Raw genomic sequence first — 98,507 nt, 5'->3', positions numbered from 1 at the left:
AGTCCAAATATTTACTGTCACTATCTTTAACTGATTGTTTGCTTTTAAGACTATAATTTCTTTTCTTTTTTCAATTTCCTATATCTCTTCTCAAAAACAAATACTGTTTTGTCTAAAGAAAGAATTAAAGTAATGAGTAACAAAACTTATTTGCTTATATACTCATTAGACTTATTGCATATACTCCTTTTAAAGGTAGTTTGTCCACAGAATCTAGTAATGCTTGACATATTTTATAGTAACAATATCTTTTTATTAAAATTTTGGAGATATTTAGATTAACTTATGAAAATTGCTAAATTACAGGCAAAGATACTTTTTTCAGCATTAAATAAATGGAATAACGCCGGTTTACTTGGATAATACAACTATATTACTTAAACACGATATAGAAATATTAAATTTTGATTGGAAGAAATTAGCTAGATATTCTTTTTGGGTTTCTTGAATATGTATAGTTAATGCTATTTTGTCTGATCGTTATATCTACACGAATTATTAGAATATATTTTTAATGCCCCGTATCTGCCGAAATTTATTACCTTATCAACTTTATCGAGAATAATTTATTTTGTTGGTTTTAAAAGACAGCAACAAAAACCAGAGAAAATTTTTAGCAATGGGGCAGTATTATTTTGAGGGGTCTTAACCACTGTTTGTGCTATTTATCAACTAGGAAAAGCATTTGATTCAGGGAGTGGACATTTTTCCATTTTATTGCTTTTATCTTTTATTGTTTATGCCATATTAGGATATTTCTCTAAATCAAATTTAATTTGGTGTGTTGCTTTAATTGCACTAGGTAGTTGGATGGGAGCAGAAACCGGGTATATGTCAGGATGGGGAGCATATTACTTAGGTATGAATTATCCATTACGTTTTATATTATTTGGAGGAATATTAGCATTCGCTGCTCTTGCACTAGAAGAAAATAAAACATTCAATCATTTTACTCAAGTAACTCTTGTAGTTGGTTTATTATACTCATTTATTGCCATGTGGTTATTATCAATATTTGGAAATTATGATCCTGAAGATTATTACTTAAAGCCGGTAAAGCCGATAGAATTATTTTATTGGTCTTTATTATGTGTCTTAATGTCTGGAGTAGCTATTTATCACGGTTCAAAACAAGATAATTCGGTAACTAAAGGATTCGAGGTTACTTTTTTATTTATTAATTTATATACAAGATTTTTTGAATACAACTCATAAAGCAGTATTTTTACAATTCTAGGAATAAGCTTTTGGTAGCTTGGAAGTAAAGCAGAGAAAATTTGGAATCTTACTGCCAAGAAATAATTAATATATAAAGTTCTGCTTTTGTAAGGCACGTATATATTCAGATAGAACTTAAAAAATGGGCAGTAATGTCTTTGTAAACCCTCGAATGCCGAACATTTCATAACTGCTGTTGTTTCTTGTCTGTGGCTTCTCTGCTCTTTTTAGCTATAAATTATAAGTTTTTTTTGAAATAGGATATATCCTCTCAAAAATATTATTAATTTTCGCTAAAAAATTTCTTTAATTATCACAATTAAAGTTATTTTGTTAACAGTCCCATAAAGTAGTTTTTAAGCAATAATATATAAATTAATTATTTTTAATTCATAAAGTATCTTAATAAAATATAATAAATATCCTACAATAATATTAAAAAATATTAAGGATAAAATATATGAATTACTTAGGATATGGTGGTATTGCTCTTGGAACAATACTTGCATAGTAATATCATTTAATGTGAATAAATCAATATTAGGGGCTATCATTCATGGATTTTTTGGATGGTTTTATATTGTATATTATTTGTTATTTAGAAAATAGACTTCTTGCATAACCTCCTTCTAAAGGCGATTTGTACGTCAATCCGGTACTCGCATCCTCACGTTACTTGCATGTACGCTGCGGTGGCAAGTGCTTCCGTCTTTCTTTCAAGTCTCTCTTTCTAGATAGGTTATGCAAGAAGTCTAATAATAGGCATCATCTACGAGAATAAAAGCTTTAAGTTGCTTTAAAGAGTGAAGTTTGTTAATCTCTATAAAAACATATTTGAGATTATATGATAACTACATATTTAAAGGAAAATAGTTCTATAGTAAAAAATGAAGAATATATTATTAATGAATCCACATTATGGATTGATTTATTCAATATAACAGATGAAGAAAAAGTAATAGTAAAAAATACATTAAATATAGAAATACCGACTTTAAAGGACATATCGCAAATTGAGATTTCTGAGAGGTTATATGTTGAAAATGAGGCGTTATATCTAACTATTACGGAACTCGTTAATAAAGAGCAAGAATTTCCTGAAACACATTCTATAGTATTTATTTTGCATAAATGTTGTCTTATAACAGTTCATTACGTAGAATTAATACCCTTTAATGACTGTATAAATAAATTTGCTAAGCAGCTTAATAACAAACATAATGCAGAAAATATTTTATTTATGTTACTTCGTAATATGGTAACAAGATTATCGAATATTGTACAGTCGATTAGTATGGATATTGATGATTATGGACGTTTAATACTTGATAATAAAATTAATGATTTGCGTATAGATCATACCAATGTATTAAAGAAAATAGGTCGAAAAGGTGATTTACTTTCTAAAAGCCGTGAGTGTTTATTTTCTTTAACTATGGCTATTCAATATATTTTAAAATTTCCACAAATAACTCACAATAAAGCATCTAAGGATCTATTAGATACATTGCTTCGAGACGTAGGCTCAATAATTAATTTTTCACAATTTATATCTAGCGAGATTGCAAGAACCCTAGACGCAGCACTCGGTATGATTGCAATTGAACAAAATAATATTATTAAAATTTTCTCGTTGGTTACTATATTTTTTCTCCCACCCACTTTAATAGCTAGTATTTACGGCATGAATTTTACCGTAATGCCTGAGCTTAAATCACCATATGGTTATCCTATAGCCTTATTCTTAATGCTATTATCTACAATTATTACCTATAAATATTTTAAGAAACGGAAGTGGTGGTAAGTTTTTATTGAGAATAGTTCGATAGAATTTTGCATAAAAATCAATGACCGTATTTTATAGTCAATTGATTTGGACTCACCTACATCATTACTCGTTGCTTTCCTATTAGTTATAGGCTTCGTGCCTTGCGCCTTTTATGCAAATCTCATTGAATGACTATATTACCAACAGTTAAAATTTCTTAAATTTCAATTTAATAATAATTAGGATTTAAATATGAGCGAATTAGATTTTGCAGTAGAAAAGACAAGTTTTATAGTAAGTGTTATTGATGCTATTGAAGAGTATATAAAAGCAGAATTTTTATTTGACTATGAAAAGCAAAAAGAAAATTTTCAATATATCCAAGGTGATTTAAATAATTTTGAATTGCCTGAGATTATTAAAAATTCTGGAGTCATGCAAGAATTCTTTAGATTAAAATCAGAATTTAGGAAATATATTAAAGATAAAAATTATACAATAGAGGATGAATTTTTTGCAGAAATATATAAAAAATCAAGTATATCTATAGAAGAGAAAATTGTAGAAATAGATACAAAAATAGAGCGTATTAAAAACGATCAACCTGAAAATGAAGAAAAAAAGGCTTGGGAGTGGAATAAGAGTAATGAATTAGAGCGAAAAGCAATAGAAGAGGTGTATAAGAAAAAACAAGATAAGGAAAGTATAGATAGTTATAAACAATTAGGGGCAAGGGTACAAGCGGTAAGAGCTAAATCATCAATAGAAAAGATGGAAGATCATTTTTTAGTGAAAGAGAAAATATTAAGTGCAGAAGAAATGAAAGCTATTATTTCAAATCGTGAATTATTAAATACATTAGCTAGTTATAATTATATGGCTAGTGCAAATGCAGTAACAAAATTATTTGAAATTGCTCGTAATTATTATTAAGATGATAAGCACAAAGGCATAAATGAACTTGGAGCAATAAACGATACAAACAAAAACAACTTATCTTCTTAATGAAAATATTTAAAAATTACTTAAACAAAAGCAACTTAGTTTTAAAGATATTGATTACGTAGTTGGTCATGAGTTAGATAAGTTATGTGAGTTAATAGCAGGAAATAGTACAATCCTTACTTTTAATAATGATCAAATACATAACAGTAATGATTTTTTTGATTTAGCAATATTAGATAGGTTAGAAGAAACGCTCAAAAAGTGAGCTGATGATTTTACGGTAAATGATGAGCGGATAAAATTCTATAGAACACTAACAGAAGAAAATGATAAAAAATTCTTTTTTGAAAATTGGAAGTTAATAAAATGGTGTTCCGATACCATAACTTATAAGGAACTATTGCAGTTGTTACCTAGTAAAAATTTTATTAGATCTCTTAAAAGATAGAAATTTATATAAATTAACAGAAAAAATGACTATTTCTAAAAATGAGTTACTTGAGATGTCACAAGAGGCATAAGAAAATTATTTAAAAGAAATAAAGGTTGAAGATTGTTTAGATATTCATTTAGACTCTATGAACATGAATACTCTTAAACTTATTATAGCATCAAATGTGATTCTTAGTAATATCTAATTCAATTCTGATACTACCGTAATTATAGAAGCAGGAAGGTCTTTGAATATCGTTGGTACAATAAATCTAGTATCAGGCAGTACTTTAAATATATCTAGTGAGGGTACATTAGGGTCAAATATTGTTTCAAAAGGTATAATAGAAAATATAAATAATGGTCAATCAGTAATTAAGGATCACTTCTGAAATTCTTTTAAATAATACTATTGCACTCAATTTAAATTTTATGGAAGAAAATACGGATAGTAATTCAGATACAACAATATTGGGAAATACTGATCCGGAGATTTAATAAATAATATTGTAAGTTCTTTCTAAACTCTATTTTTATTCGCAACTAGGGATAAGATTTTTTTTAATCTTATCCCTTTTTTGCCGGTTACTTTATAGCCTTATTTTCAATGCTATTATCTATAATTATCAACTCTAAATTTTTATAAATACTATATAGCTTTATATGATTTTTTCTTGTTAAAAACTTAACAGCTATGAATAAAATACCAACTATATCTTGACTTTTATAAAAAATTACCATATTATATGGTAATTCCTATAGGAGATGATAATTAAGTTAATTATATAATATATAAGGATATAAATATGCAAAAAATATTGTTTAAAGGTCCGGATATAAGTGTGAGAAATGCAAATTCTGATATCAAGGAAATAAAAACCTTAGCTGAATTACCTTCAGGTACAGGTAGTGAATATTTTATAAGTGCACATGGATTAGAGTTTTTCTATAAACCTACTAATTTAGGTTTAGTGGGAAGAATTAAATCATACTTTATGCCTGAGCCTTCTTACTTATCAATGCGTATATTTTCTGATGAAGGTACAACTTCTGTGTTAGATATTACACTGCTTAATAAAATACAAAATAATACCACTGCAAATCAATGTAATATTGTTCATATATTTTCTTGTCATTCAGGAGCCGCTCAACATCATTTAGATTGGATACAGGGCAATATGGTGTTATGCACTTATAATAAGGCCAGCGATGCAAATATTGTACTATTAGCTCAAAATAATTACGATGCTAGAACAAAAAATGACTCTTTATTTGAATATGTAAGCGATCATTTTCATCTATTAGTAGCATCAGATTTTAGTATAAGCTATAAATTAGACGATCAAATTTATAGTTTTTCTTTAAGTGCTAATAAAATTAAACAGATGAAAAGCATAAAGGAGTTGCCGGCTTTTCTCCATAAAGAATATAAAGCTTTTGTAAAATTTTATAAAAATATTCATGCGAAATATCATGAATCATATCCTGAAATATTTAACTTAAATATAGAAACAAAGCCGAAAGAATTAACATACGATGACTTAATCAGGGTATTTAGTAGCGCTTTAACCTTAGAAGTATATAATTTTAATAAATTTTCTCTAAGCAAGATAGAGACTATGTTAAATCAGAAAGGATTATGCACTGATTCTAGTATAGCGAACGCTATAGAGAACGGGAATTCTAAACTATTAATTTGTTTACTTAATTATGGTGATACTAAAGTAAGTACCTATAATCTTGATAAGGCTATAGAGAAAGGTGATTTAGCTATTCTAAAAGCTGTACTTGAGCATAGTACTACAAACATAGAATCATATAATCTTGATAAGGCTATAGAGAAAGGTGATTTAGCTATTCTAAAAGCTGTACTTGAGCATAGTACTACAAACATAGAATCATATAATCTTAATAAGGCTATAGAGAAAGGTGATTTAGCTATTCTAAAAGCTGTACTTGAGCATCCTACTATAGAGGTAGGTAGCTATAATATTTATAAGGCAGAAGAGGCACATAATTTAGACGTTATCGAATTAGTAAAAAAATATTATAATTCTACTATAAATACTATTACGTCTGAAGAAAATACTATATATACAACACTTACTGTAGTAGAAGAAGTACCGGCATTAGGAGAGGGGACAGAGGGAGTATAAGTAATAAAATTCAATATTATTCCCGTGGAAGGCTTGCTTGCATGGTTTGAAAAACCTACTCGATGTCATTCCCGCTTTCTCGGGAATGACATAAAACAAGCCATGCCACAACGCAGCGACTGCAAGGAGCGTGGTAATCTATAAAAAATAGTAAAAATTTGTAGATCAGAATTTTTTACTGGATTGCTTCGTCAAAATTTTCAATTTTTCCTCGCAATGACGGCAAAACCAAGCCACGTGAGTAATGCCAAGTCATTTCAAAGACCTCTTCGTACACTCTACTTCTAGAGGTAATTTGTACGTCGATCCGGTACTCGAATCCTCACGTACTCTTTTGTATGCTGCGGTTCTGTGTTCCGTGTCTCCTTCAAATTCCTCTCTATAAGCGAGTTCCCGAAGAGGTCTATTAAAATCTAAATATTTCTTAGAATTACTTTACTTAATTCATAATTCAAGTGTGAGAAGTTTATCTCTTCAAATCCTTTTCTCGGAATAATAATCATTGCAAATTTTATAGCCTTAAAGCTAGAATCACTAACAATAATTCTAATTAGATGTCGTATACGCCTTTTAATTTTGTTGCGAACTACAGCTTTTTTATTTAGCTTTCTGCTAACTTTGATTCCTAAAAAGGTATTATATTTTGATTCAAGGAAGCTTTTTGGAAGTTTTGTGGCGATTACCAAAATAAAATATCTCTCATGGAGCTTCTTTCCAAGCTTATTTATAAGCTCAAATTCTTTTTGATTTTTTAAAGAGGTAATAGACAATTTGGTAAGTCAGATTATTTTAAGCAGATAATTTATGTCTACCTTTAGCACGACGCTTTCTTAAGATTGCTCTTCCGGTTGGAGTCGCCATTCTAGATCTAAAACCATGTCTTCTTTTTCTAACTAAATTACTAGGTTGAAATGTACGTTTCATAATATTTATACCGAACGAAAATAAAAATTAATTATTATAAATATGTCATCCCGTGGTCAAGCCACGGGATGACATTAAATACTTAAATATGTGCTTTTGCTTTTTCTACGATACTTACGAATCCGTCACTGTTATTGACGGCAAGTTCTGCAAGTACTTTGCGATCTATATCGATTTCTGCTTTTTTAAGAGCTCCCATAAATTGAGAGTAAACAAGCCCATGTTCTCTTACTGCTGCATTTATTCTTTGAATCCATAAGCCTCTAAAATCACGTTTATGGTTTCTACGATCTCTATAAGCATATTGGAGGGCTTTTTCTACTTTTTCAATAGCTACTCTAAAACAGCTATTTGCTCTACCTCTATAGCCTTTGGCTAATTTAAGGATTTTCTTATGTCGACTTTTGGAAATTTTTCCTGATTTTGCACGTGTCATTGCTTTAGCTCCTAGTTAATTAATTTATACCGTACGGTAAAAAATATTTTTTAATATTATATCCGTCTTGAGGACAAAGTATTGTAGTTCCTCTAAGGTTACGAATTTGAGCTTTAGTACGACGACGCATAAAATGTTTTTTACCTGCTTGAGATGCAATAACCTTGCCGCTAGCAGTAAGTTTAAAACGTTTTTTTACAGCAGATTTTGTTTTTAATTTAGGCATATTGTTCCTTATAATTGGTATTTCTAGGTTGAGACGGTAAAACATTAGGCATACCAAAGCCATATTACCGATGAAACCTAGATAATAGTTTTTTTATTAGTTATTGCAAGATTTTTTTATAAAAATGTACTATAATGTTTTTAATCAATCTATAATAATTTAAAAATGTTTGGACAAAATCCTAAAAGAAGCATATTAAACGGTGACGGTACTCAGTTAGAGGTACAGTCTATTTTTAAGACTATACAAGGGGAGGGCATTTTTGTAGGTTGTCCTGCGATCTTTATTAGGCTTGGAGGATGTAATCTTGCTTGTAATTTTTGTGATACGGAGTTTGAAGATTTTGATTTAGTAGATATAGATAAGATTTTGAATAAAGTAGAAAGCCTGGCATTAAATTCTAAAAATGAAAAATCGATTAATTTAGTAGTAATAACCGGCGGTGAGCCGATGCGTCAACCTATAGAGTTATTATGTCAGAAGTTATTAGACCGAGATGTTAAAGTTCAAATAGAGACTAACGGTACGTTATATCGTTCTTTGCCGAAAGAAGTGTCTATAATTTGTTCGCCGAAGGTAGGTAAAACCGGTTATAGTAAAATAAGAGAAGATTTATTGCCCAAAATTAGTGCGGTGAAATTTATCGTTGCTAAAAATATTTTAGAATATAGTCTCATACCGGAAGTAGGGCAAACCTCTTATAATATACCGGTTTTTATTCAACCTATGGATCAAAACAACCAAAGACTTAATGGCGAAAATAATGAGTTAGCAGTAAAATTAGCATTAGAGAGCGGTGCTAGATTATCTCTGCAAACTCATAAATTTTTAAATATCCCATAGATTTAGGTCGCCGTATGACCCCTTTTCATCACCTAATAATATTACTATTCCAACGTTACCATTGTCAGAATTAGAAGGGTAAAGCTCTTTAAAAATTTTAATTATAACGATATAATTTCCCTCATTGTCTTTGTTGTTCTACAGAAGGGAAAGGTAAGATAATTTTGTCAGAATCTATGTTACTTTTTGATGTTGATGTTATCATAGATTCAATTGAAAACTTTCGGTACAGAATTGTTGGAGTTGTGCTACATGTAATTACCTGCTTTTCATTGTCTAAATTAGAACCTCCGCATTGTCTGCTTGTTCTCTAACATTTGTTTGGTAGCACATATGTAATATACTAAACTAAATCTAAGTGAATTTTGCATTCCGGTTCTTTAATTTTTAACAAGAGTATTGATGCATAAGAATCGTCATCTTCACTATCTTCACTCTCGCTGTCACTCCCAAATATAGTCAGCGTCAGAAGAGTACATAATAGATTCAAGGAGAAAATCCTTATTATATCCTTGGCAGCAATTTCTTCTCCACAGTTTGAGGGATTTGCAATACGCTTAGGTTGTATCTGTTTCATAATTTCCTTACAAAATAATTTCGGTTAGAACTAAATTTCTTTTCAATATCCAGTAAATTAAAGAATTTTAACTAAGGAATATATTACTACTATATTCTAGTCAAAAATTAATTTACTTGAATTTTTAATTGTACTTAAGTATGATAATGAAGATTTATAATAAGTTAATATGGGGTAATAATGAGTGAAATATTAGAACTTGAAGCGGAATCCCGCACGGAATTCGGTACGGGAGCAGCAAGAGCATTAAGAAGAGCAGGGCGTGTTCCGGCTATTATTTATGGAGCGGGTAAAACACCTGTTAGTATTTCTTTGGAAGAAAAAGAAATAACTAAATATTATAGAAAGCCGGCTTTTATCTCTCAGTTAATTAATTTAACAATTGATAAGAAAAAATATAAAGTATTGCCGAAGGCTGTAGACTTACATCCTGTTACGGATATAGTACGCCATGTTGATTTTGTCTTTTTAGAAGAGAAAACCCAAAAAATGGAAGTACCTGTAGTATATGAAGGAAAGAAAGAGCTTTAGGCGTTAAAAGAGGTGGATACTTTAATATAGTAAAAAGAAGAATTACTTTATTATGTGATGTTAATAATATCCCAAGAAACGTAACTATAGATGTTACTAATATGCCTATGGCTACTTCGCTAAAATCGTCAAAAATAGAATTACCAAAAGGATGTAGTTTTGTTACAAAAAAAGAATTTGTCCTTGCAACTATTATAGGACGTAGAGGAGCAAAAACTGAAGCTGAAGGGGAACAACAAGCCGCTGAAGCAGGGAAGTAAGATAATTTTCACGATAAGGACTTGCTTAGATACTTAAATCGTTATTGCAAGGATTCGTAGGCGTTGTTGTTTGGCTCGTTTTATGCCATTCCTAGCTAGAAGTGGGAATCCGGTAATCTTTAATTGTTATACTGCGAGCTTATAGCGGTATCCAGTCTTTGTTAATTTTTTTCTGGATACCGTGGTCAAGCCACGGTATGACATCGGGTAGGTTTTTCGATCCACGCAATAATGCTGAGCTAAGAATGACATTATTCTGTACTTCTTGCAAATCAATACTTCTTTAAAAATTTTCCATTACTATTTACTTAGGTAAATTATTATGATTCTTGTTATTGGTCTTGGTAATCCAGGAAAAGAGTATCAATATACGAGGCATAATGTCGGCTTTATTGCTATAGAGAAAATAGCAAACCAATATAATTCATCATTTAGTACAAAGAAAAAATTCAATTGTGAAATTGCTGAAACTATTAGTGATGGACAAAAGATAATTTTTATAAAGCCTATCACCTATATGAACTTGTCCGGTAAGTCAGTGATATCGGTGAAAACATATTATAATATCCACCCCGCAAAAATCTTTGTTATTCATGATGATATTGATTTAGAAACAGGTAGAATAAAATTTAAAACCGGTGGCGGTAATGGCGGGCATAATGGTTTAAAGTCGATTGATGGGGTTATAGGTAATAATTATAACCGGATTAGGATTGGAGTCGGTAGACCGCAAAATAATCAGGATGTAGCAGATTACGTACTTAATAATTTCTCTAAACCGGAGTATGAAGCAGTAATGCAAGATATAGATAGAATCACTAGTAGCTTTGGTTTAATATTGGAGAATAAGTTAGAAGAATTTAAGAATAAGATAGCTTGATATATTCAATGTTATTCCTACGACTTGATCGACGTTGCTGAGTGGATACCAACTCGTCATTGCGAGGAAAAACTGTAAGTTTTGACGAAGCAATCTCAGGAATTCTATACTACTGCACGAGATTGCCACATTGATGCTACGCATCTCCTCGCAATGACGGGAAAACGATATTGAAACTAAACAGCAAAGAAGCAACGATTTATGACACAAAATTTTGAAATTGTTTATGCTGATGCAATGGATAGAACTCATAGAACTATAATTATTGAGGCTTTGAACAAAGATGCTAGAGAACACAAGGGGTTAGTAGGATATATTGAATCTTTTTCATTTTCCTGTTTAGATCAGGATAAAAATTTTGTTGTAGGAATTAGCGGTATGAGTTCTTGGGGGGATTTTACATTGATTCACTCTTTGTTAATGAAAATATAAGAAACTAAAATTATTATGGTACTGTACTAATGCAAAAGGCTGAGGATTTAGCACGTGAACGAGGCTGTAATTTTATTCATCTTGTTACTATGGATTTCCAAGCAAAATCGTTTTATGAGACACTGGGGTATAAAATTGAATTTGCTATGCACGGTTACGAAAAAGATTCTATAATGTATTATTTACGGAAAAATTTATGACACTAAAACTCGGAATTGTTGGGTTGCCAAATGTCGGTAAGTCGACGTTATTTAATGCCTTAACGGCAAGTCAGACTGCAGATGCCGCTAATTATCCGTTTTGTACTATTGAGCCTAATAGCAGCAAAGTTTTAGTGCCTGATGCGCGTTTGCATAAACTAGCAAGCTTAGCCGGAAGCGGTAAAATTATTCCGTCTTATATTGAGTTTGTCGATATTGCAGGGCTTGTTCAAGGAGCAAGCAAAGGGGAGGGGCTAGGTAATAAGTTCTTATCTCATATCAGGGAAGTCGATGCAATACTGCACGTACTGCGTTGTTTTGAAGATGAGGATATAACGCACGTACATAACAAAGTCGATCCGCTGCATGACCTCGAGATTATTGAAACGGAATTAATACTTGCCGATATAGAATCGGTTGAAAAGCGTTTAGCTACAAGTGCAAAACGCTTGAAGTCAGGCGATAAAGCAATGGCAGAGCAGATAGAGCTGTTAAAAGAGGTTTATAAGGTATTAGGTGAGGATAAACCTGCAAGAGTGCTAAATGAAGCTTTAAGAGTTGATAATTTAAAACAATTGCAGTTAATTACCTCTAAGCCCGTTTTATATATATGTAACGTACTTGAAAAAGATGCAGCTATAGGTAATGAATTTACAAAATTAGTAGCGGAAAGAGCAAAGAAAGAAAATGCTAAAAGTGTCGTAATTTCTTCAAAAATAGAAGCTGAAATTGCTTTACTTGAAAGCATGGAAGAAAAGGAAGAGTTTTTAAAATTTATAGGTTTAGACGAAACAGGGCTTAGTAAAGTCATTAAAGAGGGGTATAATCTTTTAAACCTTAAAAGCTTTTTTACTATAGGACCAAAGGAAGCCCATAGCTGGACTTTTAAAGACGGCACACTTGCACCGGCTGCTGCCGGTATTATTCATACCGATTTTGAAAAAGGTTTTATCAGAGCAGAAGTTATCGGCTATAAAGATTACATAAATCTCGGTAGTGAAGCAAAAGCCAAGGAAGTAGGTAAAATGCGTTTAGAGGGTAAAGAATATAAAATGCAGGATGGGGATATAGTACATTTTAGATTTAACGTTTAAATAACGATCAGCTATGAAAACAATTTGACCAAAATTGTCTCTTGAAGTTCAAGATAGGCTTGATTATATAGTGCAGCAAATTTTGGCTGTTGCCAAGGATAAAATTGCCCTGATTATCTTGTATGGCTCGTATGCTAGGTGATTGGGTTAAAGATATGTATACGGAAGATCATATTACTTATAGTTATACAAGTGATTTTGACTTTTTAGTAGAAAAAAAGATAAATTTAAGGAGCATGTTACTTTAAGGGTAGAATCTAAGATAGAAAAAAGGTTAGAACAAACAAGCTTAAGAAAAGCCGAGGTTTTTTCGCTAGAACCTTGGATAGACAAGCTTGAAAAAGGGCATTATTTTTATACCGACATTAAGAATGAAGGTATTTTTTTTATATGATAGTGGCGAGCAGCTTTCTCGAGCTAAAAATTTGCCTTGGAGTGAAGTAAAAGAAATGGCTAAAGAAGATTATGAATACTGGTTTGGTAGAGGCAAGAGTTTTTTTATTGATTGTAAATACCCATTAGAAAGAGGTGATTTTAGTAAAAGTGCTTTTGAGCTGCATCAAGCCACTGAAAGTGTTTACAGTAGCATTTTATTAGTTTTTGCCTGTTACAAACCAAAGTTACACGATATAAGAAAGCTAGGTGTATATTGTGTAAATTATAATGTTGAACTACTTAAAGTATTTCTGCAATCGTCTCCCGAACAAAAAGAATGTTTTGAATTACTAGAAAAAGCTTACGTTGATGCAATATATGATAAAAATTATAGAATTAGCAGAGAGCAGTTACTTTACTTGATTGAGAGAATAGAAAGATTAAAAATGATAATGGAAAAAATTTGTTTGGAGCGGATTAATCAATAAAACTCGATGAACCGAAATAAAAAAAATCATTTATGAAAATTATTGCGAAGATTCCGGCATGGATGCTTCTATGCTTATTTATTTTATCACCGACTACGGAAACAATTTATACTTCAGGATTACCGAGTTTAACCAAATATTTCAGCATTGACGGTGGTCTCACTCAAATTACATCTACATTATATTTTCTAGGGTTTGCTCTTGGTATATTATCACTCGGCAGATTATCGGATATTTACGGCAGGAGACCTATAGCTTTATTAGGGCTTTTTATTTATGTTGTATCTTCAATTATTAGCATTTTTGCAGTTAATATAGAAATGCTGATGATAGCTCGTTTTGTGCAAGCTTTCGGTGTAAGTGTAGGTTCTGTTATTGGGCAGGCTATGGCTAGAGACTCCTATCAAGGCTTAGAGTTATCATATGTCTATGCTAGCTTATCTCCGTGGCTGTTATTTATCCCTTCTCTAGGTTCATCTATAGGGGGCTATATTATAGAATATTCAAGCTGGCATTATGTTTTTGTATTTTTTAGCCTTACCGGTACTATATTGTTAGCTTTATATTATAAAGTTTTACCTGAAACAAATTCTTATATAGATTTTTCCCAAAGCAGTAAATATTTTGAGGTTTTGCAGGTAATTATTAAAGATAAAATTCTTTGGTTATATGCTTTTATCATCGGTGCATTTAACGGCATATATTACGGTTTTTTCATAGAAGCTCCTTTTATTTTGATTGATAAAATGAAAGTTTCGCCATCTTTTTACGGTAAATTAGCGTTTTTGTTATCTTTTGCCGCTATCTTTGGAGGCTTTTTAGGAGGGTATTTAATAAAAAAATGCCATGTACACGATAAAAAAGTTATGGGTTTAGGATTTATTTTTAGTTTGTGCGGTTGTATATTATTTGCGGTAAATGCTTTTATATTAGAAGTTATTTCAACGAGTCATAATCTTGCAATCGCTATGATATTTGCACCGATGATGATTCATATGGTTGGGCATAATCTACTTATCCCTATGACGCTTCGTTATGCACTGAAGGATTATGCTAAAGTAACAGGTACAGCAGGATCTATATTTGGTGCAATATACTACGTAGTTATCGCTGCTGTAACTTATTTGGTTTCTAAAATACACGGCACAACGATAAGCAATTTTGCTTTATTATGCTTCGTTTTAAGTATTAGCTCTGCTATTTTGTTTTACTGTATTTGGATTTTATATAATAAAAAGTCAAATATTCCTAACTAAACACAGATGTCGTCATTGTGAGCAGCTGTGGTGTTGTTGTATGGCCCGAAGAAAGCATTCGATGTCATTCCTACGAAAACAGGAATCCAAGGTAAAGCGAGATAAATTGAACTTTTAGTTTTAAAAATCTAGCATATTTATACTTTTTTGACTGGATTCCCGCCTACGCGGGAATGACATTAAGAAAGTTAGAAATAACCTGGTATATCATCTGTATGCTCTTCACCCTCAAGAGTCATATCCTCTTTTAAGGCTTCCATACTACAGCTACTAAATACATCAAGGTTATTCTGCTCGGCTTGCCATTTTAAGCTAGCTTCTTTAAAACTAACAATACCTTTTTCAATTTCTGCTAATGTCAAATTTTTTATTTCGTGTAAAAAATTCTCTATATCTGCTTTTGCTTCTGGATTTTTTTCGATGAATGGATTAAAAAACTCCTTGATACCTGCTAATAATTCTTTTTTCCCAGGTTCTATATCTTTAGAATCTAGAGCTTGAGCTATCGGTGTATTAACTGTATCCTCGTTGTTTGCTATATCCTCTTCCTTTTCAAAACTTTTATCAAGTGCGTTATTAGAAGTATTAATATGGAATAACTCTTTATAAAAATTATTCATGACAATTTGGTCGTTAGGGTTATTTGCATTATAATGATTTATTATTTTATCAATAGCTTCTTTAAACTTTTCATTATAAGGTGCATTTCTAAAGGTGGAGCTTCCATATATAGACTTTTTAGCAAATTCTTTTAGTGCTTGCAGATTTTCAGTACTAGAATTACTCATCTCAGCATGTTTTTCCGGAATATAAGTAGCTATTTCTATTAATTTATTACCAAAAATGCTTTGAGCGGTTTTTTCATCAGCTTGTTGTGTTGCTTCTAATATTTTACCGGGCATATTATTTTTCACTAGTTCTAGCATGCCTCCGCCGCAACAAACAGTTTGGTAATCATCATTATTTTCTTCTTTTAATGATAAATACAAAGCGTTGTCTATGTGATAGTTATTTTCCTTTAATAATTTCCATGTTTGTAAGGTTGGGTCATTAGCATATATTCCACCATCAATAATTTTATGTGATTTAGTATTGGTTATATTACGGAAATTGTGGCTGGGGAAATATCCAGGTGCTGCAGTGATGCCTTGTATTATATCTGAAATGTAATAATTATTCTCTTCACTTTGTCTAGCATCTATAGTAGAGAAGGTTATAAGAGGATTTTGTTTATTATTTAGATCATAACCTGTAACTACAACATCACCGATTAAATCCTTGAGGGTATAATCCTTACAATATTCTTTCAATAATTTTACTAATGGTTCAGGAGAAAATTTATGGCTGAATAAGCCATTAAAACTCCAAAGTTTTCTAAAAGTTAATCCTACCGGAAAAATATCGTGTGCCATTTCTTCAAACAGTTCTTGAGCTTGCTCTGCACTGAATAAAGGTTTCCCGGGATTATTAGGACTCGGTAAATTAAGCAAAATAGAAATAAGTCCTCCAACACTGGTCCCTCCAGTAAAATCGAATATCTCACAAATAGGCTTACCGGTTATTTGCTCCATTATTTTTAATTTTTCTAAATGGATATTTCCTTTTACTCCACCGCCTTCAAATAGTGCTAAGCTAATCTTATTATTGTTTATATCTACCATAACTACCTTTCAAAAATACTAAGCAAGCAAAATACAATAAAAATTAACTTTTGTCAATAAAAACTTATCTGTCTAAAGTCTAAACTGAAATTAACTTATAAAATAAATTGTCACTATTAGTAAAGAAAACTTAATTAATGATTAATATTTTAGTATATAGCTAATATTATAACTATAATGGTATGAGATATGCTAAGTCATCCTAGTAATATAGATCCTCAGTTATTAGCTCAAGAAGTAAATACAATGATGCCCTTAGTAGAGAAAGATTTAGCTGATGTTGAAGATACAATAGCTTATGGAAAAGAACGATTATTTAAATTTGTTAAAGATAAGAAAATTATGGAAGCTTTGGCATTTATGTATTGTTTTGAGGGAAATACTGGACAAACTTTAGATATTAAAGAATTATGTACTACAAATGATTTATTGTATAGAGATGATTTCAGTGCCCTTACGGAGACACTAGATACTCTCGCCCCCCTTATAGGGATATTTTTTTCTAAATAATTTAACACTAATTCTACTATGAATAATAATGCTAAAATACGAAAACTTTGATAGCTCCTCTGATGAAGAGTTAAAAGAAAATTATACTTTACCTAAGTATCTTAATTTTTTACTTAAAAATATACTAGATATTAATTATATATATAACTCTGAAGATTTTAAACTTAAGATAGGTTTAGTATTACATAATTTAGCTGATAGATTTTTTAAATATTCTACTATTAGAAATATTTATAAAAAAATTAAATCTGAAATATTAGTTGTAGATAATGAGTATTACGAAGAAAATTTTAATATTATCAAAACTGCTTTTAATAAACATAATTATTTAAAGATTATAACAAAGAAAATATAAGTGATAAGGATTATCAAAAGCTATTGCACTGTGTATTTAATCCAAATCACTCTATTCCTAAGATATTTGCTTTAGCAGACGGTATTAATGCTCAGCATGTAAAGAAAGTATTATTACAAGAATTGCAAAACAGTAATATCAACTTAAAAAAATATAAGTAATAACCCATACATAATTCTAAATGACTTTTAGCTTTTGCTGAAATGATTGGCAGGAATAATAAAATCATAAATTACTTTGCAGAAAAGTTAACACATTGGTTATTTATGCTTGCAACGCATAGAAATAATGCAACCTTATTTACGGCTCCTATGTTTTTAGCACTTATTGATAAAAATAGTATATTTATTATATCATATAAGGAGTTTTTTCCTATGTCTGCTGAGCATGCCGTTGCTCAAACAAGAGGTATACTGAAAAACTATAAATATGTGTTACCAAATTCCTGTCCAATAGATTTATGACACTACAAATGTACAAAATGGTAATCTATTACTTATTAAAGAAGGTAATATATTAATAGAATGGCTTAGTAAAAAATTAAATAATTATAAACTAGCAAATATAGCACGAATATTTGAAATCTTAGCTTCAATGTAATTTTACAAAAATATGGATAATGTAAAAAGCAATGATATAAAATCTTTTTTAGCAAAAGTGTATAAATTAGAGAATTGTCCTATAAATTTGTTAAATGCATTAGACCAAAATTTAACTGCTTTAATTCTTAAAGTAAACAATATAGGAGAACGCAATTTAAAGCTTACAAAAACTAAATTGCTTGAAAAAAAGGATTTTTCTCAAGATTTAAAGGATTTAATTGAAATAACCTACTTGGAATTTACTGAAAGCTTAAAAAATATTGAAGGGTTTTTAGCTCAAAAACACGCATCTCTCAAGAAAGAAATTAAAAAAATCCTACCTGAAATTCTACAAATTTTATGTGCTAAAATAAAAGAATGGTATGATATTGATGCACCTGAATATGCTAAGAATGTATTACAAGATATTACCCCCAAATTTAATCAAACTATTTCTCCTACCTCGTCTCAAAAGAGATTAAAACTTTCCTTTTCTAAAAGAAAAGATATATATGATTCAAATGATGATAATAATCAAACTTTGGAAACAACTGATATAGACAATAGTATGAAAGAATATTTTAAACTAATTGGAGAACATACTAATACTATATACGATTAAAAACAGTATTAATATTATGGTCTTTTTGAGGTCCTAGAACTTGGTAGCTAAGAGTAAATGAATCAGTATTTAAAAATACATAGGTAGTATTATATTGATCTTTACCACATAGATGATTGCCTGTAGCTTGTATACTCAAATGATTTGAAGAATTGTTTCTGCAAAACTTCGGAGGACTCGCATGCTCACCTATTAATTATGGCTGTGCGTACTCGCTCCTCGTTTTACATTCCAATTCTCCAAATCATTTGAGTATACCCTGTCTGCATAAACAAATTTTAATTGATAAAATAAGCTCTTTTCAGGAGCAATAAAATATTTTGTAATATTACTATTCTTAAAAATATACCTATATTCTTGATTAGAGTGGATTTGATAATCGTAGTCGTGATAGTGAATTTGTAATTCCTCTTTCTAGATTAATTCATTTAAACTTTTAAGTAAGAAATATGCTACCCCCTCACCGTAACCATAATTATCTATAATTCTGTTAATTTGGTATTTTCCGGAGAATCTTGAAAAAATTTCTTTTACTGAATCGTTTTTTGAGAGCATTTGATATATATCTATGTCATTCCTGCGACGTTTTGGCTTTATTGTATGGTTGTTTATGTCATGACCACGAAAGCGGAAATCCAGTAATTTAAAGGTTATACGCAATAAGTTTGTACAATTAAAAGCTCGATTTATTTTGCTTTACCCGGGATTCCAGCTTTCGCGGGAATGACATCGAGTTGGTTTTTCGGACCATGCAACAAAGTCGGCTTGACCACGGCATGACATTTAGTTCTGCAATATTTTCATTAGCAAATTAATCTCTTCGCGTAATTCTATATCGTTTTCCAGTAATTCTTCTACTTTCTTAATAGCATGCATAACCGTCGTATGGTCTTTTTTACCGAATTTTTTACCGATATCTGCAAGACTTTTCGGCGTTAATGCTTTACTAAGATACATGGCTATTTGACGTGGTCTTGCAACTTCTCGTAATCTCCGTGATGAAGACATATCGGATAACTTAATATTATAACGGCTAGCTACCTTTTTCTGAATATCTTCAACGGTAATTATTCTTTCATTAGAACGCAGTAAATCCCGCAAAATATTTTGTGTGTTTTCGAGTGTAATTTCTTTTAAAGTAAAATTAGAATGAGCGATCACCTTATTTAAAGCTCCTTCAAGTTCTCTAACGTTTGAAACGATTTTAGATGCTAAAAAATCAATTACGTCTTTTGGTATGTTAACGTTCATCTGCTCAATCTTAGATTCTAAAATACCAAGTCGTAGCTCATAAGTAGTACTATGAACGTCGGCAACTAAGCCCCATCCAAGACGAGATTTTATCCGATCTTCAATATTATCTAAATCTGAAGGCGATCTATCACAAGAAATAACCATTTGACGGTTATTATCAATCAATGTATTAAAAGTATGGAAAAATTCTTCCTGCGTACTATCTTTACCGCAAATAAATTGAATATCATCAATCATTAACACGTCAACCGAACGAAATTTCTCTTTAAACGAGATTACTTCTTTATTACGCAGAGCTTTAACAAACTGATACATAAATTTTTCTGCCGACATGTATATCACTTTGCGGCTTGGATTATTCTGCTTGATGTACCAACCGATTGCATGCATTAAATGAGTTTTACCAAGCCCTACGCCGCCATATAGAAAAAGCGGATTAGACTCAGAAACCGCACCTGATGATTCCGCAACCGCTCTTGCGGCTGCATAAGCTAGCTCATTTGGGGCTCCAACCACAAAATTATCGAAAGTAAAACGTACGTCAAGGGTTGAAAAGATATTTTCCGAATTAAGCTCACTGCTGCCGATATCGGCAAAAGTCTTAGTAGGTAATTCTATAACTGTTTGGGTTGTTCCAGGTAACTCTTTAGTAATTATTTCAATTGACTTAATGGTATTATTATAATGTTGAAATAGTTGCAATATGACCATAGAGTACTTGGATTTTATCCAATCTCTAACAAAGTTAGTAGGAACACAAAGAATAACGGTATTTAATGAAGACTCTATAAAATTGACTTTACTAAACCAGCTATTATATAGAGTTTCACCGTAATGATTGTAAAGATCTTGAGCCACGTGACTCCAGACATTTACATAATTATCACCTTGATCCGTTAAAATTATTTGGTTAGTACTCACTTAAAACTGCCACGGTAAGTTATTTTGTTTCCAGCCTTTATCTTGATTATTTCCTTCAAAGCCGTCACTAATATTATAACAATTTTTATAACCTATACTAGTTATAAAATTTGCTGCGATAAATGACCTATATCCTGAACGGCACAGAAAAAATATTATTGCATGAATTTTATCGTTAACGATAGATAAAAAATTATCTTCAAAATCTTTATTCAATTGCCAACTTAGAAAGATCACCTTATTTTTATTATCTAAATGAGGTATCCCCACTTGCTGCCACTCTTCTCTAGTTCTAACATCTACAAGAAAAGCATTATCATTTGAAATTAGCATATCATAAGCTTTTGTAGAACAGATATTTTGAACCGACATATTTATGCTTTTTTGCTGTTATTGATAATAAAAGTTAATAGAATTTTACCCATGTAGAATGGATTTATTAGAGTGCTGAATTATTAAAGCATTTTAAAATGATCTTGGTATCTGATTATTTTAATAATATTATTATAAAAAAATTTTGCAAGATGTTATAGATGAATAAATTAAATAAAAACTCTTTACAAAAGAAACTTTTTTACCGTAGTAAAAATCGCGGTTGCAGAGAAATGGATTATATACTCGGTAGCTTTGCCGAAAAGTACCTATCCTTAATGGATGAAAAAAAACTTGGAAGCTATTCTTTAATACTTGATCAAAATGATAATGATCTTTATAATTGGATTAATAATAAATCTTCTGCTCCTTCTTATCTAGATGCCGGAATAATTGATAAATTACGCAAAATAGCAAAAATATAAACTCCTGTAGAATGTTACAACAAAAATTTCCGGCGGCTGCCAAATCTTTCTTTGCAATTGATAATTTTACTAAGAATCTTAAGCAAGATTTCATCTTGAGTGCGAGTAATGAAGAGGAGGCGTTGCAATTATACAAGCAAGCTTTATTTTTTTCTTCTAGTGAAAAGATTTATTACTTTCCAAGCTATAATACCATCCCTTATGACCATACGTCACCAAATGCAAATATCTTATCTAGACGTGCAGAAACATTAACCAAGCTAACAACAAATAATAGTAATAGCAGATTACTCATCACTCATACAGCGAACTTATTAAACAAATTACCGCCGAAAGATTTTTTTTCTAAATATTTTTTGAAATTATCCCCTAAAATGAAATTTACTACGGATGAGCTTGCTATGTTTCTAGTAGAAAATAGTTTTACAAGAAATGCGATTAGCATCGATGTCGGGGAATTTGCGGTTAGAGGCGAAATCATTGATATAATATTGCCCGGTCCTAAAGCTTATAGAATTCATTTTAGCTGGGGTTATATTGAATCAATAAAAGAATTTGATATTGATACGCAAATTTCGACTAAATCCTGCAGGGAGCTTATTATTAGTCCTGCAAATGAGATAGTTTTAAATAGTGAAACTATAGGTAATTTTAAGAATAATTACTTACGAAATTTTGGAGTTAATCATACTGATAATGCTTTATATGAGGCGGTAATATCTGGAAGAAAATTCACAGGATATGAACAATTACTCCCGTTATTTTACGATTCCTGCTCTAACTTAATAGATTATTTAAACGATCCTATTTTCATATTCGATAATTTGTCAAAACAAGCCATTTTAGAATTTGAACATAGTTATAACGATTTTTATTCGGTAAGGTCAGAGGCAAATAAACTTAAATTTAATAGTTTCTATCCCACCCTTGCACCGACTAGCTTATATTTTACCGCTTCTGAAATAACGGAATTACTAGAACAAAAAAATAATATACTACTTACTTTTGAAAACTCAGAGCAAGCTAGCTTAATTGAAAATATAGCTGCTACAAGTTTTATAGAAAAGAAAACGGTTTTCGATAAATTATTTGAGGTTATTAAAGCAAATTCTCATAAGAAAATTATTATAGGCTCAAGCGTTTTAAGTAGTTTTGAGCGAATCAAAAGCATAATTCAAAATTATGAATATAAATATAATGAGATAAATAAATTAGATGAGGCTAAGGCTTCAATGATAAATGTCGGGATAATTCCTTTAAATCAAGGCTTTTATACGAAAGAATATTTATTTATTACCGCTAGCGAATTATTAGAAGAAAAACCTCGCGCTACAAACACTAACAAAAAACTTAAAAATATCTTGCTGGAGCTTGATAATTTAGCTGAAGGCGAATTGGTTGTTCACAAAGATCATGGAATAGGGCAGTTTTTAAAGCTAGAAGCTTTAGAAATTAAAGGCAAACCACATGATTTTTTAAAGATTTTATATGCCGGTAATGATAAATTATATATACCAGTTGAAAGTATAGAGGTAATAAAAAAATACGGCAATGATAATGCGGAGCTTGATAAGCTTGGTAGCGTTTCATGGCAAAGAAGTAAGGCAAAGCTTAAAAATCGTATAAAAGAGATAGCACTGCATTTAATACAAATAGCAGCTAAAAGGAAACTTAATAGTAGTGCTTCCGTTGAATTTGACCTTGAAGAATATGATAAATTTTGTGCTAAGTTTCCTTTCAGCGAAACGGAAGACCAATTAATCGCTATAAACGATATTAAAGAAGATCTAAGAAACGGTATGTTAATGGATAGGTTAATATGCGGTGATGTCGGGTTTGGTAAAACAGAGGTAGCAATGCGTGCCGTCTTTATGGTAGCAAAATCTCTAAATGAACATTTACCTCAAGTAGCCGTAGTTGTACCGACAACTATTTTATGTAGTCAACATTTTTCAAGGTTCATAGAAAGGTTCAAAGGTTTTGGTTTAAATATCAAGCAATTATCTAGCGTTATTAGTTCTAAAGAAGCAAAAATTATAAGATCGGAGCTTGAAAGCGGTAAAATAAATATAATAATAGGCACTCATTCTTTATTACATAAAAATATAAAATTCTTTAATTTGAAATTGTTAATAATCGATGAAGAACAACATTTCGGTGTCGGTCAAAAAGAATTTCTTAAATCGCTAAAATCCTTTTCCCATGTACTTGCAATGTCGGCAACACCGATTCCTCGAACGCTGCAAATGTCAATGACCGGTTTAAAAGAACTTAGCATTATTGCAACGCCGCCTCTAAACAGGCTGGAAGTTCGTACCTTGGTGATGCCGTTTGATCCTGTTATTATCAGAGATGCATTATTACGCGAACATTTTAGAGGCGGAAGAAGCTTTTATGTAGTTCCAAGAATTAAAGATATAGAGGATATCACAAAACAATTAAAACAAATCGTGCCGGAATTAAGCTATAAAATAGCTTACGGGAAAATGACTCCGAGTAAAATTGATGAGGTTATGAGCGAGTTTTATGCCGGCAAATTCGATATACTAGTCTCAACTACTATTATAGAATCAGGAATTGATATAGCTGAGGCAAATACCATGATCATACATAATGCTGATATGCTGGGTCTTAGTCAGCTATATCAATTGCGTGGTCGCATAGGTCGAGGTAAAATGCAGGGTTATGCCTATCTAACGGTAGCAAGTCATAAAAAGATGACATCGCACTCCTTAAGACGCTTAGAGATAATACAAAATAGTTGTGCTTTGGGCTCAGGTTTTACTATTGCAAGCCGTGATATGGATTTACGAGGTGTCGGTAATTTGATAGGTGAAGAACAATCAGGACAAATTAAAGAAGTAGGTACAGAACTCTATCAAGAAATGCTGGAAGAACAAATAGCTATTTTAAAAGATGAACCGATTGTTTCAGAACAACCCTTTATCCCGACTATTAATTTGGGATTATCCGTTTTTATTCCAGATAATTATGTAGCCGATGCGGCTCTTAAACTTGGACTATATAGAAGAATAGGTAATTTAAGTAATGAGATAGAAGTAGAGACATTTAAAGATGAGATGATTGATAGATTCGGTTTACTACCGATTGAATTTAGTAATTTACTTGATATTGTAAAAATAAAACTATTATGCTTTAAGTTAAATATTGAAAATCTAGATTCAGGAGATAACGGATTTGTGATTAAATTTTATAAAAATGCCGATATGACTGATAAAATTTTAAAATTCGTTAGTACTTGCTCTAATCAGGCAAAAATCAAACCAGATAATAAATTAGTGTATATCAAGAAATTAGTAGATAAAAATATAATTGTTGAGGCAAATCAGCTACTTTGGAATTTATCGGAGGTGTAGACTCGATGTCATTCCTGCTCCGTCATTGCGAGCAGCCTAAGGCTGCTCGCAATGACGGTAACACGTTTTTAACATAATAAATATGTCCCATAACCTAAAGCAATTATTTCAACAACATAACGTAAAAGGTTTGTCGATTAATTCTAAAACCGTTAAGGATAAAGACGTCTTTTTTGCGATTAAAGGGCGGAATACTGATGGAAATGATTTTATTAAGGATGCTTTAAGCAAAGGGGCAGTATTAGTAATTACGGACAATAAAAAAAATATTGTTATAGATAAAGTAATTTACGTAAAAGATGTGCAGGCAGCTTTATATGAAGCCATAGAAATATTCTATCCTAAAAAACCAAAGGATCTAATAGCCGTAACCGGTACTAACGGTAAAAGCTCGGTAGTATCCTATATAGCTCAAACATATTCATTACTTGGGAAAAAAGCAGCATCTATAGGTACGATAGGGGTAGAAATATTTGGCTGCGTTAATCTTATAAATGATGTACCGGAATTAACAACTTTAGACTATTTAAGCTTTAGAAAAATTGCTCATAATTTAGCTGAAAATGGTATAGAATATTTAGTTTTTGAAGCTTCTAGTCATGGTCTTGATCAAGCAAGACTTAGGGACATAAAAGTAAATATTGCATGTTTTACTAGCTTTAGTCAGGATCATCTAGATTACCACCATACAAAAGAAAATTATTTATTAGCCAAACTGAAATTATTTATAAATCATTTATTACCGAACGGCATCGCAATATTAAATTCTGATATAGAAGAAATAGAGTTTGTTAAAGATTATCTACATAATCATAATATTAAATTTATAACCGTTGGGAAAAAAGGTGATTTAGAAATAACTAGAATTAACGGTTCTTTAAAAGGACAAAATATTAATTTTACATTTAATAATAGAGAATATAATTTTAATACCCCGATAATTGGTAGCTTTCAGGCTAGTAATTTATTAATTGCTGTTCTTAGCATTCATTATATTGGTTTTGCTTTTGATGATGTTATAGATTCTTTAGTAGAAGTTAAAGCAGTAAAAGGCAGAATGGAGAGAATAGATAACACTAATATCTTCGTTGATTATGCCCACACTCCGGACGCTCTTGAAAAAGCTTTAACGGAACTGAAAAATATTAAATTACGTGATAGTAAGCTAAGTGTAGTTTTTGGCTGTGGCGGTAATCGTGATAAGGCAAAGAGAAGTCTTATGGGGCAAATAGCCGCAAAACGTGTCGATACCATCATAATTACAGATGATAATCCACGCCATGAAGACCCAAAGCTTATTAGAGCTGAAATCATAAGCGGTATAGAGAAAGCAGATTATACAGAAATAGCCAATAGAGAAGAGGCTATTAAATACGGTATAAATAATTTAAAACAAGATGATATCTTATTAGTTGCCGGCAAAGGTCATGAAAATTACCAAATTATAGGCGATAAGAAATTACCTTTTGATGATGCTGAGGTTGTGAGGAAGTGTTTAAAAGTTTGTCATCCCGTGGCTTGACCCATAGTACCGGACAGTTTTAAAAAAACCTTGATGTCATCCCCGCGGAAGCGGGGATCCAGAAAAATAACTTCAATATTAATACAGAAGTTACATATTTGATAAAATAAACATATAAAAAGCTTGCTTTTTATATGTTTACTGGCTTCCCGCCTACGCGGGAATGACATAAACAAGCCATACAACAACACATAAATAACAAAAACATATGATCTGGAACTCTAAAACTTTAAGTGCTGTTCTCGGTATAACAATCTCTAATTCTATAAATTGTAATGAAGTGCAATTTAATTCCAAAGATGTTAAAAAAGGTGATTTATTTATAGCACTTCAAGGTAATAGAGATGGTCACGATTATGTTCTAGATGCAATAGATAAAGGAGCAGCAGCCGTAATTATTAGTAAGCGAGTAGAGATCAATGATAAAGATAAAATTATCTTAGTCGATAATTGTTTTGAAGCTCTACAAAAAATGGCTTTATATAAACGAGAGAATTCAAAAGCTAAATTTATAGCTATAACAGGCAGCGTCGGTAAAACTTCTACCAAAGAAGCACTGAAAGTATTATTACAACATGATTTTCTAGTTTTTGCTAGCCGAGGTAACTTCAATAACAAACTCGGTATGCTTATTAATCTTGCTTCAATGGCTGATGATACGGAATATGCTATTTTTGAGCTTGGCATGAACCATAAAGGTGAAATAAGAGAGCTGGTTCAAATATTAAAGCCGAATATTGCCATGATTACTAATATTTCGGAGGCGCATTTAGAATTTTTTAACTCGCTTGAAGAGATAGCTGAAGCTAAATGTGAGATTTTTGCAAATTTTAGCAAAAATGATATTGCCGTTATTAATGCCGATACTAATTGTTATAACAAAATGTTATCGATATTAAAAAACCTTTCTATCACCGATATACATAGTTTCGGTAGATCAGCTAAAACTTCAGCAGAATTAATTTTATATGAGAACCTAGGAGAGCAAGTCTACTTAAAGTATAAGATAAATAATAAAGTCTTAGATGTAACGATACCGTTTATTCCTCGGCATTTTACCGAAAATTATACTGGTGTACTTTTAATTATCGATATATTAGGTAAAGATATAGAGATAGCTGCAAATCACTTAGCAAATATTTCTCCTACTAAAGGAAGAGGGGAAATTATCAATATACAAAATTGTCGTGTAATTTGTGATTACTATAACGCAAGTCCGCAGTCAATGAAAGCTGCATTAGAATATTTAAAACAAGTACCTGCCGAGCATAAAACTGCTATAATAGGCGATATGCTAGAGCTAGGGGAAAATTCTAAACGATTACATGAGAAACTAGTGCAATACATATTAGATGCCACTTGTTCTAAGGTCTATTTAGTAGGAGTAAATACTAAATATATTGATGATTTACTACCTTCCAAAATAGCTAAAAAATATTTTAAAAATGTTGATGAATTAATTACGCATATCACGGATTTATTTGAAGGTAATGAGCTTATTCTAATAAAAGGGTCAAGAGGCGTAAAACTTGATAAGATTGTTGATTATTATAAATAAATACACTAGGATATTCTTAATATTGTGTGGTTTGGTTGCCCGTCATTGCGCGGAAATTACGTAGTAATTGACGAAGCAATCTCAGTATGTTTGACGAGATTGCTGCCGCGTAGTCTACGACTGCTCGCAATGACGATTTGGTATCCATGCACAATGAATAACATCAAAATATACTTTTAAATTTAAATCTACAAATGTTATACAATCTTTTACTTCCTCATATCCATAATTCACATATAGCTAATTTATTTCACTATATTACTTTTCGTAGCGGTCTTGCTATTATTATAACTCTAAGCCTTAGTTTTATCACGGGTCCGATATTAATAGAATTTCTGCGATCTCTTCAAAAAAACGGTCAGCCTATACGCTCAGACGGACCTGAATCGCATCAAACAAAAGTAGGTACTCCGACAATGGGGGGCATTATGATTATTTTGTCTAGTTGTCTTTCTACTTTATTACTTGCTGATTTAACGAATAAATATATTTGGATTACGTTATTTGGTTTTATTAGTTTTGGTATTATAGGATTTATGGATGATTATGCTAAGGTAACTAAAAATAATCATTACGGAGTAAGAGGAAAAAGTAAGCTTTTACTTCAAGGAATTATTAGCTTCATTATATGTGTTTTACTAGAATATCTAGATAAAAGTCCAAGTCATTTACTTAACGTACCGTTTTTTAAAAATTTAAGTTTGGATCTTGGTTATTTTTATATAGTTTTTGCTATATTTGTTATAGTCGGCTCTTCTAATGCTGTGAATCTAACGGATGGGCTTGATGGTCTTGCTACCGTTCCTATTGCCTTTACTGCCGGTTCTTTTGCTTTAATAAGTTATTTAGTAGGAAATCTAATTTACTCGAACTACTTACAGCTAACCTATATACCGAATACCGGAGAGTTAACGGTGTTATGTGCGGGATTAGTCGGTAGCTGCCTTGGATTTTTATGGTTTAATGCGCAACCGGCAGAAGTTTTTATGGGCGATACCGGTAGTCTAAGTCTTGGCGGTGCGCTTGGTATTATTAGCGTTATTACTAAGCATGAAATAGTTTTAGCTATAGTCGGCGGCTTGTTTGTTATTGAAACGGCATCCGTAATTTTACAGGTATATTACTTCAAAGCTACTAAAGGAAAAAGAATATTTAAAATGGCACCGCTCCATCATCATTTTGAAAAACACGGCTGGGCAGAATCAAAAGTCGTAATAAGATTTTGGATTATTTCAGTTATATTTGCTCTTATAGGCTTATCATCCTTAAAATTACGTTAACTATATTCGGTTATCTATCTTTTATTTATCAAAAATACATTACATAAATTAACTTCCTATTTGCTTTTGTACAAGAAATTTGCTATAATAATGATATTAATTTATAAGTAGGTGTATGGCATGGTTAAAGAAATAGATATAAATAAATTATTAGCACAAGAAAATAATGCTTTAAATACTATATTAAGCCAAGTAAATGAATTATGCGAACAAAATAAGCAGTTGCAAGGTTTAATCGAAATACAAAATGAAACTAAAGCACTAGAAAAAGAACATAATAGATCGCTGCCTTGGTTTAAAAGATTTGTAAAAACAGTTTCTAATGTAAAGTATATTTTGATAAAAAGTGAAGAACAGTTAACAAATGAAGCAATAAAGTATAATAATAAAATATTAAAAGATATTGATAATAAGATATATAATATAGTGGAAAAATCTGTACCTTTAAAGCAAGAATTACAAGAAGAAATCGCAAAAAATTTTAAGGATTTAACAAAGAAAGATTTATCTAAAGATCAAAGAGCAAGATTATCGGAAGTATTTTTTAGTTATAAGAGTAAACCTGAAAGATTCTCAGCTCTACATATGACAAATCCATTACAATTCATTAATGCTGAAGCACTAGAGAAACAATATAATTCTTTAAATGCTACAAAACAAAACATCCAAAATTTAATATCCGAAAATTCTAATATCAGAGAACTTAAAGAAATACAAAAACAGGTTGCTGAAATTAGGGCAGAAGTACCTTATACATTTTTTGAAAAATTAAATAATATTTGGCAAAATGTTAAAAATGTTTTTGTAAATAATAGTGAGCAGGTTTTAGCAAAAAACAAAGAGAGTAATACTAGAACAATTAGCAAGATTGAGGAACAATTATATAAAACGAAGCATAAATTTGAGGAATTAATTGAAAATAAAGAAGAAATATTAAGGATATAATTGCAAAATTACCTGACAATGAGGAGTTACAAAAGATAGTAAGTAACCTTACAAATCACATGGCTTCAAAAAAAGAACCAATATTAGCAAATTCGTCCCTAGCTAAACCTTTGGAAAATAACATTCCACCACCGCCTTCTGTACCGGAAAATAACATTCCACCTCCACCTCCACCTCCGCCACCGCCTTTTGTACCGGAAAATAACATTCCACCTCCACCTCCACCTCCGCCACCGCCTTTTGTACCGGAAAATAACATTCCACCTCCGCCTCCGCCTATGCCTACTATGGCTCTGGCTCAGACTGAAACATTATCTAAGCCTGTAGAAGCTACTACAGTTAAAAGACCGGAAAATCAACCATGTCCTTCTATAGATACTTCTGATTTAATGGGAGAAATAGCAGGGCCACACAAACTAAAAAAAGTTGAAAAAACGGATGTTAAGGAACAAGATTCTAGAGATTTATTGCTGCAATCCATAAGAGGTGAACACAAACTAAAAAAAGTTGAAATTGACCCTAATACAGGAAAACCGGTTGCACATTCTCAGAGTAAGTCTGCTCAGAATGTTAACAAACTTAGTGGAGTTGCATCAATTTTAGCACGAAGAGTTGCTATGGAGATGAGTGATAGTAGTAGCAGTGAAAGTGATAGTGATAGTGGTAACTGGAGTGATGTTAGTGTTAATAGGAATAAATCAAAAATTCTTAAAACTAAAGGAGAACGAGATGCTAAAGTGACTACGCATGCTCAAAAAATTAATAATAGGAACTCACAAAAACCATCATTTGTTAGATAATAAATGTCATTCCCGCGGAAGCGGGAATCCAGTAAAACCTATAAAAAACTTGTTTTTTTAGGTTTATTTTATCAATTAATGGTAATTTTATAGCAGCATTAAAGTTATTTTGTGGATTCCCGCTTCCGCGGGAATGACATAAAACACCATATAAATCTACCCTTTAAACTTCTTAGTTATTTCAACTATTCTTTTACCAAAGAAATTAGCAGTTTTTAAATCGCCTTGAGTAGGAGTAATATCAGGAGAAGATTTGTGGTTAGATTGAGTCATACGTCCTGACCAGCTACCTAAGTGGTTAATTTTAATTTTATCGGGATCAGGCATCTCATGATCGGAAAAATTCGGAGCAGCTTCAGCTTGCCCGACCCAAATCATACAATGCTGCAATAGCGAAGTGAAATAGCTGCTGAATACTGCATAACTTATCACCTGCATAAGAAGTAGAATTAGTAAAAGCTGCAGCTATTTTATCTTGCCATTGTTGTTGTGCCCATCTAGTTGAGGTAGCTTCCATAAATATTTTAAACGATCTGGCTAAACTACCCATATAGGTTGGGACTCCAAAAATGATAGCATCTGCATTGTCTAATAAATCCCAATCGAGATTATCAGGTTTATCTTTATTTATTTGTATAAGAAACATTTGCTCCTACTTCTTGTATGCTCTTATTTAGTTCTTCAGCTACTTTTGCAGTATGACCGTATCCACTATAATATACGATAGCTACTTTAACCATTTTATTCTCCATATTATAAATTAACTATAAACTCGGCTTCAGTTTTAGACTTTATTTCTTCAATAGTAACATCGTCAGCTTGTCTAACTAATATCATTTCATCTTTATCAATATCAAAAATTCCAAGATCGGTAATTACTCTGTTAACTACTTTTTTACCTGTTAACGGAAAGCTGCATTCTTTTAATAATTTAGCACCGCCATCTTTTGCGTTATGTTCCATTATAATAACTACTCTTTTGGTGTTAGCGACCAAATCCATAGCTCCTCCCATACCTTTAACCATTTTACCCGGAATAGTCCAGTTGGCAAGATCTCCTGTTTGTGAGACTTGCATAGCACCTAAAATAGTTAAATCGACATGCGAACCTCTAATCATCCCAAATGAAAAGCTACTGTCGAAATAGCTGCTTTCAGGAATAGCAGTAATAGTTTGCTTACCGGCGTTAATTAAATCAGGATCTTCCTCTCCTGCGTAAGGAAATGGTCCCATACCAAGCATACCATTCTCGCTTTGAAATATTACATTCACTCCTTGAGGTATATAATTTGCTACATGCGTAGGCATACCTATACCAAGATTGACATATAATCCGTCTTTAAGTTCCTCTGCTGTTATTTGATAAATTTCTTCTTTGCTCCAAGGCATATCTTTATTTTTCCTTGACAGTTAATTGCTCAATACGTTTCTCATATTTTTCACCTACTATTAATCGCTGTATGAAAATATTAGGTGTGTGAATATTGTTAGGGTCAAGCTCTCCCACCTCAACTATTTCCTCTACTTCACAAACTGTAACTTTAGCGGCACCTGCCATGACTGAATTAAAATTTCGTGCAGTTTTATTGTAAATCACGTTGCCGCTTTTATCAGCTTTAAAGCCTTTAATAATAGCAAGGTCAGCTTGAAGGGCAGTTTCCATTATATATTTTTTGCCGTTAAACTCCTTTGTTTCTTTACCTTCCTCTACAATTGTACCTATACCTGTTTTAGTATAAAAAGCCGGAATTCCCATACAAGCAGCCCTAATTCGTTCAGCTAAAGTTCCTTGTGGGTTTAGCTCAAGCTCTAAAACCTTATCAAGATATTGTTGCTCAAAAATCTTATTTTCTCCGACATACGAAGAAATCATTTTTTTTATTTGTTTAGTTTGAAGAAGAAGCCCAAGTCCGAAATTGTCAACACCGCAATTATTGCTTATAACTGTTAAATTTTGAACATTGATTTTAAGAAGTGCATTTATTAAATTTTCAGGAATACCGCATAGACCGAATCCGCCCGACATTATAGTCATGCCGTCATAAAGAAGTCCTTCAAGAGCAGCTTCAGCCGAAGGATAGATTTTATTCATAAATTTTAAATTATTTAATATCTATTATTTAAGAAATTAGGAGGCTTTTCAAAAGAAGTCAAGGATATACACAAGTTTGGTATATTAAAAAAATACTTTACAAGAAATTAAATTTAACCATTGCTGCTTATTTTTTGTATTCATCAACAGTATTAGTAACTGCATCAAATATTGATGACGATATAACAATTCAAGAAAATTCTAAAAAAAATTATAGTTATATAGTGACTTATGATAAAGATATGTCCTCAAGAGCGAGTGGTGATGCTGCTATGTCATTAATTGAAGGTTACCGTGTCAATTAGATGATGCTATGTTTGCCGATTCAGATAATATAGCTATGAAGATCTTAAGTTATATTACAAGATTTACTGCTACATCTTGGATTATGGTAGGTAATCATGAAATAGGAGGTTATGGAGCAAGAGCAAAGAATTTGATTTAAAAGTAACAAAATATGAAGTAGATCCTTTTGAGGATACAACATATTTTAAAACTAAAGATTTTAATTCTTTGCAAGTTCATAAGCAAATTGCTATAGATACAGGGGGAATGCAAGCAAGTTATTTGTTATCTGAAAATATTAAAGATAGATACATGGCAAGTAACAAAATTAGTCCTACTTACGGTATAGGTTATTTATGGACAAGACTAGATCAAGCAAGTTATATTTTTAGTACTAAGTTTGATGGCAAAGATAAAAGCGTTAATGATATAAATGCATATGTAAAAGCGATTAACTCCATATACGGTAAAAATTATATTACTAAAAATAAAATTCGTTCATATGCTTATTTAGATTTATTTGATTCGTTTTTATTCTATTCAGGATATTCATTTTTAATGAATACTAACTTAAATAATATTCCGATGATTGAATTAGGACCGGTTAAATATTTACCGGCTACTGAGCGATACTTGCTCCATACGTTTTAGAGCGTGGTTTAGTTAACCATTTTGTTGTTGATAATAAATATATGCAAGTTAATATTCATTACGGCAAAAATCAAAAATTTAAGTCTTACGGTGTCGGAGTTAAAGCTAATAACTTAGTCAAAGTTGAATTTATCGGTTTAGGTTTAGAAGCGACATTTTGGAATCAGCCTAAAATGTTAACCGCTACCCCTTTAAAAGAAAGTTGTAAGCAAGGTGGACTTGGAGCCGTTAATTTGGGGCTTAGCTTAAATGAAACATTTAAGATAGTCGGCTCAGACGGTTACAAAACAGCAGGATTTATAGAAGGTATGCCTTTAAAATTCTCAGCTATAGTTAGAGCAGGGTTAAAATGAGATTTATAAGAGAAGGCTTGTTGCATGATTAATATGTCATTCCTGCGAAAGCAGAAATCCAGAAAAAAGCGCGATACATCAAGCTTTTAATTTTAAAAACTTACTGTGTATGTACCGTTTAATTACTGGATTTCCGCTTTTGCAAGAGTGACATATTAGTCATAATTTGTATATTTTATTATTCTTCTTTTATTATAAAGTATATATATTTGTATATAAGATAATTATGACTATATATGCTAACTATTTTAGAACAATTCTTATTCTCTTCTGTAAAAACGTTCATTAATATACGTGAAGATACCGTATCTGCTCTTAAAAGGCTTGGTATTAACAATATTCGTGATTTATTATTTTATCTACCTGTTTCATATCAAAATAAAATATTATCACCTAATTTAACTGAAGTTAGAGACGGTGACATAATCCAAACAGAAATTGTAGTTGAGAGCATTAATTTACCAAAGAAAAGTAGTCAGCCTTTAAAAATTACAGCTAGCAATGATACTGGTTCTTTGTTATTAGTGTTTTTTCATAAACCCCCACCGTTTATTTTTAATAAGCTGCAAGTTGGTACTTCTCATATTATCAGCGGAAAGGTACAATTTTTTGATCATTACTTACAAATTGCGCATCCTGAATTTATTGTAAATCCTAAACTCGCAAAAGAAATAGAGCCGATTTATTCCCTGACATATTTACTTAGTAACAAGCAGTTATATTCATATATCATAAAAGCAATAGAGATATTTGAAGAGAAGTGTAAGAGTATAGAAGATAAAGAAGTAAAAGATTATTTAGATATTATATTGCAGAATTTGCAAATATTGCATGTTTTCCGTCATTGCGAGGAGGCATTCATGCCGACGAAGCAATCCAGTAATGTAAAATTAATAAATTCTAGATTGCCGCAGCCCCTAAAGGGGCTGCGCAATGACGATTTATATACTAACGCCAAAAAACAACTAGCAGCTAAGGAGCTTATCGCTAATCAAATATCTCTTTTAAATGTACGTACGCAAATAAGTAGAAGACAAGGTAATATTTACCCTAAAGCTGTATCTATTCAAACAAATATATTAAATGAGCTAGGATTTGAGTTAACTTCTTATCAAAAGCAAGTCATAGAAGAAATAGAGTGTGATCAAAGCAATAAAATAGAAATGATGAGATTGTTGCAAGGTGATGTTGGCTCTGGTAAAACTTTGGTAGCTCTGCTGACGATGGTAAATGTGGTAGCCACTGGATTTCAAGCAACGCTTATGGCTCCAACTGATTTGCTTGCCAATCAGCATTATGAGTTTTTTGTTAAAGCTTTAAAAAATACTAATATAAGAGTCGGATTACTTACAGGTAAGATACTGGGGGCAGCTCGTAAAAATATTATGATACAACTTGACAACGATGAGATTGATATATTAGTCGGCACTCATGCTTTATTTCAAGAAAAAGTAACTTTTAAGAAACTAGGTTATATAGTTATTGATGAGCAGCATAGATTTGGGGTGCAACAGCGTTTGAATTTAATAAATAAAGGAGTAAATCCCGATGTGTTAGTTATGACTGCAACGCCGATTCCTCGAAGTCTTGCACTTACTATGTTTGGTGATATGACTATCTCAAAGCTAATGGGTAAGCCGAAAAGTCGTTTACCTATCGCTACAAATACCATATCCGTTAATAAGATAGAGTATATTATAGCAGCGATAAATAAGAAGCTTATTGCAGGTGAGCGGGTATATTGGATTTGTCCATTGATAGAGCAGGGAGCGAAAGAAACGCCGGAAGAGGATAGTTTATTGATGGATGTGATGAATCGTTTTAACTCTATCGACAATATCTATCAAGGTTATACCGGTATTATTCACGGTAAGATGAAGAACGAGCAGAAAGACCAAATAATGAAGCAATTTAAGGAAGGTGAAATTAAGATATTAGTTGCAACAACCGTTATTGAAGTTGGAATAGACATACCTGAAGCCACTTTGATAATTATTGAAAATGCCGAGCAATTTGGTCTTGCTCAACTTCATCAGCTTAGAGGTAGAGTAGGGCGGGGTAGTTTGCAGTCATATTGTATATTGTTATACAATCCTAAAAGGCTTAGAAAAGTTGCACGAGGTAGGTTTGAGATAATGAAACAAACTAATGATGGATTTTATATAGCTGAGCAGGATTTAAAACTTCGAGGTAGTGGTGAGATTTTAGGAGTAAAACAAAGCGGTGAAATCGCATTTTTCTTCGCTGATTTAGCGGACGATTATGACCTACTTCTTAAAGCGCATAAATTTGCGGAAATAGGCTCAAAAGGTAATGTAAATTTTGTTAACTTTCAGATCAAGCTCTTTGCCAAATTTCAAGTAAGCGAGTTGGTTTAGTTTGAATATGCTATTGCCGCTTGGCATTGGCGTTGTTGCGTGGTTCAATTTTTACCGTCATTGCGAGAAAAGAATTACGCAGTAATTTGATGAAGCAATCTTGCGCCAAAGTCCTGAGATTGCTGTGCTCCTTTCAGTCGCTTGCAATGACGAAAAACCGCACCGTGCAAGCAAGCTTTTTTATAAAATCTAGAATACTATAAGTTAAAGCTAATCCTGTGTGATTTCAGCAAGTCTAGTAAACAGAGCGTCAATCATATCCCAGCCTTTTTTTTGAATAGTGAGTAAAGAAGAATCATTAATGTTTATTTGTTTTAATAAATCTATTCCCATTTGTTCATGTTCAGGATCAAGATACATATGTGTTTTGAAATGTTTTGCTGCTTTATGATTAAAAAATATTGATCCTAGTTTTGCATAAAATATAGTAGCACAAGACTCTATTACTAAATGGACAAGGACGACTCTTTCACTATCTCCAAGAGTCATCATTTTTAGCGTAAACCAAGAACCTAAGGCCTCAAAAATAGAATCTGTAGTGTCTTCATTATTTTCTAGATTTTGGAATAATTCTCTATTATGTCCAAATTCATCGGTAAGATGCTCCCATGCAAGTTGTTGAAATTCTTTTGTTTCAGAAAACACTACTCTTGCTAATACCATTTTTTGAAACTCATCTGACCAAATCCGAAAATGTTTAAGAAATTTATTTTTTCGTAGCGTACTATCTAACCTAATTTTAAATAGTTTGTTTTTTTTAAATTGCTCTTTATATTGTTCATTATCCAAAATTAAACGATCTATTATATTCATATATTTAATTATCAATTTATTTAAATATATTAATATTAACTAAATTACGCTGTCACTCATTATTAATGTTTATTTACCAATTTTTAAAACCATATGTGTATTTATAGATTAATATGAATTGTAAGATCATAATGTGTATGCAGTAAATATATAAAACATTGCGACTTATCCATTTTAGATTTATAGCTATTTTTTGTGAATAATCGCTTAGGATCATTAATATATAGGTAATTGTTAAGAAAGTGAGGTTTAAAATTAAGTCAGTATTTGAAAAATTAAACTCATTAAAGGAAAAAATCGCAAGAGTAAAAAGAGTTGAATGCACGAAAGAGGTAAAAATTGCTATAAAACAGCAAAGTTTTAAGTTTGCCTGCTCATGTTTTGAAATAAATCCAAGTATCATTGTAGCAATTACAAGAGTCCCGTAATCAATCAAAGCCCAGCTAATATACCACAATAGTACCATTATAATTGCATGACAATAACCGCTATAGAAAAAGTGAGTTAAAGAATTACGAAAATAATAAATATACCATTGCCCTAAATAGATAGAGATTAGAATATTTGTAGTAAGAAATTGTTTAAATAGTACAGTGGTATATATTTGTAATAAAACACCGAATATCATTATATGGGTTTTTGGTTTATCATGAAAATTATAACCGGCAAAAAAGCAAAATACTGGCATAGCTGTACGACCTATGATCCGCATAATCGTTAATTCAGGATATAGATATAAACCTACATGATCAATGATCATGGTTATAATAGCTAAGGCTTTGAGCCAATCCTGATAATTTGATTGGTGCTTATTTTTTGTTATTATCATAATTAACCGCTTTTAATAAATATGCCGTGCCGAAAAATGCTCCCATTCCAACTGCAATTGTACTACCTAGCATACAGACTTTAATCAGTAAATATTCCGAATAAAAATATTCTAAATAATAATGCTTTATTAAAGCAATTATAATAGACATTAAGATACAGCATAACAAAATTTTACCGCAGAAAAGTTTTATACCGGCTTCTATATGAAGCTTATTTTGTTTTTTAGTATAGCTATATAATAAACCTAGATTATACCAAGCTGCAATAGATGTACCGACTGCAATACCGATATGTTTCAAAGAATCCATTAATAATAGGTTCATGCCGGTATTAATTATTATTGAAAATAAGGTTATTTTGAGTGGTGCTTTAGTATCTCCGTTAGCATAAAAAATAGGAGTTAAAATTTTTGCCAAAATAAAAGCAGGGAGCCCAAGTGCAAATGCAGAAATAGCCTCAGCTGTATTTGTAGTATCTTGGCTCGTGAATACTCCTCTTTCATAAATTATATTAATAATCGGATGAGATAGAATTATAATACCGAATGTAGCAGGCAACGATAATAATAATCCCATTCTAATAGCATTATTCTGTATTTTTTTTGCAACTACTATATCATTTGATTTATAGATTTTTGACAGCTCAGGTAGCAATATAGTAGAGAAGCTAGTACCTATTATTGATAGAGGAAATTGATATATCCGGTCGGCATAAGATAATATAGAAATAGCACCTTCAATAAAGCTAGCAATAGATTGGGATATGAAAAGGTTTAATTGCTGTATGCCGGAGCTAATGGTTGCCGGTCCCATATTAATCAAAAGCTTTTTTACATCGGGATCGCTTGGGTTAAAAATTATCGGAAAGTTTAAATCCGCTCTTTTCACACAGACAAACATAAACGAAACTTGTAATATTCCGGCCATTATTAAAGATAAGCTAATTGAGATAGTAGATTCTATATAATGATCAAATGTTAAAGTAAAAATTATTACGCATATACTTAAAATAACCGGTGAAAAAGCAAATGCAGCGAATTTTCTTACAGAGTTTAATATTCCACCAAGTAGAGCCGTTAATGAAACAAATATTAAATAAGGTATTGTAATGCGGCATAAAAATACCGTAAGCTCAAATTTTTCTTTTTTACCGTGAAATCCAGGAACAATAAACAGCATTAATTGTGGCATGAAGATTTGTATTAATGCTATTATTACTATTAATGTCAGAAGTAAAAGGGTAAAAACCTCACCTGAAAAATTATTAGCGGCTTTCTTAGAAATAAGCATTTTTTCATTATAAATAGGAATGAATACGCTTGATAATGCTCCTTCTGCAAAAATTCTTCTAAATAGATTCGGTAGTTTAAAAGCAACATTAATGCTATCACCCATAGGTGTAGAGCCGAATAATGATGCGATAAACTGTTCACGCACTAAACCAAATATGCGAGAAATTAATGTGCAAAAAGCTACTACGACTCCTGAACGAAATAATCGACTTCTTGCATAACTTGCTTCTAAAGGTAATTTGTGCGTCAATCCGGTACTCGCATTCTCATGTACTAAAGTGTACGCTGTGGTGCTGCGTTCCGTGTTTCTTTCAAATTCCTCTTTATTAGCTACATTATGCAAGAAGTCGGTCACTGTTTGTTTTTTATCTTATTTTTCTGATGTCATTCCCGCGGAGGCGGGAATCCAGTAAAACCTATAAAAACTTGTTTTTATAGGTTTATTTTGTTAATTAATGTGTAATTGTTGAGATCGGGATTAAGGCTACTTTTTCTGGCTTCCCGCCTCCGCGGGAATGACATCAAGCACCATGTAAGCAACATCATGAATTCTTATCCCTAGCTGACCCTATCTATTCCTTCATTGATTAAAGCGTCTGCTTTTGATTTATTTTCCCATCCAGTAACTTTAACCCATTTACCTTTTTCTAAATCTTTATAATGCTCAAAGAAATGCACGATACGTTTCTTGAGCATGTCACATAAATCATCTAGCTCTTTAATATGATCGAAAGTAATATCGAGCTTAGAAGTCGGTACTGCGATTATTTTCTCATCAAGCCCTGATTCGTCTTCCATCATCAATACACCGACTGCTCGGCATTTTATAACCGACCCAGGTACTACTGGATGATGAGCTACGACAAGTACGTCTACCGGATCACCGTCATTTGAAAGAGTATGAGGAATAAAACCGTAATTGCATGGATAGCTCATGGTAGTTTGCATAAAGCGATCAACAAAAACTGCTCCTGATTCTTTGTCAAATTCGTATTTGATTGGACCGCTATTCATTGGAATTTCGATAATTACGTTTATTTCGTAATTATTTGCTTTTGCTTTGATTTTATCTATAAACATGTTTTTATTTATTTGGTTTAGTTATTTTGCGTCATTGCGAGGAGAATTACAACATAATTCGACGAAGCAATCTCAGGCCTATTTTACTAGATTACCACGTCGCTTCGCTCTTCGCAATGACGTTGTTATTGCGGAGGTCTGTAATTCTCATCATGCTTTGCAAGTAATTGTCTTGCTATAAATTTCCCGTTCGATAATTGCCCGATGGCAATAATTCCTTGTCCTTTACGAAATAGAGCCGGAAGGGCTCCTTGATATAATATCTCGAAATCCTTAATATTATCGGTAATAACAAAACTTATCTTATCGTCAGCAATTTTATCTATTGAGTCTGTTTTAACAAGCCCACCGACTCTTAACTCTTTGCCTTGTTCTATTTCATTAATTTTTGACGGCGGCAAAAAAAATACTATATTTTTCTCTAAATTGTAAAGTATTATAATAATTCCTAAACATGCTGAGCAGAAACAAATAATTATTGTTATTAATCTATTTTTTACTCTCTTTTGCATTAAAGTTCTGTTTATTTTTCAATGACTTGTAATTTAAAAAACTTACAATTAACAATATCGCTAAGGTTAAAAAGGTAAATAAATACGCTACCGATATATAATTATTCATTTCTTAAAAATTCCATAATTTCCTTAGGTGAAGAATCTAAATAGAAATGTTTCAGATATTTTCCGTTTGCATCGATTAAATATGTAAAAGATGAATGATCAAGCATATAGTTCGGGTCGTCATCATCACCATGCACACGAGCATAGAAAACCTTGAATTTATCAGTTACATCTTTTATTTGCTGCTCGTTACCGGTAAGACCTATAAATTTCGGATGAAAATGTTTTAGATATTCTTTAAGTGCTATAGGAGTATCACGTTTTGGGTCAATAGTGATAAAAACAGGTAGAATATCTATTTTATGTTTATTTAAAATTTCTACAATCTCCGTCATTTTATTTAGAGAGGTTGGGCATATATCAGGACAACTAGTAAATCCAAAGTAAATGAGGCTTAAGTTGCCTTTCAACTTATCACTATTAAATATCTTTCCATTTTGGTCTATTAGTTCAAAATCACCGCCGATTTTTACGTTATCTTCATAGATATTAACTTGACCAGCAAGTGGCTTTTCAGGCGTTCTTAAAGATAACAACAAATATAATGCTCCTACTCCTATTAATAAGCTAATTACGATAATTATTTTTATAATATTAGACTGTATTTTCATAAGATATTATCCATTTTTGCGTTGTCATCCTAGTTGGTCCTGCTGTATGGCTCTTATGTCATTCCTGCGAAAGCAGGAATCCAGAGAAAAGTGAAAATGTCATACCGTGGCTTGACTACGGTATCTTATATCACAGGCCATGTTCTGAGATCCCGCAAAATCAAGTTGTGGGATGACATTAAAGGTTACTGGATTCCCGCTTTCGCGGGAATGACATAAAAAGACCATACAACCAAGTCTACTCTTTTACACAAGCCCTAATTTTTTAGGTTTAAAATATTTTACCCAAATATCTATTAACAATTTAGTAATGATAATCGCCGAAAACATTGAAGATATAATCCCGATCGTTAATGCAACGGCAAAACCTTTTATTGCACCTACTCCAAATATATAAAGTAAAAAAGCAACGATTAAAGTAGTTAGGTTAGCATCAAGGATAGTGGCAAACGCAGATTCAAAACCGGTTCTAATAGCATAAAGATTAGACACTCCTTTATGCAGTTCCTCTTTAATTCTTTCGTAAATCAATACATTAGCATCAACAGCCATACCCATAGTGAGTATTATTCCTGCAATTCCCGGCAGAGTTAAAGTAGCTTGGAAAAGTGAAAGTAAAGCTAAAATATATAACAATGCAAGGCTTAAGGCTATATTGGCAAATAAACCAAGCACACCGTAAGACCAAACCATAAATATACACACTGCTATAAATCCTATAAGTCCTGCCTTTTTGCCCGACTCTATAGAATCAGCACCCAAATTTGGACCTATACTTCTCTCTTCAATAATTTTAAGTGGGGCAGGAAGCGAACCGGCTCGCAATAATAGTGCAAGCTCATTTGCCGATTCAACGGTAAAATTTCCTGTTATTATACCGCTTCCGCCCATAATCGCTCCGTTTATCGTTGGAGCACTTAGTAATTTATTGTCTAAAACTATAGCAAGGCGTTTACCGGTATTATTTTTAGTTATTTCACCAAATATTTTACTACCTAAATTGTTGAAAGAAAAAGCAACTACCGCTTGCGAATTTTGGTCAAAAGAAGCTGAAGCAGTTGTAAGCTGATCCCCACCCAAAACAACTTTTTTCTTTATAACGACATAATACTCCCCATGACTTTCGTTATCTCCCTTAACTAGCATTGAACCTACTGGAACATGTCCTTTTACCGCTTCTTCGATATTGGCATTTTCATCAACTAAATGAAAAGTTAGCTTTGCAGTTTTCCCTAATATATTCTTCAGGTAAGAGGGATTTTCTTCACCGGGAACTTGCAGTAATATATGCTTATCGCCTTGTTTCTGTAGGGTCGGCTCTTTAGTGCCGGTACTATCAACTCTCATGCGAACGATCTCAATAGATTGGTCTACTACCTTATTAAGTAAGTCATTTAATCTAGATTCGCTGTAGCTAAGCTTTATTTTATTTTCATTTACTTCAGCGATAATTTCTGGATCGATTTTATTAATTATTTTCTTTAACGGCTTTAATTTCTCAGGCGATCTTACTTCTAATTGAATGCTATTTTGTCTAACTAACAGATTTTTATAGCCGATTTTATCCTCACGAAAATTTTTGCGTAAAGTGTCGGCAAGATTTTCCATTGAATCATTTAAGTAGGTGTCAAAATCAACATCGAGTAATAAATGGGCTCCTCCTCTAAGATCAAGTCCTAGATTTACTGAATCATGAGGTAGAAACTTAGAGTTTACCTGCATGAAATTAGGTAAGGCACAAATAACTGCAAAAACCGTACATATAATTGAAAGAAAAATTTTCCACTTAGGAAGATTTTGCACCGCTTACCTTCTTATCTTTTTTGTTGTTTTCTTTTTTTACTGCTACTTCTTGTGTACGACTAGTTATATCGATAATAGCACTTTTTAAAACTTTAATACGTACATCTTTAGCTATTTCGATTTCAATATTATTGTCATTTTCACTTATTTTAGTCACAATACCATAAATGCCGCTATTTGTTAGAACTTCTTCGCCTTTTTTAACTTCACTTACTAATTTCTCTCTTTCTTTGCGTCGTGTTTCTTGTGGACGTAATAATAAGAAGTAAAATACAGCAAAAATTAAAACCATCGGTATTAAGCTTGTTAACCCCGATTGTAAAGAATTTGTTTCTACGGGCACTACCTCAGTTTCCTGTATTGCTATAGTGTCGTTATTATTTGCCTGATTATCTTGCGTATTTGCTGACATATGTAATTTCCTAATTGTTGCAATAGCCTTCCTGTATAACCTCTTTCTAAAAGTAATTTGTATACCGCAGATACTTCAAGATTTGGTACGTCAAATTTTAGGCTTCGCCTTTGCTCATGTAGTTTGCTACGCTCCGCAGGCTCACCACTTATTTGGCTTCCAACTTTTGAAGTATCTGCGGTATACATCAATCCGGTACTCGCATCTCACGTCCCTTTTTGTACGCTGCGGTGCTGCGTGCCGTGTTTCCTTAAAATTTCTCTTTATAAGATAGGTTATGCACCTAAGTCTAATAAAATAAAAATAGCTACCTAATAGCTTTAATGCAAGGGTAAAATAATAATATAAAATATATTTAAATGTATTTTATACTAATATAAGTTATTACAAAACCGATAAATGGCCATTTTTATGACAGTTATAAATACTACTAATGAACTAGATATTATACTTTCTAATGTTGCTAAGGAAATCGATAGACCAAAAGGATATATTATACGTAAAGCAATAGAAAGTTATATAGAAGAAAAAGCAGATTTATTAATTGCTTTGTCTCGTATAGAAAAAAGAGAAGAAGTAATCTCATTAGAAGATATTAAGAAAAAATATGGTTTGGAAGATTGAATTTATGATAAACTTACTGATGTCATTTGCAAAAGGGCGTTGTTGCTTAGCTCGAAAAACATGCTCTATGTCATTCCCGCCTACGCGGGAATGACATAAAACGAACAAAATCAGTGGAGCGGGTGAAGGGATTCGAACCCTCGACTTCAACCTTGGCAAGGTAGCGCTCTACCCCTGAGCTACACCCGCTTAAATAAAATAACGGCGTTTTAATGTAAAAAGTTTAAGGGGATCAAAATTAATTACATATAAAACGCCTTAGTGCTTTTTAATCTAAGCGGATCTGAATCTGAATATAAGTAATTATAAGATAAATTGCAAGTATTAAATTAGAAATTTATTGGCATTGCTAAATAAAGATAGATTTATTTAATAAATTAACGCCATTGCAAGGAAATTACAAAGTATATTGACTAAGCAATCTAGTTAAAAACTCTGTAAACTAGAATTTATTATTATTTTTTTAGATTGATATGCTCCTTTCAGTCGCTCAGCTCATTACGACACCTGTCTTGAGTTAGCAATGCTATAAAATCTAATTTTGTTAAATTGACTTTTATTTTTATATAAAACAGTATAGTTCTTTATTAATTTTAACTAATCTGTAAAAAAGTATGTGAAGTTACGCAAAAGAGCAAAAAAGTTTAGCCCGTAATCAAAAAGAAGCAATAGGACTATTTTTATCTATTGTTATATTTCTTGAGTATTTTGACCTAATGCTTTACGTGCATATAGCAATACTTTTAAATGATTTATTTTTTTCCTAAGTATGATCCTTTTGTTAATTCACTTCTTAATGCTTTTGCGTTTTGTTCTACTTTCGTTTTTAGACCGGTAGGGGCTATATAATATTTGGTTGGATTGGTGACAATATAGGCAGAAAAAGCAACTGTTATTATCACCACAGATATTATGGCAATTACTATTACAACAACTCTTGCTCCTTACTCAGCAATAGGTATAGCTGCTACTATTATGTAGAGTTACTCAAGGGATCTCATCAATGGGCGAGATTATAGGGGCTCAAATTTACTTAACCGAAATCACAAAACCTCCTACTCAATATTCAAGCGTGGCTATGATTGTCGCAGCATCTACTGTAGTAGGCGTTGCAGCACTCGGTATAGCATCTATAGTTACCAGCTATAGTTTTTAGTTGGCGTATAGCCTTTTGGATGGGAGAAGTTATTGCCGTGATTGGACTAACTGCACGAACTACTTTATAGGAAACTCCTGTATTTGCAAATGCAAAACACCAACTTCAAAACACAAATTGCAAACTTTTTTTTTCCAAGAGCTTATATCTTCCATAAAAGTTATTTCTTATTTTTTGTTAATAATAGTTGATTACAATTAAAGCAAAAGTTAAAATTGTAATAATAAACAATTTTTTAACTTTTAAATAGATTAATAGTTTTTGGTTACATTGTATTTAAACAACTATCATTTTACTTTATTAGCTGCTTTAACTTCCACTTCCTCGTGCAATTTATACTTTGCTATTTTTTTTGAAAATCTAGTAAAAATAACGGCAAAAGTAATAAATAATGCGGAAAAGAATTACAGTAGAATTCAGAAAGGTTCCGACAAGATAAATTTCAAGGCGAGCGAACTAGGCGTATATTAATATATGAGCAAAGGCGATAGTACAAAATTTGCTTGTATCAAGCTTTATGAATTATGCTGTATATGAAAGATTCTAAAAACTCGTATGAATCAGAAAATGTTATTCAGTGTCATACCATGGCTTGTTGACCACGATATAGCATTATTACGCGGATCGATTCCGCCCATATCATCCTAGTTCGCTTGACCGTAGGTTCCAAAAACAATAAACCAAGTAATTTATAATATTAATACGTAACTATGGCTAAAGCAAGATAAAACAGATATAAACTGTCATACCGGGACTTGTTCCCGGTATCCAGAAAACCTGAAAAAGTTTTGGATCCCGTGGTCAAGCCACGGGATGACAAATTAACAGCATACCATTTTTATTTAACCCTAGCTATATCAATCTCTTCTCGTTTTCTTCTTGTCAACGAATTAACGTAAACTTTATTAGACTTCTTCAGAAATAAGGATTTAGAGAGGAATTTGAAAGAGACACTTCACTTTGAACCGAAGCGTACATACTAGTATGTGAGAATGAGTGGTAAGGATCGACGTACAAATTACCTCTAGAAGTAGAATTTCCGAAGAGGTCTATTGTATGACACTGCACGTGTTTCCTGATTTACACAATAAAAAACTATAACTATAAAGAACCTGGGAATTTAGAAAAAGTACTAAAAAATGCTCAAATTTAGTATTTTTGTACTGGATTATTTCGTCAATTACTTTGTAATTTTCTAGCAATGGCATTAAATTATTAACTAATATATACTTAGTTAGAAATGCCATTTCACAAAGATACTGTTTTTCTTGATAGGTTTAACTATTGTAACATTTAAAACTGAAAAACTTGAGTTTAAGCTTCATTCATTGTTTGATATTTTCGTTGAAATACTAAAAACTTTTGATTGGTGGGCGATGACGGACTCGAACCGCCGACACTCTCGGTGTAAACGAGATACTCTACCAGCTGAGCTAATCGCCCATATTTTTTATTAATTAGTAAAATAACATCATTTATAATTCATAAGAAGTATATAAAATAATTTAGCAAAATTTTATTAGTTTTTGCTTTTAAATTACTATAGAGTGTTATTTACTTTCAAACTTTTTATTTGCCTTGATAATCTGCTGATTTTTCTTGAGGCGGTATTTAATTTAATTATATTTTTTTTCACACCTTGCATTATCTTAGACTGAGCAACAGATAAAGCTATGTTAGCATTTTCTTTATTACCAAGACTGATTTCATGTACAACTTTCTTTATAAAAGTTTTTATTGCACTAGATCGTTTTTTATTGATTAGAGTTCTTTTTACTGTTTGTCTAGCAGCTTTTTTTGCTGAAGAATGATTAGCCATTACCGAGTCCCTTATATTTTAATTTTTAATTTCTTCATTAGCATCTTGCTGTATATTTCCTTTAGCATTAATATCTCTATCTACAAATTCAATATATGCTATCGGTGCTAAATCACCATAACGGAATCCGGCTTTTATTATTCTAGTATAACCGCCAGGTCTATCTTTATATCTGGTACCTAAAATATTTATAAGCTTTTCTACTGCTGTTTTGTCTTTTATTTTTGATAAAACGCTTCTTCTTACCGTTAAATCAGCTTTTTTAGCTTTAGTAATTAGAGTTTCAATATAAGGTCTTAATTCCTTAGCTTTTGGTAAAGTAGTTTTAATTTGTTCATGGGTTACAAGTGCTACAACCATATTAGCGAGCATTGCTTGCCGATGACTACTTGTTACATTTAACTTTCTACCTTTAATTTTATGTCGCATTTTTTAGTCCTTAATTATAAGAATCTTCATAACGTTTAGATAATTCCTGAATATTTTCCGGTGGCCAATCCGGTACATCCATACCGAATCTTAAATTAAATTTTGCCAATATTTCTTTAATCTCATTTAAAGATTTTCTACCGAAATTTGGAGTTCTCAGCATATCGGATTCCGTTCTTTTTACTAGATCCCCTATATATATTATATTATCATTTTTCAAACAATTTGCAGATCTAACCGATAATTCCAATTCATCAACTCTCTTAAGTAAATAAGGTGAAAATGGTAAAGCATCAGTTTTAACTTGCTTATCTTCTTCCTGTTCTTCAAAAGAAATAAATAATTGTAATTGCTCCTGTAAAATACGTGCAGCTAAACCTACAGCCATTTCAGGTAATACATCACCGTTAGTTTCTACAAACATAATTAATTTATCATAATCGGTAACCTGACCTACCCTAGTATTTTCTACCCTATAAGTAACACTCTTTACTGGATTAAATAAAGCATCTATAGCTATTTCACCAATAGGTAAATTATCCTCATAACTATTTGTGCTCAGTACATATCCTTTACCAACCTTGCAAGTTAATTCCATTTCAAGCTGCTTGTCCTTAGCTAGATCACAAATTACATGATCCGGATTCAGTATTTCTACATCATGACCTGTTTCAATCATACCGGCCGTTACAACACAAGGTCCTGTTGCTTTTAATTTCATGATACGTTTTTCTGCAACATGCATTTTTACTTCAATACCTTTAATGTTTAAAATCATTTCCGATACATCTTCTTTTACACCGGGTATAGAAGAAAATTCATGTTCTATAGCAGGGATCTTTATAGAAGTGATAGCTGCTCCTTGTAAAGAAGAAAGTAATACTCTTCTCATAGCATTACCGAGTGTTAAACCAAAACCTCTTTCTAAAGGTTCAACTACAATTTTAGCTTTATTATTGGTTTCTGGAAAATTTTCATACGCGACTTTATTCGGCTTGATTAAAGTATTCCAATTTTTACTTAACGATAACATTTAATACCTATGATTCTCTTATACTCTTCTTCTTTTTGGCGGTCTTACTCCATTATGAGCAATTGACGATACATCTAAAATTGATGTAACCACAAAATTTTGTCCGAATAAAGCTCTCATTGCTGATTCACGCTGAGCCCCCGGTCCTCCAATCCTAATAGAAATAGTTTTTAGACCATATTCTTTTGCTTTTTCCGATGCTCTATCAATTGTTACTTGAGCTGCATAAGGTGTTGCTTTTCTTGCCCCTTTAAACCCATTACCTCCTGCCGATGCAGAAGAAATAGTATTACCTTGGATATCAGTAAATGTTACTATAGTATTATTAAATGATGCTCGGATATGCACAACACCAAGAGTGATAGTTTTTTTCTTTTTCTTAACTTTAACCGTCTGATTCATTATTTATACTCTATACTTAAACTATTATTTTACAGCTTTTTTCTTTCCGGCTATCGCAATAGCTTTACCTTTTCTAGTTCGAGCATTAGAATGCGTATTCTGTCCTCTCACCGGCAACTTACGTATATGTCTAAGTCCTTGATAACATCTTATATCTTTCTTTTTCTTAATATTAAGCGTAACTTCTCGTCTTAAATCACCCTCAACTTTATACTCACTTTCAATAATATTACGTAAGCTTATTAACTCTTGATCTGTCAGTTCTTTCACTTTTTTATCTTTCGATATTTTTGCTTTATTACAAATCTCTGCTGCCATAGTAGGCCCAAGACCGTAAATGTAAGTTAAACTCACAACTAAACGTTTATTATCAGGAATATTAACACTTGCAATTCTTGCCACAAATAATCTCCAAAATTTTACTGGTAACTAAAAAATAATATAAAAATCTTTGATAAAGTCAATTTATTTTTAGTATTTTCTGTATATCAATTTCTATTTCGTGTTCATTTTTACTTCCATGAACTATATAAAAATTACCACTATTTTTATAATAATCTATTAACGGATATGTTTCTGTTTTATATACTTCAATTCTTTTTTTTATTACTTCTTCATTATCGTCTTTTCTATAATCAAATGTACTTGAACCACAAACATCACATACATTATCAGTTTTAGGCTGCAAGAAGTAACTATTATATATTTTACCGCAATTTTTACAACTATATCTTCCTAAAATTCTTTTAATTAATAATTCATCTGAAACATCAAAATATATTATTTTAATTTTTTCTTTAATAAATGATTCAAAAAATTTTGCTTGCTCTAAATTACGCGGATATCCATCTAATATGTAGCCGTTTTTATATTCAGAGGATAATAAAAAATTTTTGATTACTTGATTCACTATTTCATTAGGGATAAGCTCCCCTTGCTTCACATAATTATTAATTAACTCTGCTTCACTAGTGGATGTTTTAATAATTGTTCTAAATATATCACCGATTGCTATATGTGGTAAATCAATTTTTTTAGCTATCTTTTTTCCTTGTGTGCCCTTTCCCGCTCCTGGAGGACCTAAAAAAATTACTATCACTATTTAAGCTCATTTTGAATTTTTTAATTTTACTTTCTTCATTAAACCTTCATACTTACTACTAAATAAGTAAGTTTGAATCTGAGTCATAGTATCAAGTACCACGTTCACTACAATTAAAAAACTCGTACCTCCTAAAGAAAGAGAGATTACATATTTATTCATTAATAGCTCCGGAATTACACATATTACACTTAAATATATCCCACCTATAACCGTAAGCCTTGTAAGTATATAATCAAAATAATCAGACGTATTTTTTCCTGGTCTTTTACCTGGAATATAAGCACCGTATTTTCTTAAATTATTAGCAGTTTCTTCAGAATTAAATACTATTGCAGTATAAAAAAAACTAAAAAACATAATTAATGCTACATATAATAAAATATATACAGGTTTTCCATGCCCTAAGTAATAAGTAAGCATGCCCATAGTTTCTGAATTACTATTAGAAAAATTAGCAAGCGTAGCAGGAAATAGTAAAATTGAACTAGCAAATATTGGGGGTATTACACCAGAAGTATTTAACTTGAGAGGCATATGGGTTGCTTCGCCTCCATAAATTTTATTTCCTACTTGTCTTTTAGGATACTGCACCAATAATTTTCTTTGGGCTTTTTCAAAAAATATAATTATAGCTATTAATACAACTACTCCAATACAAACAGCTATCGCTATTAAAGGCGATAATGCTCCTTTTCTTGATAATTCAAACACACTAATAATAGCACTAGGTACTCCCGAAATTATACCTATAAATATAATTAAAGACGTACCATTACCTATTCCGCGTTGTGTAATTTGTTCTCCTAACCACATTAATAGCATCGTGCCTACAACTAAAGTAATTACGGTTGTAACTCTAAAGAAAAAACCCGCTAAAATTACTACAGGACCGGTATTGGTTACAATCGACTCTAAACTTATAGCAACTCCATAAGCCTGAAAAGAAGCCAACAGAACCGTTAAATATCTCGATAGCTGATTTACTTTTCTTTTGCCGACTTCCCCTTCTTTTTTTAAATTTTCCAAAGGTTTATATGCAACTGACATTAATTGGATAATAATTGAGGCGGTAATATACGGCATAATTGCTAAAGCAAAAATGGACATTCTACCTAGCGATCCTCCGGATAGCATATTAAACATTCCGAGTATTCCGGATTGATTCTTTGCAGCCACACTACTTAAAGCAATTGAATCTATACCAGGTATAGGTATAAAAGACCCAAATCTACATACTATAAGAATGAGAATAGTAAAAACAATACGACTAACTAAATCATTACCGGATTTTTTAGAAAAATTCTGCCCCATATACTATAATAATTTTCCACCTACTTTCTCGATTAAATCCTTAGCTTTAGAAGAATAGGCATCTAATTTTAATGATAGAGGAGCAGCAAAATCATCACTACAAATAGATAATAATTTCACTAATTTCTTATTATTTTTATTATTCACTACTCTGGCTTCTACCAATTTTTCTTTCGTAATAGTATCATTAGCACTTAAACGCCCATCGGCTAATGCTTCTTCAATATTATAAATATTTATTATATTGTATTTTTTAGTTGAAATACAATTAAAACCTCTTTTAGGTAGTCTTTTGATCATAGGTGTTTGACCACCTTCAAAACCTTTTATTGCAACGCCGGATCTAGATTTTTGACCTTTAATTCCTCTACCACCGGTTTTTCCTTTACCACTACCAATACCGCGTGCTATTCTTTTCTTATTTTTTTTAGCACCTATATTATTATATAATTCATTTAATTTCATTTAAAAACTCTAATTACATATTTTCTATTTTTAACAAATGCTTTACTTTTTTAACCATCCCTTTGATTGAATTAGTATTTGCAAGAATAACGCTCTTATTAATTTTGTTTAAACCAAGCCCAACTAATATCAATCTTTGATCATACTTACGACCTATAGCACTTTGAACTTGAGTAATTTTTATATTATTGATCTTATTATTCATAACTTCACCTTACTTACGCAACATTATTCATTAACTTGAATGTCAGCAGATTTTACAGATATTTCATTTACTTTTTTATCTCTTCTCATAGCAATAGATTTTGGTGATGCAAGTTTATTTAATGCATCAAATGTTGCAGAAATCATTGCGTAAACATTCGTTGAACCTATTGATTTAGCAACAATATCATGAACGCCTAAAGAGTCAAAAATTGCTCTCATAGATCCTCCGGCTATAACGCCTGTACCTGCTTTAGCTCTTCTTAAAATCACTTTAGCAGCTCCACTTTTACCGACAACGTCATGGTGAATAGTCCTATTTTGATATAACGGCACTTTCATCATTCTCTTTTTAGCGGCTTGTTTTGCCTTGCCTCGAGCTTCATTTACTTCTTTAGCTTTTCCGTGTCCCGCTCCGACTCTGCCGGCTTTATCACCGACCACTACATAAGCAGAAAAAGCAAAGCTTCTACCGCCTTTTACTACTTTTGTAACTCTATTTACATCAACTAAAACTTCACTTAAAGTCTCGTCATTTTTTTTAACTTTAGACATTACTACAACCTTATAACCTAAAATTTTATTTTCTCTCTAGCTGCATCAGCTAGAGCTTTTACAACACCGTGATACTTATATCCGCCTCTATCAAACACTACGTCTTTTATCCCTGCAGAATCAGCTTTTTTTGCTATTTCTTCGCCTACTTTTATAGCATTTTCAATATTACAATGAGATTTTTTTAATTTTTTTATTTTCTCATCTAAAGTTGAAGCAGCAGCAATCGTTATAGACTTAGAATCATCAATAATTTGTGCATATATATGTCTACCTGACTTAAATATTGATAATCTAACTCTATTAGATGTTTTAGATATTTTATGTCTTATTCTACTTCTTCTTTTTTCAAATTTTAGCTTAGCACTACGCATATTTAACTCTTAAATTTAATTTTTCTTACCTTCTTTACGCGGTATAAATTGATTTTCAAATTTAATTCCTTTTCCTTTATAAGGCTCAGGTGGTCTCTGTTTTATAATAATTGAAGCAAATTGTCCTAATTTTTCTTTATCTGTTCCCTCAAGAATAATAATGTTTTGCTTAGGCATCTCTATTTTAATACCTGAAGGTATTTCAATTTTTGTATTATGGCTTTTAGCAAGCATTAAATTTAAATATTTACCTTTTACCATCGCCCTGTAACCGACTCCGTTAATTTCGAGTTTAAGCTTAAAACCTTCTTTAACGCCGGTAACCATATTTGATATTATGCTTCTTGCAGTACCCCACATAGCACGTGCATTTTTATTGGCGGCTAAAGGTTTTACTAAAAGCTTATTTTCTGCCAATGAAATTGCTATATTACCTTTAAAAGTTTTTGATAATTCGCCTTTAGGTCCGGATATTTTTACTTCTAAATCATTTAAATCAATTTTTACACCTTCAGGTATAGTAATTGGCAATTTTCCAACACGTGACATTTTTTTACCTTAAAATACTTTACAAATTACTTCGCCGCCGACATTTTTAATATGAGCTTCTCTATCAGACATAACACCGTAAGGAGTAGAAAGAATATATATACCCATATTATTATAATATCCTTTCAAATCTTTAATAGCAGAATATACTCTTTTTCCAGGCTTTGATACTCTATGAATTTCGCATATAGAAGCATCGCCATTAACAGAGTATTTTAAAGCTACCTCAGTATAACTAATATTATTTTTTTGAGTCGTTATATAATCTTTTATATAACCTTCTTTTTGCAAAACATCTAAAATTGAAGTTTTAATTTTAGAACTAGGGAAAGAAACATTTATCAATTTGCTTTTATAAGCATTTCTAATTCTAGTTAACATATCTGCTACATTATCCGTCATTGACATATGATTTACCTATCGACTTTTTACCAACTTGACTTAACTACACCGGGAACTAAGCCTCTGCCTATTAATTCTCTAAGCTTATTCCTCGATATACCAAACTTTCTTGTAACACCTCTTGGCCTACCTGTAAGCTCACATCTATTTCTTATTCTAGTAGATGATGAATTTCTAGGTAATTGTGCAAGTGACATTACCAAAGCAAAACGCTCTTCTAATGAAATATTTTTATCATAAATTTTACTTTTTAGTGCTAAACGTTTATTATGTAAACTTTGTGATTTTTTTTTCCTACTTTCGTTCTTTTTTATAGAACTTACTTTTGCCATTATATATATCCTAAAAATTAATTATAAAAAGGTAAATTAAACCCTAATAACAAAAATTTACTTTCTTGATCTGTTTTAGCAGATGTAACGATTGTAATATCCATACCTCTTATTGTATCGATTTTATCGTAATTAATTTCAGGAAAAACTATCTGCTCTTTTAATCCAAAAGTAAAATTCCCTTTACCATCAAAACTTTTATAAGAAAAACCGCGAAATTCCTTAACACGGGGTAATGCAACAATTACTAACCTCTCTAAAAAATCATACATTCTATCTTTACGTAATGTAACCTTGCAACCTATTTTCATATTTTCGCGTAACTTAAAAGTTGCAATAGATTTTCTTGCTAACGTTACAACCGGCTTCTGACCGGAAATCAAAGTAAGATCATTTACTGCATTATTAATTACTTTGGAATCGGCTGTTGCTTCCCCTACTCCCATATTTATAACAATTTTCTTAATTTGCGGTATTTCGTGTTTATTTTTATAAGAAAAATTTTTTTGTAAGTTTTCAATAATTTTTTGCTGATATAATTCTTTAAATCTTAACATTATTTACCTTCCTTACCAATAATTTCCCCTGATTTCTTTGCTACTCTAACCTTAGAACCGTCTTCTAAGAATTTAAAAGCTACCTTGGTAGGGTTACCGGTTTTTGGATCGATGTGTGCAATATTTGAGATATGTATAGGTAATTCTTTAGTTATTATCCCGCCTTCACTCATTTGATTAGCTTTAGTATGCTTTTTTACTAAATTTACTCCAGAAACAATTACTTTACTGTCCTCCGGGAAAACTTTTAATATTTTACCTTTTTTTCCTTTGTGCTTTCCGGTAATAACAACAACTTCATCACCTTTTTTTACTTTTAATTTAATCATTTATAACACTTCCTCTGCAAGCGACATTATTCTAACATATTTTTTCGCTCTAAGTTCTCTTGTAACAGGACCAAAAACTCTAGTACCGATAGGTTCATCTTGTTTATTCAAAAGCACTAATGAGTTTTTATCAAATTTTATTGTACTACCGTCAGGTCTTACTACTCCAGTCTTTGTACGAACAATCACACCTTTATAAACATCACCCTTTTTAACCTTACCACCGGGTATAGCGTCTTTAACAGATACAACTATAACATCACCCAGCTTTGCCACCATATGGTGAGAGCCACCTAAAACTTTAATACACATAACTTTTTTAGCACCGGAATTATCTGCAACTTCCAAGATGCTCTGCATTTGAATCATAAACTACTTCCAATTTTTTATACACGAGCAATAAAATAAACAATCTACCTTATAAAGTCAAAGATTAAAAAACTTTATTCCCCATTTACCACTACCCATGTTTTGGTTTTTGAGATAGGCCGACTTTCAATTATACTAACTTTATCTCCTTCTTGATATTTATTTTCTGAATCATGAGCAGCATATTTTTTAGATACTTTCACAAATTTTTTATAAATAGGATGCTTAAACTTTCTTTCTACTTTTACTGTAACCGTCTTATCAGCTTTTGAACTTATAACCACGCCTTGTAACACTCTTTTCGGCATTTTAATATTCCTCACTATTAGCTCTTTTTGTTAATTCAGTTTTAATACGTGCTATAGACTTTTTGACTAACGAAAACCTACTAGTATTTTTTAAATCACCTAAAGCTTGTTGAAATCTTAAATTAAACAATTCTTTTTTTAAAAGATTAAGGTTTTTATAAAGCTCTTCTATTGTTTCAGTAGATAACTTACTTCTTAATAATTTTAAATCATTCATAACGTCTCACTATCCTTGTTCTAACAGGTAATTTTACACTTACAAGCTCCAAAGCTCTAAGTGCAACATTTTCTTCTACCCCTTCAATTTCAAACATAATTCTTCCAGGCGAAACTCTAACTGCAAAAAATTCAGGAGAACCTTTACCTTTACCCATTCTTACTTCGGCAGGCTTTTTAGAAACGGGAACATCCGGAAAAATGCGAATCCATAATCTTCCTTGCCTTTTCATACATCTAGTAGCAGCTTTTCTTCCTGCTTCTATTTGTCTTGCAGTAACACGCCAACCATCTATAGATTTTAGACCAAATGATCCAAAAGCAAGCGTCGTACCTGCTTTTGCTTTTGAAGCAACCCTACCCTTATGAGCTTTTCTAAATTTTTGTTTTTTCGGAGCTAACATTTTAATACTTAAAATTAATTATATCTTTTATTTTCTGTATATTCACCTTTATAAATCCACACTTTAACCCCTATAACTCCATAAGTAGTTATAACCTCAGCTGTTGAATAATCAATATCAGCTCTTAAAGTATGTAACGGCATTCTTCCTTCTATATACCATTCGGTTCTAGCAATTTCAGCACCTCCAAGTCGTCCTGAACAACTAACCCTGATACCTTGTCCACCTTGTTTAAATGAAGCCTGAATTGCTGTTTTCATGGCTTTTCTAAAAGAAACTCTTTTTTCAAGCTGTAGTGCTATAGTTTGAGCTACTATAGCAGCATCTATATTAAATTTTCTAACTTCGTGAATATTTATATAAACTTCTTTTAAAGAAGTCATTTTCTCGATAGCTTTTTTTAGCTTATCAATTTCACTACCGTTTCTACCGATAATGATATTTGGTTTTTTGGCATTAATATTAATTATAATACTTTTATTAGAAGGACGTTCAATTAAAACTCTGCTAATTTGAGCTTGATTAAACCCCTTATTTATTAAATCCCTAATTTTTAAATCTTGTATAAAAAGAGTTTTATAATGTTTTTCTGCATATAATACGGAATCCCAACCTTTAATTAAAGTCGGTCCAACTCTAAAACCATGTGCACAAACTTTCTGCCCCATTTTAATTATCCTCTTTTTCTGTAACAGTTATATAAAGATTACTAAAAAACTTATTTATTCTAGTTGCTCTTCCTTTTGCTCTTGGCATAACTCTTTTCATTACTAAAGCCTTACCTACAGTCGCTTTAGTAATAACCAATCTATCTATATCTAGACCTAAATTATTTTCAGCATTTGCAACAGCAGAGTGTAAACAATCTTTTACAACTTTTGCAATTCTTTTAGGAGAAAAAGTTAATTGTACCAATGCTTCAGATACTTTCATATTTCTATAAAGGCTGCAACTAAATTGAGCTTCCTTGAACTTACTCTAATAGATTTAGCTTGTGCCGTAGCAAAATTTTTATTTTCCTGTACCATATAAATCTTTATTTTCTTTTGACTTTTTTATCTGCTCCATGACCGTGAAATGTTCTAGTAGGAGCAAACTCACCTAATTTTCTTCCAACCATTTCTTCATTTACAGAAACCGGAATAAATTTATTTCCATTATGAACAGAAAAGGTAAACCCTACAAAAATAGGTAAAATCGTTGATCTTCTAGACCAAGTTTTAATCATTTCAGATTTACCTGATTCCATTAATTTTTGAACTTTCTTTATTAAATAACCGTCTACAAAAGGCCCTTTCCATATTGAACGTGCCATACTAATACCTAATTAATTTAAAATCTATTTTCTTTTCTTTACGATAAATTTTGAAGTACGTTTATTTTTACGTGTCTTCTTACCCTTTGTTGGAAATCCCCAAGGAGTAACAGGATGGCGACCTCCTGAAGTTTTACCTTCACCACCGCCATGAGGGTGATCTACAGGATTCATTGCTACACCTCTAACATGCGGTCTCCAACCTAGCCATCTATTTCTACCTGCTTTGCCTAAATTAATATTTTTTTGATCCGGGTTAGATATACTACCTATAGTAGCTTTACAATCTAAAGGTACTAACCTAAATTCACCTGATCTTAATTTAATCTGAGCATATCCTGAATCTTTACCCACTAGATCTACTGAAGTACCTGCAGACCTTGCAATTTGACCGCCCTTACCAACTTTCATTTCAACATTATGTAAAGTAGTACCGATAGGAATGCATTTTAAAGGTAAACAATTCCCTATTTTTATATCAGCATCTTGACTTGATATTACTCTATCACCTACAGATAATTTTTGCGGTGCTAGAATATAAGAATATTCCCCATCTTCATATTTTATTAAAGCAATAAAAGCAGTTCTATTAGGGTCATACTCTATTCTTTCAACAATAGCAGAAATATCGATTTTATTTCTTTTAAAATCAATAATACGATATAATTTTTTGTGTCCTCCACCTCTGTGCCAAGAAGTAATTCTACCTTGATTATTTCGCCCACCGGTTTTAGATATACCTTTGGTTAAAGATTTTAAAGGTCTGCCTTTCCATAAACTAGTTTTATCAACTTGAACTAATTCTCTAAGAGAAGGAGTAATTGGATTAAAGTTTTTTAAAGCCATTTATTTAATTCCTCCGGCAAAATCGATATTATGGTCTTTTTCTAATGTAACAATAGCTTTCTTTCTATTGATTTGAGTCCCTATAATGCCTTTAAATCTTTTCTTCTTACCTTTAACGTTTAAAATATTCACTTTTTTTACTTTTACTTTAAATATTTCTTCTATAGCCTTTTTAAGGGTAAGTTTTTCAGCAAATTTATCTACATAAAAGGCGTATTTATTTTGTTCCGAAAGGGTTGTAGTTTTTTCTGTAATAATAGGTTTTCTAATTAAATCGTAGTATTTATAAGAACTCATCTTAACCTCTCTTCTAAAACGCTCACTGCTTCTTGTGATAATAGGACATATTCATGTCGTATTATATCATAAACATTGGCTCCTATTTGTGGAACAATCACAGTATTATAAATATTTTTTGCAGCTAAAGAAAAATTAACATCTACTTCATTTCCGTCTATTACAAAGAAACTTTTCCCTTGAAATTTGTTTAATATATTTACAAGAGCAGAAGTTTTAGGCTTATCTAACTTTAAAGAATCTATTACTAATAATTTTCCTTCAGCACATTTCTCGGATAAAGCATGAATTAAACCAAGTTTTCGTACTTTTTTAGGTAATTTCGTTGCATGACTACGTACTCTAGGTCCATGAGCTACACCACCACCACGCATCTGTACCGATCTAAGGGAGCCTTGTCTTGCATTACCTGTACCTTTTTGCTTAAAAGGTTTTTTTGTGGTTCCTAATACTTCTGATACTGTTTTAGTTTTGTGGTTACCAGACATTGCCTTAGCTCTCTGCCAATCAATAACCTGCTTTATTATATCATCTCTGATAAATTCAACAGCAAATATATCTTCATTTAAGCTAATCTCACCAACTTCTTCATTAGCAAGACTTAATATTTTAGTTTTCATCTTTAATTTAACCTTATACAGTCTTATATAAAACTTTTATATAAATAATATTGCATGGCGTTTTGTTAATTTGATAATCTTTAACCTCAACAAACATGTCTAAATATCTATTATACAGTTATTGAAATCTTTTTTATTGCATCTTTTACTGAAAGATACGAATTTTTGTGACCGGGTATACTACCCTGAATCATAATAAGCTTACGCTCTTTATCAACGGCAAATATTTTCAAATTTTGAATAGTAACTTGGTTACATCCCATATGACCAGCCATTTTTTTGCCTTTGAAAACCTTTCCTGGATCTTGTCTTTGTCCTGTAGAACCATGCGAACGATGGGATATCGAAACACCGTGAGAAGCTTCAAGACCTCTAAAATTATGTCTTTTCATACTACCGGCAAATCCTTTACCTATAGTAGTTGCCGTTATATCCACAAATTGTCCTGCCGTAAAATGGTCTACTTCTAGACTTGCTGCTATATCAATAAAATTCTCTTCAGAAATTCTAAATTCTTTTAATTTAGTTTTAGGAGATATTTTAGCATTAGCAAAAACTTGTCTCATAGGTTTGGTTACTCTAGATATTTTTTTATCTTTTATACCTATAACCAAAGCATTATATCCATGTTTTTCTAGAGTTTTATGTCCTACTACTTGACAATCATCAACTTTTACTAATGTTAAAGAAATTCTTTCGCCTTTATCATTAAAAACACTAGTCATCCCAATTTTTTGAGCAATTATACCGGTTCTCATTTATTCCCCACTCTCTAATTCAATCACTACATCAACACCTGCTGCTAAATCAACTTTACTTAAAGCATCGACAACCGCTGGATTCGGATCACCTATAACTAATAATCTTTTATGCTTTCTAATTTCAAATTGCTCTCTTGACTTCTTATGTACATGAGGAGACCTATTTACGGTAAATCTTCCAATTTTTTTAGGTAAAGGAATAGGACCATTAATGTTAGCAAACGTTCTTTTAACAGCACTAACTATCTCTTTTGTAGCTTGATCAAGACTACGGTGATCAAATGATTTTAAACGAATTTTGATTTTATTTTTCATTCAGTAAACCTAATATTTAAACAGCAAGATGTTTTTTTAGACATCTTTCCAAACTTTACTTCTAGAGGTAACTTGTACGTCGATCCGGCACTCGAATCCTCACGTCCGTTATATACGCTGCGGTTCTGCGTTCCGTACCTCCTTCAAATTCTTCTCTATAAGCCAGTTCGGGAAAATGTCTATTACCTCTTAAAATATAAATACCTATTATTAAAAAATAATAGGTATTTATAAAATCAATTAATTATTTATTTTAGTTACTACGCCGGCACCCACTGTTCTACCACCTTCACGTATAGAGAATTTCAACCCTTCCTGCATCGCAATCGGTTTAATTAATTCCACTGTAAAAGTAGCATTATCTCCAGGCATAACCATCTGCTTATCAGCAGGCAATTTTATTGTACCGGTAACATCTGTTGTTCTAAAATAGAACTGCGGACGATAGTCATTAGTAAATGGGGTATGACGTCCACCTTCTTCTTTACTAAGCACATATACTTCAGCTTCAAACTTATCATGCGGTTTTATGCTACCAGGTTTTGCGAGAACTTGTCCTCTTTCAACTTCTTCTCTTTTTGTACCGCGTAGTAATATACCGACATTATCTCCAGCTTGTCCTTCATCAAGTAATTTTCTGAACATTTCTACACCGGTACAGGTAGTTTTTTGCGTATCTTTTAGACCGACTATTTCAATTTCTTCACCTACCTTAATTATTCCTGACTCTACTCTACCAGTTACAACAGTACCTCGTCCTGAAATAGAGAATACATCTTCTATCGGCATTAAGAAAGGTTTATCCGTAGCTCTTACAGGCTGCGGTATATAGCTATCTACTGCATCCATTAGCTCATTAATAGCTTTTTCACCTTCAGGCTTTCCTTCTAAAGCTTGAAGTGCAGAACCTTTAATAATAGGTATTTCATCACCCGGGAAACCATATTTTGATAATAATTCCCTTACTTCCATCTCTACTAGTTCTAATAGATCAGGATCATCCACCATATCTATTTTATTTAAGAATACTACCATAGCAGGCACACCTACCTGTTTTGCTAGTAATATATGCTCTCTAGTTTGCGGCATAGGACCATCAGCAGCAGAAACTACTAATATTGCACCGTCCATCTGAGCGGCACCGGTTATCATGTTCTTTACATAGTCAGCGTGTCCCGGACAATCTACGTGTGCATAGTGTCTATTTTTAGTCTCATATTCTACGTGTGCAGTGGAAATAGTTATACCTCTTTCTTTTTCTTCAGGAGCAGCATCAATTTGATCATACGCTGTAGCTTGTGCTCCACCTGTCTTAGCAAGTACTATAGTTATTGCTGCCGTTAAGGAAGTTTTACCGTGATCTACGTGACCGATCGTACCTATATTAACGTGCGGTTTAGTTCGTTCAAATTTTGCTTTTGCCATATTATTACTCTCTACAATTTTTTAGGTTTAATACAAGTTATTTTTTTATAAGTGCATTTTTTTTGCTAAATTTATTTGTTACCACTATCTCTGGAGCGGGTGATGGGAATCGAACCCACACAACCAGCTTGGAAGGCTGGAACTCTACCATTGAGCTACACCCGCATTGTGGCACTATTAATAAAATAATTTCAAAGTTATTTTGTTAACAGTGCTATATCAATTTTATTCAGATTTATAAAACAATTATGTTTTATTTTTAAATAAAATGATATGCTTCCCTGAACCATTTAAGTGGTGGAGGGAGAAGGATTCGAACCTTCGAACGCTTACGCGGGCAGATTTACAGTCTGCTGCCATTGACCACTCGGCCACCCCTCCTAAAGAACTTTACTGTATTAAATAGACTAATTCACTGTAAAATACAATATATAATTAGTATTAGGACTTAATAAAACTTCTTGCCGAATCATCAAATAAACAAATAGCAGCTTGCACATTTATTTAGTTGTAACTTTCTATAATAAATTGTAGTTTCTGTCAAGAACAAATTACTGACGGTTTTCAATAAGATGCAAAATAAAAAACTTGATTCTAAACATTGTTATTATATGTATGGGAAACATCCTGTATTTTCTGCTCTAAATAATCCAAAACGTCAAATTGACAATATTTTATGCACTAGGGAAATTTTTGATACAAACAAAAAATTAATAGGTACTAGATCTTATGAAATTGTTAATAACGATATTTTATCCAAATTACTGGAAAACCAAACACATCAAGGAATAGCTGCAAAAATTAGACCAATTTTTTCTTACAATTTAGAGGACATAGATATAACAAATCCAAAATGTAAAATTGCGATTCTTGATCAAATAACAGACACACAAAATATTGGAGCAATTATTCGTAGTGCCGCTGCTTTTGATATAAATGCTATAATATTACCTCAAGATAATTCTCCAAATGAAAGCGGTGGCATTGCTAAAGCGGCTTGCGGTACTTTAGAATTAATACCTATAATTAAAGTTACTAACTTACGCTCATGTATGAATTATCTTAAAAAACACGGCTTTTGGATTATAGGTCTCACAGGTTCTGCAAATGACTACTTTACCGATAAATTAATTTCCGATAAAATAGTATTGGTATTTGGCTCAGAAGATAAAGGCATACGAAGATTAGTTGCAGAAACATGTGATTATTTAGCCAAAATCCCTATTTCTCAGAGAGTAGAAAGTCTTAATGTATCAAATGCCGCTTCTATAATTTTTCATTCATTACATAAATAATATTTTTAATAAATCAAATATTGTTTTTTATTTACTTCGATATAAATATTTAGTCTACTAAAATTAAAGTCATAAACTTTTATTATATCAATTAATCTGAGAGAAAAGTCATGAAAAGGGGACCAAATGAACAAATTATCGAGAGTTTTGAAAAACAATTAGACATATTTATAAATGCACTTACAGAAAAAGAGATAACAACAGCTATATTAAACAATTTTTTTGATAAAGTGATCAATAACCTCAAGAATGAAAGATTAATTAATGATACTATATTTGATATATATCAAGGTAAAGCAGTAATTACTAAACCTATATATTCCGATTATATAGCATCTTCCGAACCTAAATATAACGAACATTGGCAAAAATTTTATAGTTTTAATCGTAATCTTATGATAGAAAGCACATTAATATTTATTGCTAAGAATCTAAAAAAAGCTTCTTTAACAGACAAATTATATTATAGCTTTGCTAAATTAGCCCAGCAATTAGACTTAAATGCAGTAAGTGATCATTTTATGAAAAAAATAGATAATTATATAACATTTAACAATTTATGAAAAATTACAGAACCGAAAGTGATTCTTTTGGAGAAATTCAAATAGAAGAAAAATTTTATTGGGGTGCTCAAACTCAAAGATCTTTAGAAAATTTTAAAATAGGCAAGCAAAAAATGCCTGAAATTTTAATTCGTGCTCTTGCTATTTTAAAAAAATGTGCAGCACAGGTTAATCATGAGTTTGGTGATTTAGAAGCTAAAATCGCTATAAGTATAGATAAAGCCACGGATAGAATCTTAGAAGGCGAATTTGAGGATAATTTTCCTTTAGTAGTTTGGCAAACAGGTTCAGGAACGCAAACAAACATGAATATGAACGAGGTTATTGCCTCTATTGCCAACGAAGAATTAACAGGCAAAAAAGGCGGCAAATCTCCGGTACATCCTAACGATCATGTTAATAAAGGACAATCATCCAACGACTCTTTTCCAACCGCTATGCATATAGCAACCGTACTTGCAACTAAACAGCAACTGATACCAGCTTTGAATAATATACTTACCTCTTTGCAGGATAAGTCAAAAGATTGGGACAAAATCATAAAAATAGGACGTACCCACTTGCAGGATGCAACTCCTTTAACTCTTAAACAGGAATTCTCCGGATATATTACACAAATAGAGTATGCTTTAGAACGCATAGAAAATGCACTACAAAAAGTTTATCTACTGGCCCAAGGAGGCACGGCAGTCGGTACAGGTATTAACTCAAAAATAGGCTTTGATATAAAATTTGCCGAGAAAGTGGCAGAGTTTACTAAACAACCCTTTAAGACGGCTCCTAATAAATTTGAAAGTCTAGCTGCTCACGACGCACTAGTAGAATTTTCAGGAACTCTTAATACTACAGCAGTTAGCTTAATGAAAATAGCAAATGATATAAGACTGCTCGGCTCCGGTCCAAGATGCGGTCTTGGTGAGCTACATTTACCTGAAAATGAACCTGGTTCTTCTATTATGCCCGGTAAAGTAAACCCTACACAAGTCGAAGCTTTAACAATGGTGTGCAGTCAGGTGATGGGAAATCATGTCACGGTTACTATTGCCGGCTCAAACGGACATCTTGAACTTAACGTATTTAAACCCGTAATAATATACAATATCCTACAATCTATAGAGCTGTTATCCGATAGCGTAAATAGCTTTGTTACTCACTGTGTTAAAGGATTAGAACCCAATATAGCACGCATTAATGATTTACGTGATAAATCTCTAATGCTTATTACAGCTCTTAATCCGCATATAGGCTATGATAATGCCGCAAAAATTGCTAAAGAAGCACATAAGCATGGGATCACTTTAAAAGAAGCAGCTAAAAAACTCAATCTTCTATCGGAAGCAGAATTTGATCAAATATTAGTACCTGAAAAAATGGTTGGTCAATCTTAGGTTTTATATAAAGATATTAATTTAAACTATTAATATCACTGTATAACTGTATAAAATCTTATAAATAGGATAATATTAAATTAGTCTATTTATTATATTACCTATGTGAAACAAAATTTATCTAATCAAATTAACCTACTCGAAGCAAAAACTCATTTTTCTGATCTAATACAGCGTGTACAAGACGGAGAGCAAATTACCATTTGTAAGCATAATACGCCGATTGCAAAAATTATAACTCAAAAATCTAAAATGGATAATATAGTAGAGCAAATAAGAGAATTCCGCAAAGGCAAAACATTAGCTCCTTATACTATTAAAGAGCTTAGAGATGAAGGTAGAAAATGGTAAATTCTCAACCGTTTATAGCCGATTGCTCCATAACTGTCTCATGGTTCTTTTATGATGAACATGATAAATATTCAGATTTTACATTAGCTTATTGTTATAAGTTTAGAGTGATAGTACCGCCTCTTTGGAGACTTGAAGTAACTAATGTAATATTAATAGCAGAAAACGTGCTAGAATAAAATCAGTAGAGGTTATTAAAATTATAGATTTTTTAAACTCTCTCCCCCTTAATATATCAAATTTAAATTTTTCCATACATGAAATTAAACTGCAAGAGCCAACAATCTTACTGCATATGATACAACTTATTTATTAACTGACATGCATGAAGGACTGCCTATGTCCACTAACGATAAAGCATTAATCAAAGCATGTCATAATAACGGCATTCCGCTATTATATAGTGAATTAGCTTGAATTATGGACAATTTCTATATCATCTTTTAATTTTTTAAGAACATATCTCATACCGTAAATGGATTAGTATTAACGGTATTCGCTATGCCCTTAAAAAAATAAAATATTTCTTATAAATCATCCCTAATTCAAGCTAATTCACTATAAAAGACAATAATCCATATTTTTCATAAAAAGTTTATGGAAATTTCTAAATCTTTTATTATACTTAAACATTAATTATATAAAATAAAAGAGTATCATGGTTTTAAATATCAAAGCTCCTGAAAATATAGTATTAAAGCCGACCATTACAGTTTTCGGCGTTGGGGGTGCAGGTAGTAATGCAGTAAATAATATGATTAGTGCTAATCTGCAAGGTGCTAATTTTGTAGTAGCTAATACTGATGCACAATCGCTTGAACATTCTTTATGCACTAACAAAATACAACTCGGTGTTTCTACGACTAGAGGTCTTGGGGCAGGAGCTTCTCCTGAGGTTGGAGCACTTGCTGCTCAAGAATCAGAAAGCGAAATTCGTAGTTACCTAGAAAATAGCAATATGGTATTTATTACGGCAGGTATGGGCGGTGGTACAGGTACCGGTTCTGCACCGGTTATTGCACGCATTGCTAAAGAACTAGGCATCCTTACGGTTGGGGTAGTAACTAAACCTTTCTATTTTGAAGGCGGTCATCGTATGAAAACTGCCGATAAAGGACTTATTGAATTACAGCAATTCGTTGATACTCTAATTGTAATACCGAACCAAAATCTATTCCGTATTGCTAATGAACAAACGACGTTTGCCGATGCTTTCAAAATGGCAGATGACGTATTACATGCAGGCGTTAGAGGAGTAACGGATTTAATGATTATGCCGGGACTTATTAATCTTGATTTTGCCGATATTAAAGCAGTAATGAGCGAAATGGGTAAAGCAATGATGGGTACAGGTGAAGCTAGTGGCGAAGATAGAGCTATTAAAGCGGCAGAATCTGCAATTTCAAATCCATTGCTAGATCATAGCTCAATGTGCGGTGCAAGAGGTGTATTAATCAATATTACCGGCGGTTCCGACATGACCTTATTTGAAGTTGACAACGCTGCTAATAGAATTAGAGAAGAAGTAGATAACTTTGATGCTAATATTATTTTCGGTTCAACATTTAATCCGGAATTAAAAGGAATGATCAGAGTATCAGTTGTTGCTACCGGTATTGATGCCGATAAAGTACCGACATATAAACCCGCAATAGCTGAAACTACCAATATAGTTCCTGAGGAAACTTATAATAAAGCTATAGCACAACCTACACAAATAGAAGAAATGCCTGATTTTAACAGCTACAGTACCGAAAATATTGAAATTACCGACTCTCCAATAAATCAAAATTTTATCGGAAATGAAAAAGAGCTAGGGTTACATGCCAATACTTTCAACAAATCTGAAGATGACTCACCCAAACCATCATTTTTAGGAAAAATATGGGGTTCTCTGCGTGCTTCAAATAATCAAACTTTAGAACGCAAAAACGTTGTTGTTAGTACTCTAGATCAAGATAATAAAGAGTCTGATATTCATGACATACCAGCTTTTTTAAGAAAGAAACGGGATTAGATTAGAAAATGAATATAATTTCAGAACAGCATAAAAAAAGAATTATTAGAAATAACTAAAAATTTTCCTGCAGATACTGCATCACTAATAAATTATGTAGATAAAACATTTAAATGTCACATTCATGATTTATCTTTATCGGATCAAAAAGATTTAAAGTTTTTTATAGCAAAAAGCTTTGCAAATCAAATTGATGTTTGTAAAACTAAAGAACATGCTCAAAATTTTTTACAAGAGTTACACGAGCTATGGGAAGATTTATTTGAAGAGATATTGGAAGATAAGCCTGTATATAGTTTAGACATTGACGGAGCAACATACTATGCCACATTAGATTTTACCGAATTGAATCAAAATAATATGCTAAATACAAGATTTAGCGAAACCTCCCTTGATTTTCATTTAATAGAAACGCTACCTAACTTTTCTAGTGACAAAATATAAGGCTGAACTAACCTTTACAGAATTAAAACAAAATCATTTTGCAAAAATATATTTGGAAAAACAACAATATAACTCTCAAAGTATTCTTATTTCAAATATACAAAATAATCACAATAATTACATATTATTTCCTAAGATTATAAACCTTGAAGAACAAGTTACCATAGATATATTAAATAATTTATTATTATTTAGGTGCTTATAATAAATGTAATTTTTTTGAATCCAATAACGGATCAGAAATATATTTTAGATTACCTAATAATGAAAGGCTTGCCATGAAAGTTTTTAGTTTAAATAATCAGCCTATATTAAAAGAAAATAAATTTGAAAATTCTATATTATTTTTAAGTACAAAAATAAACGAAAATGGTGATGTTGACTATAGTGAAGGCTTTAGTACTGATATAGCCAATGGTAAAATAAATTCTTCTTATATAACTCCTCTAAGCGAGATAATGGATTCTTAAAAAAATAATCATATGCCAAATAAAATTATACTATTTCTTATATCATGTTTTTTAAATACTGCTTTATTAGCTGATACCGATAAGCGGTTAAAAGATATTGCACCCTATCCTACACCACTTGAAAATCAAAAGCGTTATGTAATTCATTTACCTATAGAGTCCAATGAAGAAAAGCTAAAAGTAGAATTGCAAGCAACAAAAAATGCAATGCAAGATTGTAATCGTGTTTGGTTTGGTGGTAAGCTGGAAACAAAAACTTTAGAAGGATGGGGATATAATTATTATATAATCGCTCAAGTTAGCGATCACCCTGCTAATGATGGCATGCCCAAACGTAAAAGCAACCATACAACCGGTTAGTGTATTTTTAGGCGATGAAACATTTTTAAGATATAATAGCAAACTACCTATCGTAGTATATGCTCCAAAAGATGTTGAACTACATTACGTTATTTGGCATCAAAATGATACAATCAATTCTGCAAAGGAAGAATAGGACCATACTATTCTTCAAAAAAATTTAATATACTATATGACATTTATCGCGAGCAATCGTAGACTGCGTGGCAATCCAGAAAAAATAATCAAAAATTCTGTAAATCAGAATTTTTTACTAGATTGCCTCGTCGAAACTTGCAGTTTCTTCTTGCAATGACGAAGACTAACCTATACAACAAGGTCTGTAGTCTCTCACAGTTAGCATACTAAATTACTCAAAATCTTCCTCTACAGCTTCAACTTCTTGCACTTCCGGTACAAAATGTTTAAGCATGGACTCAATGCCGTTTTTTAAGGTGATGGTGGAACTAGGACATCCAAGGCATGCACCACGAAGTGCTAATTTAACTACACCGTTTTCAAAGCCTTTATATATTATGTCGCCGCCGTCTTGTGCAACAGATGGACGCACCCTAGTTTCAATAATCTCTACGATTTGCTTCTCTATTTCCGAAAGCCTATCAAGGTTATGATTTACATTATCTGCTTTGGTGTTTTCTTCAAATACAGGAAAACCTGAAACAAAATGATCCATAATAACCATTAAAATTTCAGGCTTTATAACTTGCCAATTACCTTCAGCTTGTTTAGTTACTGTTATAAAATCACTACCGAAAAATACCGATTTTACATTATTAATATGAAATAATGATGCTGCAAGTTTGCTTCTTCCTTTTACTTCAGCAAGCTCACTAAAAAATACCGGCTGATCACTACTTATTTCCTGCCCTGGGAAAAATGTTATTGCATCCGGATTTGGAGTATCTTCAGTTTGAATAAACATAATTAAAGCACACTAATAAATTTGTTGATTATTATAAATTGATAATACTACTTTTACAATATATTTGTATTTAGGCATTTTTGCATTGCGCTCAAAAGTATGTCATTCCTGCATCAGCAGGAACCCAATACTACCTATCCACATCATTGCGAGAAGGCATTTTTATGCCGACGAAGCAATCTCATGCAATTGAAGAGAGATTGCCACGTCGCTACTACGCTCCTCGCAAGGCATTGTTGCAGGGACCGGTAAAGCACTCGGTGTCAAGACACGGGATGACAGAGGTGAAATTGATCCACACAACAACGCCTCCTCGCAATGACAATTATAAATATTGTGCTAGATTCCCGCTTTTAGCTAGGAATAACATAAGGCGGCAAATATCTAATTAATATATAAGCCGGTATAAAACAAAATCCTGCTACAATAAAGAAATAAGTCCAGCCTAAATAAGTAGCTGCATAGCCTGAAATACTACCAAATAATATGGTACTAATATAAGCAATAGAAGTAATTAAAGCAATTTGGGTTATACAATATTTAGAACTACAGCATCTTAATTGGTAAGAAAAAAACGGCGACATAGTTAAGCCCTTGGTAAATTCTTGAAAAAAGACCGCTATATACAAAATTGTAATATCTCGATTATAAAAATAGAGAAATAAAAAAGATAGGCTAGATAAAGCATGATATATTAATACTCTTTTAAGCAAATAAGAATATTCATATTTTCGGCACAAAAACCCACCTATAAAACCTCCAAGGATTGTAGCACACATACCGAAAGCTTTATATCCAAGAGCTAAATCTTTCTTCGTATACCCAATATCGAGATAAAACATATTCGGCATAATTGACAGAAAATTATCTTGAAGACGATATAGAAGCATAAAACTAACAATTATTAGCCATTTAGGTTTCTTGACAAAATCATAAAAAGCATGCCAAAATCTATCAAAATCATTAATAATTATCTTATCTTTAAATTTAAGCGGATAGATTATAATTAATATAATTAATAGTAATGACGGTATACATAAAATTGCCATAGCACGATAAACATCTTGCCAGGACATGATAGTAGATAAATATAACGCTCCTGAACCTGTGATAAGTATACCTATTCTAAAGCCTGTAGTACAAGCTGCCTCACTTATGCCCCAATTTTTATTTGTAATCAGTAACATCTGTGATGATTAAAGTAACATATCATAAATGGATGAAAAAAATGCCACAGCTACTAAGCATAAAGCAAATGATATAAAATGAGTGTTAGGGTTAAAATTTGTTAGAACATATAAACAAAAAATACAACTAACCACAGCAATAATTAAACAATATTTATATCCCCGCTTACTTAAAGGAGCAAAACTTACTTTTTCAAGCAAAGGACCCCATAAAAATTTAAATATATGAATAAAATTCACTAAACTCAAAAGCCCGATAGTGATTTTATCAAAACCGGATTCTCGAAGCCAAAAAGAAAGAGTTGAACCGGTAAGTAAATAAATTAAACCTCCAGGAAAAGAAATTATTAATATAAAGAAAATATTAGATATATATTGAAATCGTGAAAAATTTAAACTTATGAATTTATCCTCCTTTAAAATATACTGTTGTCATTCCTGCAAAGGCTTTGCCCACATGGATATCTAATCATCATTGCGAGCAGCCATAAGGCTGCGTGGCAACCTCATGAGATAATAATAAACTATTGAGATTGCTTCGTCAATACTTCGTATTTCCTCGCAATGATATAAATGACGTAAATCTAAACTACGATACTTTCTTTCTTTTATTACCGTAGCTGTTACCATCAAAGGTTCTTTTACGGCTACTATCAAAAGCATTAAACTTTTTACCGTCACCGCCGGCTCTTTTACCGAATGATCTTTTGCGATTATTTTTATCACTTCTAAACTCACTACGTGGCGTAGATTCTCCTTTATTTACTAGACGATCGATTGCACGCCATCTAATAACATCATCAGGAGAAATAAAAGACAACGCATGTCCGGTAGCCCCTGCTCTACCCGTTCTACCTATCCTATGTAAATAATCTTCAGGACACATAGGTAAATCATAATTAATAACATGCTGTGTATGAGGAATATCAAGCCCACGAGCCGCTACATCAGTTGCTACCATTATTCTATGGTTTGACTTACGAAATGATAAAATTACTCTTTCACGTTGACGCTGACTTAAATCACCGTGTATAGCTTCTGCTGTATGATTTTCATATTTCAACATTTTAGCTAATTGATCGGCAGAGCGTTTAGTCTTCACAAAAATAATGACCGATCCTTCCCTATTACCAAGTTGTTTAGTTAATTCACTAAATTTTTCTTTATCAGAAACATGCATTGATTCCTGTTTTATTTCTGCAGCTGCTTTATTAGTAGCACCTACCGTAATACGTACCGGATTGTTTAGATATTTTTGAGAAACAGCAATAATATGTTTTGGCATAGTAGCGGAAAACATTAAAACTTGTCTTTTTTCCGGTAAAAATTTATTGATTTCTTCTAATTGTTCTTTCATCCCCATATCAAGCATTCTATCCATTTCGTCAAGTACGGTTATGCCTATACGATCAATTTTTAGACTTCCCCTATTTAAGTGATCAATAATACGCCCCGGCGTACCGATAATCACTTTTGGATTCTTTTTTAATTGCATAAATTGTTTAGGCATCGGTTCACCGCCTATCAAAACTGCACTATTAATTTTATAGGATGTAGTTAATTTATTTAAAGTACTGTGTATTTGCATTGCTAATTCTCTAGTCGGAACAAGAATTAAAGCAGTAGTTTTATTTTTAATAAATGAATCAATTAACGGCAATAAATAAGCAAGAGTTTTGCCTGAACCTGTTTGGCTAGAAGCGAGTATGTCCGATCCCACCATTGCAACCGGAATCGATTGCTTTTGTATTTCAGTCGGCTCAGTTATATTCATTATCTCGAGAGCAATAATTAATTCTTCAGATAAATTAAAATTTTTCATTATATAATCCAATATAGTTTTAAATCAAAATATGCACATTATTGATTAGACCTCTTAACATAACTCATTTCTTAAAGATATATGAGACATCGACGCTGCTCTCTCATCCTTACATACTTAACTATGTACGCTGCGTAGAGTAGCAGTTCTTACCGTTATAAGATAAGTTATGCAAGAGGTCTATTGTATAAAAAATAAGTTATAGTAAATTAAAATAACGACTTATATAATTATCCTGAATCAAAAAATATGCTTAAGCTAGATTACAAAACACCAACTAAATATATAAAACGATAATGAATAATGCAACTATTTTAGAATCTTATTCAAGCCAGAATAATATTATTATATTTAGGGCATTTTCATGCCCTTTAGTAAAAATAATTTATTATACTTAAAATTATATAGGTTATTATAAGACAAAAACAAAATATTTACTATTTTGATAAAGATGACTAGGCTACCCTAAATTATAAACAATTTTGGATAGCTGCTTTTGGTATTATAAATTTATTTAATTCTGAGGTTAACAGCATAGGCTTTTCCTTGCTTTTCTTCAAGATCAAAAATTACATCTTGTCCTTCTTCAAGGCTATGTAAACCTGCTGCGTCTACAGCTGATTTGTGTACAAACACATCTTTGCCGCCATTTTCTTGTTCAATAAATCCAAAATTCTTTGTAGAATTATACCACTTAACTTTACCTACTATATTTGTAGCCATAAAAACCTTTATTAGATAGAAATTACTTATTTGAACTTAACACACGTTTATAATAACTAAAACTTAAATTTTACTTTAAGCCTTACTTAAATATAAGAGCAGATAAAAATTCATTATGTAAAACTACCTTACCTTGCGGCATTTGTCAATAAACATGTCAATAACATGCAAGAGAAAGTATTACTTCCTGAAGCTAATCTATCATATTATTACTATTTTGTCACTATTTAAGTTAATTATCTAATAAATTAATGAGTAAACTAACGATTTTAAAGGTGTTTAATAACTTTTTCATATCAGACTAATATATTAACGATAAAAGTACTTGCTTTTTCGTATTTTTTTTATTAATCTGTCCACTTAGCAAATGCAACCTTAATATCCACAACTGCCCGCGTGATGGAATGGTAGACATAACGGACTTAAAATCCGTGGAGCGTAAGCTCTTGCCGGTTCAAGTCCGGCCGCGGGTACCATTACCATTTTTAGGCAAATTCACCAATGTATTAAACAGCGAACGCATCATAAAATCAAGCTTTTCAAGTTTCAATATTAAGTTCCCAAATATTAAATTTACTAAACATCTTTTTTCGCTCACGCTGGAACTTTTAAATATCTTATAAGCACTTGAGGCTGTTGATATCAAGGAAACCTGTAGCGATAACCGAAATTAATGCGTAGCTGTGACCCTAATGTATTAATTCGCATCGCAACTAGATATTATGAGTGAAACTGATTTAGAGATTGCCACAAAAAACTAACCACCAAGCCAATGCTATTTAATATGTTTGCTTTAGCTGAACATTTGCATAAGACAATTTCGCAATCAAGCAAATTACAATAGACGAATAGCATCACTGCTTCGCTTATTTTAGACTAAAGAAATCTAGCAAACAGAATAGATTGAAAAGGCAATAAGTAAAAGCTTTGCAGCGTTTTTTACTTAATAATACATACGCTTTAATAAATGTTGTTTATTATATTGTGCTTCAGAATTTGTAGGATCAAGTTCAATTGCTTTATTATAAGACTCAAGAACTAAATTGTATTTACCTATTAAATAGAAAAAGCCGTATTTTTGAGTAAGATAGATTTATTAAATATATAATTATTGACTTATTCTCTCCCCCTATAAATTACTTCTCTCACATGATAATTAAACTCTATCATTAATATATAAGCTAATGTTAAAGAGTTAACATATAAAGAAGAAGAAATTTTAACCTCTGAGTCTTATATTGATGAAGAGGAAGAAAAGAAATTAAAAGCTCAAAATGCAAGGAAAGAGCTTAAGTTAATACTAATAACTCCTGGAATAGTTTTGACTAGTTTTTTAACTTTCTGTTATTTCTTTTTTAACTATATAGATGAAAAAGCAGCAGAATATAAACTACAGCAAGAAGCAGAAGCAAAAAAGTTAGATAAAGCTGAATGATGCAAGCTATAATATTTCAGCAATTCTCAAATAATCTTGAGGGGCAAGATTTTCAGCACGATAATTATCATTGATTTTCAACTGAGTTAATACTTCATGTATATTAGGTACAAGATTTTTCAGTGATGATTTGATCATTTTCCGTCGTCCTGCAAAAGCAAGCTTTGTTATTTGCTCAACTTTATTTATCAGAACAATAGACGGCGGATTTTCTAAAGGTATTAGTTTAACTATCGCAGAATATACTTTAGGAGGTGGATAGAAAGCAGTTGGCGCTACGTCAAAGCACTTTTCTACTTTAGCTATTAGCTGACATATTACCGATAATCTGCCATATGCTTTAGTTGAGGGTATAGCACAAATACGTTCTACTACTTCCTTTTGTAACATTAGCGTCATACTAGTAATTAGCCGTGCTTCTTTCAGCCATCTAATCACTAACTCAGTACCTATATGGTACGGTAAATTAGAGATTATAGTTACTTTATAGTCAATTGATTTAGACTCGCCTATATCGTTCGCTCTCCTATTAGTTATAGGCTTCGCTTCTCGCTTCTTGTATGCAAATCCAAATGAATGGACTGTATCATAGCTTAAATCGGTTAAATTTATTTCAAGAGCATCTTGTTTAATAATATTTAGATTAGGATAATATTCTTTAATCTCATTAAGGAGCGGTAGGCATCTCTCATCTGTTTCTATAACAGTTAAGGATTCAGGATTTTTCTGCAATATTGACCTAGTTAACCCTCCTGTGCCGGGCCCTATTTCTAATACTCGGCTATTTTCTGCCAGGTTACTTGCACGTACGATTTTATCACATAGACTACTGTCAAAAATAAAATTTTGTCCGTGCTTTTTAAGAGGATTAACTTGATGTAAAGCTGCGTGTTTTGCAATTGAAGGGAGCATAGGGTATGTCATTCCCGTGAAAGCGGGAATCCAGTAAAACATATAAAAACAAGTTTTTATATGTTTGTTTTTATCAAATATAATTCTGTATTAATAATCAAGGTTATTTTTCTGGATTCTCGCCTACACGGGAATGACATAGAATAACACACACTAAGACGGCAGCATTATTTTTATAGCTGCTTTCTTACGCATATTTTCAAACATTTTTTGTGCTTTTTGCGAAATCTTTTTATTGGTTAGGAAATTTACTACATAATTATTTTCATCTTCATTAACATTTAAGATTTTTTTGCTGCACACTAATGTTATTTCAAATTTGTTATTTACTTCAAAAACATTACTTGCTTTATCAGGAGTTAAGTCCTTTACAATAGTTTGTTTTACGCCTTCTATCTTGCTAAGCTTATCAGTAATAATTTGCATAGTAGCAAAATTATCATAAAGCGATTTTTTAACATCCGCACATTTTTTTAGTCGATTTTTCAAATTATTCATCTGCGTAAACGCTTTATTGCCACCATCTTTAGATGTAAATACTTGCATTGAAATTTCTACGTCTTTTTGATCGCTAGATAAAATTGCAACATCTATTTCTTTATTACTTATTTGTACCGATCTTGATAGACTTGATAAAATATTCATTTTAATCAACTCGGATTTAATTTGGGAAATAAAACTATCAGGATTAACTGATCTGCTTTTTAGATACTGAAGAAGAGAACCGTTAGGCATTTTATTACGATCTTCAATAGACTGAATAGCGTTATCTATCTCTTCTTGCGGAATTTCTCTATCTCCTGCATATTGAAAAAGCAAAGATTCGTCAATTAAGCTCTTAAGTGCTAAGTCACTTAGCTGCTTATCTTGAGCAGGCGTTAGACTTTCAACATTATTTAGTGCCATAATCATTTTTTTTCTAGCACGGAACTCATTAAGAGTAATAGGTTCATCATTTACGGATGCTACTATATTCGGTAATGATGCTTGTGCTACATTAAAAGTAAAAAAAACGGTAATGATTAATAATAATTTTCTCATGTGATACTCTGAATAAGTGACCAGTAAGTAGACGAAGTTTTATTTGGAAAAGAGCAAGGAGTCTATAAGTCAAGGAGCGGAGCGTACATTTAGTACGTGAGCACCGCAGAACTTATAAGACGACATAGCCAATTTTTCAAATAAAACGAGTATACTCACATGTTTAAAACTTTTAAACCGATAGAAATAGTCGGCGAAAAGGTAGTCTTTTTGATTCCTCTACTTCCATCGGCTAGATAATCGGAATAAATCTTTGCAGTAATTCTAACACAATCTTTAGCATATGTCATCCTAATAGTTCGAGTAAGTAAATTTGGAGATCGTCTAGAGAGATCAATGCGTACACCAAAACCTATAGTCCAATTTTCCGCTAACTGATAATTTATGTCTCCATAAAATTGTCGTACTCTATTATTTGAAACCTTTATACTTTCTACGGAATAATATTTGTTAAGCTTGGTAAGCTGAATAAAACTACCTAGAAAGTTAATCTTCTCATAGTTAAAATTTCCTCCCACTTCATCTCTAATAGGTCTGAAATATCTATCTTTCCGAAAGCTATAAAACACTTCTAAATTATTAGAAAGATTACCTAGTATCTGCCCTACATTTTCCCTATCATCAGCCGGCAAATCTATACTATATCTTGTATTACGGGAGTGTCCTAAAAATAATTTTAAATAATTTTCTTCTTTAGCAATACTAGTATTTAAGCCGTAACTTAATCTATTACTGAAATCATGGCAATCAATACCACTATAACGGTTGGATAAAAAGATATTTTTTTCGGATAATTCATATTTAGCAGGATCAATTATAACAAAATTTTTATCTTTCTTAGATAGTTTACGTCCCATAGTAAAAGAAACTACCGGCTCAATAAGTAAATTTATCGTTTTTGTTATATTGCCTACTAATGGATAACGCCATAAAGTTTGCAATTCCGGTATATTCCTTTGAAATGATTTACTTTCTCTCGGCTTATCTACATAAGCCCGTCTAGCAAGATAAAAATCGCCTCTATCTTTAACAGCAAAATCAAAAATTTGTCCTGAAGCAGTCAGCACATTATGCATAAAGGATAGTTGCAAAGAGGTTCTAGCAACTTGTTTTCCTATTCTTTCTTTGTACATTAACGTATTATTTTCAACAACGATATGGCTGTTGTCATTATCATTCAAATTTATCACATTTTTTGTATTGATTTTTGGTAATACTATAGGATCGGTATATTTACGGTCATTAATACCTAAGCCTTGAAAACTTAATCCTTCCGCCGAAAAATAATCAGTCTCATGAATTTTATTTAAGAATATTTTAGAAGTTAAATATGAAGCGTAGTTATTATAATAATTTTTTAAATAAGCTTTATCCGATGTACGCTCCACCCTGAAACCGTAATCATAAACTTTATCAGTACTAATAAAATTACCGCTTGCTATATAATGATAAGAAGAAACTTTTTTATTTTTCACTACACTTCCATCTTTTTCTAGAAAATACGGTAATTTACCGTAACTAACTTGAAAATTCATATTATCGGTATCATTCAGGCGATAACGTGCTTCTAGCTCATAAGTTTGATATTTACTAAAAATTCTTGGAGTGAGCGTAAAATCCATATTAGGTTTTGCACGTAGATATAGGGGGATGCCAAACCCTGTATTTTTGACGTCAGGTACCAATAATCCAGAAGTTGCAGGGGCCGTATGAGTCGGATGGAAAAAATACGGTAAATAACAAATCGGTATACCGTATACTTCAAAAAACACGTTTTTATAAACTACTCTATGCTCTGCGGAATGAATATAAGTATCCTTAGCAGCAATTTGCCAAATAGGGTTTCTATTACAAGTAACATCACAAGGGGTAAACTCGGCATGGTGCAGCTTAAGATTATTTTCATCTATTCTTTCGGCAAGTTTAGCAATTAAAAGATTATTATCACCGGAAAGCAAAATGAATTCCGATATGATACCTTTCTTAAATTCATCTTTTAAAACCGCTTTGTCTCCCTCTATTATCGATTTTGTTTATCCTTAATTCGGATATTACCTTCCGCCCATAAAATATCGTTTTCTATATCATAAAGTAAATTATCTGCAGTTAATAAATACTCATCCATGATAATTCTTATATTACCTTTAGCATATATCAAATCCTGATTTTCATTATACTCTACGAAGTCAGCTATAATATTGCTTATTTTAATATTTTGACCATTCTTAGAAAGAGCGGCAAAACTTACCAAAGAAAATATTATAATAATAAGCAAACATATTATTCGCAGTAGCATTTATATTAATAAATATATTTTAATAGTAAAAAATAATAGCAAGCTATTAGCAATATATCAAATAATAAAAAATTTTGCTTGCTCTTTTGTAGTACAAGGTTATTCTATGGAGATGATAACCATCGTTGCGAGGAGATGCATAGCATCGACGTGGCCATCGCATGCAGTAGGATAAACTCCTGAGATTGCTTCGTCAAAACTTATAGTTTCTCCTCATAATGACGAATAATGTGTTACCCTCAGCGCAAAAAACCAAGTACTAATAAAATGCTAGACAATTTCATTGCGCATCAAGCAACCAAAGAGTTTTCAGTTAGTGAGATTTCTAATAAAATCAAAGAGCTATTAGAAAATAATTTTGGCTATATTAAGGTAAAAGGCGAAATTTCAGGCTTAAAAATAGCAACCTCAGGTCATGCTTATTTTAACTTAAAAGAAAATACCGCCATTTTAGCCTGTACTTGTTGGCGTCCTATTCTTGCTAAAATCAAATTTCCTTTAAATGACGGCATGGAAGTAGTAATTAGCGGTAAACTCTCAAGTTATGCAGGTAATTCACGTTATCAATTATCGGTAGATAATTTGCAACCCACAGGACTTGGAGCTATACTGCAAATTCTAAATGAGCGTAAAGCAAGGCTCGAGAAAGAAGGCTTATTTAATAAAATACGTATTCCTATACCCTTTTTACCTGATAAAATAGGCGTTATCACTTCAATAACCGGTGCTGTTATTAAAGATATTATTCATCGTATTCGCGAACGTTTTCCGACTCGGATAATAATATGGCCGGTTAGCGTACAAGGCGAAAATTCTGGCAATGAAATTGCTGAAGCAATTGAAGGATTTAACAATTTAGAAGAGGTAAATAAACCACGTGTTATAATCGTTGCTAGAGGTGGCGGTTCTATAGAAGATCTTTGGTCATTTAACGATGAGATATTAGTACGTGCTGCTTATAACTCAAAAATTCCTATTATTTCCGCAGTAGGTCATGAAGTGGATTATACTTTAATAGATTTAGCAGCCGATAAAAGAGCTCCAACACCGACTGCTGCCGCAGAATTTGCTGTACCGGTACGATCTATTTTAAATAATACGCTACAATCTTATGAAAAAATATTATTGAATAATACTAGCCGGTTAATGAAATATCACGAACAAAATATAGTAAATTACGATAAAATACACAGATATCTCTCTCACTATATAAATAATAGGCAGCAATTACTGGACGAAACCGGTTTTAATTTACTAGATGCTTTACAGTGCTTTATTGAACTACAAGAAACAAAGATTAAATCTTTTTCTAAAGAAAGAGTTAACCCTGCTAAAATAATCAATTACAAAACATTAGAATTAACACATCAAACAGCTTATCTATCAAAATCGGCAAATAATACTTTGAAAAACTTTGAGTATAAATTAGAATTAAATAGTACGTTACTTGCAAGCCTTGATTATCACAACGTATTAAAACGAGGTTTTGCTATAGTTAAAGGAGAAACTGGTAATTTTTTATCTTCTAAAATTACTGCTGCGAATGAAAAAATTTTTAATATTAAATTTTCTGACGGTGAAATTAAAGTAGTTCGTGCTTAAAGGCTTTGGTTTTTATCGTCATTGCGAACAGCCGTAAGCTGCGTGGCAATCTCACGAAATAATGATAAGCTCCTGAGATTGCTTCATCGCATTACTGCGTAATTCTTCTCGCAATGACGACTCGGATATCCACGCAACAACAACTGTTCACAATGACGATAAAATATTGCTACGGAATGACATTTTAATTCTAAAAAAGTACAGACCATGAAAAGTTTAAAGCTTTTTATTTTTATACTTCTCATTTCTAAAAATTTGTATGCTTTAAGCATAGGCACGAACGAACAACAAGCAATTTTAGAATACGAAGAGACAACTGATAAAAAAACTTTGATAAATACATGCTTATCAATAATTAATTGCTGCTTCAAACGGTCATACTACCGTTTCCGGTATGGATATAGAATTAATGAACGCTATTGCTGCAAAAATAGGTATCAATATTGAGTACAATCAAGATAGCTGGCATCAAGATCAATTAGATATTCAAAGCGGCAATGCCGACGGAGCTACTTATACTACTGAGAGGAGTTGCAATGGTTCTTATTCACAAAATTGAGCCTCTAAGTTTTTGGGGACCGTTTTTTGCTTTCATTACAGCTAATTGCGGTGCAATATTACGAGATTTTATTATGAAAGAAAATTCAATTGGATACCAAGAGGAGTTAGTATTGAAATCACTGTATTTATGGGTTATAGCTTTTAGCGTATTATTAGATATGTACAGTAGTAATCCAAATTATCATACAAATATTCAATGAATATAGTAATTGCCGGAGCATTTATTACTAGTCTCTTAGTTTATCATTTTGGTTTTCTTGAGTGGCGATTCCGTAATGCAAAATTAGAAGATATAGAAAAACAAACATGAAGATAGCTACTTGGAATATTAATTCCATAAAAACAAGACTTAATTTATTGCGTCATTTTTTATCTAAAGAAAATCCGGATATTTTATTATTGCAAGAAATAAAATGTGAAACCGCAAAATTTCCTTTTGATGCATTATCCGATCTACCTTATAATTCTTATGTTCACGGACAAAAATCATATAACGGCGTTGCTATAATTTCAAAGTTTCCTGCCGATGAAATAATTAAGGATTTTTCGAATAATGACTGCAGTGATCAAGCAAGATTCTTAGAAATCAAATTATCATTACCTATAGGGTTTTGTAATATAATCTCGCTCTATGCTCCTAACGGTTCATTTGTCGGTAGCGATAAATTTGTAGCAAAACTAGCATTTTATGATAATTTTATCAATTATCTATCAACTAAAAAATCTTTTGACGAAAAAACTATCATAGGCGGTGATTTCAATATTGCACCGTTCGATATAGACGTATATTCACCTAAGCTACTGGCTGAAACTACTTGTTTTACTGAGGTTGAACAAAACAAATTACGCACTATTCTAAATTCCGGATTTGAGGATTTATACAGATTAATGCATCCGAGTAAGCAAGAATTTTCATGGTGGGATTATAGAGCCGGATGTTTTGAACAAAATAAAGGTATGAGGATTGATATGATTCTTGGTTGTAATAATACTATTGACTATTTAGAAAATTGCTATATGGATTATAATTTAAGGACTCAAGAAAAACCTTCAGATCATATACCGGTAATTGCGAGTTTTAAGGGATAGTCAATGTGGAATGTTGCTATCTTAGGATGCCGTATGTCATTCCCGCGTAGGCGGGAGTCCAAAAAAATAGCTTTAATATTGATATAGGAGTTACATAATTTGATAAAATAACCATATAAAAACAAGTTTTTATATGATTTCCCACCTACGCAGGAATTACATAGACCACTTTTTAAAAATAAATATATGTCTCCAAAATTCATGACATTTTACGAAAAATATATGATGATTGTCGGTACAATCGGCAATTTTATGTTCTATGTACAGGCTCATAAGATTTTCACCTGCCAATCTTCGGCTTCTGTTTCTATGCCTGCCTTTACTATAAGTGCTATTGCTCTTTGTAGTTGGCTTATATACGGCATATTAATAAAAAATACACCTATTATAATAGCAAATATAGTAGGTGTTATCGGGGCATTATTAGTTCTCTTAACCATAATAATATATTAATAATGACTAAGAAAATCATTACTTTAGTTGGTCGTCCGAATGTAGGCAAATCAACGCTTTTCAATAGATTAAGCATACGTAAAAAAGCTATCGTTCACGATGTGCCAGGCGTCACTAGAGATAGAAAATATACAGACGGCAAAATCGGCTCTTTTGAATTTTTGTTAATTGATACCCCAGGACTTGACGAGAATCCTAATAGTATGGGAGAGAGGTTAATGGAGCAGACTACTAAAGCAATTTTAGAGGCAGATTTAATTTGCTTTATGGTTGACAGTAGAAGCGGAATATTACCTGATGATAAGCTACTTAGTAGTTTTGTTAGAAAATATAATAAGCCGGCTATATTGGTAGTTAATAAATGCGAGAAAGCTTTTGATTTTGATAAAGAGTACTACAAATTAGGGTTTGATAGTATGATAGCTATCTCTGCCGAGCATGGCACAGGCTTAATTGATTTATATGACGAAATTATTGCCAAGTTACCTGAAGAAGAATCAATCGAAACAAATATAGCCGATCCAATTAAAGGAGATTGTTTGCAGATAGTAGTTAGTGGCAGACCTAACGCCGGAAAATCTACTTTTATAAACGCTCTTATTAATGATGAAAGATTATTAACCGGTCCTGAAGCCGGCATTACTCGTGAATCAATTGAAATTGATTGGCAATATAAAAATAATCATATTAAATTGATTGATACGGCAGGACTCCGCAAGAAATCTACTATTACAGAGTCTTTAGAAAAATTATCGGCATCGGATACTATTAACAGTATTAAATTTGCTAATACCGTAATCTTAATGATTGATGCTTTAGCTCCTTTAAAACAGCAAGATTTAAATATTGCAAGCCATGTGGTAAATGAAGGAAGAAGTATAGTTATAGTAGTGAATAAATGGGATTTAGTTAAAGAATCCGAAAAAGAAGCATTTCAGGAAGAATTTTATTATCAGATAAATACTCATCTGCCTCAGGTTAAAGGTATCCCCGTTCTATTCATTTCAGCAATAAATAAACAAAATATTGAACAAGTGCTAGATGCTTGTCTTAAAATTTATAAAATTTGGAATAAGAAAATAACTACTAGCAAATTAAATGAATGGCTTAATTTTACTACGGAAGCACATCTGCTGCCTTTACAAAAAGGCGGCAGAAGAGTGCGTGTAAAATATATGACTCAAACAAAAACCCGCCCTCCTACTTTCAAGCTATTCTCCAATAATCCAGAAAAGATTACCGATAGCTATACTAGGTATTTAGTAAACAATATGCGTGAGGCTTTTGACATGCCGGGCGTTCCTATTAGATTCATTTACGTAAAAACTAAAAACCCGTATGTGTAGTTTAAAATTAATTAATAACAGTTTAGTTATTAGCACCGAAAAATCTGAATTAGATATATTACTAGATAATATTACTGATTCTAATTGTCATCATGAATTTATTAAGTAGTGATAAGACTAAAGGTAATGAAATATGGTAACTTATATACTTTAACCAAGCTGTAAATTAGATAAGTTCGCTATTCCAACTACACTTATTTTTTCTGTTTTTTTATATGTATTATTCCCGGTGGTAACAATATATAAATGTTCTAACTGCAAATCGGCAAGAACGGTATGCATTGATTTAGTAATACTCGGAGCATCAGCATTTTTTACTTCAAAGCCGTATTTCTTACCATTCTTAATAATTAATAAATCTAATTCTGCTCCTGTTTGCGTTCGCCAAAAAAATACTCTGCATCCGTTTTAAATTTACGTATTAACTCCTCTATTACAAACCCTTCAAATGAAAGACCGCGTTTTGGATGAACATACCAATCATGTTCGTGAATCCCTAATAATGCATGTAGTATTCCGCTATCTCGTATATATATAGAGAGACTTTTGGTGCTTTCACTTGATGTTTTGAGATATTTTCATACCAAGGTTTTAATAACCGAATCATAAAAGTTTGCTCTAATATTTCAGTATAACATTTGATAGTCATATCCGTTAAACCGAGCGACCTTCCAAGCTCGTTATAATTTAATAATTGCCCATGATTATGAGCAAGCATCATCCATAACTGCCTCATTACATGTGCATTAAGAGATATTCCTAAACTAGGCAAATCACACTCGATAAAACTAGTGATGTAGCTATTACGCCATCTAAGACTTGGAACATAATTTTTTGCTAAATATGGTTTAGGAAAACCACCTCTTAACCATAACTCCCTAAAATCATTTATCTCTATTAAATTGAACGGAGTAAGCTCCGTATATTCAATACGGCCGACTAATGATTCTGAAGATTGTCGCAATAATTCTCCAGAAGCACTACCTAATATTAAAAATTTTTTGTTTGAATAGTCAGCAAGAACTCTTAAATAAGGAAAAATTTCAGGTTGTCTTTGAATTTCATCAATTACTATTAAACCGTTTAAAGGCTCAAGAGTTGTTTTAAGATTCTTAAATTGATCTAAGTGAGCTGTGGATCCTCAAGGTCAAAAAAGTAGCTCTTTTCATCTTCTTTAAGCTTTAATATAAGCGTGAGCTAAAAAGTAGTTTTACCACATTGCCTTGGACCGAGAATGGAACAAATAGGGAATATCTCAAGGGCACCTGTGATATGTGTTAAATAATAATTTCTTTCTATCATCCTTGTAATTTCATAATGACACTTTAAATTTACAATATAATTTTAATCAAATAATAGCAAGATGTTTCTAGGTCCTGTACACTTTTGATTAATGATTATAATTATTAGATCTTTTTAAGCGAAAATTAATAAGATTTTTGAAGGAATAGTTATGCATATTTCAAAAAAATTTTATAATTTCCAACTAAAAAGAGCCATAATTATGATTATTCTATTAAAAGTGCACAGGACTGAGGCTCCTCTACCGGATTTTCCTATCTCTCTTCGTCTTTCTTCTAATACCTTACTTGTATGCGGTCCTACCGCTTCTTTATCTTTACTAAATTTACTTTTTCCTAAATTAACTATAGTTTCTGCTACTAGCACTTTTGGATCTGATAATAATTTTACCGTATTCATGTTTGCTAAATTTATCGGCAATTTGAATTAATTCAGGTACATGTTTACCGGCTATCTTTACTAATTTTTCACCGTCTAATTTTAATTTTTGACCCTTAGGTGTTTTATTTTAAAACTCATCTACAACCGGTCCTAAACTACTTGCATGTTTTGTTAATAGTTCAGGAAGGTCTTTTTCAATTATTTTGCTTATTTCCGAATTATGGTTTTTAATTTGTATCAAAGGACTAATCAATTCCTTTACCTCTTGTACCTTTTCTTCTTTTGATTTCTCTTCCTTTGGAAGTGGCTTAATTAACTGAAATTTTTGTATTATATCAGCAACTTTATCGCTATCGGGAAGAGCGAGGCTTGCAAGTTTAGTAATTGACGGCAGAGCATCTTTTAAAAAAGGCGTAGATGCATCTAATGCCTTATGTATAAACTCCGGATCTTTCCCTTGTGATTCTATTCTTTCCGTTACTTTAGGATGTTTTAAAACATCTAATATATCCTGTTTATTACTATCTAAATATCGCGGTAATTTTTTTCTAAAACAGGAGATAAATTATCAATAATTTTTTTGGCATTTTCAACTAACTCTACTATTTTGAGGTTTTTTGCCTTTTAATAACTCTTTTTTAGTTTCAGTATCTAACCCTTCCATATTTAGGTTAATTTTAGTCCAACTCTGATTTTCTTTAAGCTGACTATAAGCTTTTATAGCTGCAGGAGTACTTTCAATTAATTTTTCGCTAGAATTTACAAGTAGTGCTACTGTATTTGCAATTAATTCAGGTTTAGCGATTTTTTGTGCTTTATTATTGATTATATTTTCCGTAATTTGAACTCACCCCTTTTGATTATCAGGATTTTTTAAAATTGTACTAAATCGTGATTAAGAAGGGGTTTTACTTTGTCTGAAGTAATAATGTCATGTATATTTTTAATATAGCACATTGAGATGACGCGTTTTTTTGTTTAATATTCTTATATATTTCTTGTACTTTTGGGTTTAAATCGCTTTCTAGTGCTTTAGATATTAAATCTACTACTAGTGTAGATAATTCTCTGATAAATTTAGGACTTATTTTGTCTAATACATTTATTTTTTCTGTTTCGGAATTTTGAAAGTTTTTTGTTATTTTGCTAAGCCTCTTATTTAAAATAGGCGTGAGAAGATATGGGATAACTTTATACTGTAAAAGAGTTTCTTTTGAACTATTGGATATAGTTTCGGAATGTAAAACAGAAGCACATTTTTTTATAAGCGATGCTGCATCTGCTATCATCTTGCAACCAGCTTCAATAGAACCTACACTATTGGTAGCACTTCTCGCTTTTCTGAGGTTATTAAGCTCCAATGCAAGATCAGGTAAAACTTGAAGTCTCCCAGGTAAACTGCAATGCACTAGGAACATTCCCGACTGCTTGGATAACACTTTGTATTATACCTAAATTATCTTTATTAAGATCTAGATATCGTTTATTTAACTCATCATATTTTTTGTTACCTGTGTCAGCTCCAAGAGCTAAATATCCAACTTGAACCCACGAAAGGTTTTTATATTCTTCATCAAGCTGTTGCCTTATATTATCAATGGATTCCTGCTCTTGCTCTTAGCTTTTAGACATTTAAATACCTTTATATAATTTAAAGGTTTATAAAATTTTACTTTTTAATTTTTGTTAATTTTAAAAGTCATGGTTATCTTGCAATGGTTTTTTACTATAATTTTTCATCTACCGGTAAATCCATACTAACCTCTCCACACAAAAAAACAATATTCTCCATTACCTGAGGATCTATATCCGGGTTGTTATACTCTTTATTTTTCTGAATCCAGTTGTAATAGTAAGGGTCAGGCCATAATTCCATGATTTTCGGTAAAGATTTTTGCTGTATAGTACCGACATTATACTCGAGTTTTAAAACTTCAGCCGGCATTCACCCTACATCACCGATAAAATATATTGCTGAGAAATACAAAATCGATTTAATATTATTATCGGGATCTATATGGATTTATAATATTTACGTTGTACATCATTAAGCAATTTCGCTACTACAAGTGGTTTATCAAAATATCGTTCTATACTTACTAAAGCTACATTTTCTAAGTTTTCGGGGCATTGAACAATTTTATCTAAAGCCGTTAATTTTTCAAACTCTTCCTCTCCTATTTTTTCTTTTAGGTCTCTTTTATATTTTTGTTCTTTATCTGAAGGAAATACTAATTTATCATTTTTACAATCAACCAAAAAAGGAGTAGTAATAGGATATTTAATAAATAAATCTTTTAGTTTCATAATAAAAAATTTCTTAATATATAAGGCTATAATATTAATCATTTTTATATGTCAAATAATATCCTCTAGACTATCTAGTTCATGCTTTACCAATCGTAACAACTTCGCTTCAGGGCTTAGATTTTTCACGGCCCATTTTTTAATCCAAGGTTCAGCGAGCTGCCACATATTAACAGTACCGTCTAACTGTCTGCCTATCCCTTCCACCATTATTAAAGTCTTTTGCAATAGCAACAACTCCGGTTGTACTTCCATGCCGAAATCTTCCGTGATTTTAAATAAATGTGCAAGCAGCTTACCTATGGAAATATTTTTTATGGGCGTCCCTACTATAGGCTCGGTAACTGCTCTACAACTTTGAGCGAATAAAGCTAAATCGGTATTTGATGGGATGTAGCCGGCTCTTAAATGTACTTTAGCAACTAATTTATAATCACGCCTTAAAAAGCCAAATAAACTTTCGGCAACGGCTAAACGATCTTTTTCTTTAAGTCTGCCCATAATACCGAAATCAAGTAAAATTATCTTACCTTGCTTATTCACTAAAATATTCCCTGCATGTAAATCAGCATGAAAAAATCCGTCTCTATAGGCTTGATTGAAAAACATTACGGCAAAATCCTGAGATATTTTTGCAGGCTCTAACCCCATTTCCTTTAGTAGCAAAGTATCATATATAGAAGCGCCGTCTAACCACTCGGTGGTTAGTATATTTTCTGATGTTAAATCCCAATATATTTTAGGAATTATCACATTAATATCATTTCGCATATTATCCGTAAGCTCAGAAGCTGCTGCCGCCTCTAAACGTAAATCAAGCTCAAATTTCATAGTTTCATGAAATTTATCGACTACTTTAATCGGTTTGAGCCTTTTTGCTTTAGAAAATTTTGAGATAATTTTTGCAAGAAAATATAGCAGCTTAATATCTCTGTTATATTTTTTATGAATACCCGGACGCAAAATTTTTACCGCAACATATTCACCGGTTATAAGTTGTGCTTTATGTACCTGCGAAATTGATGCGGCAGCGATGGGGGTATCGTCGAGGTGTAAGAAAGGGAGGGCATCATTGCAAGCAGCTGTAGGCTGCGTGGCAATCTTTTGTTTGCTTGCTGAGATTGCTTCGTCGACATAAATGTCTCCTCGCAATGACGTTATCAACCTTCTAGCCACTCCACCATCAAACGAAGGTAGCTTATCTTGCAGTAACCTTAAATAACCTGCTATCTCTGCTCCTACTAAATCGACTCTTGTCGAAAGAGTTTGTCCAAATTTTATATAAATAGGTCCAAGATCACTTAAACAATCTATTAAGCGTTTGCCGTAATCTTCCCGTGATTTTTTTATTAACGAGACCGGAGCAAAAAATAAGGCTAATATATAACCGATAAACCTAAAATATTTAGGGCTTCTTGAATCAATTAAGATTTGCTTTTTACTGATGATACGAAAAATACGTATTAAATTAAAAAAATTACTTATCATCTATTATATACTCCGAAGTAAAATAAAGAGTAGTATACGAAGATCAACTTCAAGAAGAGCAAGGAGTTCACAAGTCGAGGAGCGGAGCGTATACTTGAGTACCACAGATCTTGTAGAACGACGTAGCCAATTTTTGAAGTTCATCGAGTATACGCACTGTGGATAGCAACTATTCCGCCACTTAGATTTTTATAACCGACTTCCTCAAAACCGGCGTCTTTAATCATTATTCTAAACTCGTCTTGTGAGGGGAATAAAGCTATACTTTCGACCAAATATTCATATGCCTCTTTATTACCCGCTATCATTTGACCAATACTCGGTATAATATTAAATGAATAGAATTTATAGAAATCTTTTATGTACCCTTCCTTTACTTTTGAAAACTCAAGACATATAAACTTGCCCATTGGCTTTAAAACCCTACATGCTTCCTTTAAAGCCTTATTTATATCAGGTACGTTTCTAATACCGAATGCTATAGTATAATAATCAAAACTATCATCCGGAAACGGTAGTTCTTCAGCACTGGCTACAGTAAATTGAAGATTTTGAAATAAATTCAGATCTATTGCTTTTTTCTTAGCTTGCTTTAACATTTCTTCATTAATATCACTTAAAGTTAAAGAGATATTATTAACTCTATCTCTTGCTTTTTTAGCAAGTTTTAAAGCAATATCACCGCTACCGCTAGCAACATCTAATATATGAGAGTTAAGATTTGGAATGTGCCTAATAAATTCATCTTTCCATAAGCGATGTAATCCCAAACTCATTAAGTCATTCATTAAATCATACTTATCAGCGACATTAGAAAAAACGTTATTTACTAAACCTTGTTTTTTAGTGTAGTCTACTTTTTTAAAGCCAAAATTTGTTTGGTTCATAGTTTTTTATTATAAATATTAGTATCAAATGCCGGAACTTCCTGAAGTAGAAACTCTTAAAAACTCTCTAAAAGATAAGCTAATCGGGCTTATTATAGAAAATGTAGAGTTAAAAAGAGATAATTTACGTTATAAGCTATCCACGCTTTTAGCTACAGAAATCTTAAATACTAATATACTGGATGTTAGGCGTCGTGCAAAATATTTAATTATAGATTTTAATAATGATTATTCTTTAATAGTTCATCTAGGCATGAGCGGTAGACTTACTCTGCAATCTGCTAATTATAAAACTCAAAAACACGATCATGTGATTTTTGATTTAAGTAACGGCGAAAAGTTAATTTTCAACGATACTAGACGATTCGGTATGATTTATAGTTTTAAGACTGATCTCTTAGAAAAAGAATTTTTTAATGATTTAGGCATAGAGCCTTTTTCTGATTTATTGACGTTAGAATATCTAAAAGATCAGCTACAAACTAAAAAAATACCAATAAAAAACTTGATTATGGATAATAGATTTGTAGTCGGAGTCGGTAACATCTATGCTTCCGAAAGTCTTCATTTAGCTAGAATTCATCCGGATAAATCAGGTAGCGATTTAAGGGATGATGAAATAGAAAATTTAATTAAATCGATTAGAGATGTGTTAACTAAAGCTATAACTGCCGGCGGTACTACTCTTAAAGATTTTGTAAACGGCGATAACAAACCTGGTTATTTTACTCAGCAACTTACGGTTTACGGTAGAGAGGGACAAAGTTGTTTAAGCTGCTCTAGCACTATTATCAAGACAAAACATTCAGGCAGAAGTACTTTTTATTGTAAAACTTGCCAATATAGTTAATTGACTTGACATATTTTTTAAAACCATTTATAAAGCTCTTTATTATTTATTCAATTAATAGCTATAAAATATATGAAAGTAGACTCCTTGCATAACCTATCTTATAAAAAGGAGTTTGAAGGAGGCACGAAACGCAGCACCGCAACATACAAAAAGGTACGTGAGGATTCGAGCATTGGATCGACGTATATCGCAGATACTTCAAAAGTTGGGAGTCAAATAAGTGGTGAGCCTGTACAGCGTATAAAAATACGTGAGCACAGGCAAATCCCAAAATTTAACTTACCAAATCTTGAAGTATCAAAGGTATACAAATTACCTTTAGAAGGAGGTTATGCAAGGAGTCTAATAAAGCCGGTGATTATGGTAGGAGGTAACGGTAAAAGACTATGGCCTTTGTCATCTAAGGATAAACCGAAACAGTTTAAAAAAATATTGAGTGATCTAACTTTACTTCAGCAAACATTAAACTGAAATAAATTTTTAGGACAACCTACTATTATTAATTCCAAAAAATATGAATCAATCACTAAAGAACAAGCAACAACAATAGATGTAGAAATAGCATTAATTACTGAGCCTTTACAAAAAAATACTGCCGTTTGTGCCATTATTATGGCATTATCGACTACAACACAAGGATTTGATATTGTAGTGTTACTACCTTCAAACCATCATATAGCGGATGATATAAATTATCTTAATACCATAAATAAAGCTTTACATTATGTTAATGAGTTCGGCATTTGCACTATGGGTATTCCTATAAATGTTATAAGTGCCAAGTATGGCTATATAAACACAGGATTATCAATTGCAGAAAATGCTTATCTAGTTGATCATTTCATTGAAAAACCTATATTAAAGCAAGCAAACATTTTCAAAGTAATGAATATTTTTGGAATTCAGGAATTTGTGTATACGATGTTAACTTCTTCTTAAACTTAGCAATGAACCTTCAACCTGATTTATTCTGTATTGCAGAAAAAGCATTTAATACTGCCGTAAAAAATGAGAATAGTTTGGCCATAGACAATGAGGCTTATAATGAAATCGCAGCAATTTCTATAGACAATGCCATAATGGAATATATTTCGGGAATGGTCATGATAAAAGCCGATTTTGCTTGGAACAATCTTGGTACTTGGCATTCCTTATTACAGGTAAAACACCGGAATATAAACGACAATTATTGCGAGGGAAACGTAGTAACAAGCAATACTACAAACTCTTTCATTAGTTCTAATAATAAATTAACTACCGTAGTAGGTCTTGACAATGTCATAATTATCGATACTATGAAAACGGTCTTTTGGTTGCCTATAAATCAAAAATGAATGATCTAGAGAAAGCTAAAATCCTATTTACTGCTCTTTTTAATGGAAAATCTGATTCATCACCGAATTATGAAATATATGAAAAAGCTTTTCTAAATAATATTTTATCTTCTGAAGAAATAAAATTAGAAACTATGAAGGGAAATAACGAAGCTTGTTATATTCTTGCTAAAACTTACGAAATAATTAATCGTAACCCCCAAGATGAATATAACTCTATGTTATTAACATTGATTGGAAGTAAATTAGGAAATACAGAATGTACACAGCTTGTTTATTCACATCCTATAAAATATACAAACTTTGAATCTACTGTTAACAATTTTATTCTATAGGACAACTTAATATCACTTTTGATGATGCTATATTATCAGCTGCTTACTCCGATACTTTAAATACTTCAATGTTAGGAGACTCAAATTATAATAATATGTATAACCTTGGTTGAACACCGCTAATATTCAAGGCTATTGACATAGCGTTATTGCTTATATATCCTATTTTTATGAGTTTAAACCTCATCATTCAAATATAGCTAATCTTATAAACTTCAAAAATCTGTAAGTTATAGGAACAACTTAGTAATAAAGCGGTTCATTTTAGTTGAGTTACAACATGGAAAATACTACAGAAGAACAAATAATAATATCTGAAGGCAAAAATGATGAAGACGTAGATGAAGAAGAGAAAAGGTTAAAAGCAGAAGATTCACGAAAGCAACTTAAAGCAATACTAATAACATTTGGTATTATTTTGACCGGTTTTTTAACTTTTACTTATTTCTTTTTTAATTACATCGAAGAAAAAGCGGAAGAATACAAACAACAGCAACAACAAGAAATTCAAAAAACTAATAAGAGTTGAATATTAGATTACCACACTTCTCCTTTAATTATGATCTTGTTGTATAGCTACGATGTCATTCCAGCAAGGTATTGTTGCGTAGATCCCACCCCGTCATTGCAAGCGACTGAAAGAAGCGTGACAATCCAGAAAAAATAACAAAAAAATGCTGTAAATCAGCATTTTTTACTGAATTGCTTAGTCAAAACTTACAGTTTTTCCTCGCAATGACGAAAAAAACAATCCACGCAGGCAATGCCCGCTCGTAATGACTATTTTTAAGTTTAGATTGCTTGAAATTAGTTTTATCAAAATCATAGATAAAATCTTTGATAATAGGCACTATAAAATGTTTAAATTTTCTTCCGCTAAATATCCCGTAATGCCCTGCCCCTTTTTGTAAATGGTATCTTTGCATTGATTCAGGTATATTTGAACAAAGTTTTAAAGCAGCTTTTGTTTGCCATACCGCTGCAATATCATCTAATTCCCCTTCAATACCGAGTAAAGCACATTTAGTAATATGTTTTAAATCGATCGGACGCTTCTCAGAAACTAATTGACCTCTTGCTAACGAAAATTGTTAGAATACTTCATCTATAGTTTGTAAGTAAAACTCTGCCGGCATATCCATACCTGCTAAATACTCATCATAAAATTTAATAGTATGATCGGCTTTTTTATAGTCAGCATTTAATAAACTTTGCCATAATTCTAAATGTGAATCTATATGACGAAATAAGTTTAAACTCATAAAACCGGCAAGTTGGCAGAAGCCGGGATATACTTTTCTACCATGTCCGGGATAGTTTGACGGCACCTGCATTGTAACCATTTGGCAGAACCATTCTAAACTTTTACTTTGAGCGAATTCATTAACTGCCGTGGGATTTTTTCTAGCATCTATAGGGCCGCCCATCAAAATCATCGAACTCGGCACATTTGGACTATTACTCTCCGACATTAAGTTAATGGCGGCAAGCAGTGGAACAGTAGGTTGGCAAACTACCATAGTATGAACATTCGGTCCTATAAAATTGATAAACTCCATTACGTAATCAATATAATCATCCATATCAAAATGCCCTGCTTCAAACGGCACATCACTGGCTTCCGTCCAATCTGTAATATGAATATCGGTATACAGTAATAATGCTTGTACTGTTGTTCTAAGTAAAGTAGCGTGATGTCCCGCTATGGGTGCTACTATTAATAATTGAGGTAATTCTTTTTTAAAACCTATTTTCTGAAAATGCCTTAGTTCACAAAAAGACTTTTTTAGTATAACTTTTTCATTAATGTTATAGGCTTTTTATCTCATATTAATATGCTTCTTTTAGAATTTTTATACCTAAATGCATTGGAGCCATTTGTGCTCTAAGCCCCTCTAACATATAATATGTATAATTAGTACTTAAATCACAGTTAATCATAATTTATCTACAAATTTAAAAATAATTAATATAAATTTAGTTTAACACTAAAAATTCTCAGTACATTAATTTTAGGACTCACAGCTTAAATTTTTATAAATGCGTGATAATAATGGTCTATATATAAATATGTTTATTTTTTCTTCTTATTTTGCTTAGGAATTTTATTTACGTGGTCATTTAATATTAAACCAAGTACTATCATTTACTTTCTGTTCTTTATAGAATGTATCAATATTATTTATATAATTTTCAAAATCTTTATTCTCTTCTGCTAACCTATTAGCCATATTCCAATCTATTTCCGGTCTTTCTCTAGCAGGAATTGATATTTTACTATCTTCAGGATTTTCTATATCTACTAAAATAAATCCTATACCATGCCTAGTATCATTTTATCTACTTCCAATTAAATCAGCAGCAACTAAATAACCATAATGTGCCCATGAGGAATTTGATAAAGCCTGAAAAAAAGATTCTCGTAAATTACTACGATTGATAATTTTTTTTGCTTCAAAAGACCAAAGCCTTGCTTGTTTTCATGCATAATATTTAGCACAATCTTTAATTAGTAAACTCCACTTTTCATTAAGAACTTCCATACCTACCCAATCTGGGGTAACCATTTATTATTACCTTTAGTTCCTTGTTTATTTAAAGAAAAATTATGCTTAATAGGCATATTATGAATCTTCAATTTGTTTTGAAGATATAATGCCAGTGCATCACATACTTGCACTGCGGTTATTTTATCTTCTTTATTTGCATTTATTTTAGGTTCTGTGGCTTGTTCATTATTGACATAGTAATCAGGGTTTTGTGAATAATAATACTTTAGCTTAGGTTTTAGCTCTATTCTAATATTAGGTTCTTGTCTTCGTTCAGCAGAAAGCTTACTACTGCTCATTTCACCTGCATCAATTCCTATAATCTCCTTATCTTTTTCTTCTTGAGTCTTGCTTCGTCAATGTGATTTTCTATAAGCCATTCAGCTATGCCATAAGAAGTAAATTTCTGATCTTCATGTACTTTTAAAAAACCAATGATGGTATTTTTGCGATTAAATTCCATATCAAATATACTAATAATTGAAATGCTATAAAATATACATGTTATTTTAAAAATTTCAACTTTAAATTATCAAACTTGATGTTTTTATGAAGTATTATTTATATATTTTTCAAATTTAGAAAATAATGTTTTAAAGTTATGAGTAGTAACATTTGCTACTTCTTTTGATGTTATATTTTTGAGTTCGGCAACTTTTTCAGCGACATACCTAACAAATGCCGGTTCGTTTTGTTTGCCTCGCATAGGTGTAGGAGCTAAATAAGGAGTGTCGGTTTCTATTAATAACCTATCAAGCGGTATATATTTGACTATTTCTTGTAAATCAGTAGAATTCTTGAAAGTTATAATCCCTGACATTGAAATATATAAACCGATATCTAGCATTTTTGCCGCTAGATTTTTTGAAGAGGTAAAGCAATGTATTAAACCTGGAAATGTGCTGTTACGCATTTCTGAGGTTAAAATGTCAATAGTATCCTCGTCTGCTTCTCTTGTATGAACAATAACAGGCAGGCGTGTACTAGACGCCGCATGTATATGTGCTACAAACAAATCTTTTTGTAATTTTTGATCGTAAGGCTGATGATAATAATCAAGCCCCGTTTCACCGATTCCGATAATTTTCGGATGCTGGGTTAGCATAATAATTGCCTCAGCATCTGAGTTCGGGAAGACGTAGTCTTGACGTAGCAATCTTGTCCAAGCTTCCTGAGATTGCCACAGCACTTGCAGTGCTTCGCAATGACTAATAAAAGAATTCACTTCACACGGATGCACCCCAACACTCGCAAAAACATTTTCATATTTTTCAGCTATCTCTAAAATAATAGGTAAATTTTCAATTTTAGTGCAGATAGTTTGCATATACTGCACATTATTTTCTAATGCTCTTTGGATGACAGAATCTAAAAGCACTGCGTCATACCATGGTTTGACTACGGTATCTAGAAAACAACTAATATTAGTTGTTTTAATACCCTCACTAGATCCCGCGATGCGATCGCGGGATGACAAGTTACTAAGTAAATTAAGATGACAATGTGAATCTATTAACATATTATACTCTTAGTAGGTGTGTCATACTGCGGTCTCGCCACGGTATGACACACTATTCAAATTTTGGAAATATTATGGTAGGTTCTAAAATATTGCTACCCGCTGTTAAAGTATAATCACGTATTAAATGCTTAAATAGACGTTCTTCTTTATTTACCCCTAACTGATCAAGCATTTTATTTGCTGAACTCGGTATAAACGGCAGAAGCATTATCGCAATATAGCGTAAAACTTCTAGTAAAGCATATAACACTTCTAACGTTTTATCTGGATCGGTTTTTTTCAAATTCCAGGGTGCTTCGCTATCAA

At 31.8% G+C, this 98,507-nt stretch carries 113 protein-coding genes, 5 tRNA genes and 15 pseudogenes (1 of these 133 only partly in view); 54 read left to right on the top strand and 79 right to left on the bottom strand.

Going from position 1 to position 98,507, the window contains the following annotated elements; all coding sequences use genetic code 11:
• The first annotated feature begins 717 nt into the window (after positions 1-717).
• From RAT170B_RS07810 to RAT170B_RS03545, 5 genes and pseudogenes are all read left to right on the top strand, one after another.
• Complete coding sequence (locus RAT170B_RS07810) at positions 718-1,215, top strand: hypothetical protein (protein WP_052691976.1); 498 nt, start codon at positions 718-720, stop codon at positions 1,213-1,215.
• Between the two features lie 847 nt (positions 1,216-2,062).
• A complete protein-coding gene (locus RAT170B_RS03565) occupies positions 2,063-3,022 on the top strand; it encodes a magnesium transporter CorA family protein (RefSeq protein WP_045805621.1) in 960 nt (319 codons plus the stop codon).
• A gap of 216 nt (positions 3,023-3,238) precedes the next feature.
• Positions 3,239-3,565 (top strand): annotated as a pseudogene (locus RAT170B_RS12130) (hypothetical protein); the annotation flags it as partial.
• A gap of 944 nt (positions 3,566-4,509) precedes the next feature.
• A pseudogene (locus RAT170B_RS03550) lies at positions 4,510-4,766 on the top strand (hypothetical protein).
• 403 nt (positions 4,767-5,169) lie between these two features.
• Entirely contained in the window at positions 5,170-6,519 is a 1,350-nt protein-coding gene (locus RAT170B_RS03545; RefSeq protein ID WP_045805620.1) for a hypothetical protein, read from the top strand.
• A gap of 413 nt (positions 6,520-6,932) precedes the next feature.
• Here RAT170B_RS03545 and rnpA read toward each other — a convergent pair whose 3' ends face one another.
• From rnpA to rpmI, 4 genes are all read right to left on the bottom strand, one after another.
• A complete protein-coding gene (gene rnpA / locus RAT170B_RS03540) occupies positions 6,933-7,289 on the bottom strand; it encodes a ribonuclease P protein component (RefSeq protein WP_014014576.1) in 357 nt (118 codons plus the stop codon).
• Positions 7,290-7,308: 19 nt separating this feature from the next.
• Positions 7,309-7,443, bottom strand: a complete 135-nt coding sequence (gene rpmH, locus RAT170B_RS03535; protein ID WP_011270688.1) for a 50S ribosomal protein L34 — start codon at positions 7,441-7,443, stop codon at positions 7,309-7,311.
• Between the two features lie 82 nt (positions 7,444-7,525).
• Positions 7,526-7,879 (bottom strand): 50S ribosomal protein L20, encoded by a 354-nt coding sequence (gene rplT / locus RAT170B_RS03530; protein WP_045805619.1) that lies wholly within the window; start codon positions 7,877-7,879, stop codon positions 7,526-7,528.
• Between the two features lie 19 nt (positions 7,880-7,898).
• Positions 7,899-8,105 (bottom strand): 50S ribosomal protein L35, encoded by a 207-nt coding sequence (gene rpmI, locus RAT170B_RS03525; RefSeq protein WP_004997924.1) that lies wholly within the window; start codon positions 8,103-8,105, stop codon positions 7,899-7,901.
• 165 nt (positions 8,106-8,270) lie between these two features.
• On the opposite strand from rpmI, the gene RAT170B_RS03520 reads away from it, so the two are divergent.
• Entirely contained in the window at positions 8,271-8,948 is a 678-nt protein-coding gene (locus tag RAT170B_RS03520) for a 7-carboxy-7-deazaguanine synthase QueE (RefSeq protein WP_004997925.1), read from the top strand.
• 343 nt (positions 8,949-9,291) lie between these two features.
• On the opposite strand, the gene RAT170B_RS11365 is transcribed toward RAT170B_RS03520, so the two are convergent.
• Positions 9,292-9,525 (bottom strand): hypothetical protein, encoded by a 234-nt coding sequence (locus RAT170B_RS11365; RefSeq protein ID WP_014014573.1) that lies wholly within the window; start codon positions 9,523-9,525, stop codon positions 9,292-9,294.
• Between the two features lie 180 nt (positions 9,526-9,705).
• Between RAT170B_RS11365 and RAT170B_RS03510 the strand changes: the two are divergent.
• A pseudogene (locus tag RAT170B_RS03510) lies at positions 9,706-10,316 on the top strand (50S ribosomal protein L25/general stress protein Ctc).
• A gap of 139 nt (positions 10,317-10,455) precedes the next feature.
• On the opposite strand, the gene RAT170B_RS11360 reads toward RAT170B_RS03510, so the two are convergent.
• A complete protein-coding gene (locus tag RAT170B_RS11360; protein WP_261368691.1) occupies positions 10,456-10,587 on the bottom strand; it encodes a hypothetical protein in 132 nt (43 codons plus the stop codon).
• Between the two features lie 51 nt (positions 10,588-10,638).
• On the opposite strand from RAT170B_RS11360, the gene pth reads away from it, so the two are divergent.
• The 7 genes and pseudogenes from pth to RAT170B_RS03475 all read left to right on the top strand — a co-directional run bounded on the left by pth (position 10,639) and on the right by RAT170B_RS03475 (position 15,041).
• Positions 10,639-11,196, top strand: coding sequence for an aminoacyl-tRNA hydrolase (pth, locus tag RAT170B_RS03505; RefSeq protein WP_045805618.1), 558 nt, complete (start codon positions 10,639-10,641; stop codon positions 11,194-11,196).
• Between the two features lie 201 nt (positions 11,197-11,397).
• A complete protein-coding gene (locus RAT170B_RS03500; protein ID WP_045805617.1) occupies positions 11,398-11,628 on the top strand; it encodes a hypothetical protein in 231 nt (76 codons plus the stop codon).
• Between the two features lie 29 nt (positions 11,629-11,657).
• A complete protein-coding gene (locus RAT170B_RS03495; protein ID WP_024704620.1) occupies positions 11,658-11,828 on the top strand; it encodes an acetyltransferase in 171 nt (56 codons plus the stop codon).
• Positions 11,825-12,922 (top strand): redox-regulated ATPase YchF, encoded by a 1,098-nt coding sequence (gene ychF, locus RAT170B_RS03490; RefSeq protein WP_014014569.1) that lies wholly within the window; start codon positions 11,825-11,827, stop codon positions 12,920-12,922. Before RAT170B_RS03495 ends, ychF begins: the two co-directional genes overlap by 4 nt.
• An 82-nt stretch (positions 12,923-13,004) precedes the next feature.
• Positions 13,005-13,170 (top strand): annotated as a pseudogene (locus RAT170B_RS10405) (nucleotidyltransferase domain-containing protein).
• A gap of 123 nt (positions 13,171-13,293) precedes the next feature.
• The gene (locus RAT170B_RS10400) at positions 13,294-13,785 is read left to right on the top strand and encodes a HEPN domain-containing protein (protein WP_261368678.1); all 492 of its coding nucleotides are present in this window, start codon (positions 13,294-13,296) and stop codon (positions 13,783-13,785) included.
• Between the two features lie 32 nt (positions 13,786-13,817).
• Positions 13,818-15,041, top strand: coding sequence for a Bcr/CflA family efflux MFS transporter (locus RAT170B_RS03475; protein ID WP_045805616.1), 1,224 nt, complete (start codon positions 13,818-13,820; stop codon positions 15,039-15,041).
• Between the two features lie 188 nt (positions 15,042-15,229).
• Here RAT170B_RS03475 and RAT170B_RS03470 read toward each other — a convergent pair whose 3' ends face one another.
• Entirely contained in the window at positions 15,230-16,702 is a 1,473-nt protein-coding gene (locus RAT170B_RS03470) for a patatin-like phospholipase family protein (RefSeq protein ID WP_045805615.1), read from the bottom strand.
• A gap of 189 nt (positions 16,703-16,891) precedes the next feature.
• Between RAT170B_RS03470 and RAT170B_RS03465 the strand changes: the two genes are divergently transcribed.
• The 5 genes from RAT170B_RS03465 (at position 16,892) to RAT170B_RS11355 (ending at position 18,770) form a co-directional block, all read left to right on the top strand.
• Positions 16,892-17,212, top strand: a complete 321-nt coding sequence (locus RAT170B_RS03465) for a hypothetical protein (protein WP_045805614.1) — start codon at positions 16,892-16,894, stop codon at positions 17,210-17,212.
• Between the two features lie 28 nt (positions 17,213-17,240).
• Complete coding sequence (locus RAT170B_RS03460) at positions 17,241-17,567, top strand: hypothetical protein (protein ID WP_045805613.1); 327 nt, start codon at positions 17,241-17,243, stop codon at positions 17,565-17,567.
• 23 nt (positions 17,568-17,590) lie between these two features.
• Positions 17,591-17,728: a hypothetical protein gene (locus RAT170B_RS10395; protein WP_173019429.1), complete on the top strand. Its 138-nt coding sequence runs from the start codon at positions 17,591-17,593 to the stop codon at positions 17,726-17,728.
• A gap of 42 nt (positions 17,729-17,770) precedes the next feature.
• The gene (locus RAT170B_RS03455) at positions 17,771-18,031 is read left to right on the top strand and encodes a hypothetical protein (protein WP_261368677.1); all 261 of its coding nucleotides are present in this window, start codon (positions 17,771-17,773) and stop codon (positions 18,029-18,031) included.
• 148 nt (positions 18,032-18,179) lie between these two features.
• Positions 18,180-18,770 (top strand): hypothetical protein, encoded by a 591-nt coding sequence (locus RAT170B_RS11355; protein ID WP_261368676.1) that lies wholly within the window; start codon positions 18,180-18,182, stop codon positions 18,768-18,770.
• On the opposite strand, the gene RAT170B_RS10780 is transcribed toward RAT170B_RS11355, so the two are convergent.
• From RAT170B_RS10780 to RAT170B_RS03440, 4 genes are all read right to left on the bottom strand, one after another.
• A complete protein-coding gene (locus RAT170B_RS10780; protein WP_173019428.1) occupies positions 18,757-18,909 on the bottom strand; it encodes a DUF6314 family protein in 153 nt (50 codons plus the stop codon). The genes RAT170B_RS11355 and RAT170B_RS10780 overlap by 14 nt on opposite strands.
• 275 nt (positions 18,910-19,184) lie before the next feature.
• Entirely contained in the window at positions 19,185-19,430 is a 246-nt protein-coding gene (locus RAT170B_RS10390) for a hypothetical protein (RefSeq protein WP_186786282.1), read from the bottom strand.
• A gap of 123 nt (positions 19,431-19,553) precedes the next feature.
• Positions 19,554-20,945: a chromosomal replication initiator protein DnaA gene (gene dnaA, locus RAT170B_RS03445; RefSeq protein WP_014014559.1), complete on the bottom strand. Its 1,392-nt coding sequence runs from the start codon at positions 20,943-20,945 to the stop codon at positions 19,554-19,556.
• Complete coding sequence (locus tag RAT170B_RS03440; protein ID WP_045805612.1) at positions 20,946-21,317, bottom strand: rhodanese-like domain-containing protein; 372 nt, start codon at positions 21,315-21,317, stop codon at positions 20,946-20,948.
• 161 nt (positions 21,318-21,478) lie between these two features.
• Between RAT170B_RS03440 and RAT170B_RS03435 the strand changes: the two genes are divergently transcribed.
• The 6 genes and pseudogenes from RAT170B_RS03435 to rickA all read left to right on the top strand — a co-directional run bounded on the left by RAT170B_RS03435 (position 21,479) and on the right by rickA (position 31,224).
• Entirely contained in the window at positions 21,479-21,742 is a 264-nt protein-coding gene (locus tag RAT170B_RS03435; RefSeq protein ID WP_014014557.1) for a succinate dehydrogenase assembly factor 2, read from the top strand.
• Positions 21,743-21,753: 11 nt separating this feature from the next.
• Positions 21,754-25,119, top strand: coding sequence for a transcription-repair coupling factor (gene mfd / locus RAT170B_RS03430; RefSeq protein ID WP_045805611.1), 3,366 nt, complete (start codon positions 21,754-21,756; stop codon positions 25,117-25,119).
• 82 nt (positions 25,120-25,201) lie between these two features.
• Positions 25,202-26,641: a UDP-N-acetylmuramoyl-L-alanyl-D-glutamate--2,6-diaminopimelate ligase gene (locus RAT170B_RS03425; protein WP_045805610.1), complete on the top strand. Its 1,440-nt coding sequence runs from the start codon at positions 25,202-25,204 to the stop codon at positions 26,639-26,641.
• Positions 26,642-26,849: 208 nt separating this feature from the next.
• Positions 26,850-28,199, top strand: a complete 1,350-nt coding sequence (locus RAT170B_RS03420; RefSeq protein WP_045805609.1) for a UDP-N-acetylmuramoyl-tripeptide--D-alanyl-D-alanine ligase — start codon at positions 26,850-26,852, stop codon at positions 28,197-28,199.
• A gap of 194 nt (positions 28,200-28,393) precedes the next feature.
• The gene (gene mraY, locus RAT170B_RS03415) at positions 28,394-29,479 is read left to right on the top strand and encodes a phospho-N-acetylmuramoyl-pentapeptide-transferase (RefSeq protein WP_045805608.1); all 1,086 of its coding nucleotides are present in this window, start codon (positions 28,394-28,396) and stop codon (positions 29,477-29,479) included.
• Positions 29,480-29,599: 120 nt separating this feature from the next.
• Positions 29,600-31,224 (top strand): annotated as a pseudogene (gene rickA / locus RAT170B_RS03410) (Arp2/3 complex-activating protein RickA).
• Between the two features lie 156 nt (positions 31,225-31,380).
• On the opposite strand, the gene RAT170B_RS11350 reads toward rickA, so the two are convergent.
• From RAT170B_RS11350 to RAT170B_RS03390, 5 genes are read right to left on the bottom strand one after another with little or no spacing between them, the layout of a single operon-like run.
• On the bottom strand, positions 31,381-31,602 hold the full coding sequence (locus RAT170B_RS11350; protein WP_045805607.1) for a hypothetical protein: 222 nt from the start codon (positions 31,600-31,602) through the stop codon (positions 31,381-31,383).
• A complete protein-coding gene (locus RAT170B_RS11345) occupies positions 31,580-31,870 on the bottom strand; it encodes a flavodoxin family protein (protein WP_052691974.1) in 291 nt (96 codons plus the stop codon). The genes RAT170B_RS11350 and RAT170B_RS11345 overlap by 23 nt, the downstream gene beginning before the upstream one ends.
• Positions 31,848-31,964 (bottom strand): flavodoxin family protein, encoded by a 117-nt coding sequence (locus RAT170B_RS11340; protein WP_109559333.1) that lies wholly within the window; start codon positions 31,962-31,964, stop codon positions 31,848-31,850. Before RAT170B_RS11340 ends, RAT170B_RS11345 begins: the two co-directional genes overlap by 23 nt.
• 13 nt (positions 31,965-31,977) lie before the next feature.
• Entirely contained in the window at positions 31,978-32,613 is a 636-nt protein-coding gene (locus RAT170B_RS03395) for a 3-oxoacid CoA-transferase subunit B (RefSeq protein ID WP_014120974.1), read from the bottom strand.
• 4 nt (positions 32,614-32,617) lie between these two features.
• Positions 32,618-33,316 carry a CoA transferase subunit A gene (locus RAT170B_RS03390; protein WP_014120975.1) on the bottom strand — a complete coding sequence of 233 codons (699 nt, stop codon included), beginning with the start codon at positions 33,314-33,316 and terminating at the stop codon, positions 32,618-32,620.
• Between the two features lie 134 nt (positions 33,317-33,450).
• Here RAT170B_RS03390 and RAT170B_RS11335 point away from each other — a divergent pair, with 134 nt between their 5' ends.
• The 5 genes from RAT170B_RS11335 (at position 33,451) to RAT170B_RS03370 (ending at position 36,983) form a co-directional block, all read left to right on the top strand.
• Complete coding sequence (locus RAT170B_RS11335; RefSeq protein ID WP_261368675.1) at positions 33,451-33,621, top strand: hypothetical protein; 171 nt, start codon at positions 33,451-33,453, stop codon at positions 33,619-33,621.
• 8 nt (positions 33,622-33,629) lie between these two features.
• Entirely contained in the window at positions 33,630-33,761 is a 132-nt protein-coding gene (locus RAT170B_RS11330; RefSeq protein WP_261368674.1) for a hypothetical protein, read from the top strand.
• Between the two features lie 68 nt (positions 33,762-33,829).
• Positions 33,830-34,252, top strand: a complete 423-nt coding sequence (locus RAT170B_RS03380) for a hypothetical protein (RefSeq protein ID WP_261368673.1) — start codon at positions 33,830-33,832, stop codon at positions 34,250-34,252.
• A 41-nt stretch (positions 34,253-34,293) separates the two neighbouring features.
• Entirely contained in the window at positions 34,294-34,605 is a 312-nt protein-coding gene (locus RAT170B_RS11325; protein WP_225981234.1) for a hypothetical protein, read from the top strand.
• Between the two features lie 236 nt (positions 34,606-34,841).
• Positions 34,842-36,983 carry an ATP-dependent DNA helicase RecG gene (locus RAT170B_RS03370; protein ID WP_045805606.1) on the top strand — a complete coding sequence of 714 codons (2,142 nt, stop codon included), beginning with the start codon at positions 34,842-34,844 and terminating at the stop codon, positions 36,981-36,983.
• Between the two features lie 210 nt (positions 36,984-37,193).
• On the opposite strand, the gene RAT170B_RS03365 is transcribed toward RAT170B_RS03370, so the two are convergent.
• From RAT170B_RS03365 to RAT170B_RS08555, 9 genes are all read right to left on the bottom strand, one after another.
• On the bottom strand, positions 37,194-37,796 hold the full coding sequence (locus RAT170B_RS03365) for a hypothetical protein (protein ID WP_014014547.1): 603 nt from the start codon (positions 37,794-37,796) through the stop codon (positions 37,194-37,196).
• 73 nt (positions 37,797-37,869) lie between these two features.
• Positions 37,870-38,625 carry a TraX family protein gene (locus tag RAT170B_RS03360; protein ID WP_045805605.1) on the bottom strand — a complete coding sequence of 252 codons (756 nt, stop codon included), beginning with the start codon at positions 38,623-38,625 and terminating at the stop codon, positions 37,870-37,872.
• Positions 38,606-40,168 (bottom strand): murein biosynthesis integral membrane protein MurJ, encoded by a 1,563-nt coding sequence (gene murJ / locus RAT170B_RS03355; protein ID WP_409994152.1) that lies wholly within the window; start codon positions 40,166-40,168, stop codon positions 38,606-38,608. The genes RAT170B_RS03360 and murJ overlap by 20 nt, the downstream gene beginning before the upstream one ends.
• Before the next feature lie 308 nt (positions 40,169-40,476).
• Positions 40,477-40,998 (bottom strand): inorganic diphosphatase, encoded by a 522-nt coding sequence (gene ppa / locus RAT170B_RS03350; RefSeq protein ID WP_014120980.1) that lies wholly within the window; start codon positions 40,996-40,998, stop codon positions 40,477-40,479.
• Positions 40,999-41,123: 125 nt separating this feature from the next.
• Complete coding sequence (gene ccmE, locus RAT170B_RS03345; protein ID WP_045805603.1) at positions 41,124-41,510, bottom strand: cytochrome c maturation protein CcmE; 387 nt, start codon at positions 41,508-41,510, stop codon at positions 41,124-41,126.
• Positions 41,511-41,611: 101 nt separating this feature from the next.
• Positions 41,612-42,229, bottom strand: a complete 618-nt coding sequence (locus RAT170B_RS03340; protein ID WP_014120982.1) for an SCO family protein — start codon at positions 42,227-42,229, stop codon at positions 41,612-41,614.
• A gap of 246 nt (positions 42,230-42,475) precedes the next feature.
• A complete protein-coding gene (gene secD, locus RAT170B_RS03335) occupies positions 42,476-44,032 on the bottom strand; it encodes a protein translocase subunit SecD (protein WP_014014541.1) in 1,557 nt (518 codons plus the stop codon).
• A complete protein-coding gene (gene yajC / locus RAT170B_RS03330; protein WP_014014540.1) occupies positions 44,016-44,444 on the bottom strand; it encodes a preprotein translocase subunit YajC in 429 nt (142 codons plus the stop codon). The genes secD and yajC overlap by 17 nt, the downstream gene beginning before the upstream one ends.
• Positions 44,396-44,635 carry a palindromic element RPE5 domain-containing protein gene (locus tag RAT170B_RS08555; protein ID WP_014014539.1) on the bottom strand — a complete coding sequence of 80 codons (240 nt, stop codon included), beginning with the start codon at positions 44,633-44,635 and terminating at the stop codon, positions 44,396-44,398. The genes yajC and RAT170B_RS08555 overlap by 49 nt, the downstream gene beginning before the upstream one ends.
• A gap of 208 nt (positions 44,636-44,843) precedes the next feature.
• Here RAT170B_RS08555 and RAT170B_RS03325 point away from each other — a divergent pair, with 208 nt between their 5' ends.
• A complete protein-coding gene (locus tag RAT170B_RS03325; RefSeq protein WP_045805602.1) occupies positions 44,844-45,068 on the top strand; it encodes an antitoxin in 225 nt (74 codons plus the stop codon).
• Between the two features lie 114 nt (positions 45,069-45,182).
• Here the strand turns inward: RAT170B_RS03325 and RAT170B_RS03320 are convergent.
• A tRNA-Gly gene (locus RAT170B_RS03320) sits at positions 45,183-45,257 on the bottom strand.
• 814 nt (positions 45,258-46,071) lie between these two features.
• On the opposite strand from RAT170B_RS03320, the gene RAT170B_RS03315 reads away from it, so the two are divergent.
• Positions 46,072-46,224, top strand: a complete 153-nt coding sequence (locus tag RAT170B_RS03315; protein ID WP_261368672.1) for an MFS transporter — start codon at positions 46,072-46,074, stop codon at positions 46,222-46,224.
• A gap of 1,367 nt (positions 46,225-47,591) precedes the next feature.
• Here the strand turns inward: RAT170B_RS03315 and RAT170B_RS03310 are convergent.
• From RAT170B_RS03310 to RAT170B_RS03155, 33 genes and pseudogenes are all read right to left on the bottom strand, one after another.
• Positions 47,592-47,667 (bottom strand) — tRNA-Val (locus RAT170B_RS03310).
• A gap of 97 nt (positions 47,668-47,764) precedes the next feature.
• Positions 47,765-48,043 carry a 30S ribosomal protein S20 gene (gene rpsT / locus RAT170B_RS03305; RefSeq protein ID WP_004997845.1) on the bottom strand — a complete coding sequence of 93 codons (279 nt, stop codon included), beginning with the start codon at positions 48,041-48,043 and terminating at the stop codon, positions 47,765-47,767.
• A gap of 18 nt (positions 48,044-48,061) precedes the next feature.
• Entirely contained in the window at positions 48,062-48,472 is a 411-nt protein-coding gene (rplQ, locus tag RAT170B_RS03300; RefSeq protein ID WP_014014618.1) for a 50S ribosomal protein L17, read from the bottom strand.
• A 10-nt stretch (positions 48,473-48,482) separates the two neighbouring features.
• A complete protein-coding gene (locus RAT170B_RS03295; RefSeq protein WP_045805601.1) occupies positions 48,483-49,505 on the bottom strand; it encodes a DNA-directed RNA polymerase subunit alpha in 1,023 nt (340 codons plus the stop codon).
• A gap of 18 nt (positions 49,506-49,523) precedes the next feature.
• Complete coding sequence (gene rpsK, locus RAT170B_RS03290; protein ID WP_008580920.1) at positions 49,524-49,907, bottom strand: 30S ribosomal protein S11; 384 nt, start codon at positions 49,905-49,907, stop codon at positions 49,524-49,526.
• Between the two features lie 24 nt (positions 49,908-49,931).
• Positions 49,932-50,309, bottom strand: a complete 378-nt coding sequence (gene rpsM / locus RAT170B_RS03285) for a 30S ribosomal protein S13 (RefSeq protein ID WP_008580923.1) — start codon at positions 50,307-50,309, stop codon at positions 49,932-49,934.
• 58 nt (positions 50,310-50,367) lie between these two features.
• Positions 50,368-51,006, bottom strand: a complete 639-nt coding sequence (locus RAT170B_RS03280; RefSeq protein ID WP_014014621.1) for an adenylate kinase — start codon at positions 51,004-51,006, stop codon at positions 50,368-50,370.
• 9 nt (positions 51,007-51,015) lie between these two features.
• Positions 51,016-52,323 carry a preprotein translocase subunit SecY gene (gene secY / locus RAT170B_RS03275; RefSeq protein ID WP_014120989.1) on the bottom strand — a complete coding sequence of 436 codons (1,308 nt, stop codon included), beginning with the start codon at positions 52,321-52,323 and terminating at the stop codon, positions 51,016-51,018.
• Positions 52,324-52,326: 3 nt separating this feature from the next.
• The gene (gene rplO / locus RAT170B_RS03270) at positions 52,327-52,788 is read right to left on the bottom strand and encodes a 50S ribosomal protein L15 (RefSeq protein ID WP_014014623.1); all 462 of its coding nucleotides are present in this window, start codon (positions 52,786-52,788) and stop codon (positions 52,327-52,329) included.
• Positions 52,789-52,801: 13 nt separating this feature from the next.
• On the bottom strand, positions 52,802-52,993 hold the full coding sequence (gene rpmD, locus RAT170B_RS03265) for a 50S ribosomal protein L30 (protein ID WP_014014624.1): 192 nt from the start codon (positions 52,991-52,993) through the stop codon (positions 52,802-52,804).
• A 23-nt stretch (positions 52,994-53,016) separates the two neighbouring features.
• A complete protein-coding gene (rpsE, locus tag RAT170B_RS03260) occupies positions 53,017-53,547 on the bottom strand; it encodes a 30S ribosomal protein S5 (protein WP_014014625.1) in 531 nt (176 codons plus the stop codon).
• A 17-nt stretch (positions 53,548-53,564) separates the two neighbouring features.
• Positions 53,565-53,921 carry a 50S ribosomal protein L18 gene (rplR, locus tag RAT170B_RS03255; RefSeq protein WP_004997824.1) on the bottom strand — a complete coding sequence of 119 codons (357 nt, stop codon included), beginning with the start codon at positions 53,919-53,921 and terminating at the stop codon, positions 53,565-53,567.
• A 15-nt stretch (positions 53,922-53,936) separates the two neighbouring features.
• Positions 53,937-54,470: a 50S ribosomal protein L6 gene (gene rplF / locus RAT170B_RS03250; RefSeq protein WP_014014627.1), complete on the bottom strand. Its 534-nt coding sequence runs from the start codon at positions 54,468-54,470 to the stop codon at positions 53,937-53,939.
• 9 nt (positions 54,471-54,479) lie between these two features.
• A complete protein-coding gene (rpsH, locus tag RAT170B_RS03245; RefSeq protein WP_010977581.1) occupies positions 54,480-54,878 on the bottom strand; it encodes a 30S ribosomal protein S8 in 399 nt (132 codons plus the stop codon).
• 20 nt (positions 54,879-54,898) lie between these two features.
• Positions 54,899-55,204 carry a 30S ribosomal protein S14 gene (rpsN, locus tag RAT170B_RS03240; protein ID WP_014014628.1) on the bottom strand — a complete coding sequence of 102 codons (306 nt, stop codon included), beginning with the start codon at positions 55,202-55,204 and terminating at the stop codon, positions 54,899-54,901.
• A gap of 17 nt (positions 55,205-55,221) precedes the next feature.
• A complete protein-coding gene (gene rplE, locus RAT170B_RS03235; protein WP_052691972.1) occupies positions 55,222-55,761 on the bottom strand; it encodes a 50S ribosomal protein L5 in 540 nt (179 codons plus the stop codon).
• Entirely contained in the window at positions 55,761-56,090 is a 330-nt protein-coding gene (rplX, locus tag RAT170B_RS03230) for a 50S ribosomal protein L24 (RefSeq protein ID WP_014014629.1), read from the bottom strand. Before rplX ends, rplE begins: the two co-directional genes overlap by 1 nt.
• A complete protein-coding gene (gene rplN, locus RAT170B_RS03225) occupies positions 56,091-56,459 on the bottom strand; it encodes a 50S ribosomal protein L14 (protein ID WP_045805599.1) in 369 nt (122 codons plus the stop codon).
• 74 nt (positions 56,460-56,533) lie between these two features.
• Complete coding sequence (gene rpsQ / locus RAT170B_RS03220; RefSeq protein ID WP_004997812.1) at positions 56,534-56,767, bottom strand: 30S ribosomal protein S17; 234 nt, start codon at positions 56,765-56,767, stop codon at positions 56,534-56,536.
• A gap of 1 nt (position 56,768) precedes the next feature.
• Positions 56,769-56,984 carry a 50S ribosomal protein L29 gene (gene rpmC / locus RAT170B_RS03215; protein ID WP_004997809.1) on the bottom strand — a complete coding sequence of 72 codons (216 nt, stop codon included), beginning with the start codon at positions 56,982-56,984 and terminating at the stop codon, positions 56,769-56,771.
• On the bottom strand, positions 56,977-57,387 hold the full coding sequence (gene rplP, locus RAT170B_RS03210) for a 50S ribosomal protein L16 (RefSeq protein WP_045805598.1): 411 nt from the start codon (positions 57,385-57,387) through the stop codon (positions 56,977-56,979). Before rplP ends, rpmC begins: the two co-directional genes overlap by 8 nt.
• Before the next feature lie 14 nt (positions 57,388-57,401).
• Positions 57,402-58,055, bottom strand: a complete 654-nt coding sequence (rpsC, locus tag RAT170B_RS03205) for a 30S ribosomal protein S3 (protein ID WP_045805597.1) — start codon at positions 58,053-58,055, stop codon at positions 57,402-57,404.
• Position 58,056: 1 nt separating this feature from the next.
• Positions 58,057-58,415 (bottom strand): annotated as a pseudogene (gene rplV / locus RAT170B_RS03200) (50S ribosomal protein L22).
• An 8-nt stretch (positions 58,416-58,423) separates the two neighbouring features.
• Complete coding sequence (gene rpsS / locus RAT170B_RS03195; RefSeq protein ID WP_008580964.1) at positions 58,424-58,702, bottom strand: 30S ribosomal protein S19; 279 nt, start codon at positions 58,700-58,702, stop codon at positions 58,424-58,426.
• 24 nt (positions 58,703-58,726) lie between these two features.
• Entirely contained in the window at positions 58,727-59,548 is an 822-nt protein-coding gene (gene rplB, locus RAT170B_RS03190; protein ID WP_004997791.1) for a 50S ribosomal protein L2, read from the bottom strand.
• A complete protein-coding gene (rplW, locus tag RAT170B_RS03185) occupies positions 59,549-59,845 on the bottom strand; it encodes a 50S ribosomal protein L23 (protein WP_014120997.1) in 297 nt (98 codons plus the stop codon).
• Entirely contained in the window at positions 59,842-60,465 is a 624-nt protein-coding gene (gene rplD / locus RAT170B_RS03180) for a 50S ribosomal protein L4 (protein ID WP_014014636.1), read from the bottom strand. The genes rplW and rplD overlap by 4 nt, the downstream gene beginning before the upstream one ends.
• A gap of 110 nt (positions 60,466-60,575) precedes the next feature.
• Positions 60,576-61,223: a 50S ribosomal protein L3 gene (gene rplC, locus RAT170B_RS03175; protein WP_014014637.1), complete on the bottom strand. Its 648-nt coding sequence runs from the start codon at positions 61,221-61,223 to the stop codon at positions 60,576-60,578.
• A complete protein-coding gene (rpsJ, locus tag RAT170B_RS03170) occupies positions 61,224-61,541 on the bottom strand; it encodes a 30S ribosomal protein S10 (protein ID WP_010977588.1) in 318 nt (105 codons plus the stop codon).
• Positions 61,538-61,725 (bottom strand): annotated as a pseudogene (locus RAT170B_RS08535) (palindromic element RPE1 domain-containing protein); the annotation flags it as partial. The gene rpsJ and the pseudogene RAT170B_RS08535, both read right to left, overlap by 4 nt.
• 56 nt (positions 61,726-61,781) lie before the next feature.
• The gene (tuf, locus tag RAT170B_RS03165) at positions 61,782-62,966 is read right to left on the bottom strand and encodes an elongation factor Tu (protein WP_004997779.1); all 1,185 of its coding nucleotides are present in this window, start codon (positions 62,964-62,966) and stop codon (positions 61,782-61,784) included.
• Positions 62,967-63,057: 91 nt separating this feature from the next.
• Positions 63,058-63,131: transfer RNA gene (locus RAT170B_RS03160), tRNA-Gly, on the bottom strand.
• Positions 63,132-63,261: 130 nt separating this feature from the next.
• Positions 63,262-63,347, bottom strand: a tRNA-Tyr gene (locus tag RAT170B_RS03155).
• 191 nt (positions 63,348-63,538) lie between these two features.
• On the opposite strand from RAT170B_RS03155, the gene rlmB reads away from it, so the two are divergent.
• From rlmB to eco, 8 genes and pseudogenes are all read left to right on the top strand, one after another.
• Positions 63,539-64,261: a 23S rRNA (guanosine(2251)-2'-O)-methyltransferase RlmB gene (rlmB, locus tag RAT170B_RS03150; RefSeq protein WP_014120998.1), complete on the top strand. Its 723-nt coding sequence runs from the start codon at positions 63,539-63,541 to the stop codon at positions 64,259-64,261.
• A gap of 110 nt (positions 64,262-64,371) precedes the next feature.
• Positions 64,372-64,824, top strand: coding sequence for a hypothetical protein (locus RAT170B_RS03145; protein WP_014014640.1), 453 nt, complete (start codon positions 64,372-64,374; stop codon positions 64,822-64,824).
• Positions 64,821-66,212: a class II fumarate hydratase gene (gene fumC, locus RAT170B_RS03140; protein WP_014120999.1), complete on the top strand. Its 1,392-nt coding sequence runs from the start codon at positions 64,821-64,823 to the stop codon at positions 66,210-66,212. The genes RAT170B_RS03145 and fumC overlap by 4 nt, the downstream gene beginning before the upstream one ends.
• Positions 66,213-66,317: 105 nt before the next feature.
• Positions 66,318-66,563, top strand: coding sequence for a type II toxin-antitoxin system Phd/YefM family antitoxin (locus RAT170B_RS03135; protein ID WP_014121000.1), 246 nt, complete (start codon positions 66,318-66,320; stop codon positions 66,561-66,563).
• Positions 66,557-66,879: pseudogene (locus RAT170B_RS03130) on the top strand (type II toxin-antitoxin system VapC family toxin). The gene RAT170B_RS03135 and the pseudogene RAT170B_RS03130 overlap by 7 nt, the downstream one beginning before the upstream one ends.
• 342 nt (positions 66,880-67,221) lie before the next feature.
• Positions 67,222-68,580, top strand: a complete 1,359-nt coding sequence (gene ftsZ / locus RAT170B_RS03120; protein ID WP_045805595.1) for a cell division protein FtsZ — start codon at positions 67,222-67,224, stop codon at positions 68,578-68,580.
• A gap of 496 nt (positions 68,581-69,076) precedes the next feature.
• Positions 69,077-69,494, top strand: a pseudogene (locus tag RAT170B_RS12120) (hypothetical protein).
• A 12-nt stretch (positions 69,495-69,506) separates the two neighbouring features.
• Positions 69,507-69,990: pseudogene (eco, locus tag RAT170B_RS09680) on the top strand (serine protease inhibitor ecotin).
• 213 nt (positions 69,991-70,203) lie between these two features.
• On the opposite strand, the gene RAT170B_RS03095 reads toward eco, so the two are convergent.
• From RAT170B_RS03095 to RAT170B_RS03080, 4 genes and pseudogenes are all read right to left on the bottom strand, one after another.
• Positions 70,204-70,776 (bottom strand): NifU family protein, encoded by a 573-nt coding sequence (locus tag RAT170B_RS03095; RefSeq protein WP_045805594.1) that lies wholly within the window; start codon positions 70,774-70,776, stop codon positions 70,204-70,206.
• 353 nt (positions 70,777-71,129) lie between these two features.
• Positions 71,130-72,203, bottom strand: a pseudogene (locus RAT170B_RS03090) (MFS transporter).
• Positions 72,204-72,552: 349 nt separating this feature from the next.
• Entirely contained in the window at positions 72,553-73,785 is a 1,233-nt protein-coding gene (locus RAT170B_RS03085) for a DEAD/DEAH box helicase (protein WP_045805593.1), read from the bottom strand.
• A gap of 510 nt (positions 73,786-74,295) precedes the next feature.
• A complete protein-coding gene (locus RAT170B_RS03080) occupies positions 74,296-74,508 on the bottom strand; it encodes a cold-shock protein (protein WP_008579233.1) in 213 nt (70 codons plus the stop codon).
• 390 nt (positions 74,509-74,898) lie between these two features.
• Here RAT170B_RS03080 and RAT170B_RS03075 point away from each other — a divergent pair.
• Positions 74,899-74,984, top strand: a tRNA-Leu gene (locus tag RAT170B_RS03075).
• Positions 74,985-75,451: 467 nt separating this feature from the next.
• Here the strand turns inward: RAT170B_RS03075 and RAT170B_RS09670 are convergent.
• Positions 75,452-75,565: a tetratricopeptide repeat protein gene (locus RAT170B_RS09670; protein WP_231839142.1), complete on the bottom strand. Its 114-nt coding sequence runs from the start codon at positions 75,563-75,565 to the stop codon at positions 75,452-75,454.
• Between the two features lie 159 nt (positions 75,566-75,724).
• Between RAT170B_RS09670 and RAT170B_RS08515 the strand changes: the two genes are divergently transcribed.
• Positions 75,725-75,943 carry a hypothetical protein gene (locus tag RAT170B_RS08515; protein WP_082068648.1) on the top strand — a complete coding sequence of 73 codons (219 nt, stop codon included), beginning with the start codon at positions 75,725-75,727 and terminating at the stop codon, positions 75,941-75,943.
• Between the two features lie 6 nt (positions 75,944-75,949).
• Here RAT170B_RS08515 and rsmA read toward each other — a convergent pair whose 3' ends face one another.
• The 3 genes and pseudogenes from rsmA to RAT170B_RS03060 form a co-directional block, all read right to left on the bottom strand.
• The gene (rsmA, locus tag RAT170B_RS03070; protein ID WP_045805592.1) at positions 75,950-76,855 is read right to left on the bottom strand and encodes a 16S rRNA (adenine(1518)-N(6)/adenine(1519)-N(6))-dimethyltransferase RsmA; all 906 of its coding nucleotides are present in this window, start codon (positions 76,853-76,855) and stop codon (positions 75,950-75,952) included.
• Between the two features lie 153 nt (positions 76,856-77,008).
• On the bottom strand, positions 77,009-77,896 hold the full coding sequence (locus RAT170B_RS03065) for a SurA N-terminal domain-containing protein (protein WP_045805591.1): 888 nt from the start codon (positions 77,894-77,896) through the stop codon (positions 77,009-77,011).
• Positions 77,897-78,051: 155 nt separating this feature from the next.
• Positions 78,052-80,192, bottom strand: a pseudogene (locus RAT170B_RS03060) (LPS-assembly protein LptD).
• Here RAT170B_RS03060 and RAT170B_RS12115 point away from each other — a divergent pair.
• From RAT170B_RS12115 to der, 7 genes are all read left to right on the top strand, one after another.
• The gene (locus RAT170B_RS12115; protein WP_082068655.1) at positions 80,158-80,367 is read left to right on the top strand and encodes a hypothetical protein; all 210 of its coding nucleotides are present in this window, start codon (positions 80,158-80,160) and stop codon (positions 80,365-80,367) included. The pseudogene RAT170B_RS03060 and the gene RAT170B_RS12115 overlap by 35 nt on opposite strands.
• Positions 80,368-80,459: 92 nt before the next feature.
• Entirely contained in the window at positions 80,460-81,794 is a 1,335-nt protein-coding gene (xseA, locus tag RAT170B_RS03055; protein ID WP_045805590.1) for an exodeoxyribonuclease VII large subunit, read from the top strand.
• A gap of 394 nt (positions 81,795-82,188) precedes the next feature.
• On the top strand, positions 82,189-82,353 hold the full coding sequence (locus tag RAT170B_RS11310) for a hypothetical protein (protein ID WP_231839093.1): 165 nt from the start codon (positions 82,189-82,191) through the stop codon (positions 82,351-82,353).
• Positions 82,331-82,555, top strand: a complete 225-nt coding sequence (locus RAT170B_RS11305) for a hypothetical protein (protein ID WP_261368671.1) — start codon at positions 82,331-82,333, stop codon at positions 82,553-82,555. The genes RAT170B_RS11310 and RAT170B_RS11305 overlap by 23 nt, the downstream gene beginning before the upstream one ends.
• A gap of 106 nt (positions 82,556-82,661) precedes the next feature.
• Complete coding sequence (gene xth / locus RAT170B_RS03040; RefSeq protein ID WP_014014658.1) at positions 82,662-83,444, top strand: exodeoxyribonuclease III; 783 nt, start codon at positions 82,662-82,664, stop codon at positions 83,442-83,444.
• Positions 83,445-83,630: 186 nt separating this feature from the next.
• Positions 83,631-83,897 carry a SemiSWEET family sugar transporter gene (locus RAT170B_RS08500; protein WP_014014659.1) on the top strand — a complete coding sequence of 89 codons (267 nt, stop codon included), beginning with the start codon at positions 83,631-83,633 and terminating at the stop codon, positions 83,895-83,897.
• Between the two features lie 2 nt (positions 83,898-83,899).
• A complete protein-coding gene (der, locus tag RAT170B_RS03030; RefSeq protein ID WP_014014660.1) occupies positions 83,900-85,243 on the top strand; it encodes a ribosome biogenesis GTPase Der in 1,344 nt (447 codons plus the stop codon).
• Between the two features lie 150 nt (positions 85,244-85,393).
• Here der and RAT170B_RS12110 read toward each other — a convergent pair.
• From RAT170B_RS12110 to ubiE, 7 genes and pseudogenes are all read right to left on the bottom strand, one after another.
• Positions 85,394-86,545: pseudogene (locus RAT170B_RS12110) on the bottom strand (ATP-binding protein).
• A gap of 171 nt (positions 86,546-86,716) precedes the next feature.
• Positions 86,717-86,944, bottom strand: coding sequence for a hypothetical protein (locus tag RAT170B_RS03020; RefSeq protein WP_045805589.1), 228 nt, complete (start codon positions 86,942-86,944; stop codon positions 86,717-86,719).
• 890 nt (positions 86,945-87,834) lie between these two features.
• On the bottom strand, positions 87,835-88,344 hold the full coding sequence (locus tag RAT170B_RS11285) for a hypothetical protein (RefSeq protein WP_261368669.1): 510 nt from the start codon (positions 88,342-88,344) through the stop codon (positions 87,835-87,837).
• 308 nt (positions 88,345-88,652) lie between these two features.
• Complete coding sequence (locus RAT170B_RS03010; protein ID WP_024704330.1) at positions 88,653-88,871, bottom strand: hypothetical protein; 219 nt, start codon at positions 88,869-88,871, stop codon at positions 88,653-88,655.
• Between the two features lie 68 nt (positions 88,872-88,939).
• On the bottom strand, positions 88,940-89,233 hold the full coding sequence (locus RAT170B_RS03005; protein WP_045805649.1) for a hypothetical protein: 294 nt from the start codon (positions 89,231-89,233) through the stop codon (positions 88,940-88,942).
• Between the two features lie 51 nt (positions 89,234-89,284).
• Complete coding sequence (gene ubiB / locus RAT170B_RS03000) at positions 89,285-90,721, bottom strand: 2-polyprenylphenol 6-hydroxylase (RefSeq protein WP_045805588.1); 1,437 nt, start codon at positions 90,719-90,721, stop codon at positions 89,285-89,287.
• 140 nt (positions 90,722-90,861) lie between these two features.
• Entirely contained in the window at positions 90,862-91,608 is a 747-nt protein-coding gene (ubiE, locus tag RAT170B_RS02995) for a bifunctional demethylmenaquinone methyltransferase/2-methoxy-6-polyprenyl-1,4-benzoquinol methylase UbiE (protein ID WP_014014665.1), read from the bottom strand.
• Between the two features lie 28 nt (positions 91,609-91,636).
• Between ubiE and mutM the strand changes: the two genes are divergently transcribed.
• From mutM to RAT170B_RS02965, 5 genes and pseudogenes are all read left to right on the top strand, one after another.
• The gene (gene mutM / locus RAT170B_RS02990; RefSeq protein WP_045805587.1) at positions 91,637-92,458 is read left to right on the top strand and encodes a bifunctional DNA-formamidopyrimidine glycosylase/DNA-(apurinic or apyrimidinic site) lyase; all 822 of its coding nucleotides are present in this window, start codon (positions 91,637-91,639) and stop codon (positions 92,456-92,458) included.
• 72 nt (positions 92,459-92,530) lie between these two features.
• Positions 92,531-93,400: pseudogene (locus tag RAT170B_RS11280) on the top strand (sugar phosphate nucleotidyltransferase).
• Positions 93,401-93,408: 8 nt separating this feature from the next.
• A complete protein-coding gene (locus RAT170B_RS11275) occupies positions 93,409-93,795 on the top strand; it encodes a hypothetical protein (protein ID WP_261368668.1) in 387 nt (128 codons plus the stop codon).
• A complete protein-coding gene (locus tag RAT170B_RS08480) occupies positions 93,792-94,130 on the top strand; it encodes a hypothetical protein (protein ID WP_082068646.1) in 339 nt (112 codons plus the stop codon). The genes RAT170B_RS11275 and RAT170B_RS08480 overlap by 4 nt, the downstream gene beginning before the upstream one ends.
• Before the next feature lie 280 nt (positions 94,131-94,410).
• Positions 94,411-94,659, top strand: coding sequence for a hypothetical protein (locus tag RAT170B_RS02965; protein WP_045805585.1), 249 nt, complete (start codon positions 94,411-94,413; stop codon positions 94,657-94,659).
• A 256-nt stretch (positions 94,660-94,915) separates the two neighbouring features.
• Here RAT170B_RS02965 and phaZ read toward each other — a convergent pair.
• The 5 genes and pseudogenes from phaZ to metG all read right to left on the bottom strand — a co-directional run.
• Positions 94,916-96,071 (bottom strand): annotated as a pseudogene (phaZ, locus tag RAT170B_RS09660) (polyhydroxyalkanoate depolymerase); the annotation flags it as partial.
• A 604-nt stretch (positions 96,072-96,675) separates the two neighbouring features.
• A complete protein-coding gene (locus tag RAT170B_RS10360) occupies positions 96,676-96,978 on the bottom strand; it encodes a hypothetical protein (protein ID WP_186786281.1) in 303 nt (100 codons plus the stop codon).
• Between the two features lie 17 nt (positions 96,979-96,995).
• Entirely contained in the window at positions 96,996-97,142 is a 147-nt protein-coding gene (locus RAT170B_RS10355) for a hypothetical protein (protein ID WP_014014673.1), read from the bottom strand.
• An 84-nt stretch (positions 97,143-97,226) separates the two neighbouring features.
• Positions 97,227-98,198 (bottom strand): TatD family hydrolase, encoded by a 972-nt coding sequence (locus tag RAT170B_RS02950; RefSeq protein ID WP_045805584.1) that lies wholly within the window; start codon positions 98,196-98,198, stop codon positions 97,227-97,229.
• Between the two features lie 52 nt (positions 98,199-98,250).
• Positions 98,251-98,507, bottom strand: the 3' end of a protein-coding gene (metG, locus tag RAT170B_RS02945) for a methionine--tRNA ligase (protein WP_045805583.1). 1,270 nt of this gene lie beyond the right edge of the window; the window shows 257 of its 1,527 coding nt (coding positions 1,271-1,527); its start codon lies off the right edge, out of view; the stop codon is at positions 98,251-98,253.

The sequence above is a fragment of the Rickettsia argasii T170-B genome, assembly GCF_000965185.1.
Classification (GTDB): domain Bacteria; phylum Pseudomonadota; class Alphaproteobacteria; order Rickettsiales; family Rickettsiaceae; genus Rickettsia; species Rickettsia rickettsii.
This window is presented reverse-complemented; position numbering and strand designations above follow the sequence as displayed.

What these genes read in the sequence shown, in the direction of transcription:
- RAT170B_RS03565 (WP_045805621.1), top strand. Translation starts at nt 2,063, where the DNA reads ATGATAACTACATATTTAAAGGAAAATAGTTCTATAGTAAAAAATGAA.
- RAT170B_RS03545 (WP_045805620.1), top strand. Translation starts at nt 5,170, where the DNA reads ATGCAAAAAATATTGTTTAAAGGTCCGGATATAAGTGTGAGAAATGCA.
- rpmH (WP_011270688.1), bottom strand. Translation starts at nt 7,443, where the DNA reads ATGAAACGTACATTTCAACCTAGTAATTTAGTTAGAAAAAGAAGACAT.
- rplT (WP_045805619.1), bottom strand. Translation starts at nt 7,879, where the DNA reads ATGACACGTGCAAAATCAGGAAAAATTTCCAAAAGTCGACATAAGAAA.
- rpmI (WP_004997924.1), bottom strand. Translation starts at nt 8,105, where the DNA reads ATGCCTAAATTAAAAACAAAATCTGCTGTAAAAAAACGTTTTAAACTT.
- RAT170B_RS03520 (WP_004997925.1), top strand. Translation starts at nt 8,271, where the DNA reads ATGTTTGGACAAAATCCTAAAAGAAGCATATTAAACGGTGACGGTACT.
- RAT170B_RS11365 (WP_014014573.1), bottom strand. Translation starts at nt 9,525, where the DNA reads ATGAAACAGATACAACCTAAGCGTATTGCAAATCCCTCAAACTGTGGA.
- pth (WP_045805618.1), top strand. Translation starts at nt 10,639, where the DNA reads ATGATTCTTGTTATTGGTCTTGGTAATCCAGGAAAAGAGTATCAATAT.
- RAT170B_RS03500 (WP_045805617.1), top strand. Translation starts at nt 11,398, where the DNA reads ATGACACAAAATTTTGAAATTGTTTATGCTGATGCAATGGATAGAACT.
- RAT170B_RS03495 (WP_024704620.1), top strand. Translation starts at nt 11,658, where the DNA reads ATGCAAAAGGCTGAGGATTTAGCACGTGAACGAGGCTGTAATTTTATT.
- ychF (WP_014014569.1), top strand. Translation starts at nt 11,825, where the DNA reads ATGACACTAAAACTCGGAATTGTTGGGTTGCCAAATGTCGGTAAGTCG.
- RAT170B_RS10400 (WP_261368678.1), top strand. Translation starts at nt 13,294, where the DNA reads ATGAAGGTATTTTTTTTATATGATAGTGGCGAGCAGCTTTCTCGAGCT.
- RAT170B_RS03475 (WP_045805616.1), top strand. Translation starts at nt 13,818, where the DNA reads ATGAAAATTATTGCGAAGATTCCGGCATGGATGCTTCTATGCTTATTT.
- RAT170B_RS03470 (WP_045805615.1), bottom strand. Translation starts at nt 16,702, where the DNA reads ATGGTAGATATAAACAATAATAAGATTAGCTTAGCACTATTTGAAGGC.
- RAT170B_RS03465 (WP_045805614.1), top strand. Translation starts at nt 16,892, where the DNA reads ATGCTAAGTCATCCTAGTAATATAGATCCTCAGTTATTAGCTCAAGAA.
- RAT170B_RS03460 (WP_045805613.1), top strand. Translation starts at nt 17,241, where the DNA reads ATGCTAAAATACGAAAACTTTGATAGCTCCTCTGATGAAGAGTTAAAA.
- RAT170B_RS03455 (WP_261368677.1), top strand. Translation starts at nt 17,771, where the DNA reads ATGATTGGCAGGAATAATAAAATCATAAATTACTTTGCAGAAAAGTTA.
- RAT170B_RS11355 (WP_261368676.1), top strand. Translation starts at nt 18,180, where the DNA reads ATGGATAATGTAAAAAGCAATGATATAAAATCTTTTTTAGCAAAAGTG.
- RAT170B_RS03440 (WP_045805612.1), bottom strand. Translation starts at nt 21,317, where the DNA reads ATGTCGGTTCAAAATATCTGTTCTACAAAAGCTTATGATATGCTAATT.
- RAT170B_RS03435 (WP_014014557.1), top strand. Translation starts at nt 21,479, where the DNA reads ATGAATAAATTAAATAAAAACTCTTTACAAAAGAAACTTTTTTACCGT.
- mfd (WP_045805611.1), top strand. Translation starts at nt 21,754, where the DNA reads ATGTTACAACAAAAATTTCCGGCGGCTGCCAAATCTTTCTTTGCAATT.
- RAT170B_RS03425 (WP_045805610.1), top strand. Translation starts at nt 25,202, where the DNA reads ATGTCCCATAACCTAAAGCAATTATTTCAACAACATAACGTAAAAGGT.
- RAT170B_RS03420 (WP_045805609.1), top strand. Translation starts at nt 26,850, where the DNA reads ATGATCTGGAACTCTAAAACTTTAAGTGCTGTTCTCGGTATAACAATC.
- mraY (WP_045805608.1), top strand. Translation starts at nt 28,394, where the DNA reads ATGTTATACAATCTTTTACTTCCTCATATCCATAATTCACATATAGCT.
- RAT170B_RS11350 (WP_045805607.1), bottom strand. Translation starts at nt 31,602, where the DNA reads ATGATTTGGGTCGGGCAAGCTGAAGCTGCTCCGAATTTTTCCGATCAT.
- RAT170B_RS11345 (WP_052691974.1), bottom strand. Translation starts at nt 31,870, where the DNA reads ATGTTTCTTATACAAATAAATAAAGATAAACCTGATAATCTCGATTGG.
- RAT170B_RS11340 (WP_109559333.1), bottom strand. Translation starts at nt 31,964, where the DNA reads ATGGTTAAAGTAGCTATCGTATATTATAGTGGATACGGTCATACTGCA.
- RAT170B_RS03395 (WP_014120974.1), bottom strand. Translation starts at nt 32,613, where the DNA reads ATGCCTTGGAGCAAAGAAGAAATTTATCAAATAACAGCAGAGGAACTT.
- RAT170B_RS03390 (WP_014120975.1), bottom strand. Translation starts at nt 33,316, where the DNA reads ATGAATAAAATCTATCCTTCGGCTGAAGCTGCTCTTGAAGGACTTCTT.
- RAT170B_RS11330 (WP_261368674.1), top strand. Translation starts at nt 33,630, where the DNA reads ATGTTTGCCGATTCAGATAATATAGCTATGAAGATCTTAAGTTATATT.
- RAT170B_RS11325 (WP_225981234.1), top strand. Translation starts at nt 34,294, where the DNA reads ATGCAAGTTAATATTCATTACGGCAAAAATCAAAAATTTAAGTCTTAC.
- RAT170B_RS03370 (WP_045805606.1), top strand. Translation starts at nt 34,842, where the DNA reads ATGCTAACTATTTTAGAACAATTCTTATTCTCTTCTGTAAAAACGTTC.
- RAT170B_RS03365 (WP_014014547.1), bottom strand. Translation starts at nt 37,796, where the DNA reads ATGAATATAATAGATCGTTTAATTTTGGATAATGAACAATATAAAGAG.
- RAT170B_RS03360 (WP_045805605.1), bottom strand. Translation starts at nt 38,625, where the DNA reads ATGATAATAACAAAAAATAAGCACCAATCAAATTATCAGGATTGGCTC.
- ppa (WP_014120980.1), bottom strand. Translation starts at nt 40,998, where the DNA reads ATGTTTATAGATAAAATCAAAGCAAAAGCAAATAATTACGAAATAAAC.
- ccmE (WP_045805603.1), bottom strand. Translation starts at nt 41,510, where the DNA reads ATGCAAAAGAGAGTAAAAAATAGATTAATAACAATAATTATTTGTTTC.
- RAT170B_RS03340 (WP_014120982.1), bottom strand. Translation starts at nt 42,229, where the DNA reads ATGAAAATACAGTCTAATATTATAAAAATAATTATCGTAATTAGCTTA.
- yajC (WP_014014540.1), bottom strand. Translation starts at nt 44,444, where the DNA reads ATGTCAGCAAATACGCAAGATAATCAGGCAAATAATAACGACACTATA.
- RAT170B_RS03325 (WP_045805602.1), top strand. Translation starts at nt 44,844, where the DNA reads ATGGCCATTTTTATGACAGTTATAAATACTACTAATGAACTAGATATT.
- RAT170B_RS03315 (WP_261368672.1), top strand. Translation starts at nt 46,072, where the DNA reads ATGGGCGAGATTATAGGGGCTCAAATTTACTTAACCGAAATCACAAAA.
- rpsT (WP_004997845.1), bottom strand. Translation starts at nt 48,043, where the DNA reads ATGGCTAATCATTCTTCAGCAAAAAAAGCTGCTAGACAAACAGTAAAA.
- rplQ (WP_014014618.1), bottom strand. Translation starts at nt 48,472, where the DNA reads ATGCGACATAAAATTAAAGGTAGAAAGTTAAATGTAACAAGTAGTCAT.
- RAT170B_RS03295 (WP_045805601.1), bottom strand. Translation starts at nt 49,505, where the DNA reads ATGTTATCGTTAAGTAAAAATTGGAATACTTTAATCAAGCCGAATAAA.
- rpsK (WP_008580920.1), bottom strand. Translation starts at nt 49,907, where the DNA reads ATGAATCAGACGGTTAAAGTTAAGAAAAAGAAAAAAACTATCACTCTT.
- secY (WP_014120989.1), bottom strand. Translation starts at nt 52,323, where the DNA reads ATGGGGCAGAATTTTTCTAAAAAATCCGGTAATGATTTAGTTAGTCGT.
- rplO (WP_014014623.1), bottom strand. Translation starts at nt 52,788, where the DNA reads ATGAAATTAAATGAATTATATAATAATATAGGTGCTAAAAAAAATAAG.
- rpmD (WP_014014624.1), bottom strand. Translation starts at nt 52,993, where the DNA reads ATGAATAATAAGATCAATAATATAAAAATTACTCAAGTTCAAAGTGCT.
- rpsE (WP_014014625.1), bottom strand. Translation starts at nt 53,547, where the DNA reads ATGTCTAAAGTTAAAAAAAATGACGAGACTTTAAGTGAAGTTTTAGTT.
- rplR (WP_004997824.1), bottom strand. Translation starts at nt 53,921, where the DNA reads ATGCGTAGTGCTAAGCTAAAATTTGAAAAAAGAAGAAGTAGAATAAGA.
- rplF (WP_014014627.1), bottom strand. Translation starts at nt 54,470, where the DNA reads ATGTCACGTGTTGGAAAATTGCCAATTACTATACCTGAAGGTGTAAAA.
- rpsH (WP_010977581.1), bottom strand. Translation starts at nt 54,878, where the DNA reads ATGTCAATGACGGATAATGTAGCAGATATGTTAACTAGAATTAGAAAT.
- rpsN (WP_014014628.1), bottom strand. Translation starts at nt 55,204, where the DNA reads ATGGCAAAAGTAAGTTCTATAAAAAAGAACGAAAGTAGGAAAAAAAAA.
- rplE (WP_052691972.1), bottom strand. Translation starts at nt 55,761, where the DNA reads ATGTTAAGATTTAAAGAATTATATCAGCAAAAAATTATTGAAAACTTA.
- rplX (WP_014014629.1), bottom strand. Translation starts at nt 56,090, where the DNA reads ATGATTAAATTAAAAGTAAAAAAAGGTGATGAAGTTGTTGTTATTACC.
- rplN (WP_045805599.1), bottom strand. Translation starts at nt 56,459, where the DNA reads ATGATTCAAATGCAGAGCATCTTGGAAGTTGCAGATAATTCCGGTGCT.
- rpsQ (WP_004997812.1), bottom strand. Translation starts at nt 56,767, where the DNA reads ATGCCGAAAAGAGTGTTACAAGGCGTGGTTATAAGTTCAAAAGCTGAT.
- rpmC (WP_004997809.1), bottom strand. Translation starts at nt 56,984, where the DNA reads ATGAATGATTTAAAATTATTAAGAAGTAAGTTATCTACTGAAACAATA.
- rplP (WP_045805598.1), bottom strand. Translation starts at nt 57,387, where the DNA reads ATGTTAGCTCCGAAAAAACAAAAATTTAGAAAAGCTCATAAGGGTAGG.
- rpsC (WP_045805597.1), bottom strand. Translation starts at nt 58,055, where the DNA reads ATGGGGCAGAAAGTTTGTGCACATGGTTTTAGAGTTGGACCGACTTTA.
- rpsS (WP_008580964.1), bottom strand. Translation starts at nt 58,702, where the DNA reads ATGGCACGTTCAATATGGAAAGGGCCTTTTGTAGACGGTTATTTAATA.
- rplB (WP_004997791.1), bottom strand. Translation starts at nt 59,548, where the DNA reads ATGGCTTTAAAAAACTTTAATCCAATTACTCCTTCTCTTAGAGAATTA.
- rplW (WP_014120997.1), bottom strand. Translation starts at nt 59,845, where the DNA reads ATGAGTTCTTATAAATACTACGATTTAATTAGAAAACCTATTATTACA.
- rplD (WP_014014636.1), bottom strand. Translation starts at nt 60,465, where the DNA reads ATGAAAACTAAAATATTAAGTCTTGCTAATGAAGAAGTTGGTGAGATT.
- rplC (WP_014014637.1), bottom strand. Translation starts at nt 61,223, where the DNA reads ATGAGAACCGGTATAATTGCTCAAAAAATTGGGATGACTAGTGTTTTT.
- rpsJ (WP_010977588.1), bottom strand. Translation starts at nt 61,541, where the DNA reads ATGAAAAATAAAATCAAAATTCGTTTAAAATCATTTGATCACCGTAGT.
- tuf (WP_004997779.1), bottom strand. Translation starts at nt 62,966, where the DNA reads ATGGCAAAAGCAAAATTTGAACGAACTAAACCGCACGTTAATATAGGT.
- rlmB (WP_014120998.1), top strand. Translation starts at nt 63,539, where the DNA reads ATGCAAAATAAAAAACTTGATTCTAAACATTGTTATTATATGTATGGG.
- RAT170B_RS03145 (WP_014014640.1), top strand. Translation starts at nt 64,372, where the DNA reads ATGAAAAGGGGACCAAATGAACAAATTATCGAGAGTTTTGAAAAACAA.
- fumC (WP_014120999.1), top strand. Translation starts at nt 64,821, where the DNA reads ATGAAAAATTACAGAACCGAAAGTGATTCTTTTGGAGAAATTCAAATA.
- ftsZ (WP_045805595.1), top strand. Translation starts at nt 67,222, where the DNA reads ATGGTTTTAAATATCAAAGCTCCTGAAAATATAGTATTAAAGCCGACC.
- RAT170B_RS03095 (WP_045805594.1), bottom strand. Translation starts at nt 70,776, where the DNA reads ATGTTTATTCAAACTGAAGATACTCCAAATCCGGATGCAATAACATTT.
- RAT170B_RS03085 (WP_045805593.1), bottom strand. Translation starts at nt 73,785, where the DNA reads ATGAAAAATTTTAATTTATCTGAAGAATTAATTATTGCTCTCGAGATA.
- RAT170B_RS03080 (WP_008579233.1), bottom strand. Translation starts at nt 74,508, where the DNA reads ATGGCTACAAATATAGTAGGTAAAGTTAAGTGGTATAATTCTACAAAG.
- rsmA (WP_045805592.1), bottom strand. Translation starts at nt 76,855, where the DNA reads ATGCTCCCTTCAATTGCAAAACACGCAGCTTTACATCAAGTTAATCCT.
- RAT170B_RS03065 (WP_045805591.1), bottom strand. Translation starts at nt 77,896, where the DNA reads ATGAGAAAATTATTATTAATCATTACCGTTTTTTTTACTTTTAATGTA.
- xseA (WP_045805590.1), top strand. Translation starts at nt 80,460, where the DNA reads ATGCTAGACAATTTCATTGCGCATCAAGCAACCAAAGAGTTTTCAGTT.
- RAT170B_RS11310 (WP_231839093.1), top strand. Translation starts at nt 82,189, where the DNA reads ATGGATATAGAATTAATGAACGCTATTGCTGCAAAAATAGGTATCAAT.
- RAT170B_RS11305 (WP_261368671.1), top strand. Translation starts at nt 82,331, where the DNA reads ATGGTTCTTATTCACAAAATTGAGCCTCTAAGTTTTTGGGGACCGTTT.
- xth (WP_014014658.1), top strand. Translation starts at nt 82,662, where the DNA reads ATGAAGATAGCTACTTGGAATATTAATTCCATAAAAACAAGACTTAAT.
- RAT170B_RS08500 (WP_014014659.1), top strand. Translation starts at nt 83,631, where the DNA reads ATGTCTCCAAAATTCATGACATTTTACGAAAAATATATGATGATTGTC.
- der (WP_014014660.1), top strand. Translation starts at nt 83,900, where the DNA reads ATGACTAAGAAAATCATTACTTTAGTTGGTCGTCCGAATGTAGGCAAA.
- RAT170B_RS03020 (WP_045805589.1), bottom strand. Translation starts at nt 86,944, where the DNA reads ATGAATACGGTAAAATTATTATCAGATCCAAAAGTGCTAGTAGCAGAA.
- RAT170B_RS11285 (WP_261368669.1), bottom strand. Translation starts at nt 88,344, where the DNA reads ATGTTCCTAGTGCATTGCAGTTTACCTGGGAGACTTCAAGTTTTACCT.
- RAT170B_RS03010 (WP_024704330.1), bottom strand. Translation starts at nt 88,871, where the DNA reads ATGCCGGCTGAAGTTTTAAAACTCGAGTATAATGTCGGTACTATACAG.
- RAT170B_RS03005 (WP_045805649.1), bottom strand. Translation starts at nt 89,233, where the DNA reads ATGAAACTAAAAGATTTATTTATTAAATATCCTATTACTACTCCTTTT.
- ubiB (WP_045805588.1), bottom strand. Translation starts at nt 90,721, where the DNA reads ATGATAAGTAATTTTTTTAATTTAATACGTATTTTTCGTATCATCAGT.
- ubiE (WP_014014665.1), bottom strand. Translation starts at nt 91,608, where the DNA reads ATGAACCAAACAAATTTTGGCTTTAAAAAAGTAGACTACACTAAAAAA.
- mutM (WP_045805587.1), top strand. Translation starts at nt 91,637, where the DNA reads ATGCCGGAACTTCCTGAAGTAGAAACTCTTAAAAACTCTCTAAAAGAT.
- RAT170B_RS11275 (WP_261368668.1), top strand. Translation starts at nt 93,409, where the DNA reads ATGAACCTTCAACCTGATTTATTCTGTATTGCAGAAAAAGCATTTAAT.
- RAT170B_RS08480 (WP_082068646.1), top strand. Translation starts at nt 93,792, where the DNA reads ATGAATGATCTAGAGAAAGCTAAAATCCTATTTACTGCTCTTTTTAAT.
- RAT170B_RS02965 (WP_045805585.1), top strand. Translation starts at nt 94,411, where the DNA reads ATGGAAAATACTACAGAAGAACAAATAATAATATCTGAAGGCAAAAAT.
- RAT170B_RS10360 (WP_186786281.1), bottom strand. Translation starts at nt 96,978, where the DNA reads ATGAGCAGTAGTAAGCTTTCTGCTGAACGAAGACAAGAACCTAATATT.
- RAT170B_RS10355 (WP_014014673.1), bottom strand. Translation starts at nt 97,142, where the DNA reads ATGGAATTTAATCGCAAAAATACCATCATTGGTTTTTTAAAAGTACAT.
- RAT170B_RS02950 (WP_045805584.1), bottom strand. Translation starts at nt 98,198, where the DNA reads ATGTTAATAGATTCACATTGTCATCTTAATTTACTTAGTAACTTGTCA.